Origin of the sequence: Pseudomonas sp. HLG18 (genome assembly GCF_051903985.1) — a bacterium.
Taxonomy (GTDB): domain Bacteria; phylum Pseudomonadota; class Gammaproteobacteria; order Pseudomonadales; family Pseudomonadaceae; genus Aquipseudomonas; species Aquipseudomonas fluorescens_BT.
Window position 1 is genome coordinate 3,348,874 of the sequence record NZ_CP195831.1, and the last position, 115,343, is coordinate 3,464,216.

The 115,343-nt window shown below is 60.8% G+C and carries 106 protein-coding genes and 1 pseudogene (2 of these 107 only partly in view); 24 read left to right on the forward strand and 83 right to left on the reverse strand.

The window, feature by feature from the left end; all coding sequences use genetic code 11:
* The 6 genes from ACSPX5_RS15350 to mtnA all read right to left on the reverse strand — a co-directional run.
* Positions 1-1,321, reverse strand: partial view of a bifunctional prephenate dehydrogenase/3-phosphoshikimate 1-carboxyvinyltransferase gene (locus ACSPX5_RS15350; protein ID WP_439822033.1) — the 5' portion only. 887 nt of this gene lie to the left of the window's left edge; the window shows 1,321 of its 2,208 coding nt (coding positions 1-1,321); it begins with the start codon at positions 1,319-1,321; the stop codon falls past the left edge of the window.
* Between the two features lie 28 nt (positions 1,322-1,349).
* Complete coding sequence (hisC, locus tag ACSPX5_RS15355; protein WP_439819861.1) at positions 1,350-2,462, reverse strand: histidinol-phosphate transaminase; 1,113 nt, start codon at positions 2,460-2,462, stop codon at positions 1,350-1,352.
* 13 nt (positions 2,463-2,475) lie between these two features.
* Positions 2,476-3,570, reverse strand: a complete 1,095-nt coding sequence (gene pheA / locus ACSPX5_RS15360; protein WP_169431379.1) for a prephenate dehydratase — start codon at positions 3,568-3,570, stop codon at positions 2,476-2,478.
* The gene (serC, locus tag ACSPX5_RS15365) at positions 3,570-4,655 is read right to left on the reverse strand and encodes a 3-phosphoserine/phosphohydroxythreonine transaminase (protein WP_169431380.1); all 1,086 of its coding nucleotides are present in this window, start codon (positions 4,653-4,655) and stop codon (positions 3,570-3,572) included. Before serC ends, pheA begins: the two co-directional genes overlap by 1 nt.
* A 64-nt stretch (positions 4,656-4,719) precedes the next feature.
* Positions 4,720-7,503, reverse strand: a complete 2,784-nt coding sequence (gyrA, locus tag ACSPX5_RS15370) for a DNA gyrase subunit A (protein WP_207865513.1) — start codon at positions 7,501-7,503, stop codon at positions 4,720-4,722.
* A 424-nt stretch (positions 7,504-7,927) separates the two neighbouring features.
* The gene (gene mtnA, locus ACSPX5_RS15375) at positions 7,928-9,004 is read right to left on the reverse strand and encodes an S-methyl-5-thioribose-1-phosphate isomerase (RefSeq protein WP_114884665.1); all 1,077 of its coding nucleotides are present in this window, start codon (positions 9,002-9,004) and stop codon (positions 7,928-7,930) included.
* 108 nt (positions 9,005-9,112) lie between these two features.
* On the opposite strand from mtnA, the gene ACSPX5_RS15380 reads away from it, so the two are divergent.
* From ACSPX5_RS15380 to ACSPX5_RS15400, 5 genes are all read left to right on the forward strand, one after another.
* Positions 9,113-10,447, forward strand: a complete 1,335-nt coding sequence (locus ACSPX5_RS15380; RefSeq protein ID WP_169431382.1) for a TRZ/ATZ family hydrolase — start codon at positions 9,113-9,115, stop codon at positions 10,445-10,447.
* 58 nt (positions 10,448-10,505) lie between these two features.
* Positions 10,506-11,204: a bifunctional 2-polyprenyl-6-hydroxyphenol methylase/3-demethylubiquinol 3-O-methyltransferase UbiG gene (ubiG, locus tag ACSPX5_RS15385; protein WP_007950906.1), complete on the forward strand. Its 699-nt coding sequence runs from the start codon at positions 10,506-10,508 to the stop codon at positions 11,202-11,204.
* A gap of 4 nt (positions 11,205-11,208) precedes the next feature.
* Entirely contained in the window at positions 11,209-11,880 is a 672-nt protein-coding gene (gene mupP / locus ACSPX5_RS15390; RefSeq protein ID WP_169431383.1) for an N-acetylmuramic acid 6-phosphate phosphatase MupP, read from the forward strand.
* 91 nt (positions 11,881-11,971) lie between these two features.
* Positions 11,972-12,712 (forward strand): YciK family oxidoreductase, encoded by a 741-nt coding sequence (locus ACSPX5_RS15395; RefSeq protein WP_169431384.1) that lies wholly within the window; start codon positions 11,972-11,974, stop codon positions 12,710-12,712.
* Between the two features lie 361 nt (positions 12,713-13,073).
* On the forward strand, positions 13,074-14,000 hold the full coding sequence (locus ACSPX5_RS15400; protein ID WP_207865515.1) for a GGDEF domain-containing protein: 927 nt from the start codon (positions 13,074-13,076) through the stop codon (positions 13,998-14,000).
* A gap of 202 nt (positions 14,001-14,202) precedes the next feature.
* Here the strand turns inward: ACSPX5_RS15400 and ACSPX5_RS15405 are convergent, their stop codons facing one another.
* The gene (locus ACSPX5_RS15405; RefSeq protein WP_439819862.1) at positions 14,203-14,964 is read right to left on the reverse strand and encodes a TenA family transcriptional regulator; all 762 of its coding nucleotides are present in this window, start codon (positions 14,962-14,964) and stop codon (positions 14,203-14,205) included.
* A 79-nt stretch (positions 14,965-15,043) separates the two neighbouring features.
* Entirely contained in the window at positions 15,044-17,506 is a 2,463-nt protein-coding gene (locus ACSPX5_RS15410; RefSeq protein ID WP_439819863.1) for an EAL domain-containing protein, read from the reverse strand.
* 211 nt (positions 17,507-17,717) lie between these two features.
* Between ACSPX5_RS15410 and ACSPX5_RS15415 the strand changes: the two genes are divergently transcribed.
* Positions 17,718-21,881 carry a deaminase domain-containing protein gene (locus ACSPX5_RS15415; protein WP_439819864.1) on the forward strand — a complete coding sequence of 1,388 codons (4,164 nt, stop codon included), beginning with the start codon at positions 17,718-17,720 and terminating at the stop codon, positions 21,879-21,881.
* A 1-nt stretch (position 21,882) separates the two neighbouring features.
* On the opposite strand, the gene ACSPX5_RS15420 is transcribed toward ACSPX5_RS15415, so the two are convergent.
* The 5 genes from ACSPX5_RS15420 to ACSPX5_RS15440 all read right to left on the reverse strand — a co-directional run bounded on the left by ACSPX5_RS15420 (position 21,883) and on the right by ACSPX5_RS15440 (position 26,220).
* Entirely contained in the window at positions 21,883-23,700 is a 1,818-nt protein-coding gene (locus tag ACSPX5_RS15420; RefSeq protein WP_169431389.1) for an ABC transporter ATP-binding protein, read from the reverse strand.
* Complete coding sequence (locus ACSPX5_RS15425) at positions 23,693-24,295, reverse strand: DsbA family protein (protein ID WP_169432679.1); 603 nt, start codon at positions 24,293-24,295, stop codon at positions 23,693-23,695. The genes ACSPX5_RS15420 and ACSPX5_RS15425 overlap by 8 nt, the downstream gene beginning before the upstream one ends.
* Before the next feature lie 35 nt (positions 24,296-24,330).
* Entirely contained in the window at positions 24,331-25,272 is a 942-nt protein-coding gene (gene trhO / locus ACSPX5_RS15430) for an oxygen-dependent tRNA uridine(34) hydroxylase TrhO (protein ID WP_064383409.1), read from the reverse strand.
* Positions 25,273-25,389: 117 nt separating this feature from the next.
* Positions 25,390-25,689 (reverse strand): BolA family protein, encoded by a 300-nt coding sequence (locus ACSPX5_RS15435; protein ID WP_065257175.1) that lies wholly within the window; start codon positions 25,687-25,689, stop codon positions 25,390-25,392.
* Positions 25,690-25,701: 12 nt separating this feature from the next.
* Positions 25,702-26,220: a DUF2059 domain-containing protein gene (locus ACSPX5_RS15440; RefSeq protein WP_169431392.1), complete on the reverse strand. Its 519-nt coding sequence runs from the start codon at positions 26,218-26,220 to the stop codon at positions 25,702-25,704.
* Positions 26,221-26,413: 193 nt separating this feature from the next.
* Here ACSPX5_RS15440 and ACSPX5_RS15445 point away from each other — a divergent pair, with 193 nt between their 5' ends.
* Complete coding sequence (locus tag ACSPX5_RS15445; protein ID WP_439819865.1) at positions 26,414-27,808, forward strand: class II fumarate hydratase; 1,395 nt, start codon at positions 26,414-26,416, stop codon at positions 27,806-27,808.
* A gap of 122 nt (positions 27,809-27,930) precedes the next feature.
* Here the strand turns inward: ACSPX5_RS15445 and ACSPX5_RS15450 are convergent, their stop codons facing one another.
* The gene (locus ACSPX5_RS15450; RefSeq protein WP_207865519.1) at positions 27,931-28,890 is read right to left on the reverse strand and encodes a DMT family transporter; all 960 of its coding nucleotides are present in this window, start codon (positions 28,888-28,890) and stop codon (positions 27,931-27,933) included.
* Positions 28,891-29,099: 209 nt separating this feature from the next.
* On the opposite strand from ACSPX5_RS15450, the gene ACSPX5_RS15455 reads away from it, so the two are divergent.
* The gene (locus tag ACSPX5_RS15455) at positions 29,100-29,300 is read left to right on the forward strand and encodes a DUF6316 family protein (RefSeq protein ID WP_169431395.1); all 201 of its coding nucleotides are present in this window, start codon (positions 29,100-29,102) and stop codon (positions 29,298-29,300) included.
* On the opposite strand, the gene ACSPX5_RS15460 is transcribed toward ACSPX5_RS15455, so the two are convergent.
* On the reverse strand, positions 29,297-30,481 hold the full coding sequence (locus ACSPX5_RS15460) for a thiolase family protein (protein WP_169431396.1): 1,185 nt from the start codon (positions 30,479-30,481) through the stop codon (positions 29,297-29,299). The genes ACSPX5_RS15455 and ACSPX5_RS15460 overlap by 4 nt on opposite strands.
* 100 nt (positions 30,482-30,581) lie before the next feature.
* Positions 30,582-32,096, reverse strand: coding sequence for a polyphosphate:AMP phosphotransferase (pap, locus tag ACSPX5_RS15465; protein ID WP_207865521.1), 1,515 nt, complete (start codon positions 32,094-32,096; stop codon positions 30,582-30,584).
* 173 nt (positions 32,097-32,269) lie between these two features.
* Here pap and mnmC point away from each other — a divergent pair, with 173 nt between their 5' ends.
* Complete coding sequence (gene mnmC / locus ACSPX5_RS15470; protein WP_439819866.1) at positions 32,270-34,249, forward strand: bifunctional tRNA (5-methylaminomethyl-2-thiouridine)(34)-methyltransferase MnmD/FAD-dependent 5-carboxymethylaminomethyl-2-thiouridine(34) oxidoreductase MnmC; 1,980 nt, start codon at positions 32,270-32,272, stop codon at positions 34,247-34,249.
* Positions 34,250-34,255: 6 nt separating this feature from the next.
* On the opposite strand, the gene ACSPX5_RS15475 is transcribed toward mnmC, so the two are convergent.
* Complete coding sequence (locus ACSPX5_RS15475) at positions 34,256-39,091, reverse strand: NEL-type E3 ubiquitin ligase domain-containing protein (protein WP_439819867.1); 4,836 nt, start codon at positions 39,089-39,091, stop codon at positions 34,256-34,258.
* Between the two features lie 296 nt (positions 39,092-39,387).
* Here ACSPX5_RS15475 and ACSPX5_RS15480 point away from each other — a divergent pair, with 296 nt between their 5' ends.
* From ACSPX5_RS15480 to ACSPX5_RS15495, 4 genes are all read left to right on the forward strand, one after another.
* Positions 39,388-41,160 (forward strand): N-acetylglutaminylglutamine amidotransferase, encoded by a 1,773-nt coding sequence (locus ACSPX5_RS15480; RefSeq protein ID WP_439819868.1) that lies wholly within the window; start codon positions 39,388-39,390, stop codon positions 41,158-41,160.
* 3 nt (positions 41,161-41,163) lie between these two features.
* The gene (ngg, locus tag ACSPX5_RS15485) at positions 41,164-42,909 is read left to right on the forward strand and encodes an N-acetylglutaminylglutamine synthetase (protein ID WP_439819869.1); all 1,746 of its coding nucleotides are present in this window, start codon (positions 41,164-41,166) and stop codon (positions 42,907-42,909) included.
* A gap of 61 nt (positions 42,910-42,970) precedes the next feature.
* Positions 42,971-44,161 carry an osmoprotectant NAGGN system M42 family peptidase gene (locus tag ACSPX5_RS15490; RefSeq protein ID WP_007950879.1) on the forward strand — a complete coding sequence of 397 codons (1,191 nt, stop codon included), beginning with the start codon at positions 42,971-42,973 and terminating at the stop codon, positions 44,159-44,161.
* A 59-nt stretch (positions 44,162-44,220) separates the two neighbouring features.
* Positions 44,221-44,448 carry a YheU family protein gene (locus tag ACSPX5_RS15495; RefSeq protein WP_085710893.1) on the forward strand — a complete coding sequence of 76 codons (228 nt, stop codon included), beginning with the start codon at positions 44,221-44,223 and terminating at the stop codon, positions 44,446-44,448.
* A 5-nt stretch (positions 44,449-44,453) separates the two neighbouring features.
* Here ACSPX5_RS15495 and csrA read toward each other — a convergent pair whose 3' ends face one another.
* The 3 genes from csrA to ACSPX5_RS15510 all read right to left on the reverse strand — a co-directional run bounded on the left by csrA (position 44,454) and on the right by ACSPX5_RS15510 (position 45,986).
* Positions 44,454-44,639, reverse strand: a complete 186-nt coding sequence (gene csrA / locus ACSPX5_RS15500) for a carbon storage regulator CsrA (RefSeq protein ID WP_169431402.1) — start codon at positions 44,637-44,639, stop codon at positions 44,454-44,456.
* Positions 44,640-44,774: 135 nt separating this feature from the next.
* Positions 44,775-45,107 carry a YnfA family protein gene (locus ACSPX5_RS15505; protein ID WP_085710895.1) on the reverse strand — a complete coding sequence of 111 codons (333 nt, stop codon included), beginning with the start codon at positions 45,105-45,107 and terminating at the stop codon, positions 44,775-44,777.
* A gap of 63 nt (positions 45,108-45,170) precedes the next feature.
* A complete protein-coding gene (locus tag ACSPX5_RS15510; RefSeq protein WP_169431403.1) occupies positions 45,171-45,986 on the reverse strand; it encodes an SDR family oxidoreductase in 816 nt (271 codons plus the stop codon).
* Positions 45,987-46,242: 256 nt separating this feature from the next.
* Here ACSPX5_RS15510 and ACSPX5_RS15515 point away from each other — a divergent pair, with 256 nt between their 5' ends.
* Positions 46,243-46,401, forward strand: a complete 159-nt coding sequence (locus ACSPX5_RS15515) for a DUF3309 family protein (RefSeq protein WP_169432680.1) — start codon at positions 46,243-46,245, stop codon at positions 46,399-46,401.
* A 60-nt stretch (positions 46,402-46,461) separates the two neighbouring features.
* On the opposite strand, the gene ACSPX5_RS15520 is transcribed toward ACSPX5_RS15515, so the two are convergent.
* From ACSPX5_RS15520 to ACSPX5_RS15565, 10 genes are all read right to left on the reverse strand, one after another.
* On the reverse strand, positions 46,462-48,555 hold the full coding sequence (locus tag ACSPX5_RS15520) for an LTA synthase family protein (protein WP_169431404.1): 2,094 nt from the start codon (positions 48,553-48,555) through the stop codon (positions 46,462-46,464).
* Between the two features lie 313 nt (positions 48,556-48,868).
* Complete coding sequence (locus tag ACSPX5_RS15525; protein ID WP_169431405.1) at positions 48,869-49,474, reverse strand: START domain-containing protein; 606 nt, start codon at positions 49,472-49,474, stop codon at positions 48,869-48,871.
* A gap of 41 nt (positions 49,475-49,515) precedes the next feature.
* Positions 49,516-49,770, reverse strand: a complete 255-nt coding sequence (locus tag ACSPX5_RS15530; RefSeq protein ID WP_085710899.1) for a YkgJ family cysteine cluster protein — start codon at positions 49,768-49,770, stop codon at positions 49,516-49,518.
* Positions 49,771-49,936: 166 nt separating this feature from the next.
* A complete protein-coding gene (locus ACSPX5_RS15535) occupies positions 49,937-50,416 on the reverse strand; it encodes a translation initiation factor 2 (protein ID WP_207865528.1) in 480 nt (159 codons plus the stop codon).
* A gap of 74 nt (positions 50,417-50,490) precedes the next feature.
* Entirely contained in the window at positions 50,491-51,930 is a 1,440-nt protein-coding gene (locus ACSPX5_RS15540) for a PLP-dependent aminotransferase family protein (RefSeq protein ID WP_169431407.1), read from the reverse strand.
* A 201-nt stretch (positions 51,931-52,131) separates the two neighbouring features.
* A complete protein-coding gene (locus ACSPX5_RS15545) occupies positions 52,132-52,935 on the reverse strand; it encodes an OmpA family protein (RefSeq protein WP_423815196.1) in 804 nt (267 codons plus the stop codon).
* A 5-nt stretch (positions 52,936-52,940) separates the two neighbouring features.
* Positions 52,941-53,297 (reverse strand): DUF4398 domain-containing protein, encoded by a 357-nt coding sequence (locus tag ACSPX5_RS15550; protein WP_169431409.1) that lies wholly within the window; start codon positions 53,295-53,297, stop codon positions 52,941-52,943.
* 9 nt (positions 53,298-53,306) lie between these two features.
* A complete protein-coding gene (locus tag ACSPX5_RS15555; protein WP_439819870.1) occupies positions 53,307-54,143 on the reverse strand; it encodes a substrate-binding periplasmic protein in 837 nt (278 codons plus the stop codon).
* 80 nt (positions 54,144-54,223) lie between these two features.
* Complete coding sequence (locus tag ACSPX5_RS15560; RefSeq protein WP_085710904.1) at positions 54,224-55,153, reverse strand: electron transfer flavoprotein subunit alpha/FixB family protein; 930 nt, start codon at positions 55,151-55,153, stop codon at positions 54,224-54,226.
* A 2-nt stretch (positions 55,154-55,155) separates the two neighbouring features.
* Positions 55,156-55,905, reverse strand: coding sequence for an electron transfer flavoprotein subunit beta/FixA family protein (locus ACSPX5_RS15565; RefSeq protein ID WP_007950859.1), 750 nt, complete (start codon positions 55,903-55,905; stop codon positions 55,156-55,158).
* Positions 55,906-56,430: 525 nt separating this feature from the next.
* On the opposite strand from ACSPX5_RS15565, the gene ACSPX5_RS15570 reads away from it, so the two are divergent.
* Positions 56,431-58,095: an electron transfer flavoprotein-ubiquinone oxidoreductase gene (locus ACSPX5_RS15570; RefSeq protein ID WP_169431412.1), complete on the forward strand. Its 1,665-nt coding sequence runs from the start codon at positions 56,431-56,433 to the stop codon at positions 58,093-58,095.
* A 182-nt stretch (positions 58,096-58,277) separates the two neighbouring features.
* Here the strand turns inward: ACSPX5_RS15570 and ACSPX5_RS15575 are convergent, their stop codons facing one another.
* Complete coding sequence (locus ACSPX5_RS15575; RefSeq protein ID WP_011335404.1) at positions 58,278-59,168, reverse strand: AraC family transcriptional regulator; 891 nt, start codon at positions 59,166-59,168, stop codon at positions 58,278-58,280.
* 191 nt (positions 59,169-59,359) lie between these two features.
* Between ACSPX5_RS15575 and ACSPX5_RS15580 the strand changes: the two genes are divergently transcribed.
* Positions 59,360-60,412, forward strand: a complete 1,053-nt coding sequence (locus ACSPX5_RS15580; RefSeq protein WP_011335405.1) for an NAD(P)-dependent alcohol dehydrogenase — start codon at positions 59,360-59,362, stop codon at positions 60,410-60,412.
* A gap of 4 nt (positions 60,413-60,416) precedes the next feature.
* Here the strand turns inward: ACSPX5_RS15580 and ACSPX5_RS15585 are convergent, their stop codons facing one another.
* The 6 genes from ACSPX5_RS15585 to ACSPX5_RS15610 form a co-directional block, all read right to left on the reverse strand.
* A complete protein-coding gene (locus ACSPX5_RS15585) occupies positions 60,417-61,220 on the reverse strand; it encodes an IclR family transcriptional regulator (RefSeq protein ID WP_169431414.1) in 804 nt (267 codons plus the stop codon).
* A 60-nt stretch (positions 61,221-61,280) separates the two neighbouring features.
* Complete coding sequence (locus tag ACSPX5_RS15590) at positions 61,281-62,591, reverse strand: MFS transporter (RefSeq protein WP_439819871.1); 1,311 nt, start codon at positions 62,589-62,591, stop codon at positions 61,281-61,283.
* Positions 62,592-62,687: 96 nt separating this feature from the next.
* Positions 62,688-63,836, reverse strand: coding sequence for a galactonate dehydratase (gene dgoD / locus ACSPX5_RS15595; protein WP_007950849.1), 1,149 nt, complete (start codon positions 63,834-63,836; stop codon positions 62,688-62,690).
* Between the two features lie 47 nt (positions 63,837-63,883).
* Entirely contained in the window at positions 63,884-64,504 is a 621-nt protein-coding gene (locus ACSPX5_RS15600; protein WP_169431417.1) for a 2-dehydro-3-deoxy-6-phosphogalactonate aldolase, read from the reverse strand.
* Between the two features lie 19 nt (positions 64,505-64,523).
* The gene (locus ACSPX5_RS15605; protein ID WP_439819872.1) at positions 64,524-65,513 is read right to left on the reverse strand and encodes a 2-dehydro-3-deoxygalactonokinase; all 990 of its coding nucleotides are present in this window, start codon (positions 65,511-65,513) and stop codon (positions 64,524-64,526) included.
* A 192-nt stretch (positions 65,514-65,705) separates the two neighbouring features.
* Positions 65,706-66,188: a GNAT family N-acetyltransferase gene (locus ACSPX5_RS15610; protein ID WP_039770630.1), complete on the reverse strand. Its 483-nt coding sequence runs from the start codon at positions 66,186-66,188 to the stop codon at positions 65,706-65,708.
* 71 nt (positions 66,189-66,259) lie between these two features.
* Between ACSPX5_RS15610 and ACSPX5_RS15615 the strand changes: the two are divergent.
* The 4 genes and pseudogenes from ACSPX5_RS15615 to ACSPX5_RS15630 all read left to right on the forward strand — a co-directional run.
* Positions 66,260-66,403: pseudogene (locus ACSPX5_RS15615) on the forward strand (HD domain-containing protein); the annotation flags it as partial.
* 82 nt (positions 66,404-66,485) lie between these two features.
* Complete coding sequence (locus ACSPX5_RS15620) at positions 66,486-66,830, forward strand: hypothetical protein (protein WP_169431419.1); 345 nt, start codon at positions 66,486-66,488, stop codon at positions 66,828-66,830.
* Positions 66,831-66,889: 59 nt separating this feature from the next.
* Positions 66,890-67,144, forward strand: coding sequence for a hypothetical protein (locus tag ACSPX5_RS15625; protein ID WP_011335416.1), 255 nt, complete (start codon positions 66,890-66,892; stop codon positions 67,142-67,144).
* Positions 67,145-67,232: 88 nt separating this feature from the next.
* Positions 67,233-67,613 (forward strand): Rho termination factor N-terminal domain-containing protein, encoded by a 381-nt coding sequence (locus ACSPX5_RS15630; protein WP_439819873.1) that lies wholly within the window; start codon positions 67,233-67,235, stop codon positions 67,611-67,613.
* A gap of 41 nt (positions 67,614-67,654) precedes the next feature.
* Here ACSPX5_RS15630 and ACSPX5_RS15635 read toward each other — a convergent pair whose 3' ends face one another.
* The 27 genes from ACSPX5_RS15635 to ACSPX5_RS15765 form a co-directional block, all read right to left on the reverse strand.
* Positions 67,655-68,584 carry a PfkB family carbohydrate kinase gene (locus ACSPX5_RS15635; protein ID WP_439819874.1) on the reverse strand — a complete coding sequence of 310 codons (930 nt, stop codon included), beginning with the start codon at positions 68,582-68,584 and terminating at the stop codon, positions 67,655-67,657.
* Positions 68,577-70,043 carry a purine-cytosine permease family protein gene (locus tag ACSPX5_RS15640; protein ID WP_207865534.1) on the reverse strand — a complete coding sequence of 489 codons (1,467 nt, stop codon included), beginning with the start codon at positions 70,041-70,043 and terminating at the stop codon, positions 68,577-68,579. Before ACSPX5_RS15640 ends, ACSPX5_RS15635 begins: the two co-directional genes overlap by 8 nt.
* A 148-nt stretch (positions 70,044-70,191) precedes the next feature.
* Positions 70,192-71,190 (reverse strand): ADP-ribosylglycohydrolase family protein, encoded by a 999-nt coding sequence (locus ACSPX5_RS15645; protein ID WP_169431422.1) that lies wholly within the window; start codon positions 71,188-71,190, stop codon positions 70,192-70,194.
* Positions 71,187-71,900: a GntR family transcriptional regulator gene (locus ACSPX5_RS15650; RefSeq protein WP_439819875.1), complete on the reverse strand. Its 714-nt coding sequence runs from the start codon at positions 71,898-71,900 to the stop codon at positions 71,187-71,189. Before ACSPX5_RS15650 ends, ACSPX5_RS15645 begins: the two co-directional genes overlap by 4 nt.
* A 283-nt stretch (positions 71,901-72,183) precedes the next feature.
* On the reverse strand, positions 72,184-73,152 hold the full coding sequence (araH, locus tag ACSPX5_RS15655; protein ID WP_011335422.1) for an L-arabinose ABC transporter permease AraH: 969 nt from the start codon (positions 73,150-73,152) through the stop codon (positions 72,184-72,186).
* 12 nt (positions 73,153-73,164) lie between these two features.
* Positions 73,165-74,709 (reverse strand): L-arabinose ABC transporter ATP-binding protein AraG, encoded by a 1,545-nt coding sequence (araG, locus tag ACSPX5_RS15660; RefSeq protein ID WP_169431424.1) that lies wholly within the window; start codon positions 74,707-74,709, stop codon positions 73,165-73,167.
* Between the two features lie 56 nt (positions 74,710-74,765).
* Complete coding sequence (locus ACSPX5_RS15665) at positions 74,766-75,770, reverse strand: substrate-binding domain-containing protein (protein ID WP_085647456.1); 1,005 nt, start codon at positions 75,768-75,770, stop codon at positions 74,766-74,768.
* A gap of 144 nt (positions 75,771-75,914) precedes the next feature.
* Positions 75,915-76,733 carry an SDR family oxidoreductase gene (locus ACSPX5_RS15670; RefSeq protein WP_011335425.1) on the reverse strand — a complete coding sequence of 273 codons (819 nt, stop codon included), beginning with the start codon at positions 76,731-76,733 and terminating at the stop codon, positions 75,915-75,917.
* Between the two features lie 270 nt (positions 76,734-77,003).
* Entirely contained in the window at positions 77,004-77,879 is an 876-nt protein-coding gene (locus ACSPX5_RS15675; protein WP_439819876.1) for an SMP-30/gluconolactonase/LRE family protein, read from the reverse strand.
* Positions 77,880-77,904: 25 nt separating this feature from the next.
* Entirely contained in the window at positions 77,905-78,621 is a 717-nt protein-coding gene (locus ACSPX5_RS15680) for a FadR/GntR family transcriptional regulator (RefSeq protein ID WP_439819877.1), read from the reverse strand.
* Positions 78,622-78,722: 101 nt separating this feature from the next.
* On the reverse strand, positions 78,723-79,283 hold the full coding sequence (locus ACSPX5_RS15685; protein WP_439819878.1) for a DUF1285 domain-containing protein: 561 nt from the start codon (positions 79,281-79,283) through the stop codon (positions 78,723-78,725).
* Between the two features lie 15 nt (positions 79,284-79,298).
* The gene (locus ACSPX5_RS15690) at positions 79,299-79,904 is read right to left on the reverse strand and encodes a DUF4823 domain-containing protein (RefSeq protein WP_007950810.1); all 606 of its coding nucleotides are present in this window, start codon (positions 79,902-79,904) and stop codon (positions 79,299-79,301) included.
* Positions 79,905-80,024: 120 nt separating this feature from the next.
* Complete coding sequence (locus ACSPX5_RS15695) at positions 80,025-80,993, reverse strand: GTP 3',8-cyclase MoaA (RefSeq protein WP_439819879.1); 969 nt, start codon at positions 80,991-80,993, stop codon at positions 80,025-80,027.
* 138 nt (positions 80,994-81,131) lie between these two features.
* Positions 81,132-81,770 carry a TetR/AcrR family transcriptional regulator gene (locus tag ACSPX5_RS15700; RefSeq protein ID WP_007950805.1) on the reverse strand — a complete coding sequence of 213 codons (639 nt, stop codon included), beginning with the start codon at positions 81,768-81,770 and terminating at the stop codon, positions 81,132-81,134.
* A gap of 341 nt (positions 81,771-82,111) precedes the next feature.
* Positions 82,112-82,897, reverse strand: coding sequence for a TatD family hydrolase (locus ACSPX5_RS15705; RefSeq protein WP_169431428.1), 786 nt, complete (start codon positions 82,895-82,897; stop codon positions 82,112-82,114).
* Between the two features lie 15 nt (positions 82,898-82,912).
* Positions 82,913-83,269, reverse strand: coding sequence for a PilZ domain-containing protein (locus tag ACSPX5_RS15710; RefSeq protein WP_085710925.1), 357 nt, complete (start codon positions 83,267-83,269; stop codon positions 82,913-82,915).
* 42 nt (positions 83,270-83,311) lie between these two features.
* On the reverse strand, positions 83,312-84,295 hold the full coding sequence (locus ACSPX5_RS15715; RefSeq protein ID WP_169431429.1) for a DNA polymerase III subunit delta': 984 nt from the start codon (positions 84,293-84,295) through the stop codon (positions 83,312-83,314).
* Positions 84,288-84,920 carry a dTMP kinase gene (tmk, locus tag ACSPX5_RS15720; RefSeq protein ID WP_207865541.1) on the reverse strand — a complete coding sequence of 211 codons (633 nt, stop codon included), beginning with the start codon at positions 84,918-84,920 and terminating at the stop codon, positions 84,288-84,290. Before tmk ends, ACSPX5_RS15715 begins: the two co-directional genes overlap by 8 nt.
* 19 nt (positions 84,921-84,939) lie before the next feature.
* Positions 84,940-86,121, reverse strand: coding sequence for an endolytic transglycosylase MltG (mltG, locus tag ACSPX5_RS15725; RefSeq protein WP_323161323.1), 1,182 nt, complete (start codon positions 86,119-86,121; stop codon positions 84,940-84,942).
* A 3-nt stretch (positions 86,122-86,124) separates the two neighbouring features.
* The gene (pabC, locus tag ACSPX5_RS15730; protein WP_169431432.1) at positions 86,125-86,940 is read right to left on the reverse strand and encodes an aminodeoxychorismate lyase; all 816 of its coding nucleotides are present in this window, start codon (positions 86,938-86,940) and stop codon (positions 86,125-86,127) included.
* Complete coding sequence (fabF, locus tag ACSPX5_RS15735; RefSeq protein ID WP_007908259.1) at positions 86,940-88,184, reverse strand: beta-ketoacyl-ACP synthase II; 1,245 nt, start codon at positions 88,182-88,184, stop codon at positions 86,940-86,942. Before fabF ends, pabC begins: the two co-directional genes overlap by 1 nt.
* A gap of 108 nt (positions 88,185-88,292) precedes the next feature.
* Positions 88,293-88,529 carry an acyl carrier protein gene (gene acpP, locus ACSPX5_RS15740; protein ID WP_003175607.1) on the reverse strand — a complete coding sequence of 79 codons (237 nt, stop codon included), beginning with the start codon at positions 88,527-88,529 and terminating at the stop codon, positions 88,293-88,295.
* 196 nt (positions 88,530-88,725) lie between these two features.
* A complete protein-coding gene (gene fabG / locus ACSPX5_RS15745; protein WP_007950790.1) occupies positions 88,726-89,469 on the reverse strand; it encodes a 3-oxoacyl-ACP reductase FabG in 744 nt (247 codons plus the stop codon).
* Positions 89,470-89,485: 16 nt separating this feature from the next.
* A complete protein-coding gene (gene fabD, locus ACSPX5_RS15750; protein ID WP_007950787.1) occupies positions 89,486-90,424 on the reverse strand; it encodes an ACP S-malonyltransferase in 939 nt (312 codons plus the stop codon).
* A gap of 125 nt (positions 90,425-90,549) precedes the next feature.
* Entirely contained in the window at positions 90,550-91,560 is a 1,011-nt protein-coding gene (plsX, locus tag ACSPX5_RS15755) for a phosphate acyltransferase PlsX (protein WP_169431433.1), read from the reverse strand.
* A gap of 4 nt (positions 91,561-91,564) precedes the next feature.
* A complete protein-coding gene (gene rpmF / locus ACSPX5_RS15760) occupies positions 91,565-91,747 on the reverse strand; it encodes a 50S ribosomal protein L32 (protein WP_003179396.1) in 183 nt (60 codons plus the stop codon).
* 13 nt (positions 91,748-91,760) lie between these two features.
* The gene (locus ACSPX5_RS15765; RefSeq protein ID WP_085710932.1) at positions 91,761-92,288 is read right to left on the reverse strand and encodes a YceD family protein; all 528 of its coding nucleotides are present in this window, start codon (positions 92,286-92,288) and stop codon (positions 91,761-91,763) included.
* Between the two features lie 106 nt (positions 92,289-92,394).
* On the opposite strand from ACSPX5_RS15765, the gene ACSPX5_RS15770 reads away from it, so the two are divergent.
* A complete protein-coding gene (locus tag ACSPX5_RS15770; RefSeq protein WP_439819880.1) occupies positions 92,395-92,973 on the forward strand; it encodes a Maf family protein in 579 nt (192 codons plus the stop codon).
* Between the two features lie 46 nt (positions 92,974-93,019).
* On the opposite strand, the gene sppA is transcribed toward ACSPX5_RS15770, so the two are convergent.
* Genes sppA through rluC form a run of 3 tightly spaced genes read right to left on the reverse strand, consistent with a single transcriptional unit; the run spans position 93,020 to position 95,645 of the window.
* A complete protein-coding gene (gene sppA, locus ACSPX5_RS15775; protein ID WP_169431435.1) occupies positions 93,020-94,009 on the reverse strand; it encodes a signal peptide peptidase SppA in 990 nt (329 codons plus the stop codon).
* Between the two features lie 24 nt (positions 94,010-94,033).
* Entirely contained in the window at positions 94,034-94,696 is a 663-nt protein-coding gene (locus ACSPX5_RS15780; RefSeq protein WP_207865546.1) for an HAD-IA family hydrolase, read from the reverse strand.
* Positions 94,683-95,645, reverse strand: a complete 963-nt coding sequence (rluC, locus tag ACSPX5_RS15785; protein WP_169431437.1) for a 23S rRNA pseudouridine(955/2504/2580) synthase RluC — start codon at positions 95,643-95,645, stop codon at positions 94,683-94,685. Before rluC ends, ACSPX5_RS15780 begins: the two co-directional genes overlap by 14 nt.
* 697 nt (positions 95,646-96,342) lie before the next feature.
* Between rluC and rne the strand changes: the two genes are divergently transcribed.
* Positions 96,343-99,543, forward strand: coding sequence for a ribonuclease E (rne, locus tag ACSPX5_RS15790; protein ID WP_439819881.1), 3,201 nt, complete (start codon positions 96,343-96,345; stop codon positions 99,541-99,543).
* A 66-nt stretch (positions 99,544-99,609) separates the two neighbouring features.
* Here the strand turns inward: rne and ACSPX5_RS15795 are convergent, their stop codons facing one another.
* The 12 genes from ACSPX5_RS15795 to ACSPX5_RS15850 all read right to left on the reverse strand — a co-directional run bounded on the left by ACSPX5_RS15795 (position 99,610) and on the right by ACSPX5_RS15850 (position 111,065).
* Positions 99,610-100,206: a nucleotidyltransferase family protein gene (locus ACSPX5_RS15795; RefSeq protein WP_323161325.1), complete on the reverse strand. Its 597-nt coding sequence runs from the start codon at positions 100,204-100,206 to the stop codon at positions 99,610-99,612.
* A complete protein-coding gene (locus tag ACSPX5_RS15800; RefSeq protein ID WP_439819882.1) occupies positions 100,203-101,183 on the reverse strand; it encodes an XdhC family protein in 981 nt (326 codons plus the stop codon). The genes ACSPX5_RS15795 and ACSPX5_RS15800 overlap by 4 nt, the downstream gene beginning before the upstream one ends.
* Positions 101,183-103,504 (reverse strand): molybdopterin cofactor-binding domain-containing protein, encoded by a 2,322-nt coding sequence (locus ACSPX5_RS15805; RefSeq protein ID WP_439819883.1) that lies wholly within the window; start codon positions 103,502-103,504, stop codon positions 101,183-101,185. Before ACSPX5_RS15805 ends, ACSPX5_RS15800 begins: the two co-directional genes overlap by 1 nt.
* The gene (locus ACSPX5_RS15810; protein ID WP_039770687.1) at positions 103,501-103,971 is read right to left on the reverse strand and encodes a (2Fe-2S)-binding protein; all 471 of its coding nucleotides are present in this window, start codon (positions 103,969-103,971) and stop codon (positions 103,501-103,503) included. Before ACSPX5_RS15810 ends, ACSPX5_RS15805 begins: the two co-directional genes overlap by 4 nt.
* A gap of 245 nt (positions 103,972-104,216) precedes the next feature.
* Positions 104,217-105,236: a UDP-N-acetylmuramate dehydrogenase gene (gene murB / locus ACSPX5_RS15815; RefSeq protein ID WP_439819884.1), complete on the reverse strand. Its 1,020-nt coding sequence runs from the start codon at positions 105,234-105,236 to the stop codon at positions 104,217-104,219.
* Positions 105,233-105,697 (reverse strand): low molecular weight protein-tyrosine-phosphatase, encoded by a 465-nt coding sequence (locus ACSPX5_RS15820; protein WP_169431443.1) that lies wholly within the window; start codon positions 105,695-105,697, stop codon positions 105,233-105,235. Before ACSPX5_RS15820 ends, murB begins: the two co-directional genes overlap by 4 nt.
* A complete protein-coding gene (kdsB, locus tag ACSPX5_RS15825; RefSeq protein WP_064383500.1) occupies positions 105,697-106,461 on the reverse strand; it encodes a 3-deoxy-manno-octulosonate cytidylyltransferase in 765 nt (254 codons plus the stop codon). Before kdsB ends, ACSPX5_RS15820 begins: the two co-directional genes overlap by 1 nt.
* A complete protein-coding gene (locus ACSPX5_RS15830; protein WP_003174668.1) occupies positions 106,458-106,643 on the reverse strand; it encodes a Trm112 family protein in 186 nt (61 codons plus the stop codon). The genes kdsB and ACSPX5_RS15830 overlap by 4 nt, the downstream gene beginning before the upstream one ends.
* A gap of 24 nt (positions 106,644-106,667) precedes the next feature.
* A complete protein-coding gene (gene lpxK / locus ACSPX5_RS15835) occupies positions 106,668-107,678 on the reverse strand; it encodes a tetraacyldisaccharide 4'-kinase (protein WP_439819885.1) in 1,011 nt (336 codons plus the stop codon).
* Positions 107,678-108,106, reverse strand: a complete 429-nt coding sequence (locus tag ACSPX5_RS15840) for an ExbD/TolR family protein (protein ID WP_085745066.1) — start codon at positions 108,104-108,106, stop codon at positions 107,678-107,680. Before ACSPX5_RS15840 ends, lpxK begins: the two co-directional genes overlap by 1 nt.
* Positions 108,103-108,738 (reverse strand): MotA/TolQ/ExbB proton channel family protein, encoded by a 636-nt coding sequence (locus ACSPX5_RS15845; protein ID WP_162803506.1) that lies wholly within the window; start codon positions 108,736-108,738, stop codon positions 108,103-108,105. Before ACSPX5_RS15845 ends, ACSPX5_RS15840 begins: the two co-directional genes overlap by 4 nt.
* 89 nt (positions 108,739-108,827) lie before the next feature.
* Positions 108,828-111,065: a DNA internalization-related competence protein ComEC/Rec2 gene (locus tag ACSPX5_RS15850; protein ID WP_439819886.1), complete on the reverse strand. Its 2,238-nt coding sequence runs from the start codon at positions 111,063-111,065 to the stop codon at positions 108,828-108,830.
* Between the two features lie 136 nt (positions 111,066-111,201).
* Here ACSPX5_RS15850 and ACSPX5_RS15855 point away from each other — a divergent pair, with 136 nt between their 5' ends.
* Positions 111,202-111,720 carry a DUF2062 domain-containing protein gene (locus ACSPX5_RS15855; RefSeq protein ID WP_169431446.1) on the forward strand — a complete coding sequence of 173 codons (519 nt, stop codon included), beginning with the start codon at positions 111,202-111,204 and terminating at the stop codon, positions 111,718-111,720.
* A 52-nt stretch (positions 111,721-111,772) separates the two neighbouring features.
* Here the strand turns inward: ACSPX5_RS15855 and ACSPX5_RS15860 are convergent, their stop codons facing one another.
* The 4 genes from ACSPX5_RS15860 to ACSPX5_RS15875 form a co-directional block, all read right to left on the reverse strand.
* The gene (locus ACSPX5_RS15860) at positions 111,773-112,552 is read right to left on the reverse strand and encodes an ABC transporter permease (protein WP_085710947.1); all 780 of its coding nucleotides are present in this window, start codon (positions 112,550-112,552) and stop codon (positions 111,773-111,775) included.
* Positions 112,549-113,481: an ABC transporter ATP-binding protein gene (locus ACSPX5_RS15865; RefSeq protein WP_169431447.1), complete on the reverse strand. Its 933-nt coding sequence runs from the start codon at positions 113,479-113,481 to the stop codon at positions 112,549-112,551. The genes ACSPX5_RS15860 and ACSPX5_RS15865 overlap by 4 nt, the downstream gene beginning before the upstream one ends.
* Positions 113,482-113,612: 131 nt before the next feature.
* Positions 113,613-114,236: a glutathione S-transferase family protein gene (locus ACSPX5_RS15870; protein ID WP_169431448.1), complete on the reverse strand. Its 624-nt coding sequence runs from the start codon at positions 114,234-114,236 to the stop codon at positions 113,613-113,615.
* A gap of 43 nt (positions 114,237-114,279) precedes the next feature.
* Positions 114,280-114,939: a transglutaminase-like domain-containing protein gene (locus ACSPX5_RS15875; RefSeq protein WP_169431449.1), complete on the reverse strand. Its 660-nt coding sequence runs from the start codon at positions 114,937-114,939 to the stop codon at positions 114,280-114,282.
* Positions 114,940-115,186: 247 nt separating this feature from the next.
* Between ACSPX5_RS15875 and ACSPX5_RS15880 the strand changes: the two genes are divergently transcribed.
* A protein-coding gene (locus ACSPX5_RS15880) for an acyl-CoA dehydrogenase (protein ID WP_323161332.1) crosses the window boundary here: on the forward strand, positions 115,187-115,343 show its 5' portion. 2,291 nt of this gene lie beyond the right edge of the window; the window shows 157 of its 2,448 coding nt (coding positions 1-157); it begins with the start codon at positions 115,187-115,189; its stop codon lies off the right edge, out of view.

Sequence of the window (115,343 nt, forward strand, 5' to 3'; positions counted from 1 at the left end):
CGGTTTCGATCACGGCGCCCATTTCCCGCAGCGGGTTGGCCACGCGATTCATCGGACGCTTGGACAGCGAAGCATCACCGGTCAGGGTGCTGTCGAAGTCCTGCGCGGCCAGCAGGCCGGACAGCAGGCGCATCGAAGTGCCGGAGTTGCCCAGATAGATCGGGCCCGGCGCAGGTTTCAGGCCGTGCAGGCCGACACCGTGGATGGTCACGCGACCATGATGCGGGCCTTCGATGACCACACCCATGTCGCGAAACGCCTGCAAGGTCGCCAGGGCATCTTCGCCCTCCAGGAAGCCTTCGACTTCGGTGACGCCATCAGCCAGGGAGCCGAGCATGATCGAACGGTGGGAAATCGATTTGTCACCCGGTACGCGAATCCGACCGGACAGGCGGCCACCAGGTTGAGCCAGGAAGATCAGATCGTTGGAATTCATAGCGTCCACATAGGCCCTGCGGGCCAGGATTTTACTGAAATGCTCGCGGGCAACCCGGGCGCGCGTGAAGACGCCCAACAATTGGTGCCCATCCCCTGCATCGACCGCGTCGCGCAAGGCGTCGAGGTCGCTGCGAAATGTATCGAGTGTGCGCAGGACAGCCTCGCGGTTGGCGAGAAAGATGTCATGCCACATGACCGGGTCGCTTCCGGCGATTCTTGTGAAATCGCGAAAACCACCCGCAGCGTAACGGAAGATCTCAAGGTTTTCATTGCGCTTGGCCAGTGAATCGACCAGACCGAAGGCCAGCAGGTGCGGCAGATGACTGGTCGCGGCCAGCACTTCATCGTGACGCTCGACCTGCATGTGCTCGACGTCGGCGCCCAGCTCGCGCCACAAGCGATCAACCACCGCCAGGGCAGCCGGATCGGTCTGCTCCAGCGGGGTCAGAATCACCTTGTGACGACGAAACAGCTCCGAGTTGGAGGCTTCCACCCCGCTCTGCTCGGAGCCGGCAATCGGATGGCCCGGCACGAAACGCGCCGGCATGCCGCCGAACGCTTCGGTCGCCGCGCGCACCACATTGCCCTTGGCGCTGCCGACATCCGTGATGATCGCCTGACCCAGATCCATGCCGGCCAGGCGGGCCAGCACTTTTTCCATGGCCAGGATCGGCACCGCCAACTGAATCACGTCCGCGCCCTGGCACGCCGCCACCAGGTCATCTTCGCAACGATCCACCACGCCCAACTCGACCGCCAGCTTGCGCGATTGCGGGTCGAGATCGACCCCGACTACTTCGCGGCACACGCCGCTTTCACGCAAGCCCTTGGCAAACGAACCACCGATCAACCCCAGACCGACCACCACCAGGCGCCCGATCATAGGTGCAGCAGATTGCAGCGCAGTGACATCACCCACGAGCCAGAACCTTGCGCAGCGCTTCGAGGAAGCGGCTGTTTTCCGCCGGCAGACCGATGGTCACCCGCAGATGGTTCGGCATGCCGTAGTTGGCCACAGGACGCACGATCACGCCTTCGCGCAGCAGGCCCTGGAACACCGGAGCCGCCACCTGACCGAGATCGATGCAGATGAAGTTGCCCTTGGACGGAATCCAGCTCAGGCCCAACTCGCGCAAACCCGCTTCCAGCTGTTGCATTCCGGACTCGTTGAGTTGACGGCTCTGCGCCAGGTATTCCACGTCCTTCAGTGCCGCACAGGCCGCAGCCAAGGCCAGGCTGTTGACGTTGAACGGCTGGCGTACACGATTCAGCACGTCTGCCACCACCGGGGTGGACAGACCATAGCCAACGCGCAGTGCCGCCAGGCCATAAGCCTTGGAGAAGGTGCGCGAGACCAGCAGGTTCGGATAAGCCGCGAGGAAATCCAGGCCATCCGGCAGATCGCTGCCTTCGGCGTATTCGATGTAGGCCTCGTCCAGCACCACCAGCACGTGCTCCGGCACGTCCTGCAGGAACTCGTCCAGCGCCTCGGCGCCGAACCAGGTACCAGTTGGATTGTTCGGGTTGGCAATGAACACCACGCGCGTGTTGGCATCGATGGCGGCCAGCATCGCCGGCAAGTCATGGCCCCAGTCCTTGGCCGGCACGACCTTGGCCTGAGCACCGACTGCCTGGGTCGCAATCGGATAGACCGCGAACGCGTGCTCGCTGAACACCGCGTTCAGGCCCGGCGCCAGATAGGCACGCGCGACCAGTTCGAGAATGTCGTTGGAGCCGTTGCCCAGAGTCACCTGGTTCAGCTCGACGCGGCACTGCTCGGCCAGCAGGGATTTGAGCGCGAAACCGTTGCCGTCCGGATAGCGGGTCAGTTCGTCCAGCGCTTCGCGGATGGCGGCCAGCGCTTTCGGGCTGGCGCCCAACGGGTTTTCGTTGCTCGCCAGCTTGACGATGCTCGCCGGATCCAGATCCAGCTCGCGTGCCAGTTCGTCCACGGGCTTGCCCGGCACGTATGGCGAAAGTTGTTGCACGCCCGGCTGTGCCAGAGCGAGGAAGTTGCCACTCATTTGCTACCGCCCCTTAAAGAACTGCTTTCGGGTAGGAACCCAGCACCTTGAGTGCTACTGCTTCCTGACTGATCTTTTCCAGTACACCCTTGATCAGCGGATCACGGTGATGGCCAACGAAGTCGATGAAGAACACGTAGGTCCATTTGCCACTGCGCGACGGACGGGTTTCGATCCGGGTCAGGTCAATCCCGTTGTCATGGAACGGCACCAGCAGCTCGTGGAGCGCGCCGGGCTTGTTGCTCATGGACACGATGATCGAGGTCTTGTCGTCGCCGGTCGGCGGCACTTCCTGGTTACCGATCATCAGGAAGCGCGTGGAGTTGTCCGGGCGATCCTCGATCTTCTCCGCCAGACGGGTCAGGCCATACAGCCCGGCCGCCATGTCACCGGCGATCGCCGCCGAATTCCATTCGCCCTTGACCCGCTTGGCCGCTTCGGCGTTGCTGGCAACCGCCACGCGCTCGACATTCGGGTAATGGGCGTCCAGCCACTTGCGGCACTGGGCCAGCGACTGGGCGTGGGAATAGATACGGCTGATGCTGTCAGTCTTGGTGTTTTCACCGACCAACAGGTGGTGGTGAATCCGCAGCTCCACTTCGCCGCAGATCACCATGTCGTGCTCAAGGAAGCTGTCGAGGGTATGGTTGACCGCGCCTTCGGTGGAGTTCTCCACCGGCACCACGCCAAAATTCACCGCACCGGCCGCCACTTCACGGAACACTTCGTCGATCGCGGCCATCGGCTTGCTGATCACCGCGTGACCGAAGTGCTTCATGGCCGCCGCTTGGGTAAAGGTGCCTTCCGGACCGAGATAGGCCACTTTCAGCGGATTCTCCAGGGCCAGGCACGAGGACATGATTTCACGGAACAGCCGCGCCATCTCTTCGTTGCCCAGCGGCCCCTTGTTGCGTTCCATCACGCGCTTGAGGACTTGCGCCTCGCGCTCGGGACGATAGAACACCGGCTGCTCGCCTTCGGCCAGACTGGCCATCTTGACCCGGGCAACCTCCTCGGCGCAGCGAGCGCGATCGCTGATCAGCTGGAGGATCTTCTCATCGAGGCTGTCGATGCGAACGCGCAGCGCCTTGAGTTCCTGCTCGGACATCAGGAATGCTCCTTCTCGAATTCAGCCATGTAGCCGACCAGAGCCTCGACGGCGTCCAGACCCAGGGCGTTGTAGATCGAGGCACGCATGCCGCCGACCGAGCGATGCCCCTTGAGATTGAGCAGGCCGCGGGCGTCAGCGCCGGCCAGGAACGCCTTGTCCAGACGTTCATCCGCCAGGCGGAACGGTACGTTCATCCAGGAACGGGCATTGGTGCTGATCGGGTTGGTATAGAAGTCGCTGTTGTCGATGAAGCCGTACAGGCGATCTTTCTTCGCCTTGTTGCGCTGCTCCATCGCGGCGACGCCGCCCTGCTCCTTCAGCCACTCGAAGACCAGGCCCGAGAGGTACCAGGAATAGGTGGCCGGCGTGTTGTACATCGAACCGTTGTCGGCCGAGATCTTGTAATCGAGCATGGTCGGGCACGAGCTGCGGGCACGGCCCAGCAGGTCTTCACGGACGATCACCACCACCAGACCGCTCGGGCCGATGTTCTTCTGCGCACCGGCGTAGATCAGGCCGTACTGCGACACATCGATCGGACGCGAGAGGATATCGGAGGACATGTCGACCACCAGCGGAACGTCACCGGCCTCGGGAACCCAGTCGAACTGCAGACCGCCGATGGTTTCGTTGGACGCATAGTGCAGATAGGACGCACCCGGGGTCAGTTTCCACTCGTTCTGACCGGGAATGGCCAGGTAGTCATAAGGCTTGGCGCTGGCGGCAACGTTGATATTGCCGAAGCGACGCGCTTCTTCGATGGCTTTCTTCGACCAGATGCCGGTTTCGACATAGTCGGCAGTGCCGTTCTCGGGCAGCAGGTTCAGCGGAATCTCGGCGAACTGCTGGCTCGCGCCGCCCTGCAGGAACAGCACTTTGTAGTTGGAGGGGATGGACAGCAGGTCGCGCAGGTCCTGCTCGGCTTTCTCGGCAATGGCCACATAGTCGTCGCTACGATGGCTCATTTCCATGACCGACAGACCCTTGCCGTGCCAGTCGAGCATCTCGGACTGGGCACGCAACAGGACAGCTTCAGGCAGCGCAGCGGGACCTGCGCAGAAGTTAAAGGCTCGTTTGCTCACATCCACTCTCGCTATGCAATCACGGTAGCGGACAGAGCAAACACTCTGCCCTGCTACGATTTGGTTAGTCTTGCGACTCTTCTTCGTCTGCGGCATCCGCCTGCAGGTTGTCGACTGCATCGTCCGGTTCGGCGCCGATCACGCCCTCTTCCAGTTCGACACCTTCTTCACCTTCAAGCTCTTCACCCTCGACTTCCGACGGCTCCTGAACCCGCTCCAGACCGACCAGGGTTTCATCCTTGGCCAGCTTGATCAGGGTCACGCCCTGGGTGTTACGACCCAGACTGGAGACTTCGTCGACGCGGGTACGCACCAGCGTGCCCTGGTCGGAAATCAGCATGATTTCTTCGCCATCCTGCACCTGAACCGCGCCGACCAGACGGCCGTTACGCTCGTTGCTGACCATGGCGATAACGCCCTGACCGCCACGCTTGTATTCAGGGAACTCGGTGATTGCCGTGCGCTTGCCGTAGCCACGCTCGGAAGCCGTCAGGATCTGGCTGCCCTCTTCCGGGATCAGCATCGAAATCAGTTTCTGCCCTTCCGGCAGACGCATGCCACGCACACCGCGAGCGGTACGGCCCATGGCGCGGACTTCGGATTCCTTGAAGCGCGTCACCTTGCCACCGTCGGAGAACAGCATGATTTCCTGCTCGCCATCGGTGATGGCAGCGGAGATCAGGATGTCGCCTTCGTCCAGCTCCAGCGCGATCAGACCGACGCTGCGCTGACGGCTGAAGGCCACCAGCGGGGTCTTCTTGACGGTACCATTGGCGGTCGACATGAAGATGAACGGTGCCTTCTTGCGGTCGGCAGCCTTGATGCGCGCGCGGCGCTCTTCTTCGGTCTCGTTGCTGTTTTCGATGTCTTCTACATCGGTCTCGGCGCCTTCGGCTTCTTCTTCATCAGCCTGACGCTTCATGGCTTCGAGATCGACCGGCAGCATGGTGGTGATGTATTCACCGTCATCGAGCGGCAGCAGGTTGACCAGCGGACGGCCACGGGCAGCGCGGGACGCTTCCGGAATCTCGTAGGTCTTGAGCCAGTACACCTTGCCCTTGCTGGAGAACAGCAGCAGCGTGGTGTGACTGTTGGCGACCAGCAGGTGAGCGATGTAATCCTCATCCTTCACGCCGGTAGCCGATTTGCCTTTACCGCCACGACGCTGAGCCTGGTACGCAGCCAATGGCTGGGTCTTGGCATAGCCACCGTGGGAGATGGTCACGACGCGCTCTTCTTCCGGGATCATGTCACCCAGGGTCAGGTCGAGACGGGCATCGAGGATCTCGGTGCGGCGCACGTCGCCGTATTCGGCGCGGATCACTTCCAGCTCTTCGCGGATCACTTCCATCAGGCGCGTGGCGCTGTTGAGGATGCGGATCAGCTCGCCGATCTGGTTGAGGATCTCTTGATACTCGGCCAGCAGTTTCTCGTGTTCCAGACCGGTCAGACGGTGCAGACGCAGCTCCAGAATGGCTTGCGCCTGTTCCGGCGAGAGGAAGTACTTGCCTTCACGCAGACCGTATTGCGGATCGAGGTTTTCCGGACGGCACGAATCGGCACCGGCACGCTCCACCATCGCGACCACAGCCGACGATTCCCACGGCGTGCTGACCAGCGCTTCCTTGGCTTCCGACGGCGTCGGCGAAGCCTTGATCAGGGCAATCACCGGGTCGATGTTCGACAGGGCTACCGCCTGACCTTCGAGGATGTGGCCACGCTCACGAGCCTTGCGCAGTTCGAACACGGTACGGCGGGTAACGACTTCGCGACGGTGACGGACGAAGGCTTCCAGCAGATCCTTGAGGTTGAGGATCCGCGGACGGCCGTCGATCAGCGCAACGATGTTGATGCCGAATACCGATTGCAGCTGGGTCTGGGCGTAGAGGTTGTTGAGGATCACCTCAGGCACTTCGCCGCGACGCAGTTCGATCACAACGCGCATACCGTCCTTGTCGGACTCGTCGCGCAGCTCGGTGATGCCTTCGAGTTTCTTCTCTTTTACCAGCTCGGCGATCTTCTCGATCAGACGCGCCTTGTTCAGCTGGTAAGGCAGCTCGGTGATGACGATCTGCTGACGGCCACCGACCTTGTCGATGTCTTCGATGATCGAACGGGCGCGCATGTAAATGCGGCCACGGCCGGTGCGGTAGGCTTCAATGATGCCGGCGCGACCGTTGATGATCGCGGCGGTCGGGAAGTCCGGACCGGGGATGTATTGCATCAGCTCATCGACGGTCAGTTCGGGATTGTCGATGAGGGCCAGGCAACCGTCGATGACTTCACCGAGGTTGTGCGGCGGAATGTTGGTCGCCATGCCCACGGCAATACCGCTGGAACCGTTGACCAGCAGGTTCGGAACGCGGGTCGGCATGACCGCCGGGATCAGTTCGGTGCCGTCGTAGTTCGGCACCCAGTCCACGGTTTCCTTGTGCAGGTCGGCCAGCAGCTCGTGCGCCAGCTTGGTCATGCGCACTTCGGTGTATCGCATGGCCGCGGCGTTGTCGCCGTCCACCGAACCGAAGTTGCCCTGGCCGTCGACCAGCAGGTAACGGAGGGAGAAAGGCTGCGCCATGCGGACGATGGTGTCGTACACCGCGGTATCACCGTGCGGGTGATACTTACCGATCACGTCACCGACGACACGGGCAGATTTCTTGTACGGCTTGTTGAAGTCGTTGCCCAGCTCGCTCATCGCGAACAGCACGCGACGGTGCACGGGCTTCAAGCCATCGCGCGCATCCGGCAGTGCACGGCCGACGATCACGCTCATCGCGTAGTCGAGATAGGACTGTTTCAGCTCGTCTTCGATATTGACCGGGAGGATTTCTTTGGCCAGTTCGCCCATGAGAAGCCTGATTCCTTTTTCTGGTGAAACTTCGCCATATCCATAGGGGACGCACGAAGCTCGTCGATGCAGGCCGAGTGCCATGCGCCGACTTACGACAAATCGACAAGTTGACCCTGGATTTGCGCAGTGAAGACAACCCCGTGGGACTGCCTCGGAAAACGCCGGATGTTATCACAAGAGCCGCCACGCACCTATCCCCCAGATGCGCATGGAGCATAGTTAGATGACCGATGACAGGCTTAAAGGGGACGAGAGAGGCTCAGAGCTTCCCTGAATGCAAATTTCGGGACGAAATTGCGGATGTTTATTGACTTTCAAGGCACCATCGCGAGCAGGCTCGCTCCCACAAGGTTCTGTGGCGATCACAAAACCTGTGGGAGCGAGCCTGCTCGCGAAGAGGACAACGCAAACATCAAGCCAATCAATGCAAGCGCTTGCGGCACATCAACTGCGCCATTTTCGCGGTATCGGGACGTTCGACGATGCCTTTCTCGGTAACGATCGCATCAATCAGGTCCGCCGGCGTCACGTCGAACACCGGATTGAACGCCTCGACATCCGCCCCGACACGCTTGCCGCCAACTTCCAGCAACTCGGCGCCGTCGCGCTCCTCGATCGGAATGTCATCACCGCTGGCCAGGTTCATGTCGATGGTCGAACTCGGCGCCACGACCATGAAACGCACGCCGTGGTGCATGGCGTTGACCGCCAGTTGGTAGGTGCCGATCTTGTTCGCCACGTCGCCGTTGGCGGTGATCCGGTCGGCGCCGACGATCACCCAGGTCACACCTTTGGTTTTCATGATGTGCGCGGCGGCGGAGTCGGCATTGAGGGTTACCGGAATGCCTTCATTGGCCAGTTCCCACGCGGTCAGGCGCGAGCCTTGCAGCCAGGGACGGGTTTCGTCGGCGTAGACGCGCTCCACCATGCCCTCGATGAACGCTGCGCGAATCACCCCGAGCGCGGTACCAAAACCGCCGGTGGCCAGGGCGCCGGTGTTGCAGTGGGTCAGGATCGCCTGGGCGTTGCCCTGATGCTTGCGGATCAGGTCGACGCCGAGCTGGGCCATGGTCAGGTTGGCTTCGCGATCGCTTTCATGAATGGCAATGGCCTCGGCTTCGAGCGCCTCCAGCGGATCGGCGTTGTCCTTCAGGCGATCCAGCCGGTCATGCATGCGGTTCAGTGCCCAGAACAGGTTGACCGCCGTTGGACGGGAATCGGCCAGCAGCATGAAATCCTCTTCCAGCGCGGCATACCAATCGCCACCCTCGGCAATTCGGGCACGGGCGGCCAACACGATGCCGTACGCGGCACTGATGCCGATGGCCGGCGCACCGCGCACCACCATCGAGCGAATCGCCTCTGCCACGCCGGCAGCGCTGGTGTAGGCGATCCAGTTTTCCTCGAACGGCAAAACGCGCTGATCCAGCAGGTGGAGCGCGCCATCACGCCAATCGATGGCCTTCACTTTCTCCGCAGCCAACAGTCGATCGCGCATCCCTCACCCCGCACTCATGAACAAAAGCCGCCGATTATAGCGATCCCCCCGTGAAGACGCTCGGGTATACTTCGCCATCCTTTACAAAAGCACTGGAACCGACCCTCGATGCCGAAACCTGCCATTGCGCTCGACTTATTATTGCTGCCGACCTGGCTGGTACCCGTCGAACCCGCAGGCGTTGTGCTCAAGGAGCATGGCCTGGGCATCCGCGACGGTCGCATCGTGTTCATCGGCCCGCGCGCCGAAGCCTTGAAGTGTAACGCCGCTGAAGTCCGCGAATTGCCGGACGTTCTGCTCGCCCCCGGCCTGATCAATGCTCATGGCCATGCCGCCATGACCCTGTTCCGCGGCCTCGCCGACGATCTGCCGTTGATGACCTGGCTGGAAAACCATATCTGGCCGGCCGAGGGCAAGTGGGTCGATGAAGATTTCGTGCGTGACGGCACCGACCTGGCCATCGCCGAGCAGATAAAAGGCGGCATCACCTGTTTCTCGGACATGTACTTCTTCCCGAAGGTTGCCAGTGAGCGCGTACACAACAGCGGAATTCGCGCGCAGATTGCGATTCCGATCCTCGACTTCCCGATTCCGGGCGCCGCCAGCGCCGATGAAGCCATTCGTCAGGGTGTCGAATTGTTCGGCGACCTGAAGCATCACGAGCGCATCAAGATTACCTTCGGCCCTCATGCACCCTACACCGTTGGTGACGAGAACCTGGAAAAAATCCGCGTGATCGCCGAAGAACTGGATGCTTCGGTCCACATGCACGTCCACGAAACCGCCTTCGAAGTGCAGCAAGCGGTCGAACAACGCGGTGAACGCCCATTGGCCCGCCTCGGCCGACTGGGCCTGCTCGGACCGCGCTTCCAGGCCGTGCACATGACCCAGATCAGCGATGACGACCTGGCGTTGCTGGTAGAAAGCAACACCAGCGTGATCCATTGCCCGGAGTCGAACCTGAAACTGGCCAGCGGCTTCTGCCCGGTAGAGCGTCTGTGGCAGGCCGGGGTCAACGTCGCGGTCGGCACCGATGGCGCGGCGAGCAACAATGATCTGGACCTGCTGGGTGAAACCCGCACCGCCGCCCTGCTGGCCAAAGCCGTCGCCGGCTCGGCCACCGCACTGGACGCCCACCGGGCGCTGCGCATGGCCACGCTGAACGGCGCGCGCGCCCTGGGAATCGAAGCCGAGACTGGCTCGCTGGAGCTCGGCAAGGCTGCGGACATTGTCGCTTTCGACCTGTCCGGCCTTGCGCAACAACCGGTCTATGACCCAGTTTCGCAACTCATTTACGCCACCGGCCGCGACTGCGTAAAACACCTGTGGGTCGCCGGCAAGCAGTTGCTCGACGACCGCCGCCTGACGCGCCTGGACGAACAGCAGCTCGGCGAAACCGCCCGGGCCTGGGGGCGACGCATCAGCGGCCACACCGAATCGTAAACACCCCGGAGCAGACTTCGGGGCTACAACCCTTTTTCAAGTTTTAGAGGATTGAATCATGAGCAACGTCGACCACGCCGAAATCGCCAAATTCGAAGCCCTGGCCCATCGCTGGTGGGACCGCGAAAGCGAGTTCAAACCGCTGCACGACATCAACCCGCTGCGGGTCAACTGGATTGACGAGCGCGTCAACCTGGCCGGCAAGAAGGTGCTCGACGTCGGCTGCGGCGGCGGCATCCTCAGCGAAGCCATGGCCCAGCGCGGCGCGACCGTGACCGGCATCGACATGGGTGAAGCGCCGCTGGCGGTTGCACAGCTGCATCAACTGGAATCCGGCGTGAACGTCGAATACCGCCAGATCACCGCCGAAGCCCTGGCCGAAGAAATGCCCGAGCAGTTCGATGTCGTCACCTGCCTGGAAATGCTCGAGCACGTGCCGGACCCCTCCTCGGTGATCCGCGCCTGTTTCCGCATGGTCAAGCCCGGTGGCCAGGTGTTCTTCTCCACCATCAACCGCAACCCGAAGGCGTACCTGTTCGCCATCGTCGGCGCCGAATACATCATGAAACTGCTGCCGCGCGGCACCCACGACTTCAAGAAATTCATCCGCCCCTCCGAGCTGGGCGCCTGGAGCCGCATGGCCGGCCTGACCGTCAAGGACATCATCGGCCTGACCTACAACCCGCTGACCAAGCACTACAAGCTGGCGGCGGACGTTGACGTCAACTACATGATCCAGACCCTGCGCGAGGAATAAGCCGATGGCCATCAGAGCAGTCCTTTTCGACATGGACGGCACGCTGCTCGACACCGCGCCCGACTTCATCGCCATCTGCCAGGCGATGCGCGCGGATCGCGGCTTGCCGCCGATGAACGACAAGCACATCCGCGACGAAATCTCCGGCGGCGCCAAGGCCATGGTCGCGGTGACATTCTCGATGGATCCGGAGTCGCCGGGCTTCGAGGAGCTGCGCCTGGAGTTCCTCGAGCGCTACCTCGCCGGTTGCGCCGTGCACAGCAAGCTGTTCGACGGCATGGGCGAATTGCTGGCCGACATCGAAAAAGCCAATCTGGTCTGGGGCGTGGTCACCAACAAGCCGCTGCGCTTCGCCGAGCCGATCATGCAGCAGCTGGGACTGGCCGAGCGCTCGGCGTTGCTGATCTGCCCGGATCACGTCAAGAACAGCAAACCGGATCCCGAGATGCTGATCCTTGCCTGCAAGATGCTTGACCTGGATCCGTCGAGCGTTCTGTTTATCGGCGATGATTTGCGTGACATCGAATCCGGCCGCGATGCCGGCACCAGGACCGCCGCCGTGACCTATGGCTACATTCACCCGGACGACAACCCTCGGCACTGGGGGGCGGATGTCGTGGTGGATCACCCGCTGGAGTTGCGCAAGGTGCTCGACAACGCACTCTGCAGTTGCTGAGACCTTACGCTGAGCGTCATTGGCTGCATTCCCACGCGGTCGCGTTCGACGCCTCGACGTGGGAACGATCTGACTCTTGATGAGGTTTTTTATGTTTGATTACACCGCTCGCCCCGAATTGCTCAAGGATCGGGTCATTCTGGTCACCGGTGCCGGTCGCGGCATCGGCGCCGCTGCCGCGAAAACCTACGCAGCCCACGGTGCCACCGTTCTGCTGCTGGGCAAGACGGAAGCCAACCTGACCCAGGTCTACGACGAGATCGAGGCGGCCGGGCATCCTCAGCCGGCCGTGATCCCTTTCAACCTCGAAACCGCCCTGCCCCATCAATACGATGAGCTGGCGGCGATGATCGAGACCGAATTCGGTCACCTCGACGGCTTGCTGCACAACGCCTCGATCATTGGCCCGCGCACGCCGATCGAGCAGTTGTCCGGTGAAAACTTCATGCGCGTCATGCAGGTCAACGTCAACGCGATGTTCATGCTGACCAGCACCTTGTTGCCACTGCTCAAACTGTCCCGGGACGCCTCGGTGGTGTTCACTTCCAGCAGTGTCGGGCGCAAGGGCCGCGCTTACTGGGGTGCCTATGGCGTGTCCAAGTTCGCCACCGAAGGTCTGATGCAGACCCTGGCCGACGAGGTCGACGGCGTGGCCCCGGTGCGTTCCAACAGCATCAATCCGGGCGGCACCCGCACCAGCATGCGCGCCCAGGCGTACCCGGGGGAAAACCCGCTGAACAACCCGACGCCGGAAGAGATCATGCCGGTCTATCTGTACCTGATGGGCCCGGACAGCACGGGCATCAATGGCCAGGCATTCAACGCCCAGTAATGCCATACGTCGCATTTGTGGCCGTGGCGGTTTCCCGTCATGGCATACATTTGCCGCTTTGCGCAGACCGTTTCAGTCAAATAACCACCACCCCGCTCAACGTTAAAAATTCAAATCGTTGATTCATAACGGTTTTAATAAAACCTGAACTGAATGGCACGACTTTCGCTCTACATTTCCTCAAAGCACGCCGAGTGAAGGCAGTCGGGCAAGGCCTGATTCGATAGCTGACTAATCGTCATCGGGCAGACTAAACTTACGCCAAACGTCCTACGGGACTGATGGATCAGTATGACGCGCAGCCCATAGCCGCTCTCACCCAGCCTGTAAGACAGACTTACTGCTTAGGGGCTCACGCCGTATGAAATCACCCTCCCAGACCACTGCAATTGACTTCGACAGTGCCAAATTGCAACGCCTGGGCTTTGGTCAGCTGCCTCCGCTTCTGCAGCGACCTGTCAGCGCGGCGCAATTGCGCCAGCAACTGAGCCTGCAACTGCAAACCAGCCTTGAGCCCCAGCGCATCCTCGGCCTGTTTTTCCGCGAAGTTCAACGCCTGGTGCCCCTGGACGCCATGACCTATGTGCACAGCGGCAGCGATTTACGCCTGGAGTTCGGCGCCCGCGGCCACCACTCGGTCAGCTACAGCCTCAGCCACGAAGGCGAGCACATGGGTGAACTGGTATTGCGGCGCAATCAGCGGTTCAGCGAAGTCGAGCTGGGCAACTTCGAGTCGCTCCTGTCTTCGCTGCTGTATCCGATGCGCAACGCGCTGCTCTATCGCGTCGCCACGCAAACAGCCCTGCGCGATCCGCTGACCGGCACCGGCAATCGCATCGCCATGGAGCAGACCCTGCAGCGGGAGATCGAGATGTCCCGGCGGCACTTGCAACCCTTGTCGTTGCTGATGCTGGACATCGACCACTTCAAACAGGTCAATGACAGTCATGGTCACAGTGCTGGCGATGAAGTGCTCAAAGCCGTGGCGGCGTCGATCAAGAATCAGTTGCGCAATGTCGACATGGTTTTTCGTTATGGCGGGGAAGAGTTTCTGATTCTGCTGTCCAACACCAGTCGCGAAGCCGCCGCAATGGTCGGTGAACGTCTGCGCCATGCAACGCAAGCCCAGGACTACTATGCCGATGGCCAGTTGATCGAGCTGACCGTGAGCCTTGGCTGCGCCACCCTGCTGCCCGGCGAATCGTCCGACAGCCTGCTGCGCCGCGCCGACAGCGCGCTCTATGTGGCCAAGCGCGAGGGACGCAATCGCCTGACGATGGCCGGCTAGACAGCTGCCGGCAATAAAAAACAGGAGCCTGTGGCGGGCCGTGTGAAAACACAGCCTGCCAAGGCCCGGTTTTCACCTTGGATATAGCGCATAAGAAAAATGCCCGTATCTTGCGATACGGGCATTTTCTTTAACCGGCCAGCAGATTGCCAGGTTTTCACACGGTCTGTGTGGGCTCCCGTTTTTATGGGCGCTGTCGGAACTAGCTCTCGACCAGTGCCCGTCGCTCGCGACCGACCAGCACCCGCTCCGTCAACTCCAGCTGCATGCAGCGCTCGAGGAACAGATACATATAGTCATAACTCTTGCACACGGCCTGGCGCAGCTCCGTTTGCAACGCACGACTCGGATTTGTCCCGGCCAGGGTGCAGATGATTTCCAGCGCCTCCCAGGGGTGAGCGTCATCGTACTGGGCGTGCATCTTCAGCCACTTCATTGCCCGTTTGCGATCCTCTTCAGGGAATGCGGCGGCATACACACCGGTCGAGCAAACCAGCGCCGACCACTCCCCGGTCGCGCCTTCGATCGCATAGTTGGTGGCGGCAATGGCCACGATCAGCGAATCCGTCGAACTGGTGTGCCAGCACCAGTGACTCAGGGCGTGCAACTCCGGCGGCACTTGCTGCGCCTGCAAGTCTTCCAGACTTACACCGTGGGCCCGACTCCAGTTCAACCAGTAATCGGCGTGATTGAGTTCGACGCGGATGTTGCGCATCAGCCAGCGCCGCGCCATGTCTTCCCCGGGGTGACGGGCAAATTTGGTTTTGGTGAGATTCTGCGCCATGTACAACGCGAACTGCTCAACGACGGGCCAGCCCCCGATCAGGTACTGGCGCATGGTCTTGGCGCTGAGCTTGTTATCACGCATGCGCAGATAAAGTTCATGTTCGACAACCCGGCGTTTGCTCTCGCTGCAATCCTGGATCAACTGTTGCGCCCAGGCGGGATAACTTGCAGCTTCCATGAGTGGTCCGGTTCGGTTGAATGTGTCGATCACTGTTCGGCTCCTTTTGATTTGTGATTGTAAGGATCGGCAAGAGACTTCAACGGAACGTGCCAGGCGCTTTGAATAACAGCGGCTGCGGTCTGGCGGGCCGGCTTTGCAAACTGTCGCAGGTAAACAATTGCGGGCGCTCGACTACATAACCCTGAGCGTAATCCACACCAATTTCAAGCAACGCCTGCTCGATTTGCACTGTTTCAACAAACTCGGCAATTGTCTGCTTACCCATGACATGCCCGATGTGGTTGATCACTTCGACCATAGCGCGGTTAATCGGGTCGTCCAGCATATCCTTTACGAAACTCCCGTCGATCTTCAGGAAGTCTACAGGCAAATGTTTCAGATAAGCGAATGAAGACATTCCGGCACAAAAATCATCAAGGGAGAAGTAACAACCTAAGCCTTTGAGTTCATTAATAAATCTGATTGCACTGCCGAGATTTGCAATTGCACTGGTTTCCGTAATTTCAAAACAAATCATTTCAGGCGGTACGCAATAGATATCAAACTGTTCCCGTAGAAAGTGCAAGAAAGCGTCATCTCCGATAGTAATGCCTGAAAGATTAATCGCACACATTGCCAGAGGGCCTTCGCACTCTTCGTTAATACATTGGGCGATAACCTTAAATACATTCTCCACAACCCAGCGATCCAGCGAGGTCATCAAACCGTAACGTTCCGCTGCCGGTATGAAACTGTCCGGCAGAATCATCCGGCCTGCCTCGTCATGCAGGCGCAACAGAATCTCGATGTGCCCGCGGTCGCCAGCAGCGACCGAACCCAACGGGGCGATTTCCTGGGCGTAGAGACAAAAACGGTTTTCCTCCAGGGCCATGTGCAGGCGTTGCACCCACGCCATCTCGCCAAAACGCAGGGACAATTCCGAGTCGTCGGCATGGTAGACCTGCACCCGGTTGCGGCCCTTTTCCTTGGCCATGTAGCAGGCCATGTCGGCGGCCCGCAACGAGGTTTCGAGGGTGGTCGGAGTCTGGGAAACATGCACCAGGCCGATGCTGACAGTGGTCAGGAACGGGCGTCCCTTCCAGACGAAATGCAGATTCTGCACGGTCTGACGCAAGCTTTCGGCGATCTTCTCGGCCGCCTCCGGCGCGCAGTTCTCCAGCAGGATGCCGAACTCATCGCCGCCCAGCCGAGCCAGGGTGTCGCCCTCGCGCAGACCTGACTGCAGCAACGCGCAGATATGCCGCAGCAACTCGTCGCCGGCCGCGTGACCGCAGGTGTCGTTGACCAGTTTGAATTGATCGAGATCGAGGAACATCAATGCATGCCGCCCCGGCTGCCGGGTCAGGTTGTGCAGGGCCTGTTCGAGGCGGTATTCGAACTCGCGACGGTTGGCCAGGCCGGTCAGTGCATCGTGGGTGGCCTGCCACGACAGATTGGCGATGTATTGCCGCTCCTGGGTCATGTCATGCAGCACCAGCACCGTGCCGCTGACCTTGCCGGCGTTGCGGATCGGCGCGCCGACCAGGGTCACCGACACGGTGCTGCCGTCCAGTCGCTGGATCAGCTTCGAGTGTTCACTGCCGCCGGTGAGCTGGCCGCTGAGAATGTGCTCGATCAGGGTCAGCCCTTCGGTCTGGGCGTTGTCATCCAGCAGATTGAACAACGCCGCCAGCGGCAGACCGGAAGCCTGTTCAGCCTTCCAGTGAGTCAATGCTTCGGCGGCCGGGTTCATGTAGTCGATCGCCCCGCTCACATCGGTAGTGATCACCCCGTCGCCAATGGAATGCAGGGTGACATGAGCCCGATCCTTTTCCATCTGCAGCGCTTCGGCAAAGGCGTGCCGCTGCTTGAGCAATTTGTGGGTGCGCAGCAGCGCCAGCACGATCAGGCCCAGCGCGGTGGCGAGGTTGGTGAACAGCAGCAGGCGCATGATCATCCGCGAGCCTTCACCCAAGGCATCGCTGAACGCCTTGGCGGCCGGCGTCACGCCGTCGTTGATCGCAAAGATCCGGTCCTTCCAGCGGTGGATATCGGCCTCGGTGGCGGCATTGGCAGTGATGCGCTGATGCATCTCTCGCGCCACGCTGTCGAGCTCCACCAGGTAGGCGTCCCCCAGCGTCCAGCGGTCGATGGCGGTTTCCAGATAGCTGAAGTGACGGAAATTCAGGTACAGCCAGATCAGGCTGGAGACATCGTCAGGGTGGTTGCCCCCCTTGAGAATGCCCTCGCGCGCCGATTGCAGGTCGGGCGGTTGCCTGTCCAGTGCCAGGCGCAACTGGTGGCCGCCCTGGGGCACGGCGATTGCGCTCTGGTATTTGAGGTAAATCGCCTCGTCACGGCTGTCGGCATAGAGGTTGAGGTAATAGATGGCGTCTTTCTGGCCCTTGGACCACAGGCTCTCGCCCGCGACATAGCCGCGAACGGCCGACAGGACGTAAAGACTCACGCCCCCCAGCAATGCCTGAAACAACACGACGGCGATGAATGGCCAGACGATGCCCAGCAACCGAGGCGTTCCGAGAGTCCGCTTTTGCTTCATGGTATTCCTTGCATGAGCACTGCCTGATCGTCCTGCGAACATCCCCCCAAGACTAGGAGGCCTTCACGGTTCCGGCAAGCGGCGGATCAGCCTCAGTTCAGGACAGAAGCTCGATAGACATATGTACGGCCACCATTGTGGGCGGGACCGATTAACTGTGCGCTCCAGGCATCCCCCTCTGTGGCGGGAATGCTTTCACAAGGAGTGTGATATGTCCTCGACGTCTCCAGCTTCAATCGATCCATCGGCAACCGCAGAATCGAACGCTCGCAAGACTCTGGGCCTGGATGCCAGCCCGGATATCGAATCCCTGGTTCCCCGGCCGACCGCCAGGGACCGCAAAAGGTTCAAGGCCGCGCAGCTTGCGACACCGCCCCTTGCGCCCTCCATGACCCTTGAGCAGTACAAGGCGAAACGCATCAATGAGCAAATAATCGAAACGGTCAGATCCTTTCTGATCGGCAAGCCCTCGCTGATCCGTCATTTGAGCGGCAGTATATTGCGCCTCTCGGACCCGGAAGAACTGCGCGCGACACCTTCGGTTTTCCTCCAGCGAATACTGGATACCCCCGAATCACTGGATCTGACAGAACGGCTGCTGAAAAAGCTCAAATGGTACGGCGCATCCCCCGGCGAACAGACGCCGGCATCGGTGCGTTATCAATTGATCTGCAAAGCCATCTGCCTCTATCTGCACGCCCCCTCAGCTGACGAGCCGCAAGAGCTCGCCGGCTTCCACTGGCAGGACCCGACTCACCGGGGCAAGAGCTACCAAACCTTGCGCCACGATTTCGAACAGCATTTGCTGCGCACTGGCCGGGTTGCCAATACCAAAGAGGCGATCCTGCTGGCTCAGGTATTCCAGACCCGCCTTTCGAAAGACTTCAGCGTACGTGATGTACCACCGGAGCTTCGTTACAAGACCTCGGTGGTATGGGTGAACTTCATGCACGGCGTATTGCTGGCCGAGGATCTTGGCCTGGATCCGTCGCAGCCATTGTCCTTCCAGCAACTTGTCGATCTGCCTCTGGAGCGCAGCACCGGCGCATCGGCCGAACAACTTGAGGCGATTGCACGATTGCGTACAGGCCCTGCCCTGGAATGGGCCGTCTGCACCGGCGCCATTGCGCAGCGAACGACAACCGATTACGACCCGGAAGATATCAGGCGCGCGCTGACAGCACTGGAAGAACAAACCGAGCGCCTGAACAAAGCCGTGACGACACTGGACTTGCGTCCTCCTGAACGATTGCAGATGGCCAGGCAGGTCATGACTGACTTGTTCAGAGGCGTCACGTTCGAACGGGACGGGCGCAAATTGATGTCTGCGGATCCGAGTCATAGTCATTCCAGAGCACCACTGGACCTGAATAAACAGCAAGGCCACGACTTTCTGGATGTCTATGCAGACGGTCAGCTTGATGGCGGGAAGCGATGGATCGTCTCCATGCCCGATGGCACCACGCGCTCGACGACAGCACTAAGGCTCGATGGACAGCGAATGCTCTATGCCGAGCGGGAAAACCGGCGTGGCGGTTATGACCGGGTGGACGACGATGTCTACAGTTGGGCAGGCTATTTTTTGCCTGACATCAACGCCCGGTTCGAAACCGCCTTCAACGACTACCTGACAACCATCAGACAGGCATATCAATCGCTGATTGCCAGTTTACTGACATCACTGCCAGCGGCTGATCGCCGGGCGCTGGTTCAAGGTGAAGTCCAGGTGCTGAGCCTGCGGCAGAAACCCGGGCCGAATGCCAATTCGGAGCAGGTCCGCGCAAGGAAGGGTTTTGTTCTGAAAGTGATCCACGGCACAGACATCACCTACTACGAGCTCATTCCGAGTGCGGGCGTCATTCGTCAGCGGACCGGTTTGAGGTTTTCCACCATCAATGGCGTTCGCACCGAGTTTCCACTGCATGCCTCGATTCCGGGACAAAGCTATTCCCCCGAGCGCAATCTGAGTACTTCCCTTCTGCTCGACTGGTCCGCCCACCTCCACGGCAGAGCGCCGGCAGAGCGAGCATCGTGTCCTGGATTCCTCGATATCATGGGGTTCATGCCGGCAGCGGTATCGCCCGTTCAAACCGTTACCGAGGAGGAAACCAGCCTGACGGCATCCCGACTGAATGAGGTGGCTCGCTATATTTCAACGAACTTCCTCTTCGTCGATGAGCAGCATTTGCGCCAGCAGGCCCGAGGCATCACGACCTTCGACACCGCTCGGGCGAAAACCGAGAAGCGACTGGAGACGTTCCTGTCCATCGTCAAAGGATTTGTGCCTTTCTGGGGCAGCATCGATGATCTTCTGTCGGACAGCACCACCAGCAAAGTCCTGGGCGGGGTAGGACTCCTGTTTGACCTGGCGTCATTCCTTCTCCCTATCGGCAAATTTATCTCGGGCTCGGTGCGCCTGCTCCGTGCCTCTGCCGGCACTACTCGCATGGCCGTCAAAGCGAGTCTTCCGCCCTTCTCGACGCTGACTCGCAAGCTTCTGACCGCTTCACTGGCAAACCTCAATCCGCTGGACGGTATCCCCTCACTACTCAGAGGTCTGGGGAGCGGTGCCGGCAGAGGACTGCTCTTCATCGGTCGGGCGAGTATCGGCGGCATCAGAAGACTCACGGGACATGCAGACAGCTACCGACTGGTTCAAAACCTGCCCCAGGCCATCGATCCCGGGAGCTGGAAGCCGCTGACCAATACCGACGAGCTGGCAACGGTCAACGGCATTGATGACATCATTGTGCGTCACACCAATGCGTTGGATCTGAAACAACTGCACCTGGTCGACCCGGTCACATCCCTGCCTTACGGCCCGCGCCTGCACAACAACACCAGGAATCTCATCCAGGGCAGGTCCACGTTCAAGAAATTGCCGCCAACCGAATCCCATGCCCTGTCCGAACTCCCGGAACACGCCCATGTACGAGAAATCCTGGAGGTTGATGGTCGAACCACGATGTTGATTGATGACATCCCCTATCGTCTGGACGGCGATCAATTGCGTCGCGCCGATCTGATCGATGATGCATCGCTTTTAAAAACGCTGCCCTGTCGGGTACGGCGCAAGGGTCCCATAGCCTGCAAGACACGTTTTGTCACCGGTGATCTCGCCCCGCACCCGGATATCGGCAGTTTCGACGAAAGCAAAGGCTGGGCCCCCTGGTTCGGAGACAGCATCTATACGCCAGCAGTTGAAGGGCGAGCGAAGCTGTTCAAACACCTGAAAAGGAAGAACCGGCTCGACGCGACGATGGAATTTCAGAAAGGGATATACGGCAGAATCAACGTAAAAACGCCCTATGGAACCCGAGGTGAATTCGACACCTTCCAGGCCGGTGCCATCATCGTTCCCGCCATGGACGAATCGAAGCGCTATGTATTTACCCGGCTGGATGCCGGAGCCTTCTACGTTGCCGAACTCCCCAAGGGGCAAAACATTTCCGGCCCCCTGAAACTGCGCCAGGCCAAAACCCTGCCCAACAATTTGCGAAAAGAACTGATGACTGTTTATACCGGCTCACTCAACGCCAACAACACGGCGAGGATCTATGGTGTGCCGGCGGTGGAGCGCGCTCTGAAAACCATGGAGGAGATTGCCATTCCGATTGGTGGCCACAATCATCCACCCAATACCCTCAATCTGCTCAAGGTCGACACAAGTCCCGGCGAGGCGGTGCTGTTCGACCACTCCACGCGGATGATTGTCAGCCAACTCCAGACCGGAGCAGCGTCCTGGTCTCGCAGCGGCACCGCACCAGCCGCCCTGCGCCAAAGGGCTGCGGACATATTCGACACACTGTTTGTCAAGAAAACCATCAATGTCGTGGCAGGCGCCGACTTGCGGATCAATAAAACGATGAAAAAATTCCAGAAGCTGCTCCCGAGCCACCTGCAAACCGAGAACGCGAGAAACATCGCTTACGCCGACATCGTAACCTCGACCGGCAAGCGGGAGGTTTACGTCAGTATCTCCGGCGCAAGGGGACTTACAGGGGAACTGCCACTGTTCAAACATCCATTCGCCCCGGACAAGGTCATCGTAGGCGATACGACCTACTTCAACATCGACTTCGGCCAGACATTTACCAGAACTTCTTTGAACGTCTCCCCCGAGGGGAAAATATTGGCTATTCCCCGTACGATCAAGGACGTACACAACTACACGCCGGAGATGACCAGTCGACCGACCTCGCTGGACAGTGAATCCAAGCTGATCAGTGTGCTTCGGCAAAAGTACCCGGACAACTCGATGATCACATCGGTGGATGTGGCGACCACCATGCCTCCATGCACCAGCTGTTCAGTCGTCATGAAGGCGTTCGGCCACAACGCTGGAGCGGATGCACTGAAGGTCTTGTGGGGCTGACCTACAAGCGCTGCAAATGCCCATAAAGCTTGGCGTACAACCCACCATCGGCAATCAGTTGCTGATGGTCGCCATCCTCGGCCACTTGTCCGCCGTCGAACACCAGCACCCGGTCTGCCTGCTTAACCGCCGACAGACGGTGAGCGATGATCAGCGTGGTGCGGCCATGGAGGAACCGCGCCATGGCCTGGTGCAGGTTGTACTCGGTGGCGGCGTCAAGGGCTGATGTGGCTTCGTCGAGGATCACCACTTTGGGTTCGGCGAGGATCATCCGGGCGATGGCCAAACGTTGCCGCTGACCACCGGACAGGCGCACGCCGGAGCGGCCGACGATGCTGTCCAGACCGTCCGGCAATGCGCGGATGGCGGGTTCGAGCTGGGCGATTTCCAGCGCCTGCCAGCAGGCCTCATCGCTGCGGGTACGGCCCATGGTCAGGTTGGCGCGTACGGTGTCGTTGAACAGCGCCGGATGCTGCAGCACCACCGCGACATTGTCCCGAACCGTTTCCAGGCCGATTTCCTGCTGGGACGATCCACCGAAACGGATCGTCCCGGCCAGTGGCGTGTACAGGCCCAGCAGCAATTGCACCAAGGTACTTTTGCCACCGCCGCTGGCGCCGACAATCGCCACTTTCTCGCCGGGGGCGATGGACAGGTCCAACTGATCCAGCACCAGTTCGTCACCGTAACCGAAGCTCAGACCCTGCACCTGAATCCCGACGGTATCGCGGCCCTTGAACGGATCGACGCCGCCGGGGTATTGCGGCTCGTCGGCGCGGGCCAGCAGTTCGTTGATCCGCGACAGCGCACCGCCCGCCGCGTAATAGGCGTATTGCAGGTTCAGCAATTGTTCGACCGGGCCGATCATGAACCACAGGTAACTGAACACCGCGAGCATCTGGCCGATCGAAAGATCGGAGAACAGCACCGTGAGCATCGCCGCCGCGCGGAAGATGTCGATGCCGAACTGGAACAGCAGGCCACTGGCACGATTCGAAGCGTCGGTCTTCCACTGCGAGTTGACCGCGTAGTTGCGCACTTCCTGAGCCCGTAGACCCAGCCGTCCGAGGAAGAAGCCCTGACGGTTGCCGGCGCGCACTTCCTGGATCGCATCGAGGGTTTCGCTCAGCGCCTGGGTGAAGCGCGAGGTGCTGTCGTTCTCCAGTTTCTTCAGGTGTTTGACCCGTTTGCCCAATTGCACCGTGGCGTAGATCACCAACGGGTTGAACAGCAGGATCAGCAGCGCCAGTTTCCAGTGCATCCACATCAGGATGCTGGCGGTGCCGACCAGGGTCAGCATCGCCACGAGGAAACGGCTGAGGGTTTCGCCGACAAACTTGTCGAGGGTGTCGAGGTCGGTGACCAGGTGCGTGGTGACCGTGCCGCTGCCCAGGCTTTCGTATTCGCCGAGGGAGATCCGTTTCAGACGTTCGATCAGGCGCACGCGGATGCGATACACGATGTCCTTGGCCAACCGCGCAAACAGACGGGCCTGCAACACGCCAAAACACAGGGCGCTGCAGCGCAGGGTCAGCGTCACCACCAGCATCAGGCCGATGTAGCCCGCCGCTTGCTGCCACATCGAAGGCAGCACGTGGTTCATGACTTTCAGCGCGGCATCGCCGTGGCCGAGCAGGACTTCGTCCACCAGCAACGGCAGCAGCAACGGAATCGGCACGCTGCACAGCGTCGCCAGTACGGCCACGCCGTTGGCGATCCACAGGGATTTTTTGTGATGAAGTGCCAGACGCCGGACTTCAGCCCAGCTCAGCCGGTCGACACGCTTGACGGCTGGCGTGTCATCGGCCGGGTCAGACACAGGCGGCGCGCTCCAGCCATCGGCCGAGCAACGGCGACAGTTCACTGAGCGGCTGGTAGCCGTTGGTCAGCAACGCCAATTGGCCGTTGCGTTCGGCGAGCAGGGTCGGGAAGCCGGCGATGCCCAGATCCTGCACCCAAGTGAAATCGGCCTGGGTCGCCTTGTGTTGATCGGCATGATCAAACAGGGCAGCAAATTCGATACGGGGGACGCCGGCCTTCTCTGCCAGTTCCACCAGAACGCTGGCCTGGGTGACATCGCGACCTTCGGCGTAAAACGCGTGCTGGATCAACCCCACCAGTTTCCACGCGCAATCCGGCGCCAGGCTGCGCGCGGTGACGATGGCCCGACAAGCTGGCTCGGTGTCGTAGACAAAGCCGTCCGGCAGCGCGCCTTCGAACTTGAACGGCTGGCCGGTGGCCTCGGTGACCGCCTGCCAGTGTTCGAGAATGTAGCGCCGGGTGGTCGGTTCCAGCGCCGCACCACTGCCGGTGCGCAACCCGCCGACCACCAGGTGCAGTTCCACCCCGGCCGCCTGCGCCTGCTCCACCAATGCCTTGGCCACCGGGGCAAATCCCCAGCACCACGAACACATCGGATCCATCACATAGAGCAGGCGTGCAGACATGATTAAGCCTCGGTGGATGCTTGCTTATAGTTGTAGCCGATCGGGTGCGGCATGTTGCGCGCTTTGGCCAGCTCGATCTGCTTCTGCCGATCGATGGCGCTGCGGCGGGTCTTTTCGCTCAGGCTGTTCCAGCAGTGCGGGCAACTGATGCCGGCCACGTAGTGCTCGGAGGCGCGATCCTCGACGCTGACCGGGGTGCGGCAGGCATGGCACTGATCGTAGTCGCCCTCGCTCAGGTCATGACGAACGGTCACGCGGTTGTCGAAGACGAAGCAGTCGCCCTGCCACTTGGTTTCTTCCTGCGGCACTTCTTCGAGGTACTTCAGGATGCCGCCCTTGAGGTGGTAAACCTCTTCGAAGCCTTCGCCCAGCATATAGCTCGACGCCTTCTCGCAGCGGATGCCGCCGGTGCAGAACATTGCGACCTTCTTGTGCACGGCCGGGTCGAAGTGCTCTTTGATGTAGTCAGGGAATTCACGAAAACTGGTGGTTTTCGGATCGATGGCGCCTTCGAAAGTGCCGATCGAGACTTCGTAATCGTTGCGGGTGTCGATCAGCAGCACTTCCGGATCGCTGATCAGCGCATTCCAGTCCTTGGGCTCGACGTAGGTGCCGACCTTCTTGTTCGGGTCGACGCCTTCCACGCCCAGGGTCACGATCTCTTTCTTGAGCTTGACCTTGGTGCGATAGAACGGCTGCTCGTCGCAGTACGATTCCTTGTGATCGATATCGACCATGCGCGGATCGTTGCGCAGCCAGGCCAGCAGGCCGTCGATGCCTTCGCGGCTGCCGGAAACCGTGCCGTTGATGCCTTCTTCGGCGATCAGCAGGGTGCCTTTGATGCCGTTGTCGACCATCGCTTGCAGCAGCGGCTCGCGCAGGTTGACGTAATCTTCGAGGGTGACGAACTTGTACAGTGCCGCCACGACAATCGGTTGTGTCATGGGTATTTCTCCAGGTGGCTACCCTCGTAAAGGGTGAACCGGATGCGAAAAAAAACGCGCCGGGTCAGCGGCGCGTTGCGGATTCTAGCAAAAAACCTCAGTTCATTGCTGCAAGGCTCAATGCTTGCTGCCGCCGGCACAGGTCGGCGACGCTGGAGCGGCGCCCACTTCTGCCCATTCCTGCGGGGTGTAGGTGTGCAGCGCCAACGCATGGAACTCGCCCATCAGCTCGCCGAGCGTGCCGTAGACTTTCTGGTGGCGCTTGACGCGGTTCAGGCCTTCGAACTGCGCACTGACCACCACTGCCTTGAAGTGGGTCTGCAACCCGCGACTGTGCATGTGGCTTTCGTCCAGCACTTGCAGATGCTCAGGCTGAAGCAGCGCCAGCGTCGATTCGATGCGTTGTTGCATGGTCATCACGAACTCCGCTTACTTCTTCTTGGCCGCAGCCGCGCCTTTGGGTGCCAGCTCGTTGGTCATGTCGTCCAGCAGCTTGTTGACCACAGGAACGGCGGGCTCCAGTTTGGCCTGGGTCATCTGGGCCGATTGCTGGGTCAGCTGCGGCATTTTTTCCAGGACTTTCTTGCCCAGTGGCGACTGGTAGAACGCGACCAGGTCTTTGAGCTCCTGCTCACTGAAGGTGCTGGTGTAGAGCTTGACCATGTCCGGTTTCAGCTTGTTCCAGCCAATGGCCTGATCCAGGGCGGCGTTGGCCTTGGCCTGGTAGGTATCCAGTACGGCTTTCTTGGATTCCGGAGCCTTGGTCTGTTCAAAACGCTGGGCGAACATCTGCTGCACCTGCATGTACACCGGAGTGCCCAGCTTGTCAGCGTGCGCCAGGGTCAGGAAAGCTTCGGCACTGGCGTTGTGGCTGGCGGTATCGGCAAGCACCTGGCCGCTGGCGCAAACCAGGGCAACCGCGGTGCAGATGGCACGAAGACGAGTCATCGAGTTTCCTTTTCAGCTAGGCGAGGTAAAACCCCAAAGGCGACCATTCTGCGCCTGAATAACGCTGCGGCTCAACCCCCGGCCCTTGCCGCGCTTGATTGGCGGGGATTTGCCGGTCAACAATCGGCCGGAGGGAACCACCCGGGCCGACACCGGCCTAAACTGCGCAAACAGACCAACAGGAGTGTGCACGATGAGCCGTATCGAAACCGACAGCCTGGGCCAGATCGAAGTCCAGGACGACGCTTACTGGGGCGCTCAGACGCAACGCTCGCTGATCAACTTCGCCATCGGTCAGGAACGCATGCCGTTGCCGGTCTTGCATGCACTGGCGTTGATCAAGAAAGCCGCGGCCCGGGTCAACGACCGCAACGGCGACTTGCCGGCCGACATCGCCCGCCTGATCGAACAGGCCGCCGACGAAGTGCTCGACGGCCAGCACGACGACCAGTTTCCGCTGGTGGTCTGGCAGACCGGCAGCGGCACGCAAAGCAACATGAACGTCAATGAAGTGATTGCCGGTCGCGCCAACGAACTGGCCGGCAATCCACGCGGCGGCAAAACGCCCGTACACCCGAACGATCACGTCAACCGCTCGCAGAGCTCCAACGACTGCTTCCCCACCGCCATGAGCATTGCCACCGCGCAGGCTGTACAAACCCAACTGCTGCCGGCCATCGCCGAGCTGTCGGGGGGCCTGGCCGAGCTGTCGGCGCGGCACATGCAGCTGGTGAAGACCGGTCGCACCCACATGATGGACGCCACGCCGATCACCTTCGGCCAGGAACTCTCCGGTTTCATAGCGCAGCTGGATTACGCCGAACGGGCAATTCGCTCAGCGTTGCCGGCCGTGTGCGAACTGGCCCAGGGCGGCACAGCCGTCGGCACCGGGCTCAACTCGCCCCACGGTTTCGGCGAAGCGATTGCCGCCGAGCTGGCTGCACTTTCCGGTCTGCCGTTCGTCACCGCGCCGAACAAGTTCGCCGCCCTCGCCGGCCATGAGCCACTGACCACCCTCTCCGGCGCCCTGAAAACCCTCGCCGTGGCACTGATGAAGATCGCCAATGACCTGCGTCTGCTGGGCTCCGGCCCTCGTGCAGGTTTTGCCGAAGTACGTCTGCCGGCCAACGAACCGGGCAGCTCGATCATGCCCGGCAAGGTCAACCCGACCCAGTGCGAGGCGCTGTCGATGCTCGCCTGTCAGGTGCTGGGCAACGACGTCGCGATCGGCTTTGCCGCCAGCCAGGGTCACCTGCAACTGAACGTGTTCAAACCGGTGATCATCCACAACCTGCTGCAATCGATTCGCCTGCTGGCCGATGGCTGCAGCAACTTCCAGCAGCACTGCATCGCCGGGCTTGAACCGGATGCCGAAGTCATGGCGAAACATCTGGAACGCGGCCTGATGCTGGTGACGGCGCTGAATCCGCATATCGGCTACGACAAATCGGCGGAAATCGCCAAGAAGGCCTACAGCGAAGGCAAGACTTTGCGCGAAGCGGCGCTGGAGCTGGGCTATCTGACGGATGAAGAATTCGATGCCTGGGTGCGGCCGGAGAACATGATCGAGGCCGGTGCAAAGGGCTGAAATCATCAGCGTCTGTAAGTCAGTCTTCGCGAGCAAGCCCGCTCCCACTTTTAACCGCAATCCCATCTGAGGAATGCGGTTAAAAGTGGGAGCGGGCTTGCTCGCGAAGAACGATGACTCGATTAACCTGCTGCCATGCGCATCCGCCGGGCCTTGAGCCCGGCAATTAGCGAAGGCCCCAGCGCTACCAGCGCCGACCCCAGCACCACCAGCACCGCCCCGCCATACCCCAGCAGATTGATTTGCTCGGCGTGTACATACTCAGGCCACACCCCGGCCGCCACCGCCACCGCACCGAACGTCACCAATGGCGTGATTGCGAGCGTCGCACTGACCCGCGAAGCCTCCCAATGCGCCAGCGCCTCGGCAAACGCGCCATAGGCAATCAGGGTGTTCATACAGCACGCCAGCAGCAGCCAGCCCTGCAACGGGCTCAACGACAGCGCCTCAAGCGGATGCACCCAAGGCGTCAGCAGCAAGGCGCAGAACAGGTAGATCACCATCATCACCTGCAGCGAATTCCACACCGTCAGCAATTGCTTCTGACCCAGTGCATAAAACGTCCAGACCGTCGACGCCAGCAGCACCAGCAACACGCCCGCGGTGTAGTCGGATAACGACGTGAGCAATTCAGCCAGACGCTGATTGAAGAACAACCCAAAGCCGACCAACAGCACCGCCAGCCCAATGCCCTGGCCGATACTGAAGCGTTCCTTGAACACGAACAGGCTGGCGATCAGCAACATGATCGGCCCCATCTGCACCACCAGTTGCGCGGTGCCGGGGCTGAGCAGGTTCAGGCCCATCAGGTACAGCACGTAGTTGCCCACCAGCCCGAGCACCGCCATCAGCACCAGCCAGCCGCCCTTCGGCCCTAGCACCTTGCGGCTCGGCAATCGTTTGGTCGCCGCCAGATAAATGAACAGACAACCGCCGGACACCAGCAGGCGAAACCAGGTCACCGTGACCGGGTCCATCACCACCAGCACCTGCTTGAGCTTGATCGGCAGGATTCCCCACAGAAACGCCGTCAACAACGCCAGGAACATGCCGTACACCCAACGACCCGATGAAACGTGCATGAGAACCCCAAGCGCCAGAGACAGGAGCGCTCATTCTAGGCGCAGAGCCTCGGCCGACACAGGGACAGTTGCGCTCCAGCCGCAAATGAAACTGTGCAGGTCGCAGCATTAAATTGACGTGCTGCCGTTGATCGGCTGGCGAACCAATGCAAGTGGTTCAGGCATAAGCTCTTTGGACCCCATCCGCGCAGCGCTCAAGGAGATCGATCATGTTCGGAATGCGTGCCCAGGACACCGCCCCCGCCACGCACTTTCGCAGCGACCGGGTGTGCCGGGTCAACGGCGAACTGTTTTTCAGCACCCGTGAGAACACGCTCGAAGGGCCGTTCGACAGCCCCGAGAAAGCCGAGCAGGAAATCCGCGCGTACATCGCGCGGATGCAATGGATGGATGCCGGCAGTCAGGCCTAGCGCACCGCTTCAAACAAGCCGGTCGCGCCCATCCCGCCGCCCACGCACATGGTCACGATCCCGTAGCGCAGGTTGCGCCGCTGCAACTCGCGCACCAGATGCCCGACCTGCCGCGAACCGGTCATGCCGAATGGATGACCGATGGAAATCGAGCCGCCGTTGACGTTGTACTTCTCGTTATCGATTTCCAGCCGGTCACGGGCGTACAGGCACTGCGAGGCAAACGCTTCGTTCAACTCCCACAGGTCGATGTCCGCTACCTGCAAACCTTTGGCCTTGAGCAGCTTCGGCACCGAGAACACCGGGCCGATGCCCATTTCGTCCGGCTCGCAACCGGCCACGGTGAAACCGCGGAAAAACGCCTTTGGCTTGAGCCCCAGTTGCAGGGCTTTTTCCAGGCTCATCACCAGCGTCATCGAGGCGCCGTCGGACAACTGCGACGAGTTGCCTGCGGTCACCGAACCGTCTTCGGCGAACACCGGTTTCAATCCGGCAAGGCTTTCATAGGTGGTGTCCGGGCGGTTGCAATCATCACGATCGACGACGCCGTCGAGGATCTGCACTTCACCACTGTGCTTGTCTTCGACCCGGTACTTCACCGCCATCGGCACGATCTCATCATTGAACAGGCCGGCTGCCTGCGCCTGAGCGGTGCGGATCTGACTTTGCAGCGAGTAGCGATCCTGAGCCTCGCGGCTGACGCCATAACGGCGCGCCACCACCTCGGCGGTCTGGCCCATGGTGTAGTAGATGCCCGGGGTCTGCTGCTTGAGCAACGGGTTGATCAGGTGATCGGTGTTGACGCTTTTGAGGGTCAGGCTGATCGACTCGACACCGCCGGCGACAATGATGTCGCTGCAACCCGAGGCGATCTGGTTGGCGGCAATCGCAATCGCCTGCAAACCCGAAGAGCAGAAACGGTTGAGGGTCATGCCCGCCGTGCCGGTGCCCAGTTGCGAGAGCACCGCCACGTTGCGCCCGATGTTGTAGCCCTGGGCGCCTTCGTTGGAGCCGGCACCGACGATGCAGTCCTCGACGCTGGCGGGATCGACGTCGTTGCGCGACAGTAAGGCGTTGACACAATGAGCCGCCATGTCATCGGGGCGGGTCTGGTTGAACTTGCCGCGAAAGGACTTCGCCAGGCCGGTCCGTACACTGTCGACGATCACCACTTCACGCATGGCATACCTCATTGTTGTAGTCGGTTGAGAGTGAACCGAGCATAAGTCCCCCCCTCACCGACCGCGACAATCATTCACCTCGCGTATGCGTGCCCATCGGTCAGTCCTTGTGCTTCTTTTCCTTCTTGTCGGATTTCTCGAAGGCTTCTTCCAGCGCCCGGTTGATCGTGCGCAGCACCTTGACCCGGGCCCAGCGCTTGTCGTTGGCCTCGACCAGTGTCCACGGTGAAATTTCGGTACTGGTGCGGTCGACCATGTCGCCCACCGCCGCACGATAGGCGTCCCACTTGTCGCGGTTGCGCCAGTCGTCCTCGGTGATCTTGAAACGCTTGAAGGGGATTTCCTCACGGGCCTGGAAACGCTCCATCTGCGTATCCTTGTCGATGGCCAGCCAGAACTTGACCACGATCACCCCGGCATCGGCCAGTTGCTCTTCGAAGTCGTTGATTTCGCCGTAGGCACGCATCCAGTCCGCCGTGCTGCAAAAGCCTTCGATCCGCTCCACCAGCACCCGGCCGTACCACGAACGGTCGAACACGGTGAACTTGCCCCGGGCCGGAATGTGTCGCCAGAAACGCCACAGGTACGGCTGCGCCCGTTCCTCTTCGGTCGGCGCGGCAATCGGCACGATGTTGTACTGACGTGGATCGAGCGCCGCCGCGACCCGCCGGATCGCCCCGCCCTTGCCCGCCGCATCGTTGCCTTCGAAGACCGCCACCAACGCATGACGGCGCATGCGCTTGTCACGCATCAACCCGGACAGACGCGCCTGCTCGGTAATCAATTGCTCTTCGTAATCCTTCTTGTCCAGGCTCTGGCTCAGGTTGAGGCTGTCGAGCAGGTTCAACTGATCCACCGATGTGCCCAGCGGCTGGGCACTGACAACGTTCGAATGCACGTCCGGACGTTTCAGCGCATTTTGCAGGCCTTCGAGCAGGAGCTTGCCCACCGTCAGGCTACGGTAATGCACGTCCACCCCTTCGATGACATGCCAGGGTGCGTAGTCGCGACTGGTGCGACGCAGAACCCTCTCGCCATATTTGACGAACTTGTCGTAGGTCTCCGATTGCTGCCAGTCCAGCGGACTGATCCGCCAACTGTGCAACGGATCATCGGCGAGTGCCTTGAGCCGCGCCTTCATCTGCTTCTTGGACAGATGGAACCAGAACTTGAAGATCAGCGCGCCTTCATCGCACAGCATTTTTTCCAGGCGCTCGGCGCCGGCAATGGCCTGGTCCAGTCGTGGATCCTTGAACAACCCGTGCACCCTGCCCTGCAGCATCTGGCTGTACCAGTTGCCGAAGAAGACCCCCATGCGCCCCTTGGCCGGCAGCATCCGCCAGTAACGCCAGGCCGGTGGCCGTGCCAGTTCTTCGTCGGTCTGTTGGTCGAAGGTACGCACTTCGATCAGGCGCGGGTCCATCCATTCGTTGAGCAACTTCACCGTCTCGCCCTTGCCGGCGCCTTCGATGCCGTTGATCAGAATGATCACCGGGAAACGCTTCTGCTGCTGCAACTCGAACTGGGCTTCAAGCAAGGCTTCACGCAGGGCGGGAACGGCGGCTTCGTAGGTGTCTTTGTCGATGGCGTGACCGATTTCAGCGGATTCGAACATAGGGACGGCTCCTTCCAGGATTCAGCAAGACTAGCGGATTGGGCATGGGGGCGGCACAGAAATTCCCGCTGGCGGCGGATTGTCCATGAGTCGTGCGCAACCAGGCTTGCCATGGATCAAGCGGCGCCTGCGTGATCGGCTAGAATGGCCGCCTTGTCGTTGCCGAGCCTGCCATGAAACCTGTAATGCCCCACGCCCAACTCGACTGGGATGACCAGGGACGCCCGCGTTCGCGAGTGTTCGACGATGTGTACTTTTCCGATCAGTCGGGGCTGGATGAAACCCGCTACGTGTTCCTCGAACAGAACCGTCTGGCCGAGCGCTTTGCCGCGCTGCCTTCGGGTGGGCGACTGGTGATCGGCGAAACCGGCTTCGGCACCGGGCTGAATTTTCTCTGCGCCTGGCAGTTGTTCGAACAGCACGCGGTCGCCGGTGCGCGACTGCATTTTGTCAGTGTGGAAAAGTACCCGCTGAGCCCTGCCGACCTGCAACGGGCGTTGGCGTTGTGGCCGGAACTCAAGCCGCTGGCCGATCAATTGCTCACGCATTACGTGGCAATCCATCAAGGCTTCCAGCGCATTGTTCTGGACAACGGTCGAGTCACCCTGACGCTGTTGATCGGTGATGCGCTGGAACAGTTGCCGCAACTCGACGCACAGATCGACGCCTGGTTTCTCGACGGTTTTGCTCCGGCGAAAAACCCCGAAATGTGGACCGCCGAACTGTTCGCCGAACTGGCGCGGCTGGCGGCGCCCGGTTCGACCATCAGCACGTTTACCAGCACCGGCTGGGTACGGCGCCTGCTCAACGCTGCCGGCTTCAAGATGAAGCGCACGCCGGGCATTGGACACAAATGGGAAATCCTGCGCGGCGAATTTCTCGGCTGGCCCGAGGGCGTGGCACCTCCCGCCGTTGAAAAACCGTGGTTCGCCCGCCCGGCTCCCGTCACCGGAGAGCGACGGGCGCTGGTGATCGGTGCCGGTCTGGCCGGCTGTGCCACGGCGGCCAGCCTCGCGGCGCGGGGCTGGCAGGTCAGTCTGCTGGAACGGCATGACGCGGTTGCACAGGAAGCATCGGGTAACCCACAAGGCGTGCTGTATCTGAAACTGTCCGCCCACGGCACGGCACTGTCGCAGTTGATCGTCAGCGGTTTCGGCTACACCCGACGCCTGCTCGAAAACCTGCAACGCGGCACCGACTGGGATGACTGCGGGGTGCTGCAACTGGCGTTCAATGAAAAGGAATGCGAACGTCAGGCGCAACTGGCAGCCGCGTTCCCCGAAGACCTTGTGCAATGGCTCGATCAACCCGAGGCACAGGCCCGCGCCGGGGTCGGTCTGGAACACGGTGGTTTGTATTATCCCGAGGGCGGCTGGGTGCATCCGCCGGCGTTGTGTCAGGCGCAATCGGCACAACCGGGCGTCACGCTGCTGACTCATCAGCAGGCCCTTGAACTGCGCAAGGTCGACGGTCAGTGGCACGCCTTCGACGGGGAACGGTTGATCGCAACAGCACCCGTCGTGGTGCTGGCCGGTGCCGCTGAAATCAAACGTTTTGCCCAGAGCGCCGACCTGCCCCTCAAGCGCATTCGCGGGCAGATCACCCGACTGGCGCAGACCACACAAAGCCAGGCGCTGACCACCGTCGTGTGTGCCGAAGGTTACGTCGCACCGGCACGGCTGGGCGAGCACACCCTCGGCGCCAGTTTCGATTTCAACAGCGACGACCTGACCCCGACCACCGCCGAACACCTGGGCAATCTGGCGATGCTCGAAGAGATCTCCACGGATCTGGTCGCGCGCCTGCACATCAGTGAACTCGACGCCGACAGCCTTCAGGGCCGTGCAGCCTTCCGTTGTACCAGCCCCGACTACCTGCCGATCGTCGGCCCGCTCGCCGATCGAGAAGCCTTCACCGAGGCCTATCGCGCCTTGAGCAAGGATGCCCGACAGGTGCCGGACATGTCCTGCCCCTGGCTGGACGGTCTGTACGTCAACAGTGGCCACGGTTCCCGGGGGCTGATCACGGCACCACTGTCCGGTGAGCTGCTGGCAGCCTGGCTGGACAACGAACCGCTGCCCCTGCCCAGAGGTGTCGCAGAGGCGTGTCATCCGAACCGGTTTGCCTTGCGGCGGCTGATCCGGGGCAAATGATAATGCTCAGCCACCGGACAGCAGGCAGATATTGCCCTCCACCCGCCGCAGCACCTGCTCGGTCAATTGCTCGAGCAAGGCGCTTTCCGTTTGCTCCTGCCGGGCGGCACACAGGTTCATTTCGCTCAGATAGTCGGCCGAGCTGAGTTCTTCAGCTTTCTCGAATAACGCCAGGGCTTGCTCCTGGTGAAGTGCGCGGGCATCGTCGAACTGCCGGGCAAAACTGCTTTTCACGTATTCGACCCAGAAGGGCTGGCGAACCAGAAACGCCAGCCACTCGGGAGACAGTTCTGCCGTCTGGATTCGATTGATGGCCTCCACCAGATCCGCCCCTGTCACCTTCGCGAGTGAGGCGTAACGCATGTGCGAAGGTTGTCCGGGCAATTCGAGTGCCTGCGCCAGACCCGAGCGGTAGGCAAGAGTCACTTCCAACGGGTCAGGTGCCGCTTGGGCCTGCGCGTGTTGCGCGGCGATCCGGTCAATCTGCTCAAGCCGGAACAGGCCCCTCGCCAGTTTCAGCAGCGCCTTCGTCGAAGGGCGTTGCCCCTTGCTGGCACGTGTCACATGGTGGACCTGCACTGCAACTTCCAGGTGGCTGAAGTTCAATGCCGCATTGTCCGTGCAATTGATCGGGTTGGCCGCCAGATCGAAAATCTGCTCCCGCAGTTCGGCATCGCTCTGCGTCGCGTCCAGAACCGTCCAGACCCGCCGGTACATATCCTCGCGCACATTGGCGGACTCGGCGGAATTGCCCAGCTCCGCCAGCAGAGCGAACAGACCTTCGGCCCTCGGATCATCCTTGATCGCGTTCCACATCTGCAGATGCCGGGAGCCCTCTTCTCCTCCCGTCTCGGTCAACCAGATCGAACGCGCCTGGTTTTCGTCCAGTCGCGCGATATCGTTATCCAGATAACCCATGCCGATTCCGACCGTCCTGCGGTAGTCATAAAGATAAGTTCTGCTGACATCGGAAATCGGGTTATGGCGCAAATTGATCGTTTCACTGAAGCGTCGGGGCGTTTCAAACAGCCAGGCAGGCAGATCACGGATTTCGTTGTCCCGCAGATCCACCCGATCCAGATTGGGCAGCAATTGCAGACCCTTCGGAAACTCGGTGGCGCGGGTATTACGCAAGGAGAGGTAGGTCAAATCGAACAGATTACCGACATCCACCGTAGCGCCGAGGAAGTTCCCGCTGAGATTCAGGCTTTGCAGGGTGCGTAACCTGGCTAACGTCACCAGCGAGTGCTCGGTCAGTTGAATCCTGTTGTCGGCCAGGCTCAGCCGCTTGAGATTCGGCATATGCGAAATGATCTCGGGCAATCGGGTGATTTGATTGCGATCCAGCTCGAGGGACTCGATTTTCGTGAAGGCTTTGAGGAAATAAACGGCATCGTTGTCCAGCAACATGTCCTGCATGGACAATTGCCTGACATGGTCAAACGTCAAACCCACCGGCAAGGTCGGAAATTTACCGAAGCGCATGCCATCGAGCTTCAGACCGTAGACAAGTCGCCCGGCCTCATCGGGCAGGAAGATCAAACGTCGAAAACAGTCCTCGATTTCGAACGCCACGATTTGCCGGCACTCGTGTATTTCATTCAGATCACCGCCCAGGGCCTTCATGGCAGCTTCATCCTCGACCCAGGTATCCATCACTTCCCGCAGCCGGCTCAAGTCCTCTCGCAACTGCCGGACCCTGATCGCCCTGGACAGATGATCGCTCCCCGACTGATCCAGAAACTCATTGGCTTGCACGTCGGAAAACAAGGGGTAAAGCTTTTTCACCTGACGCAATAAACGACGCGAATGCGTTTTCGAACCGACGGGGGAGTCGGCAGATATACACACAGGTTCGGCAATCGCCGCTTGCAACTGCCCCCCCGCCAACACCCGAGCGCACCCCTCGCGCTCATCCAGGGCGCCTTCCAGCAGCATACTGCGCAGGCGTGCGCCATCTTCCGGCTTCGGCAGCGCAAATCCGATGGCCTTGCGCTGCTCCTTTGACAGCCCTTTGAGAATCGCGTGATAAAGGTCTTCCGGGCCGGACACGACTTTGCCGAGCGACTTCCTGTCACGGCCAAACACTTCGTAGCCATTGTCGAGTTCGACCAACGTACATGAACTTGAAATAGCGAGCGGTTTCTCGCCCAACGTTTCCAGCACATCACCGTTCAGTGTTTTCGCCCGTAGTTCCAGATAGAACTCAGGATCCCAGCCACTTAGCCGGGGTAACAACCGTATCGCCAGTGTCCTGGTATCGGCACTGGCGATATCCGCCAGGTAAAAACCTGCCAATGCCCGATCCACACGCACATCGCTCAAGGCCTGACGGGCCCTCTGTGCCAACCCCATGGGCACTCGCCCGGTCCTGCGCAAACGTGTCCGTTCGACGCTTGGCGTACGCCTGAGCAGCTCCCGAGCATACCTCCTCGGCAAACCGGGAAAAGCGCTGCGCAGCCTGACCGACTCACCGAAGACGCCGCGGTCGAATTGCTGGTAAAGGTGATCGAAGACCGACCTGCAATCGGCCTTGACCGCAGCCCCGATCACTTTCGCCAGCTGCACGCTGGCATCAGCCGGGGCAACGTTCGCCCCCACAAGTGCCTCGACCTCCCAGGGGTACATGCCGTCCAGAACAGTTTGCAGCAGCTCTCCTTTTTCCAGTTGCTCATGGCTCACGATAATGCTCACCGTGTCATCGTCAATCGATGCAGGAGGATAGGTCGCGGTGATACGGTCGCTTTCATCCACGACCTTGATGTAGCGATCGGCCGGCCAGTTCGCGAGTTCGGGCAACACGTGCAACTGCTCCTGGACATGACGGGCGTCGGTCGCCTCGCCACGCTCCATGGCGCGAACGAAATCACGCAATCTGCGTTCGATTCCAAATCGCTCGATCATGTCGCGCAACCGTGGGGGCAACGACAGATTGTCATCGCTCAGACGATGCAATTCGTCGAATCGAGTGTCGGTCAATCGCCGGATCATCTCCAGGCGACTGTCCTCGAACCTGCCCAGATTCGGGTCTATGCGTCTGAGGGTGTAGGCGCCGTTCCACTGCTCGCTCGCCTCGCCGGGGTGACGCCAGCCACCATGCCGGTGGGGCTTGAGTGGCGGAGCGTAGGCATCCGGACGGACCGGGTGCCGGATACGCCAGGTGTCGGAAGCCGGCTCCAGCACCACTTCATAGAAATGGTGGTCAATACGGGCAAAGAACCTGCCTTCCCCCCGGTACAAACCCGTCACCTCGGGATCGGGATCGGCCCCCACTGGCAAAGGCTGTTCATAACCGTCCAACTGTGGCTTCCACAAGCGTGGCTGCCCCTTATTGTCCAGAATGGCCGTGAATGCGTGGAAAAAATCAGGATGTTTTCGAACCGTTCTGATCGCCAGGGATTTCAGGCCTTTGACGCCGGCCCCCACGACGGCCATCAGGACAATGTTCTCAGCGACGCTGAGCAGGTGTGAAAACGCTTCCTGACGATCTCCCTGGCTCCAGTCCTCGATCCCTTCATATATCTCTGCGAGCATCTGTCCGATGGCGACCCCCATCATCAACTGCCCCAACACCGGTAAGACAAATCCCGCTGCGTTAGCGACCGTCATACCGGTTTCCAGGTAATGCAGCAGACGCGTCCTGCGCGCCTCCTCATCGACATCCTCGGTCGGCACGGCGAGCACACGGGCATCGAGTTGCAGCTTGCCGACATGACTCTTGAACATGAAGTCGAACAGCGGACCGGGCATTTCCAATTGTCTGACGCGCCCCAGGCTGCCGGTATCGGCGAAGGTCTTGAAAAAGTCGATCTTGTCGCCTTCGCCGATGCAGTGAGTGAAATAGCTTTTGTAGCTGTCCACCCCCAACTTGAATTCAAGATACGTCGTGAACGCCGTGAAACTGGCGTACTCGTACAGGGGTTGATCAGGCTCTCCCGGCATGTACACCAGGCACCATTGATCCGGGTCCGACTCGACCGAACGTTCGGAGAACACCACAACCCCCCAGATACAACTCTCAAGCAATTCGATCCCTTGCATGATCAACGGCCGACCCTGAAACCGCAGGCTTTGGGTGTCGACAACGCCACCGGCATCAATCAAGCGCTGAACCGTCTGAAAACCCTCCTGAGAGACGTGCTCCCTCACCAGCGCCAGAAGCAGGTCCAGTTGCAGCAGGTGTTTTTTCATGGTGGTGATGTCGAGAACCAGGGGACCGGTGGCTGTCCGGTTTCCATCCACCGTCTTGACACCGAACACCTGCTGGAAATGTTGCTGATACTGCTGCCCCAGGTTCAGCTCACGACAAAAAGCAGCGAACGCTGTGGGCGTCAGACCGGGAACCCCCTCCGGCATGCTGGTTATCCGAACCACACTTCCCTCGGGGAAGTAATCGGGCTGTGCCTCGTCCTCCGTGAAGTTCTGCATGGCAGCCTCGAGCAACGTCGGAGTGGCGAACGGAATAACCGCCGGGCCGCCCCCCGGCGGGACCACAGGCTCACATCCACAATAGCTCCCGGGCAATTGCAGGTGGTCTTTCTCGACATCGAACACTGCGGACCATCGGGCGCTCAGCGTGCGGTTCAACAGATCAATGCAAAAACTGTTCAAAGGTTGCAGCCGGCCAAGATGTGTCTCGACTGTCGACTGAATGGCTTGCAGATCACGCGCAGCCTTGTCCAGCGCTGCCAGTGTGTCGGCAGTGGCGTTGAGCAGCGCCGCAGGCAGGTTCTTCTGCAAGGCCTGGGCCGTGTCCAGATCGCCTGTGGCTTCCAGCAAAAAGCTCAGTTTCTGTTCTTCCGAGAGGGTGACCGGTGTCACGGATACCGGTGGAGTGGACATGGGCAATATTCCTTTATTGCTGTGCAGTCCTCCCACCCTAGCGATCCCGAAAGCGAATAAAAAACACGAATAACTGCCCGTTCGGGCCCGCAAACCAGCAGTAATCCGCATGTTTCGAATACATATTTACCACCCGCGGCATCCTCCGGGATGCTAAAGGCCCATCGGTCAGCTCAGCCCACTTATAACTGATCGTTCTAAAACTCCCACATCCGAGCCGGGTCAGTTTCTGGGTACCGTCCATTTCGGCGCGGTTCAGAAATGCCCTCCCCAACGGAAAAACCGGTAAGGACTTTATGTGCGGATTAGCTGGCGAGTTACGTTTTGATCAACAACCTGCAGACCTTGCAGCCATCGAGCGAATCACCCATCACCTGGCGCCTCGCGGCCCCGACGCCTGGGGCTTTCACGCTCAGGGGCCGATTGCCCTGGGCCATCGACGCCTGAAAATCATGGACCTGTCGGACGGCTCGGCGCAGCCGATGATCGACAGTCGACTGGGCCTGTCCCTGGCCTTCAATGGCGCGATCTACAACTTCCCGGAACTGCGCGCCGAACTCGAAGCGCTCGGTTATGCGTTCTACTCCGGCGGCGACACCGAAGTGCTGCTCAAGGGTTATCACGCCTGGGGCGAAGCGCTGCTGCCGAAACTCAACGGCATGTTTGCCTTCGCCATCTGGGAGCGCGATGCCCAGCGCCTGTTCATCGCCCGCGACCGCCTCGGCGTCAAACCGCTATACCTGTCGCGCACCGGCCAGCGCCTGCGCTTCGCCTCGGCCCTGCCGGCGTTGCTCAAGGGCGGCGATATCAACCCGATCCTCGATCCGGTGGCGCTCAACCATTACCTGAATTTCCACGCCGTGGTGCCTGCGCCGCGCACCTTGCTGGCCGGCATCGAAAAGCTGCCGCCGGCGAGCTGGATGCGGATTGAGGCAGACGGCACCACCGAGCAGAAAACCTGGTGGACCCTGCCCTACGGCCCACGCGAAGACGAGAAGAACCTGACTTTGGAAGACTGGCGCGACCGCGTGCTCGACAGCACCCGTGAGGCGGTAGCGATCCGCCAACGGGCGGCGGTGGATGTCGGCGTGCTGCTTTCCGGCGGCGTCGATTCAAGCATGCTCGTTGGCCTGCTGCGCGAAGTTGGCGTGGAGAACCTGTCGACCTTTTCCATCGGTTTCCAGGATGCCGGCGGCGAACGCGGCGACGAGTTTCAGTACTCCGATCTGATCGCCAAACACTACGGCACCCATCACCACCAACTGCGCATCGACGAAAGAGAAATCATCGAGCAACTGCCCGCCGCGTTCCGCGCCATGAGCGAGCCGATGGTCAGCCACGATTGCATCGCCTTTTATCTGCTGTCCCGCGAAGTGGCCAAGCATTGCAAGGTTGTACAGAGCGGCCAGGGCGCCGACGAGTTGTTCGCCGGTTATCACTGGTATCCGCAAGTGGACGGCGCACCCGATCCGTATGCGGCCTATCGCGAGGCGTTTTTCGACCGCAGCTACGACGATTACGCCGCCACGGTGCAGCCGAAATGGCTGACCGCCAATGATGCTGCCGGCGACTTCGTGAAGGAGCATTTCGCACAACCCGGCGCCGATGCCGCAGTCGACAAGGCCCTGCGTCTGGACAGCACCGTGATGCTGGTGGACGACCCGGTCAAACGCGTCGACAACATGACCATGGCCTGGGGCCTGGAGGCGCGCACGCCGTTTCTCGACTATCGCCTGGTGGAATTGTCGGCCCGTATTCCCGGCAAATTCAAACTCCCCGACGGCGGCAAGCAGGTCTTGAAAGAAGCCGCGCGACGGGTCATCCCAAGTGAAGTGATCGACCGCAAAAAAGGTTACTTCCCGGTGCCGGGCCTCAAACATTTGCAAGGCGACACCCTGAACTGGGTGCGCGAACTGCTGCTGGATCCGAGTCAGGATCGCGGCCTGTTCAACCCCGCCATGCTCGACAAGCTGCTGACTGATCCACAAAGCCAGTTGACCCCGCTGCGCGGCTCCAAGCTGTGGCAACTGGCGGCTTTGAACCTGTGGCTCAGCGAACAAGGAATCTGATTGATGAAACCTCACGCCACGGCTTACAGCCAACGGCTGCTGCGCGGTCAGACACCCTCCTACGAACGATTGCAGGCGCGCCTGGCCGAAGATGGCAATCAACCGAGCGCCGAGCCGATTGCCGTGCATTGCGGCTGGGGCCGGTTGCTGATCGGCCACACCTTTCCCGACCCGGCGAGCCTCGCCCGGGAATTGCTCAACGAGCATCCGGGTGAGCGCGATATCGCGTTGTACGTGGCTGCGCCACAGCAGGTTCTCGGTCTGGAACCGACTCAACTGTTTCTCGATCCGTCCGATACCTTGCGCCTGTGGTTCAGCGATTACCGTCAGGCAACGCGGGTGTTTCGCGGTTTCCGCATCCGTCGTGCGCAAAGCGAAGAGGACTGGCAGTCGATCAATCAGCTGTATCAGGCACGCGGCATGTTGCCGATCGACGCCTCCCTGCTCACTCCGCATCATCAGGGCGGCCCGGTGTACTGGCTGGCGGAAGACGACGACAGTGGCGCGGTGATCGGCAGTGTCATGGGCCTCAATCACCAGAAGGCTTACAACGACCCGGAAAACGGCAGCAGCCTGTGGTGCCTGGCGGTCGATCCGCAGTGCTCGCGTCCCGGGGTCGGTGAAGTGCTGGTGCGCCATCTGATTGAGCATTTCATGAGTCGGGGTCTGAGCTACCTCGATCTGTCGGTGCTGCATGACAACCGGCAGGCGAAAAACCTCTACGCCAAACTCGGTTTTCGCAACCTGCCGACGTTTGCCATCAAGCGCAAGAACGGCATCAACCAGCCGCTGTTCCTCGGGCCGGGGCCGGAGGCGCAATTCAACCCCTATGCGCGGATCATCGTCGAGGAAGCCCATCGGCGCGGCATCGATGTGCAAGTGGATGACGCCGATGCCGGGCTGTTCACCCTCAGTCATGGCGGGCGCCGGGTGCGTTGCCGCGAATCCCTGAGCGACCTGACCAGCGCCATCAGCATGAACCTGTGCCAGGACAAGAGCCTGACCCACAAAGTGTTGAAAGCCGCCGGGTTGAACGTACCGTCGCAGCAGTTGGCAGGGAACGCGGACGACAACCTGGCCTTCCTCGATGAACACCAGCGAGTGGTGGTCAAACCGCTGGATGGCGAACAGGGCCAAGGCGTGGCGGTGGATCTGCAGACCATCGAGGACGTGCAGACGGCCATCGAAGCGGCCAGGCAGTTCGACACTCGCGTGCTGCTCGAGAGCTTCCACGAAGGCTTCGACCTGCGGATTCTGGTGATCGGTTTCGAGGTCGTGGCCGCAGCGATCCGCCGGCCGGCGGAAGTGGTCGGCGACGGCCATCATTCCATCGGCGCGCTGATCGAAGCGCAGAGTCGGCGACGGCAAGCGGCCACCAGTGGCGAAAGCAAGATCCCGCTGGATCATGAAACCCAGCGCACTCTGCACGCGGCCGGTTACGACTACAGCAGCATTCTGCCGGCGGGTGAGCATCTGTTCGTGCGACGCACGGCGAACCTGCACACCGGTGGCACGCTGGAAGACGTCACCGCGATCCTGCACCCGACCCTGGCCGACGCTGCCGTGCGTGCGGCCCGGGCACTGGAAATCCCCATGGTCGGACTCGACCTGATGGTACCGGCGGCAGATCAACCGGCGTACGTGTTCATCGAAGCCAACGAGCGGGCGGGTCTTGCCAACCATGAGCCTCAACCGACGGCCGAGCGCTTTGTCGATCTGTTGTTTCCGCACAGTCAGCCGGCCGCTTGATCCCTCTTCAGCGTCATTCCCGCGTTGAACGCGTGAATGACGCCTCGCAACAGGAGTTTCCATGACCACCCAAATTCCCGAACCGGATCTGAATTACCTGCAGAAAGTCCTGCTGGAAATGCTCGCCATTCCCAGCCCTACCGGGTTCACCGACACCATCGTGCGTTACGTCGCCGAACGTCTGGAGGAACTTGGCATTCCCTTCGAAATGACCCGTCGCGGCACGATTCGCGCCACCCTCAAGGGCAAGAAAAACAGCCCTGACCGCGCGGTCTCGGCGCACCTGGACACCATCGGCGCCGCCGTGCGCGCGGTGAAAGACAACGGCCGTCTGACCCTGGCGCCGGTGGGCTGCTGGTCGAGCCGCTTCGCCGAGGGCAGCCGCGTCAGCCTGTTCACCGACAACGGCGTGATCCGCGGCAGCGTGTTGCCGCTGATGGCGTCCGGGCATGCCTTCAACACGGCCGTGGACGAGATGCCGATCAGCTGGGATCACGTCGAACTGCGGCTGGACGCCTATTGTGCGACCCGCGCCGATTGCGATTCGCTGGGCATCAGCGTCGGCGATGTCGTCGCCTTCGACCCGCTGCCGGAATTCACCGAAAGTGGTCACATCAGCGCTCGTCACCTGGATGACAAGGCCGGCGTCGCCGCACTGCTGGCAGCATTGAAAGCCATCGTCGACAGCGGTCAGGAGTTGATGATCGATTGCCATCCGCTGTTCACCATCACCGAGGAAACCGGCAGCGGTGCAGCTGCGGCGTTGCCGTGGGACGTCAGCGAATTCGTCGGTATCGACATCGCCCCGGTCGCGCCCGGCCAGCACTCTAGCGAACATGCCGTGAGCGTGGCGATGCAGGATTCCGGTGGACCGTACGACTATCACCTGTCGCGGCACTTGTTGCGCCTGGCCGGCGAACACGAACTGCCGGTGCGCCGCGACCTGTTCCGCTATTACTTCAGCGATGCCCACTCGGCGGTCACCGCCGGTCACGACATCCGCACCGCCCTGCTCGCCTTCGGCTGCGACGCAACCCACGGCTACGAACGCACGCACATCGACAGCCTGGCCGCGCTCAGTCGCTTGCTGGGGGCGTACATTCTGAGCCCGCCAGTGTTCGCCAGCGATGCCCAACCGGCCACCGGGTCACTGGACCGATTCAGTCATCAGATCGAACACGAAACGCAGATGGAGAGCGACACCCGTGTGCCATCGGTGGACAGCCTGGTGGGGCAACGCTCGGACAGTTGAGTCTGGCCCTCGGCGATCATTCGCCGTAGCATCCCGAGATTGATTTAGCCGAGGTGCCCATGCTGATTCCCTACGACGCGCTCGAAGTCGACACCCTGACCCGCCTGATCGAGGATTTCGTCACCCGCGACGGCACCGACAACGGTGACGACACACCATTGGAAACCCGCGTTCTGCGGGTTCGCCAGGCCCTGATCAAAGGCCAGGCGCTGATCGTTTTCGATCCGGAAAGCGAGCAATGCCAGTTGATGCTCAAGCACGACGTGCCCAAGCACCTGTTCGACTGAAACGGTCAGCGGCCCTTGCCGCTGGCCTGTTTGCGCTGGATCCGCTCGTAGACTTCGGCGCGGTGCACATTGACCTGCTTTGGCGCCTCGACGCCGAACCGCACGCTGGAGCCGTTGACCGCCAGAACGCGCAAAGTGATGTTGTCGCCGATGGAAATCAGTTCACCGACAACTCGGCTGAGTACAAGCATGGGGGTGTCCTTCAAGGTTTTCGAGCCTTGAAGATGCGCGGCTTTCGAGCACCCTACAATGCGCTGCGGGCAAATCAGTCAAACCCTACAGGCCCGGGCGCCTTGGCCTTCAGATGTTTCCTTCAAGCCGATGCTTCAGGTCGCCGAAAACCGAGGCCCGAACAGAATCACGCTGGCCCCGATTACACACAAGGCGACACCGATCCAGTCCGATCCCAGCGGGCGGATACGCTCGACCACGGCCAGCCAGCCAATCGAGGCAATGATGTAGATGCCGCCGTAAGCAGCGTAGGCGCGACCGGCGTAGGTTGCTTCAACACGCGTCAACAGCAGCGCAAACAGGGTCAGGCTGAGCAGCGCCGGGATCACCCACAAGGCGCTCTTGCCCTGGCGCAGCCACATCCAGAACGCGAAACAGCCGGCGATTTCAAACAGCGCGGCGAGGAAAAACCACAGGTAATTGAGCATGCAAGACATCTCGTCAGGGTGACTGTTGCGGCCACCCTAACGATGCGGCGAACCCCGGGCAAGTCAGCCGTTGTTCTGCTTGGCCTTGGCGCGCATCTTTTCGGCCATCGCGGTCATTTCGTTGTACAGCAGCTGCGGGTTCTTCTGCTTGATCGCCCAGGCCATTCGCCCTTGCTCATGGGGCAGGATCATGAACTCGCCGGCCGCAACCTGCTTGTAGATGTAATCGGCAATATCGGCGGCGGTGATCGGCGAACTCTCCAGCAACTTGCCAACCTGGGCTTTCATGGCCGGTGTCGGACCACGGAACGAGTCCAGCAGATTGGTCTGGAAGAACGACGGGCAGACCACATGGACACCGACTTCCTGCTGGGCCAGTTCGATCAACAGGCTTTCGGACAACGCCACCACGCCGGCCTTGGCGACGTTGTAGTTGCTCATCGCCGGACCTTGCATCAGTGCCGCCATCGAGGCGATGTTGATGATCTTGCCCTTGCTTTGCTCCAGCAACGGCAGGAACGCCTTGCAGCCCTTGACCACGCCCATCAGGTTGATCGCGATCTGCCAGTCCCAGTCTTCCAGCGACAGCTCGCTGAAGAATCCACCCGAGGCCACACCGGCGTTGTTGACGATGATGTCGATGCCGCCGAACTTCTCTTCACAGGCCTGAGCGAACGCAGTGAGCTGGCTGTAATCGCGCACATCGCAGCGCTGGATGAAACCGTCGCCACCCGCCTCGCGAACCAGTTTCAGAGTCTCCTGCAAGCCGGGCTCGCTGACATCGGACAACGCCAGTTGCCAGCCTTCACGCGCCCAGCGCAGCGCGATTTCGCGACCCAGGCCGGAGCCCGCGCCAGTGATCATCATGCGATTTTGCATAGCAGACAGCCTTGTTGTTCCGGGGAAGATGCGCGCAGTGTAGCGAAGGAACCGGAGCGACCCACGCTCCATCAGATTGCTGAATGGCAGGAGCAAACTGCGGCATCAAACGAAATAAGAGTGTTAGCCAAATACACTGAAAAAACATTGAATTTTCTTTCATGCGCAGCAGTCGGAATTTGTAAGCCGTCTGGATTTAGTTCAACTTCCAGCCGCCCTTGAACACCAAGACTTTTCAGACACTATCAACAAGGAAATCGACATGGGCACAATTCTTATCATTATCCTGATCCTGTTGCTGATCGGTGGTCTGCCGGTCTTCCCGCACTCCAGAAGTTGGGGTTATGGCCCTTCGGGCATTATCGGTGTGGTGCTGGTAGTCCTGTTGGTGCTGCTGTTACTCGGTCGGATATGACTATTTGACCGACAAAAAAAGAGGCCCTTCAAAGGGCCTCTTTTTTATTGCGTCGAATGATCAGTCCGGCTTGCCGTTAATCACACCGGCGGTGTTGTCGATCAGGCTCTTGGTGGCCGTCTGCAGGAACGCTTCGAGCTTGAGTTTCAGTTCGGCGGTACGCGGTGCGTCCGGAATGATTTCGGCAGAAGGGTTCGCGCCCAGTTGGTACTGGTAGATCTTCGGCGCCATTTCCTTTTCCTTTGGCAGAACCAGGATCTGGTCAGCGGTCACGATCGCCGTGGTCTGCTCGCTGCCCGACGGCTTGATCACACCGAAACCGGTGTCGCCTGCCGGCAGGTTGAGCAGGTCACGACCCCAGCACTGATGGCGCACTTCGCCGCCCAGACGACCCATGATGGTCGGCACGATGTCGATCTGCGTCCCTACGGTGTGGTCACGGGTACCGAATTTTTCCTGGATGCCCGGTGCGATCATCAGCATCGGTACGTTGAAGCGGCCCAGGTCCATTTCGGTAATCTGACGCTCGTTGCCAAAACCGTGATCGCCGACGATGACGAACAGGGTTTCCTTGAAGTACGGCTCCTTGCGGGCCTTCTCGAAGAACTGGCCCAGCGCCCAATCCGCATAACGCATGGCGGTCAGGTGTTCGTTGAGCGTGCCACGATCGGTCACGCGCTCGACCGGCAATGGCGTCGGCAAGGCGTACGGCGTGTGGTTGGACAGGGTCTGCAGCAGTGCATAGAACGGCTTGCCGTTTTCACGCGCCTTGAGCTCTACCAGACCACGGTCGAACATGTCCTGGTCGGACACGCCCCAGGTCGGATCGGAGAACACCGGATTGACGAAGTCGTTGCGGCCAACGAAGTTGGTCATGCCCTGGTTGCTGAAGAAACCGGACTGGTTGTCCCAGGCGAAGTCACCGTTATAGACGTAGACGTCGTCATACTTGCGCGCACTGAGCAGCTGCGGCAGGCCGGACAGTTTGTGGCTGCCTTCCGGGGTCTGCATCAGGTACTCGAAACCCGGCAGGTTCGGGAAGCACGCCATGGTGGCGAACATACCCTGGTGGGTGTGGGTGCCGTTGGAGAAGAAACGGTCGAACAGCAGGCCTTCCTTCGACAGTTTGTCGAGGTACGGCGTGATGTTGCCCGGCGCGCCCAGAGCGCCCACCGAGTGACCGGCCATGCTTTCCATCAGGATCACGACGACATTCTTGATCGGCAGGGTCTTGTCGGCCGGCGGGGTGTAGTCGCGACGTACGGCGGCGATGTCGGCATCGACCAGTTTGTCGTCCGGCATCACCAGCATCTCGCGCACCACTTTCTGCGCCTGATCCTGCGGCAGCGTGGCTTTCCAGATGTTGTTGCGGTCTTCGCCCATGCGGTCCTTGGCGGCCGCGATCAGCGACAGGGTGCCATTGAGGCCGAGCTGGTTGGCGAAGTTCGATTCGGTGGTGTACACATCACCCCAACGCAGCGGCGGGCCCTGACGCAGGGTGCCGCGCACGGCGACCACACAGATCAGCAGGCACACCACGAACACCGCCAGACGCGCATACCATGGCGCCACCTGACGGGTGCCGACGTTGCCACCGCTGAACGGGCCACGCGGGCGGGTCAGACGGTCGGCGGCCTTGAACGCCAGGGTCAGGATCACCGTGCCCACGGCCCAGGCCAGCAGGTAACGCACCACCGGGAAACCGTACCAGAGCATGCTCATCACGGTTTTCGGGTCTTCCTTCACATACTGGAACACCAGGCCGTTGAGGCGCTGGTGGAACTCGCGGTAGAAGTCCATCTCCATCAGGCCGAGGAACAGCGCGATGCTGGAGGTCACGGTCAGCCACAGGCGGAAGAACCCGCGCGCAGCCATGGCCCGGGCACTGAACAGCGCCAGCACCATCGGAACGCAGAGGTAGACCACCAGGCGCAGGTCGAAACGCAGGCCGTTGGCGAAAGCTTCGAAGAAGGTCGAAGCCGGGGTGTCGAGGATCATCTCGCGGTTGTAGACCAGCAGCGCGAGGCGCAGCACGGAAAACATCACCATCATGACCAGCGCGCACAAGAGCGTGTAGGCCAGATGCGATTTGACGGTCGGTTGCAGCAGGCGACTGGAAGATCGCTGCTGATTCAGGGCGTCCGGGTTTGCCATGTCGTTTTAGGACCCATTGAAAGTTGAAGTTGCAAAAATACAGCTGCGCCCTGCCCTCTGTTGGCCATTCCAGGCCCCGGGGCTTGCGCGGTGCGCAAATGTTGCACGATCACCGGCGGCATTGCCATTGATTACTGCCCGGCTGCCGGACTCTTTCATTAAAGGCACGGCATACCCGGACAGATAAAAACTGCGCGGGCGAATTGTCTTGAAGACTTTGTGAAAATTTCGTTCAACGCATATCCGGAAACACAATATCGCTACAAAGCAAAACGCCCCGAGTTCTTCGGGGCGTTTGCGGAGCACGCGACGCTTACTTCTCGGCGCGTTCTTTCAGGGCTTTCAGGGTATTGAACGGTGCGTCGACCACGAACTTGTTGGCAATCATCGACGGCACGCTGCCACCCGGCTCGGTGTGGACCTGATAGGTCACTTCGACCTGATCGCCCTTCGGCACGAACTTCCAGAAGCCTTTGATCTGAGCGACCCGGACAAAGCCTTTTTCTTCCGGAAGATACTTCGGCACGCCTTCCAGGTTGCGGGTCAGGCTGCCATCGGCCCCCTCAACGGTGGTGACATGCAGGATCGAATCGCGCGGGGTCACCGGCCATGGCGTATTGAACTGGGTATAGGTCCAGCTCTGGTCGCCTTCATGCTTGAGCAGTTTCTGGGTCTTGCACTCGTGAATCCAGGCACAGGCACCGGGGACGTCTTCCTGCAGTGCGCGCAGTTTGGCGACGGTAGTCTTCATCAAGGTCACGCCCTGGTAAGACTTGTAGTCCGAACCCGGCACTTCGCTCAGGGAGACCTTGATGCCGTCTTCGTTCTTGACCACTTTCCAGTCTTCAGCCTGGGCAGCCGAAGTGGCCAGCACGGCAGTCAAACCACACAACACAGCGATACGATGCAGCGAACCCATAGTCTTATTCCTTATTGTTGAAGTTCCGTACGTTTGACACATCACGCCGCCGTCATCTGCTCCCACCAACCGAGCAATCTGATCGCCTCTTCCTGACTGCTTCCGCAGACTTCGACATCGGCGCTGAACCCTGAACAGACCGCTGGACGTTCCGGTCGGCCGAAAATGCTGCACAGGTTTTCGACCGACAGCTGAACGCAACGTTCGCCGGCAGGTTTGCCATCGGGCATGCCCGGGATCGGCGAGCTGATTGAAGGGGCAATGCAACAGGCGCCACAGCCTTCACGGCATTTCATGACGACGAGCTCCTCGCGACGAGCAATGTGTTAAAGGGACGCGGAACAGAGTAACCGCTAAAACGGCTGTGTTAAATTCCCTGAACCCGGGTTTTTACGCAGAAATGAAAGTGACTGACCAGTCTCCGACAAAGCGTCTGGTCTGCGGGTCACGGATCATTTGAATTTACTGCTTGAATTCGAAATCCAGCGCCGCGCCTTCGACGTCTCTGCGCTCTTCATTGCGCAGCTGCAACTGCATTTCATTGCTCAACAGGCGACCGTTGAGCTGGAACCCGCTGTTCTTTTCACCGAACATCTGCGGCAGGACCGTATCGTGCCTGGGCAACGGCACGGTACCGGCAGGTTTCAACTGCTGAACCATTTCCCTTGGCAGGCTCAGGTCGAGTCTGGCCGGTGGCAACTGCGTTTTAACCACTTCGCTGGCCGGTTTCGACTTGGAGGCGATGGGAGGCCGCTTCTTTACGGGAGCCGCTTTCTTCTGCGTAACCTTTGGCGTTGCTGCGGTCTTTTTCGCGGAGGCCGGTTGTCTGGCCGTCGTCGTGGCTGGCGCCTTCTCCTGAACGGAAGCCGCCATGACCCCGGACACGTGGCCCGACATCAACAGGCAAAGAACAACCCAGGCGGCAGGAAAATTCGCTTTCATGAACCCAACAAAACTAACGGCAGAGGGCCATATGCTCGCCTGTTGGGCGCGGCATGACAAGCTCCGCCGAAATCTCAGAAGCCCGCAGCCATCTCTTGACAGAGCTGGGTCGCCAGCAGGCCGAGTGTCATGAGGGCGCGTTCCGCCTCACGATTCCACGGGGTACCGCAGTTCAGGCGGATACAGTGATTGAACTGCTCGGTATTACTGAAGATCAGTCCGGGGGCGATGCTGATGCCCTGCTGCAGCGCGCGGACATGCAACTCCTGCGTGTTGACCCGCCCGGGCAGGCTGACCCACAGGATGAAACCGCCAGTGGGCCGGGTCATTTGCGTGCCTTCAGGAAAGTACTGCTGCACCGCCAGCTGGAACGCACTGAGGTTTTTTCGGTATTCCTGGCGGATGTACCGTAAATGCCGGTCATAACCGCCATTTTCCAGATAAGCGGCAATCGCCATTTGCGTGACGCTGCAGGCCGAATGGGTGGTGAAGGTCTGCAGACGCTGGATTTCCTGCTGATATTTACCGGCAATCATCCAGCCGACGCGCACACCCGGCGACAGCGTCTTGGAGAAACTCGAACAGTAAATGACCCGATCCAACCGATCATAGGCCTTGAGCGCCTTGGTGCGACCCTGCTCGAACATCAGTTCGCCGTAGATGTCGTCTTCGACGATCTGGATATCGAAGTCCGAGGCCAGACGCAGCAATTGTTTTTGCCGATCCTCGGGCATGGTGCCACCCAGCGGATTGCTCAGCCGAGTCGTCAGCACCAGGGCTTTGATCGACCATTGATTGGCCGCCAGTTGCAAGGCTTCAAGGCTCATGCCGGTAGCCGGGTCGCTGGGGATTTCGATGACTTTCAGGCCCAGCAGGTCGGCCAACTGCAAGAGGCCGTAATAAGTCGGTGACTCGGCGGCAATCAGATCGCCCGGACGGGTCAGCACCCGCAATGACATCTGCAGGGCATCGACACAGCCATGGGTGATCACTACTTCCGAAGGGTCAACCACCACCCCGGCATCGCGCATACGAATCGCCACTTGCCGACGCAACGGTTCGAAACCCGGGCTGAACATGTAGCTGAAGGCCCGCGGGCTATGGAACCGGGTGACTTTGGCCAATTGCTGATGCAGTGCGCGCACCGGTAAATAATCAACACTTGGCACCGCTGCCCCCAGCGGGAACACGCCTTCTCGGCGCGATTCGACCAACACTTGCTGAATGATGCTGGCACGGGTGACCAGACCGGGCCGTTCGACCCGGGCGATGTCCGGGGTCGGCGCCGTCAGCGCCGGCGTCTGGTGTACGTAATAACCGGACTGCGGCCGCGCTCGGATCAACCCCTGATCTTCAAGATTGGCGTAAGCCTGCAACACCGTCGCGTGGCTGACATTGAGCTGCGAACTCATCTTGCGCACCGAGGGCACGCGCTCGCCGGGTTGATAGACACCACGACGGATGTCTTCGGCCAGCTGTTGAGCAATACGTTGGTAGAGCAAAAGATTGGTCATGACGCAGCACTCGATTTCACGGGCGTTTTATTCTTGTGCGAAACAATACCGGAACAGTTCTGAAGTGTACTGGGACAGTTGCCATATTAGTCAACCATACAGTGCAGTGTCGGTTAAATCTGTACTGCTTTGTGAGGTAATCGACAGACGTGAAAAAGCCCGGCGCTGCATGACAGGCCGGGCTTTCCAGTAACGCCACCCTCAGCGGGCGGCGCCGAGCTGGCCTTTTTCGTCGGAAAACACGATTTCCACCCGACGGTTCTGCGCACGCCCACGTTCGGAAGCGTTGGCGTCTACCGGGTACTCGTCGCCGTAGCCTTCGACCTGAATACGTTTTTCGTCGATGCCCAGATCCGTCAGTACGTCAGCCACGGATTGTGCGCGATCACGAGACAATTTGAGATTTTCCTGCTTGCCACCGGTGCTGTCGGTATAGCCCTCGATTCGCACTACGCGCTTGGGATTGAGCTGCAGGAATTGCACGATCTTCAACACCACACGATTGGCCGAGTTCTTCAGTTCGGCTTCGCCGGTATCGAACAGCACGTCACCGAGGGTCATCACCAGTCCGCGATCGGTCTGGGTAGTGGCCAGTGCAACGATCTGCTCCTCCAGCCACTTGCCCTGCTGCTGCACGCTCAACAGTTTGGATTCGCGCAATGCCAACTGCAGGCGTTGGCGCTCGAGCTCAAGCTTGGCCGCGCGTTCCTCGTTGAGTACCAGATTGGTATGCTCTCGGGCGATCTGGCTGTAACGCTGGCTCAAGTAGGAATAATGCACCACGTCCGCACCGCTTCCCCAATAGGTGGAGAGACGGTCGGCACGGGCCAGGGACTCACCGGCCCGAATCACGTCTTTCGGCGCGATACGCAGCACATTGGAATCTTCCTTGACCTTCTGAAAGTCAGCGCTGGCCTCCTGCAAGGCGCCCTCGCTGTGTTGACCGGCGCAGCCAAAGAGGCTGGTACAACCGACGAGCACCAGCCCGCCGAACAATTTGGACATCGAATTCATCGGGCATCCCCCAGTTGCTTGCGCAGACGGACGATGCGGGTATTGAGCACGTTCAGTTGCTCCTCGCTTTTCTGGGTCAGCACCTTGGCTTCAGCCAGACGGGCGTCCAGCTCGGCCTGTTCGGCGCGCATCCGTGCATTCTTGAAGGATTCGCCAGCCATGCTGCCCTTGGCCCGATTGAATTTGTCTTCGGCCAGTTTCATCTCGGGCACTTCATCGGCAGTGGCGCCGACAGCCTTGGCTTGCTCGAGCGCCTGCTCGGTCAGCCGCATTTGTTCGTGGGGTGCCGGATCACTGGCGCAACCGGCCAGAGCCAGAACGGCCAGAGCCGCGAAAAGAAGTCGATTACTCACTAAGAATCCCTACTGTTTTGGGGCGCTGACAGGTTGCTGCGGCGATTGTTGCTGCTGCGCCTTCCAGCGCTCGATGTTGCGTTGCAGCGCGGCTTCCGTCAGGCCGGACGCGGGCAATTCTGTCATCTTTTTGGCCAGCTGTCCGCGCAACCACGGATCGTTGCAAGCCGAGTTGTGGGAAAGCGCAAGGAACAGACCGGGCCGGTCAATCGGTTGCTCGAAAGCCAGCAGATCATTGGCCATGCCCAGTGCCTGCGCGGCGGCCATCCCCGAGTAGCGGCCGGCGAGTACATATTCAACCTCCCCCAGCAGAAGTTTCTGAAACGCCTGGGTCAGGTTTGCCGTCCGGGTCAGGGTCAATTGCTGCTCGGCAAAAGTGCTGAATGCCTGGGTCATTCGAGACTTTTCCGACAAGCCTCCGGTATGTCCATGCAGGTCTTTGGCTTCGTTATAGACGAGCGTCGAGCCCTTGCGCGTCCACACCAGGTAATCGTTTTCCAGTAGCGGAGGATGGATGTAGTCGAGATTTTCCAGCTCGTTGAAGTTCAGCGGAGCGTCCGCCAGCACATCCATGCGACCACTGCGAACTTCGTCGAGGGCCTGGGCGCGCTTACCGGCATAGAGCAACTCGACCTTGATCCCCAGGTCCTTCGCAACCTGCTGCAACAGGTCAGCGCTGGCACCGATCAGTTGTTTCGGGTTTTGCGGGTCCTGCCACAGATAGGGCGGAGCGTCAGGGCTGCCAGTGACGACCAGTCGCTCGCATTTGCCCGCTGCATTGGACAACCCCGGCAACAGACTGGAGCACAGCAATAACGAGAAGCCTAACCGGCGATGCAGATCCATGGCGAAACGCTCCCACTCAAATCCGAGACAAAAAAAAGCCCGACCAACAGGCCGGGCTCTTTATAAGTGAAGCCGCCGGATTAGACCAGCTTCTCCAGCTCAGGTACGGCTTCGAACAGATCCGCCACCAGGCCGTAGTCGGCCACCTGGAAGATCGGCGCTTCTTCATCCTTGTTGATCGCAACGATCACTTTGGAGTCTTTCATGCCGGCCAGGTGCTGGATCGCGCCGGAAATACCGACGGCGATGTACAGCTGAGGTGCAACGATCTTGCCGGTCTGACCGACCTGCATGTCGTTCGGTACGAAACCTGCGTCGACCGCGGCGCGGGAAGCACCGACGGCAGCGCCCAGCTTGTCGGCCAGGGCGTACAGGTGTTTGAAGTTGTCGCCGTTTTGCATGCCACGGCCGCCGGAAACGACGATCTTGGCAGCGGTCAGCTCAGGACGATCGGACTTGGCCAACTCTTCGCTGACGAAGCTGGAAGTGCCGGCGTTATGGGCAGCAGCAACCGCTTCAACGGCAGCCGAACCACCTTCAGCGGCAACCGGGTCGAAACCGGTGGCACGCACGGTGATCACTTTGATCGCAGCGGTCGATTGCACGGTAGCGATGGCGTTACCGGCGTAGATCGGACGCTTGAAGGTGTCAGCGCTTTCTACCGAGATGATCTCGGAGATCTGGTCAACGTCCAGCTGGGCGGCTACGCGCGGCAGGATGTTTTTGCCGTTGGAAGTGGCGGCAGCCAGGATGTGGCTGTAACCCTTGCCCAGTTCAGCAACCAGCGGAGCAACGTTTTCCGGCAACTGATGCGCGTAAGCGGCATTGTCAGCGTTCAGGACTTTGCTCACGCCAGCGATTTTCGCGGCGGCTTCAGCCACGGCGCCAGCGCCTTGACCCGCAACCAGAACGTGGATGTCGCCGCCGATTTTGGCAGCGGCAGCCACGGTGTTCAGGGTGGCCGGAGCCAGCACCTTGTTGTCGTGTTCGGCGATTACCAAGATAGTCATGATCAGATTACCTTCGCTTCGTTTTTCAGTTTCTCGACCAGTTCAGCCACCGACTTGACCTTGATACCCGCGCTGCGTGCAGCTGGCGCTTCGACTTTCAGGGTCTTGTTGGTGGAGGCGGTGGAAACGCCCAAAGCGTCCGGAGTCAGCGTCTCGAGAGGCTTCTTCTTGGCTTTCATGATGTTTGGCAGGGACGCGTAGCGCGGCTCGTTCAAACGCAGGTCGGTGGTGACGATGGCCGGCAGTTTCAGGGAAACGGTCTGCGCGCCGCCGTCGATTTCGCGGGTCACGGCAACGCTGTCGCCGGAGACTTCGACTTTCGAGGCGAAAGTGCCCTGACCGTAGCCGCTCAGTGCAGCGAGCATCTGGCCGGTCTGGTTGTTGTCGCTGTCGATGGCCTGTTTGCCCAGGATCACCAACTGAGGCTGTTCCTTGTCGACCACGGCCTTGAGCAGCTTGGCCACGGCCAGGGAAGTCAGGTCTTCAGCGGATTCGACGAGGATGGCGCGGTCGGCACCCAGAGCCAGTGCGGTACGCAGCTGTTCCTGAGCGGTGGACGGGCCGATGGAGACGACGACGATTTCAGTCGCAACGCCTTTCTCTTTCAGGCGTACGGCTTCTTCCACTGCGATTTCGCAGAACGGGTTCATCGACATCTTGACGTTGGCGAGGTCTACGCCGGAATTGTCCGCCTTGACGCGAACCTTGACGTTGTAATCCACAACGCGTTTGACAGCTACAAGAACCTTCATGGATTCCTCGTTACTCTCCGGTGAAAAGAAAGTCGCCTAGGCGAACCTGGCGGTTGATGCTCATCGGGCACAAGGGCACCTCTAAAAACGCCGGCTGAGCGGGATGACCGTTCGTCAGTCGTGACCGACGAGTCATGCCGCTTCGCGGTGTGTAAACTGCGCGCCGAACCTGCGCTGCGCATCACCGGTTACCGCCTACGCCCTGTCTTTAGAGGTGCTCTTGAAACCACCATTCAGCCTACGGCGAGCGCAAAACCGCCCGTATCTTGACCGGAACGCCCATTCTGGTCAATACGCCAAAATGCCCTGTCATAAGCCGCGCTTCTTTGATTTCTCTGGGCTGGAGCCGATTCAAACAAACGTTTGTATTGGACGCTAAGAGTGGTGTAGATATAATGCGCCGCCTAGAGAGAAAGGTGGTTTGCCCATTATTACCCTTGACGTTAACGTAAAGGCAATAACGGATACGACACCGAACCTCCAAATTAGAAAAAAAACTGTTGAGCCTTGAGTAGGAGATAGCCTGTGGAACGCGAATACATGGAATTCGACGTGGTCATCGTCGGTGCCGGCCCCGCTGGCCTGTCCGCCGCCTGCCGTCTGAAGCAGAAGGCCGCCGAAGCCGGTAAGGAAATCAGCGTCTGCGTGGTCGAAAAAGGCTCCGAAGTCGGCGCGCATATCCTGTCCGGTGCCGTATTCGAACCACGGGCCCTGAACGAACTGTTCCCGGACTGGAAAGAACTCGGCGCTCCGCTGAACACGCCTGTCACCCGCGATGACATCTTCGTGCTGAAAAACGCCGAAAGCGCGCAGAAAATTCCTGACTTCTTTGTGCCCAAGACCATGCACAACGAAGGCAACTACATTATTTCCCTCGGCAACCTGTGCCGCTGGCTCGCTCAGCAGGCCGAGAACCTGGGCGTGGAAATCTACCCGGGCTTCGCCGCTCAGGAAGCGCTGATCGATGAAAACGGTGTGGTGCGCGGGATCATCACCGGCGACCTCGGTGTCGACCGCGAAGGTCATCCGAAAGACGGTCTGTACACCCCGGGCATGGAACTGCGTGGCAAATACACGCTGTTCGCCGAAGGCTGCCGTGGCCACATCGGCAAGCAGCTGATCAAGCGCTACAACCTCGACAGCGATGCCGACGCCCAGCACTACGGCATCGGCCTGAAGGAAATCTGGGAAGTCGACCCGGCCAAACACCAGCCAGGCCTGGTAGTACACACCGCCGGTTGGCCGATGGACATCATGGGCACCGAGAACACCGGTGGCTCCTTCCTTTATCACCTGGAAAACAATCAGGTGGTGGTCGGTCTGATCGTCGATCTGTCCTACAGCAACACCTACCTGTCGCCGTTCGACGAGTTCCAGCGCCTCAAGCATCACCCGGTACTCAAGCAGTACCTGGAAGGCGGCAAGCGAATCAGCTACGGCGCACGTGCAATCTGCAAGGGCGGCCTGAACTCGCTGCCGAAAATGGTGTTCAAGGGCGGCGCGCTGATCGGTTGCGACCTCGGCACCCTGAACTTCGCCAAGATCAAAGGCAGCCACACTGCGATGAAGTCCGGCATGCTCGCCGCTGAATCCGTGGCTGACGCGCTGTTCGCCGAGAAAGACGGCACTGAAGAGCTGACCACCTACGTCGACGCGTTCAAGAAGAGCTGGCTCTACGAAGAACTGTTCGCCAGCCGCAACTTCGGCCCGGCGATCCACAAGTTCGGCGCCATCGTTGGCGGTGGTTTCAACTGGCTGGACCAGAACATCTTCGGCGGCAAACTGCCGTTCACCCTGCACGACACCAAGCCGGACTACGCCTGCCTCAAGCTCGCGGCCGACTGCAAGAAGATCGACTACCCGAAACCCGACGGCAAGATCAGTTTCGACAAACTGAGCTCGGTGTTCATCTCCGGTACCAACCATGAAGAAGAACAGCCGTGTCACTTGAAACTGACCGACCCGACCATCCCGTTGAGCCGCAACCTTCCGATGTACGACGAACCGGCGCAGCGTTACTGCCCGGCCGGCGTGTATGAGGTGATCACCAAGGAAGACGGCGAGAAGCGCTTCCAGATCAACGCCCAGAACTGCGTGCACTGCAAGACCTGCGACATCAAGGACCCTTCGCAGAACATCACCTGGGTGACGCCGGAAGGCGCTGGCGGCCCTACTTACCCGAACATGTAAGTCGAATCGCTGAACATCAAGGCTCCCTGTATGGGGGCCTTTTTGTTGCCCACTATTCCTGCAACGCCACAAAACCAATGTGGGAGCGGGCTTGCTCGCGAAGGCGTCGTGTCAGGCAGCATATCTGTCAACTGACACACTGCATTCGCGAGCAAGCCCGCTCCCACAGGTACTGTGGCAACTCAGGCAGCGCGCTCATCCCCGGGGCTGCGTTCGAAATAGCGCTTGTACTCGCGACTGAACTGCGACGTGCTCTGATACCCCACCCGATGCGCAACCTGGGCGACACCCAGCCCCTCGGCGATCAACAACGTCTGCGCCTTCAACAAGCGCAAACGCTTCAGATACTGCACCGGCGACAGCAGCGTGCTGCGCTTGAAGTGTTCGTGAAAGGTCGAAACGCTCATGTTCGCGCAACTGGCCAGCGTCTCGACGTTCAACGGCTCGGTGTAATGCGCATGCAGATGACTGATCGAAGCCGCCACCCGGGCAAATTGCCCCTGCTGCTCCACCAGCGCCCGCAGCACATCGGCCTGAGGCCCGCGCAACGCGACGAACAACAATTCACGCACCCGCGCCGGTCCGAGAATCTGGCATTCCAGCGGATCGTGCAGACAGCGCAGCAAGCGTTCGACACAACCGCGCATGTCATCGTCGAGCACCACCGAGGTCATCGACTCCGGTGTCTGCGCCGGAATATGCCGCCCCGGTGCCAGCCCCATGGCCAGCACCAGCTCACCGAGCAGCACCCGGTCGATCGCCACCGACACGCCGAGCAACGGCGCGTCCGGCAACGCATAGGTCTCGCACTCGAACGGCACCGGCAGCGCCTGGATCAGATAATGCCCGGCGCCATATTCCATGGTGCGAGGGCCGAGATACGCCAGTTTGCTGCCCTGAGCAATGATCATCAGGCTCGGTTCATAAATGTGCGGGCCACGGGCGACGTCGCAACTGGCGCGCAACACTTGCACGCCCGGCAGCCCGGTCTGGCTGTAACCATCGCGCAGCGCCAGAGGTTCGATCAGCGAAACCAGGGTGGCGTTGGCATCAAGGTGACGAGTCAATTGCATCGGCTGGCTCTTCAGAAAAAATCACGGAAAAAGGGATAAAAGCATCATCGCAGATCCTTTTGCCAATGCGGCCGATCACCCCCGCATGCCGGAGGATTAGGCATGACACCCGGAGGAATCGCCATGGCCGGACGACCAGACGGCGCCCAGAATGCGCCACCTCACTTGTCACTGCTTTTGCGAGGTTTCACATGTACACCGCCATCGGCTATGCCGCTCAAACGGCCACCACGCCCCTCGCCCCGATGAAATTCGAACGCCGCAGCCCTCGTGCCGACGACGTCGCCATCGAAATCCTGTACTGCGGCGTCTGCCATTCCGACATCCACCAGGCGCGCAACGAATGGGGCATCGCCGTTTATCCGTTGATGCCCGGCCATGAGATCGTCGGAAAAGTCACCGCCGTCGGTGCGAATGTTACCAAGCACAAGGTCGGCGATCTGGTCGGCGTCGGCTGCATGGTCGATTCCTGCCGCACCTGCGAAGCCTGCCAGTCGAACCTCGAGCAATACTGCCTCGAAGGCCCGACCATGACCTACGCCACCCCGGACCGGGTCGATGGCAGCAACACCATGGGCGGTTATTCGGACAGCATCGTGGTCAGCGAACACTTCGTGGTGCGCATCCCCGAGAAGCTCGATCTGGCGGCTGCCGCGCCGATTCTCTGCGCCGGCATCACCACCTACTCGCCACTCAAGCACTACGGCGTGAAGGCTGGCGACAAGGTCGGGATTCTCGGCATGGGCGGCCTCGGCCACATGGGCATCAAGTTCGCCAAGGCCATGGGTGCCGAAGTGACGCTGTTCACCCGTTCGGCAAGCAAGGCCGAGGAAGGTCGTCGTCAGGGCGCCGATCACGTGATCGTCTCCACCGACGAAGAACAGATGAAAGCCGCAGCCGGTCGTTTCGACTTCCTGCTGGACACCATTCCGGTGCAGCACGACCTCAACCCGTACCTCGACACCCTGCGCTTCGACGGCGTGCACATTCTGGTGGGTCTGATCGAACCGATCGATCCGCCGGTCCACGCCGCCAAACTGGTACTGGGTCGTCGTGTATTGGCCGGTTCGCTGATCGGTGGCGTCGCCGAAACCCAGGAAGTGCTGGATTTCTGCGCCGAGCACAACATCAGCTGCGACATCGAAATGCTCGACATCCGCCAGATCAACGAGGCCTACGCCCGCATGATCGCCGGTGATGTGAAGTATCGCTTCGTCATCGACATGGCGACTCTGAAGCTCTGATTCCTCAGACCTTCAAGCCAAGCTCCGCCGAGAGCCGGGTTGTGACTCCTTTGATCAGGGGAATCAGCTCGGCCATTTTCTCCAGCGGCATGTACGGCACGGTGCTGGCGATGCTGATCGCCGCGACGATGCGCTTGCTCGCGTCGCGGATCGGCGCCGCCACGCAGCGGATCGCCGGCTCGTTGTCTTCCAGATCGAACGCATAGCCACCGGCCACATACTCGGTCATCCGTTGCGCCATTTGCTCCCACGACTGCTGGGGATGCTGCGGCCAGAACTGACTTTTCCCGCCCGCCGGCAGGCTGATTTCGTACAGCCGCTGCCAATCCTGCGGCGAATCATCCAGCATTAGCGCCTTACCGATTCCGGTTCGTGCCAACGGCATGCGATGGCCAACCCGCGAACGCATTTCCGGGCCGTTGCGTCCCGGATTCTTCAGCAGGTAAAGCACTTCGTCGCCTTCACGAATCCCCAGGTGAACGGTGTCGCCGGTCAGCGCCGACAACTCGTCCAGATACGGCCCGGCCAATGTCGCCAACGGCAACTCTTCACGCGCCTGAAAACCCAGTTCGATCAGCTTCGGCCCCAGCAGGTAACCGACTTGCGGCACGACGCGCAGGTAACGCTCGTCCACCAGACAACTGGCCAGACGATGAGTGGTGCTGCGGGTGGTGCCGATCAGGCGGGCAATCTCTTTGAGATCGCGGGCGCCACTGGCAACCGCCTGCACCACACCCAACCCGCGAAGCAGGGTCTGGGTGCCGGTCGGCGCGGCGTCCTTGGCATTTTTCGGGGCGTCTTCCTGCATATCCAGCCTTTAGCGTTGAGCGAGGGAACGGGCGGCATTATGGTCGCCCGACAGGGACGACTACAACTCGATGCGCTCGACCTTGCCCACCAGCAGCACGTAGGACAAAGCACCGATCAATGCCAGAACCGCGATGTAGGTGATCGCCGGCGCAAACGAATCGCCGCTGGCGAGAAAGCCGATGACAATCGGCGTGGCAATCGCCGACAGATTGCCGATGAAGTTGAACACCCCACCGGTCAAGCCCAGCAACCGCGCCGGCGCCAGCGTCGAGACCAGCGACCAGGTGATCGACGCCAGCCCATTGCCGAAAAACGCCAGGGCCAGGAAGGCAATCACCAGCGGCGTCGACTCGACGAAGTTGGCCCCGATGATCGAGGTAGAAATCAGCAACCCGCCAATGATCGGCAGTTTGCGCGCAAACCCGACGGTGCAGCCACGGCGGATCAGGAAATCGGAAAAGAACCCGGAGCACAGCACGCCGATGAACGCGGCGAGAAACGGCAGCGAAGCCAGCAGACCGGACTTGATAAAGTCCATGCCGCGGTATTTCACCAGGTAGGTCGGGAACCACGTCAGGAAAAACCACAGCGTCGAGTTGAGGCAGAACTGGCCGAGGTAGATCCCCCACAACTTGCGTTTGCTCAGGACGATGCCGAGATCGGTCCAGCTGAATTTCGCCTTCACTTTTGCAGTTTCAGCGGCGATATCCACCAGGCCGCCGCCCTCGCGGATCAGGTCGATTTCCGCTTCGTTGGCGCCTTTGAAATCACGCGGCTCGCGATACACCGCGTACCAGATCGCCGCCCAGATGATGCCCACCGCGCCGGTCACGACAAACACCATGTGCCAGCCGAACTCGTGTTGCAGCCACGCCAGCACCGGGGTCAGAAACGCCAGCCCGACAAACTGCCCGGAGGTGTAGAACCCGATGGCCGTGGCCCGCTCACGCTCGGGGAACCAGGTTGTCACCACACGGCTGTTGATCGGGTACGCCGGCGCTTCCAGCGCACCGACCGCCATGCGCAGCACGAACAGCGCGATGAAACTGGCGGCGAACCCGAGCATCACGGTGGCCAGCGACCACAACAACAGCGCAACGCTGTAAAGAATGCGCGGCGGCACGCGATCCACCAGCCAACCGCCGGGGATCTGCATGGCAGCGTAGGTCCAGCCGAATGCGGAAAAGATCAGCCCGACATGCACCGGGTCGATGCCCAGATCGGAAGTGAGCGCCGGGGCGGCAATCGACAGATTGCTACGATCGAGGTAGTTGATGACCACGGTGATGAACAGCAACACCATGATGAAAAACCGCTTGCGGCTGGGCGTGACTAACGTCGCTTGCCCGGTGAGGGTTTGCGGTTGCATGGGGAGCGCCTCTTTTTATGTTTATTGAGGTCGGGGGGATGCAGATCTCCGCTCCCTGGAGATCTGACTTACTGGATACGGCAGGAAATCAGCGACTCACCACTCGGCAAAACTGCCATCGGCATGACGCCAGATCGGGTTGCGCCAGCGGTGGCCGACCGCCGCGCGTTCGATCACGTATTCCTCGTTGATCTCGATCCCCAGGCCCGGGCCGTTCGGGATCTTCACGAAGCCCTTGTCGTAGTCGAACACCCGTGGATCCTTCACATAATCGAGCAGGTCATTGCTCTCGTTGTAATGGATGCCCAGGCTCTGCTCCTGGATAAACGCGTTGTAACAAGCGGCGTCCAGTTGCAGACACGCCGCCAGTGCAATCGGCCCCAGCGGGCAGTGCAGCGCCAGCGCCACGTCGTAGGCTTCGGCCATGTTGGCGATCTTGCGGGTCTCGGTGATACCGCCGGCGTGGGAGGCATCGGGCTGGATGATGTCGACGTAACCTTCGCTCAACACCCGTTTAAAGTCCCAGCGCGAAAACAGTCGCTCGCCGAGGGCAATCGGGGTGCTGGTCAGCGGAGCCAGTTCTTTCAACGCTTCGTAGTTTTCGCTGAGCACCGGCTCTTCGATGAACATCAGTTTGTACGGGTCGAGCTCCTTCATCAGCACCTTGGCCATGGGCTTGTGCACCCGGCCATGGAAGTCGACGCCGATGCCGACGTTCGGCCCCACCGCATCACGCACGGCGGCAACGTTGGCCAGCGCCAGGTCGACCTTTTCGAAGGTATCGAGAAATTGCAGCTCTTCGGTGCCGTTCATTTTCACCGCCGTAAAACCACGGCCCACCGCCTCTTTCGCGGCCCGCGCAGTGTCCGCCGGACGGTCGCCGCCGATCCACGAATACACACGGATCTTGTCCCGCACCTGACCGCCGAGCAGGTCACTGACCGACACGCCCAGCGCCTTGCCCTTGATGTCCCACAGCGCCTGGTCGATGCCGGCCAGTGCGCTCATGTGGATCGCGCCGCCCCGGTAGAAGCCGCCGCGATACAGTACGGTCCAGATGTCTTCGATGTTGCGTGGGTCTTTGCCGATCAGGTAGTCGGACAATTCCTCGACCGCAGCGGCGACGGTGTGGGCGCGGCCCTCGACCACGGGCTCGCCCCAACCGGTCACGCCCTCGTCGGTTTCGACTTTCAGGAAGCACCAGCGCGGCGGGACGATGAAGGTGGTCAGTTTGGTGATTTTCATCTTTTTGTCTCTCTTGTTAGATGCAGCGCACGCAGCGCCAAAAAGTCTCAGCGAAGGGCTTTCCAGGCCGCCACGTACGCTTTGGCATTAGCCGCCACTTGCTCAGTCGTCATGCCCGGTTTGAACAGCCCGGAACCGAGGCCGAAGCCTTTGACGCCAGCGTCGATGAACACCTGCATGTTGTCCGGTGTAATGCCGCCGACGGGCGCCAGGATCGTCCCCACCGGCAGCACCGCCAGCCAGGCTTTCACCACTGCCGGGCCCATCTGTTCGGCCGGGAACAGCTTGAGAATGTCGGCCCCCTCCTCCAGCGCCGCGAAGGCTTCGGTCGGCGTGGCGACGCCCGGCGACAGGTACAGCCCCGCCGCTTTCGCCGCCCGCAATACCTTGGCATCGCTGTGGGGCATGACGATCACCTGGCCGCCCGCTTCCTTCACCCGTTCGACCTGTTCCGGGGTCAGCACCGTGCCGGCACCGATCAGGCAATCGGCGGGCAGGGTCTCACGCAGGATGCGAATGCTTTCGTACGGTTCGGGGGAATTGAGCGGTACTTCGATGACGCGAAATCCGGCCGCATACAGGACTTCTCCGACAGCAGCAGCTTCCTGCGGATGCAGGCCGCGCAGGATCGCGATCAAACCGTTTTGCGCCAGTGCTTGCTTGAGCATGTCAGGCCTCCAGTCAGGGTTAACGGGATGAGGAATCGATCAGTCCGGCGGCGAGCGCCAGTTGCCACAGCCCACGCTCGGTGGCTTGCTCGGCCAGCGTCACCCGGGCAAAACCGCAGGCGTCGAGGGCCCGGCTGTAACGGGCGCACAACTGTGCGTTGCCGATGAGGACGATCGAAGGAAGCTGTGCGCTGTTGCGCCGGCGTCGTTGCACAGCGGCCAGCGCCGTCAGCTCGTGGCCGATCAGCAGGCCGGACAGATAGTCCGGTTGCGCGGTGGCGCTGAGTTCACCGGTCAGGCCCAGGCTGCGGGCGCTGAACAAGGTCGACAGCACGCCGATCTCGCCCTCCGCCGACAACGCCACCTGCACGCCGCGATCAAACGCCTCGGCATTGAACGTTGCGCTGTGCTGTTGGGTACGGCCGAGAATGCTGTGTTCGCTGAGCACGGCGAACACTTCGCCGGTCATGAAGGTGTCGAAACGAGTGATGCAGCCATCGGCCACTTCCACCCATTTCGAATGACTGCCCGGCAGGCCGATCAGCAGATCATTGCCCGCCTCGATCGGCAGGTTCTGCAGGACGCCGAGGACCTGGGTTTCCTCGCCGCGCATCACGTTCGGCAGTGCCGAACGCTGAATCACACCCGGCACGATATGCACGTCGACACCGCGAAGACTGCGAACGGTTTGCAGGGATTTTCCGAGATCGGCCACGTTGGCCGGCGTATCGCGGTAGGACGCTTCGCGCCAGCCCTGAGCGCTGCCGACCATGCCGCAGGCAATCACCGGCAAGCCGGGTTGCGCATCGAGCCAGTCGCCGCACGCCTCGTCGAACGCCAGTTCAAAACCGTCGGAGCATTCGCAACCGTTGATGACGCGCGGCGTCTTCGGCAACTGCATGATCCCGAACGACAGCGACCGCTGCGCCAGCACCTGCCCGCCCGCCGCGAGTTTGTAAGCACGTAGTGAGGTCGTCCCCCAATCGAGCGCGATCAATTGCGCCAGCATCGCTTCACCTGTTTTGTTATTGGCAGTGAGTGAGCCGGACTATAAACCTGAGTAAAGCAAAATCTCAATATATAAATATCATTCCCACATTATGGGACGAAGACAAAAAAAGATCGCAGCCGTCGGCAGTGCTTGCGGGAATAACGATTTCCCTGCAGTAGCTGCCGACAGCTGCGATCTTTTACGCCGGGCTCAGTTGCCCTCGGCAAACTCCCGCAACACCTTGCCATCCATGCGATACCTCACCCACTCTTCCTGCGGTTGGGCGCCGAGGGATTTGTAGAATTCGATGGCCGGGGTGTTCCAGTCCAGCACGCTCCATTCGAAGCGGCCGCAGTCGTTGGCGCAGGCGATTTTCGCGAGGTGGCGCAGCAGGGTTTTGCCGGCGCCGCCGCCCCGTTGTTCGGGGGTGATGTACAGATCTTCGAGGTACAGGCAGTTGCTGCCCAGCCAGGTCGAATAGCTGAAGAAAAACACCGCGAAACCGATCGGCAGACCGTCGCGCAGGCAGATCAGGCCATGAGCAGTGGCGCCTTCGCTGAACAGGCTGCGCTCGATGTCGGCGACGCTGGCGATGACTTCGTGACGGGCCTTTTCGAAGTCTGCAAGTTCAGTGATGAACGCGAGGATTTGCGGAGCATCGCTGGGGGTCGCCGGGCGGATTTCGATCGTCATGGACGGGCCTTGTCGGAAAAAAGAAAACGCCATACTAAGGCGGCGCGCGGCGCTCGTCACATGGCAATCCTTTCCAGACCAGACTGCTGCACCTTGCCGACGATTTTCAGACCGTTGCCGGTCAGCGCCTGGCGCAGCTCCGTCATCGACGCTTGAAAGGTTTCATGGAGCAATTCAAGGAAGAGATCGGCCTCGAAAGCGCTCAGCCTTTCTGAACCGTTCGTCGATCATCAGGCACCAATCTTTCACGAGGGCAGACCAACAGGAGGTAAGGATTTCAATCACTGGAGACCCCCTATGATCTCGTCAAGGTTGACTGCGCTCGTATTCGCTACCCTCCTCAGCCCGGCGGTATTTGCCGCCTCGACTACCGCTGCCGGTACCGGGCCGACCGATCCGGTTACCCAGCCAAGAGCCCCCGCCATCAACAGCGCCCCCGGTATGAATACCGACGGTTCGGGTGTACCGCTGATCAATCAGCCACCCGCCACGGGAACCGATCCTCGCACCCAGGGCAGCGATCCCGGTCGCCAGGGCGGGATGAACACACCCAACGCTCCGGCTACCCCGGATAACGCCGGTCCAGGCGTCGGCTCGAAAACCACCACGGGTGGTTCGGGCTCTGAAGGCGCAGGCCAGTGATCCGTGCGTGATCCACGCAACACGCAACATGTCTTATCCACTTCCCTGAAGAGGTAACCATGAACGTCGATAAAAACCTGGAAAAAGAAGTCCTCACCCGCCTGTTGCATGCACATCCAAGCGGCCTCGGCAAAGAGGTGCTGGACAATTATCGCGGCGAGAAAGTCGTGGCCAGCGCCCTCGCCGCCTTGCAGGAGCGTGGACTGATTCACCACGGACACATCACTTGCAATGAAGCGGGAGAACATTCGCTGAATCTGCCGATCAAGCTCAGCGCTGCGGGTGTGGAAGCGGCCCGTAAACTCGATACCTGACGCCTCCAGTCGCTGGCGCAGGCAATGGTCGAATGCACTGCCTGCGCCAGTTCATGCAGAGATTTATCCGGATACAAGGAGAATCGTCATGCCTCGTGGAAGCAAAGCCAAATACACTGAAGAGCAAAAGCGCAAAGCCAAACACATCGAAGACAGCTATCAGAACAAAGGGATGTCCAAGGACGAAGCTGAAGCCCGCGCCTGGGCGACGGTGAACAAACAGTCCGGCGGTGGTGAGAAGGCCGGAGGCTCCGGGCGCCGCAAACCTGCCAGCGCCAAGGCCGAGGATCGCAAGGAATCGGCGCGGCGCGCGGCGGTGAGTCGTGAAGGGCATTCGCGCGACAGCAAGGCTTCGCGCGAAGTGCAGACGATCGACAGCCTGCGAAAGGAGGCCCGCGAACGGAAGATTCCCGGGCGCTCGTCGATGCGCAAGGATGAGTTGATTGCGGCATTGCGCAAGGCGAGTTGAATCAGGCTTTGCGCTGAATATTCTGGCCTTTTCGCGATCGATCAGTGATCGCAAGTCTCACGGATCAGCGCATCGACTTGGGCAGTGCCCGGTGCGGTCGCCGGGCCCCAGCGGGTGACGGCCAACGCAGCCGCGGCGTTGGCGCGCCTTGCGGCTTCGTGAGCGGACAGCCCTCGCGCCAGTCCAGCGACGAATACGCCTGCATGCGCGTCACCCGCGCCGTTGCTGTCCACGGCTTGCACTTTGAAACCCGGTACATGCCGGCGTTCGCCGCGCTGGTGAGTCCAGCAACCCTGCGGGCCGTCGCGCACCACCATCAGCACATCCTGTGGCAGGTGCACGGCCAAGCGGTCCAGCGCTGTTTCGATGTCCGCCGCGTCTGTGAAACGCAGCGCCTCGACGCTGTTGCTGGTCCACACATCAATGCGCGGCAGCAACGCCTGCATCATCGGTGAGTCCGGCGATTCCACCAGCGGGCCCGGATCGAACACCACGTTGATCGTCTTCGCCAGCGCCAGCGTCCACTCCAGCAACGCCTGGGCCTTGCCGCTGTGCAGCAGGCTGTAGCCGCTGACGTAGACGTAGTCTCCTGCCTCGGTGGCAACGCTGTTCAGTTCAGTCGCAGTGACCTCGCCTTCGGCGCCGATGTAGGAAATAAAACTGCGCTCGGCCGACGCATCGGTCAGCGCCACACAGATCCCGGTGTCGCGTTCTGCAGGCTGTTCGATGCCGATGCGGATGCCTTCGGCGTTCATCGCCTGCCGCGCCAGATCGCCGAAACGACCGTTACCGTGGCGACCGAGATAGACCACCGGCAAACCGTTGCGCACAGCAGCAGCCATCACATTGAAACCGCCGCCGGCTTCGAAACTGGCGGACTGCGCCAGCACGTCACCGCCGATTTGCGGCAGCGCCTCCACGGCCATGACCAGGTCGATGATGACCTGGCCGGTGTGCAACATCTTAGGCATGAGCATTCTCGGTTTGCGCAGCGCGGCGATCTCTCGCCCCGCCGAGTACGAAGTAAATGCCGCCGGCGACCACGAACGTCACGATCCAGCCGAGGCCGTTGTGGCCCAGCCACGAGTCGGACAGGAAGCCCTTGAACCAGACATTTTCAGCCGTGGTGCCGATGGTGGTGAAACTGAAGCCCAGCACGATGGCAATCGCCCACGCGCCGAATGCGCGCCACTCGATGCCGCCGCTGTACCAGTAGGCGCTGCTCGGGCTGACATCGAGCAGGTCTTTCGGGCTGTAGTAGTGACGGTGAATCAGGTCGACCACGAAGATCCCGACCCACGCGGTGATCGGTACCGCCAGCAGCGAAATGAAAGTGATGAACGGGCCGTAGAAACTGTCGGCGATCAGCATGAAGTAGATCGAACCGGCGAAGATCGCAACGATATCGACCACCACCGCGTACACGCGTTTGACCTTCAGGCCGAGGGTCAGCGTGGTCAGGCCGGCGGAATACACCGACAGGTTGTTCGACAGCAACAGACCACCGAACGCGGTGATGAGATACGGCACAGCCATCCAGGTGGGCAACATGTCGCGGATCGCCACGATCGGGTCAGTCGCCGACGCCAGGTCGTTGTTGCCCACCGAGAGCAGGCCGCCAAGGGTGATCAGCAGTACCAGCGGAATACCCGCACCGAATGCTGCAGACGCAACCAGGCGCACGGCTTTGACGCTGCGATGCTGATAGCGCGACATGTCGGCGCCAGCGTTGGCCCAGCCGATCCCGGTGCCGGCGGCCATGGTGCCGATGCCGATGATCATCGCGCTCATCGGCGCTGGCGTGGCATTGAACACCGCGCTCCAGTCGATGGTCGCGCAGAGGAAGCCGCCGACCAGAATGTTCAGCGCGCCGAACACGTAGGTCGCCCATTTCTGGATCACCAGCAAGGTGGCGTGGCCCAGGCCGGAAACCGACAAGGTCAGCAACACGAAAATCGCGATGAAAATCAGGGTCAACACCGGCGCGCTTTTGGCTTCAACCGGCGAGCCAAACAGGATCGAGCACAACGACAACAGCACGAACGCCGCAGTGGTGGTGTTGACCGTTTCCCAGCCCAGGCGCGACATCAGCGACACCAGCGTCGGGCCGATATTGCCGCGCACACCGAAGATCGCCCGGGACAACGTCAGGCTCGGCGCACGACCGCGACGGCCGGCAATCGAGATGATCCCCACCACCGCGAACGAACCGGCAGCACCGAGAATGGCGACGATAATCGCCTGCCAGATCGCCAGACCGCGAAACGCAACCAGCGTGGCGCCCAGCGGCAGGCCGAGGATGGAAATGTTGGCCGCGAACCAGACCCAGAACAGTTGCAGCGGATGGCCGTTGCACTCGCCTTCCGGCACCGGTTCGATGCCCCGGGTTTCCAGTTGCCCGGCGCTTTGCCCGGCGTTCGATGAACTCATGAAAAATGCTCCTGTTTGCCTTTATTGTGGTTGTGGCAATGACGCAGAACGACCAGACATCCCGCCCTTCCTGGGCCTGTCTGCGCGATCCATTGCGGGTGAAAATTCGAGATTTGTGGTGCGCCTTTTCGCGATGACGCCAGTTCAATCAACGCAAGGCCAACAGCCCCTGCACCAACGGTTCCAGCTCCAGATCGTTGACGGCCTTCACCGTCTCGATCATCGGTGCCGGCCAGCTCTGCAGGCCCAGGCAGGCCCCGAGCATGGCGCCGAGAATCGCGGCGATGGTATCGGTGTCGCCACCCAGGCTCGCGGCCATGCACAGCGCATCGAACGGCGTCATTTCACCGACCGCGACTTGCTGCGCGAGGGCGAACGACACCACCACCGATTCCTGCGAGGCCACCGAGGTGCCGATCACGTCGTACAGCAGATCCGCGAGCAACACCGGGTCGCTCTCGACACTGATGCTGCGCGCCCAACTGATCCGCGAAGCGATGCGCCCACCGGCCACCCAGTGCCCGTGGGTTTCCGCTTGCTGAGCGATCTGTTGGCCGAGGTTCAGCGCCGCGCCCAGATCGAGGCCGTTGATGCCGGCCGAAACCACCGCCGCCACCGCTGCCGCGCTGGAAATCCCCAGCGTGGTGTTGTGAGTGACCTGACAGGCCTGCACCACCGCCGCGATGAAGCGCTCCGGATCGGCGACATCCGCCGCGATCCCCACCGGGGTGATGCGCATCGCTGCGCCGTTGGTGGTGCCGTAGCGCCCGGCCTCTTCCGGCGAATGGCCGGCGAGGATCATTTCGATTGCACGTTTGGTCGACGGACCGAGCAAGTCCTGCGAGCCCTTGGCCTGCATCTCGGCTTCCCATTCGATCAACCGTTGCGCGAGCACCGCCGGCTCGATCCGGCCCTTGCCTTCGATCAGCAACTCGCCGACCAGAATCGCCTGTTCGGTGTCGTCAGTGATCGAGCCTTTGGGCATGTTCGCGGCAATCGGTTGCAAGGGGCCGGCGTCTTGCAGATCGGTGATCTGGCCGAAGCGCTGTTTGATGGCTTCGCGGTTCAGCGATTGCGTCGGCATGCCCAGCGCGTCGCCCAGGGCCAGGCCATAAAACGCGCCCAGGGCACGGTCGAGGGCGGTCATTTCGATTCTCCAAATTGCAGGTGCAGACGGAAATGCACCGGGTCGAGCAGGCTTTCAACTTGCTCCATGAAGCGATTTTGCCGGTCGTAAGTGGTGCGCAGCGCTTTCAGAAATACCGTGCCTTCAGGGCGCCCGAGCAGTTCGGCATCGACAGCGTTGAGCGGCTCGGCGCCGATCCACTGGTCGCCGCGCTCGCCGATGTAACCGTAGGCGGCCAGGGTGATGGTCAGGGAGTTATCGATCAGGCCGACTCGCGGCAGGCTTTCCAGGCCTCCGCTGGCGGGCATCAGAGAGCGTTCAAGGGACACCGCCGTGCCATCGTTGGAACGGCGGCGACGTTCGAGAAGAATGAATTGATCGGAGCCGAAACGCGGCAGCAGATCCTCGCGGGTCACGGCATCCAGGCGCAACACGTCGGTATTGATCATCGCCCCGCTGTCGGCCAAGGCCTGAGCCCAGCCGCTGCGCTGATCCAGCGCCACCCCGTCAAACGTGACGATGGAACCGACCCCGCTTTGCGTGGCGATGTAATTGCGCCGCTTCAGTTCGGCCAGCGCTTCGCGCAACGTGCCACGGCTGACGTTGAATTCCTGAGCCAACTGATGCTCGCCGGGCAACAGAAAGCCGTCCTCCATGAGGCCGCTTTCGATGCGTCGGACGAGCTCGTCGACCACCCGTTGTTTCTTGTCAAATCGTACCTGTCTAATCATGTACAAAGTGATAACCGAAACGGGTTGGGACGGGCAAGGGAAATTTTGGGTGGGGTGACGGAAGGCGGGAAGATCAAGAGCGCCCTCATCGGAACGCCGCCCGCCTAGCCCTCTCCCGGAGGGAGAGGGGACTGAATGGGGGATATTCGGGAGGTACGCCGACCTGAAAAGGCTTTGCCGAATCCTTAATCGACTGGATTCTTCAGGTCAATGTAGAGTGCAAGACACCTCGGTCGGCTCCCTCTCCCTCCGGGAGAGGGCTGGGGTGAGGGAGCTTTTGATCTTAGCGTTGCTTGAGACGGTCGATAACCACAGCCAGCAGCAGAATCGACCCTCGAATCACGTACTGGTAGAACGTGTCGATATTCTTCAGGTTCATCGCATTCTCGATAATCGCCAGAATCAACACCCCGGCAATCACATGCCGGATCATCCCGATCCCGCCACTCAGCGACACCCCGCCCAGCACGCAGGCCGAAATCACCGTCAGCTCAAAACCCTGGCCGATCATCGGCTGACCCGAAGTCATCCGCGACGCCAGAATCACCCCGGCCAACGCACCAATCACCCCATGCACGGCGAAGATGATGATCTTGGTTCGATCAACATTCACCCCCGCCAGCAACGCCGCTTCCTGGTTGCCGCCGATGGCCATGGTGTTGCGCCCGTAGGTCGTGTAGTTCAGCAACCAGCCAAAAAACAGGAAGCAGACGATGGTTATCAGAATCGGCACCGGCACGCCGAACAACTGGCCGTTGCCGAACACGAAAAACGATTCCTGCGATACGCCCACCGCTTTGCCATTGGCAAAGATGTAAGCCAGGCCTCGGACGATCTGCATGGTCGCCAGCGTCGTGATCAGCGCATTGACCCGCAACTTGGCGATCACGATGCCGTTGATCAGGCCGACGATCAGGCCCATCACCAGCGCCGCGCTGACGCCGAGAAACACGCTGTTGGTGTCGCGCATCACCACCGCTGCGACCACCCCGGCGCAGGCAATCACCGACCCCACCGACAAGTCGAAATGCCCCGACGCCAGGCAATACAGCATGGTGCACGCGGCGATCCCGGTGGTGGAAATTGCCAGACCCAGGCCACGCATGTTCAGCGGCGAGAGGAAGTTGTCGATCAGCAAGGTGCAGGCGACAAAAATGCCCACCGCCGCCAGCAGCATCACCCAGTCATCGAGAAAGCGCCGCATATCCAGGGGTTTGCGCTCGGTCGGCAGGGTTTCGTTTTGGGTTGTCATCATAGTCACCTCTCAGTTCGCCACGCCGTCAGCGCGGTGGCGCGGCAAAGCCAGTTGCAGCAGGTTGGATTCGTTGGCCTGGTCGCGGCTGACTTCGCCACGCAGGGCGCCCTCGCACAGCACCAGAATGCGGTCGGAAATACCCATCACTTCCATCAGATCGCTGGACACCACGATCACCGAAATACCGTCGGCGGCCAGGTTATGGATGATCTGATAGATCTCGGCCTTGGCACCGATGTCGATGCCGCGGGTCGGCTCGTCGAGCAGCAGGACTTTCATCGGCATCGACAGCCAGCGGCCGAGAATGGCTTTCTGCTGATTGCCGCCGGACAGGAACTTGATCTGTTGCCCGGCGTGGGGCGTTTTCACTTTCAGGGCCTTGATCTGTTTCTCGGCGTTGCCCTTTTCCCAGATCCCGCGCAGCAGGCAGCCGAGCCCGGAATGCGCGCCGCGTGCGCTGATATTGATGTTCTCGGCGACGCTGGCGAGCGGGATGATGCCTTCCTTCTTGCGATCCTCCGGGCACAGCAGAATTCCGGCGGCAATCGCATCGCGGGGCGAGCGCAGCTTCAGTTCATGGCCGCGCAATTCCAGGCGTCCGGCAGTGTTGCGCTCCAGACCACTGAGCAGCCGGAACAGCTCGGTGCGCCCTGCCCCGACCAGTCCGAACAGCCCCAGAATCTCGCCTTTGTGCGCATCGAAACTGATCGGCTCGCGCAGGCCCGGGCCGAGCAATCCATCGACTCTCAATGCCACTGCGCCACGGGGGCGACCGCGATAATCGTAGATGTCCTGAATGTCGCGCCCAACCATGCAAGTCACCAGTTGATCGTGGGTCAGCTGGCTCATGTCGTCGAAGGTGCGCACGTAGCGACCGTCCTTGAACACCGTCACCGCGTCGCAGATGCGGAACACTTCTTCCATGCGATGGGAGACGTAGAGCACCACTTTGCCCTCGTCGCGCAGCCGGCCGATGATCGCCATCAAGCGGTCGATTTCCCGCGCCGAGAGGCTGCTGGTCGGTTCGTCGAAGGCAATCACATGGGCGCCACGGGACAACGCCTTGGCGATCTCCACCAGTTGCCGCTGGCCGAGGGACAGGCGTCCGACCTTGGTCTGCGGGTCGATTTCATCGGCCAGGCCCTTGAGGCAAGCCAAGGCTTGCTGACGCAGCGCGCCACGATTGATCAGGCCGAAGCTGGCCGGCAGGTGACCGAGGAACAGGTTCTCGGCCACGGTCATTTCCGGCACCAGATGCAACTCCTGGTGAATCACCGCCACGCCGCTGCCGATGCTGTCGGCGGTGGACTTGAAGGCCATTGCCCGCTCACCGATCTGCAACTCGCCGCTGCTCGGGATGTAGGCACCGCCGAGGATTTTCAGCAGGGTCGATTTGCCGGCGCCGTTCTCGCCCATCAAGGCGTGAACCTGCCCGGGGTGAGCGACGAAACTGATGCCGTCCAGCGCCTTCACGCCCGGGAAGGTCTTGCCGATCCCGTTGAAACGCAGGCTGCCGCTGGCGCTGTGTTCTTGTGTTTGTACTTGCGCGTGCATTTAAGCCACCTCATCACACCGTTCAAACGGCCCGGCTGCCCGGGCCGTCGCTGCCGTCAGTTCCACAGGCCGATCTTTTCCAGCTCCTGCTTGAAGTTGTCGCGGGTGATCAGGGTCACGTCGTCCATCGCGGTGTACTTCGGCGGTTCTTTGCCGGTGGTGACCCACTCGTACATCATCTCGGCAGTCTTGTAGCCTTCAATGTGCGGGCTCGGCAGCATCGAACCGTAGAAGCCGCTGTTGGGCTTTTTCAACTCGCCGATGGCATCGGTGCCGTTGATGCCGATGCCGATCACGTTGGCCGCGGCAAACCCGGCGGCTTCGGTGGCGCGCACGCCGCCCAGCACGGTGTTGTCGTTCATGCCGCCGATGATCAGGTTCTTCGCCGCGCCCGGCAGCTTGACCAGCGCCGAGTTGGTGGCGTCCATGCTGCCCGGTACGTCGAGGGTTTTCAGAGCGGCTGTCAAAATGTGATCTTTCGGCATGCCCGCGTCTTCGAGCGCCTTCATCGAGCCGTCGGTGCGCTTCTTGCCGGTGTCGAGTTCGTTGTAGGTGTTGACCACCGCGTAGGTGTCTTTCCAGTCCCAGTTACGCTTTTTCGCTTCGGCGGCCATCGCGGCGCCCTGCTTCTGGCCGACTTCGAACGCGGCCATGCCGAGGTACGGCACGTCTTCCATGAACTTGCCATTGGCGTCGACGAAGCGGTCGTCGACGGCAATCACTTTCAGATCATTGAGTTTGGCCTTGGCCATGATCGCTGGGCCGAGGGACACGTCCGGCGGGCAGATGACGAAGCCCTTGGCGCCATTGGCTGCGAGGCTGTCGATGGCCGAGAGGGTTTTCTCGCCGTCCGGCACGGCGATCTTGATCAGTTCGAAGCCCTTGTCCTTGGCGGCTTTCTCGGCGAAGGCCCATTCAGTCTGGAACCACGGCTCTTCAGCCTGCTTGACCAGAAAACCGATCTTCACCGGATCGGCGGCCAGCAGCGAACTGCTCAGGCTGAACGCAGTGACCGCCAACGCGGTACTGCACAGGGTACGAATCCCGAAACGACGTTTCATAAGCAGACTCCTTGTTATTTTTCTTGAGCGTTATTTGAAAAACGTTAAAGCGGTCGAAGCGTTTCCTGCGCATCATGACGACAATAGTCATATCGTATGATGATTGGATTTCAGGCGGACCTTTCCACCTGAAATCCGCTTTTCTCAGTCGTGGTACATCACCGAGCGGCCACCATCGATGGTGATGCACGAGGCATTGATGAACGGCGCTTCATCACTGGCCAGGAACACGGCGGTCATCGCCACTTCAATCGGCTGGCCGATGCGTTTCGGCGGATGCAGATCGAAAGCGCGCTGGCGTTCGGCGTGCGGGTCGGCAAAGCCGTTCCAGTAGTCGACGTTGAGCTGGGTTTCGATGTAGCCCGGGGCGATGGCGTTGACGCGAATGCCCTTCGGCGCGTACTCGATACCCAGCGCGCGGGTCAGCCCGAGCAGACCGTGCTTGGCCACCGGGTACGGGAAGCAGCCGGGAATGATGTTTGTCGAATGGGTCGAGGCAATGTTGATGATGCTGCCGATGCCCTGCTCGATCATCTGCGGCAGCACGGCTTTGCAGCCATACCAGGCGCCGTCGAGATCGATGGCGAAGCAGCGTTTCCAGTCTTCTTCGGTCATTTCCAGCGGGTCGCGGAACACGTTGACCCCGGCGCAATTGACCAGCACATCGATGCGACCGTGCAGTTCGATGGCCAGTTTGGCCATGGCGTGCAGATCCTGCTGACGCGATACATCGGCCTTGATCGCTTGCACGTCGGCGCCCTGCTCGCGCCAGTGCGCGGCGACTTTCTCGACCTTTTCAGCCTGGATATCGCTGATCACCAGTTTGGCCTGTTGCGAGGCAAAGGTCGCGACGATTGCTTCACCGATGCCTTGGGCGGCGCCGGTCAGCAGCACGACCTTGTTTTTCAGGCGCTCACCCTTCGGTGGCTCGGGCACGGGTGGCAGGGACAGAGGTTCAGCCATGGATCAGGACTCCTGTTCGAAAGCATAAAAAAACCGGGCATCTGACGATGTCCGGTCTGGAAGGCTTGTGGAACAAAACAGGCGAGCGCACGCCACGGAACCGAAACGGCCCGAAGCGCTGACTCCGCTGTGGAGTGCGATGAAAATTCGCTGCATCACTTCACCTGTTTTGTTCTTTTTAAGTGTGAGTGCGTGTTACTGCTGGAGCCGACTATAAACCCGACCGCCAAATAATCTCAATATATAATTTTGCATCCCATATTTTGGGATTTAACTAGCAAATCGCGTACAGAGCTTTCCGGCAACATCAACCCGCATCGACAGCACGGCGCCGTCCAGCGAGTGGTTCAGCGGACTTTTGGCGCTGGTGATGTACAGCGTTTTCAGGTCTGCGCCGCCAAATACACAACTGGTCGGGCGGCTGATCGGCAGGTCGATCTTGCGGTCGATCTGGCCATCCGGTGTCAGGCGCAGCAGGCAACTGCCGTCCCAACGGGCGTTCCACACGTAGCCTTCGGCGTCCATCGCCGAACCGTCCGGGCCGCCGTTCTGATCGGCGCTGTACCAAGGCTGGGCGGTGTCGAGGTTGCCGTCGGTGTGAATGAAGTAGCGGTACAGCGTGCTGTCGAGGCTGTCGCCGAACAGCAGCGTGGTGCCGTCGTCACTCCAAAGCAGCGTGTTGGGAATGCCAAGACCCCGTAGCAACGGCGTGACTCTTTTGTCCGGATCAATCCGGAACAGCCCGCCGGAACGACGGGTGATCGGCAGATCCTCGCCGTGTTCGCCGATGTTGTTTTGCATGGTGCCTAGCCACAAGCGGCCCTGACCATCGCAGCGCGCTTCGTTGGCACGATTGCCCGGTTGCGGATCGGCGACGCAGAACAGCGACAGTCGCGGTTCAAGTCCGGGAGAATCCAGATCAAGTCGGTAGACGCCGCTGCTCAGGGTCACCAGCGCATCGCCGCTGGCGCAGGGAATGAACGCCGAGACGTGTTCCGGCATCTGCCAGATCTGCACGTTCTGCCCGATCAGCCGCAGCGCCTGCCTGCCAGCGATGTCCACCCAGTACAGCGCCTGAGTCGGTGCGTCCCAGAACGGGCCTTCGCCCAGTTGCGCCCGATGCTCTGTCACCGCAGTCCACGTCATGCAACCTCCTGTCTTGTTGTTTTTGTCAGCTGGCTTTCTTGCCGGCCATCACCTGCGGGTAAAACCGCTTGATGGCCAGGTCGGCATTGTCGATCAGGGTCATGCAGGCCCACACTCCGCGCGCGGCATCCCGGGCGGCGATGGCGTCGGCCATGTCTTTGTGGATGGGCAGTGTCCGGCGCAATTCGTCGGGGTCGGCTGCGGAAACTTCGAAAGACACGGCGAGCAGCGCGCCGAGGGCCGGCACCATTTGCTCGATGAATTGATTATGGCTGGCGGCGAGTATGCATTCGTGGAAGAACTGGTCGGCACGGTTGTAATCGATGCCGCTGTCCACTGCCCGCTCAAGCGCGTTGTAGGCCTGCTGCACGGCTTGCACCTGTTCCACGGTCGCCCGCTCGCAGGCCCAGCGCACCGCCATCGGTTCGATGGTGCGGCGCAGGTCGAGCAGGTCATCGACGAAGTTTTCCGGCAGGCCGCTACGTGACAACCAGCCCACGACTTGCGGATCGAACAGGTTCCAGCGCTTGATCGGCAGCACCCGCGTGCCGACTTTCGGCCCGACTTCAAGCATGCCTTTGGCGACGAGGGTCTTGATGGCTTCGCGGATGACGGTGCGGCTGACCCCGAGCTGCTCGCCCAGATCGGCCTCGACCTTGATCGCCTGCCCCGGTTTTACCTGGCCGGCGGCGATCCAGGCGCCCAGCCAGTCAACCGTTGATGCGTGAAAACTGCTCGACATGGACACCCCGAAGCCGTTCGCTGTGAGTGTCTACGCTAATCATCATACGATTGGGAGTCAACGACAAAAAACCGCAGCCTGCTTTCACAGACTGCGGTTTCTTAGGGTTCGAGGCCGATGCGGAAGAATTCGCCGCTACTCCAGACGCCGAGCCAGCGCTGGCCATCGATTTCCCGGCTGACTGCCAGTTCGACCAATTGGTAGAACACGTTGCGATGGATCAGCGCTTCGAGGTTGGTGCGTACATGCACATAAGGGGCTGGTTCTTGAGTGACCGGGTCGATCTCGACGCGGAGCGGATGTTCCGCGCCGGCCTCGGTGGTTTCATCGACATTGGTGGTAAAGCGCAGCACTTGCGACTCGCCCTCGCCCTCCACGTCGACGGCAATCGCCACGAAGGGCGCGTCATCGACCTTGATCCCGACTTTCTCAACCGGCGTGATCAGGAAGTAATCATCGCCATCGCGGCGGATGATGGTGGAGAACAGCTTGACCATCGACTTGCGCCCGATCGGCGTACCCAGGTAATACCAGGTGCCGTCGCGGGCGATGCGCATGTCGATGTCGCCGCAGAAGTCCGGGTTCCACAAGTGCACCGGCGGCAAGCCTTTGGTTTTGGGGATTTGCCCCAGCAGGTCATTGGCTTTTTGCGGGCCACTCATGGCGTACTCCTTGAATTACTGGTCCCCGACGCCCAGCAGGCTGCGCGCATATTGCGCGAGCGGTGGGCCGATCAGGTCTTCGGGCTTGTTGTCGTGGAACGTCAGTAAACCGCCACGACTCTTGATCCGTGCAGTATCAATCAAATACTGGGTGCTGGTCTCGATCAACATGATCTGAATCACGCCGCCGTCGATACCGAGGCGATCCACGGCTTCCTGATCGAGCCACTCATCGGAGTTGCCGATGCGGTCGTCGGCCTTGGCGAAACGGGTGTAAAGCAAGTAATGAGCACCGGCGTCGCGGGCTTCGCCCATCGCCTGGTCGAGGCCTTCCGGCGCGCGGGCGCGGCGGACCATCGGGAAGTATTCGACGAAGCCTTTGAAGGCCTCTTCAGCGACTACGTTGGGGCGCGGGTAGGAACCACCCGGCGGCGCGAACGAGCCTTGCGCGATGTAGATGAACGAATCGGGCTGAATACGGAAATTGTTAACGCGGCGGCTGTCGCTGTGATCCAGCAGACCCGCGTCGCTCATCTGGTAGCGAGTCCCTTCGGCCATGTCACTGACAGTCATACAGCCGCCCAGCGCCAAAACGGCCAGCAGCAAAACCAGGCTACGCATCCTAATCCTCCAGAAGCCGGTGACGGAAAACCGGCGAATGGCCGTAGGATGCAGCTTTTGCGCCAGTCCTTGGAAATGTGCAGGTATCCGCTTTGAAATAGAGTTTCTGTGGCGAGAGACTTAGCCGCCGATGATCTTCATGACGGTGGCGCCACCGGAGAATGCGACTTCCTGCTTGTCGCCCAACGCCTTGACCAGTAGTCGTTGCAACGCCGGCAGCGCCTCGTGGCGCGGTTTGTCGAGCAGGTCACCGACATAGTGGCGGTTGCTCGACGACAGGCAGCCATGCAGCCATCCGGTGGACGACAGGCGCAGGCGCGAGCAGGTTCGGCAGAACGGCACGCTTTCGTTGGCGATCACGCCGAAATTGCCCAGACCGGGAATCGCATAGCGAACAGCCGTGGCGTCCACCGGCGCGTCGGTTTGCGCATACTCGTAATGCTCGCCGATCAGACTCAGCAGCTGTTGCAGGCTGACAAACTGTTGCAGGAAGGCATTGGAGTCGGTGGCCAGGTGACCCATTCGCATCAACTCGATGAAACGCAGTTCAAAGCCGCGTTCAAGGCAGTAATCGAGCAACGGCATCACCTGGTCGAGGTTCTGCCCGCGCAGCGGCACCATGTTGACCTTGATCTTCATTCCCGCCGCTGCCGCCTGATCCATGCCATCCAGCACAGTGGCCAGATCGCCACCACGGGCGATGCTGCGGAACGCGCCGGCGTCCAGCGTATCGAGGGAAACGTTGATGCGTCGCAGGCCGGCATCGACCAACAACGGGAGTTTTTTCGCCAGGAGCTGGCCGTTGGTGGTCAGGCTGATGTCATCCAGGCCCATCTTGCCGACGGCGCTCATGAACGACTCGAGCTTGGGGCTGACCAGCGGCTCGCCGCCAGTGATGCGCAGGCGCTCGATACCGGCAGCTTCGATCAGATAAGCCACGCCACGTGCCATGGCCTCGGCCGACAGTTCATCCTGCGCAGCCACCAGCCGCTTGCCGTTGGGCACGCAGTAGGTACAGGCGTAATTGCAGGCTGAAGTCAGACTGATCCGCAAATTGCGAAAACGCCTGCCTTGACGGTCAACGATCATGAAGCACTCCGGCGATGGAAAATCGAGCGGCTAAAACTTGACTCACAATTCAAGTTTTAGCAAGCCCTATGCCTGAGTATATTCCTGAGGTACTGCGCCATGTAGCGAAAAACACGGCGCATAAGGCAACTGAATGATTCAGCTGCTCGGCGTTTCAGGGTCGCGCTTGCGCTTGTTGCCCATGCGCACGCCGATATCCATCAGGAACTGGAAGAAACCTTCCTGATCTTCCAGCACATTGCTCCAGAACGGCGAGTGATACAGCGCCACCGCGCCGTGCACCAGCGCCCAGGATGCGCAGTAGTGGAAGTACGGCGGCACGTCTTCGAGCTTGCCTTCGCTGATGCGGCCCTTGATGAGCAGCGTCAGACGTTCGAAGTTCGAGGCACGGATCTTGTGCAGCTCCTCGACCATCTCCGGCACCTGATTGCCCTTGACCACCTTCTCTTCCAGGCGATCGAACAGGCGATAGCGCTGCGGGTCACGCATGCGGAATTCAAAGTAGGCACGGGACAGGGCTTCCTTGTCCTTGTCGACATCGGCCGAATGCAACAGCTCGTTCAAGTCGCGCTCGTAATCGAGCATCAGGCGCAGGTAGATCTCGGCCTTGGACTTGAAGTGCTTGTAGATCGTGCCTTTGCCGATACCCACGGCATCAGCAATCATCTCGACGGTGACACTGTCTTCACCTTGTTCGAGGAACAGCTTGAGCGCGGTATCGAGAATTTCTTGCTCGCGGCGACGAAACTCACGGACCTTACGAGGTTCTTTGTGCATAAGAAAAGGTCTGTAGGGGTCAAAATTCGAAGCCGCGTATTATGCCTAACTTGCGCAAAAATGCACGGATCATCCGACCATATCTGTGTTTCTTGTTCATTTCACGAACGTTTGCACGGCAATGAGAACATAACCGAAGCGAACGTATTCCAAATTTGTTTAAAAACCCCGACTGCCCCACTGGACTGAACGCCAGACTGATCAATACTTGAACTGTCGGGCGACATCTCCCCCAAGTGTCGCGCCGGTAAAGGTACCAAAGGACCGCGTGCCTTTGTTTTACTCCTAATGGTCTTAACCCGGATTCACCCCCCAGAACCCGGGTTTTTTTTGCCTGCGATTCAGGCTTTTACGTGGGCCAGCGGAAACAGCCGCTTGAAGTTCTGCGTGGTCTGCTCGGCAAAACGCTCGTAGTTTTCACCCCGCAGCATCGCCAGAAACTCTGCCACTTCCCGCACGTATTGCGGCAGGTTCGGCTTGCCGCGATAGGGGATCGGCGCCAGGTATGGCGAATCGGTTTCCACCAGCAGGCGATCAGCCGGAACCTTGCTCGCCACATCGCGCAGCGCATCGGCATTGCGGAAGGTGACGATGCCCGACAGGGAAATGTAATAACCCATGTCCAGCGCTGCCTTGGCCATGTCCCAGTCTTCAGTGAAGCAATGCAGCACGCCGGCCTGGGGCAGCGCGGCTTCGCGCAACAGCTCAAGCGTGTCGGCGCGGGCGCCACGGGTATGGATGATCACTGGCTTGCCGGTCTGCCGGGCGGCCTGCAGGTGCAGACGGAACGATTCCTGCTGCAGCTGGGCGGCTTCCGGCTCGTAGTGGTAGTCCAGACCGGTTTCACCGATCGCCACCACTTTCGGGTGATTGAGCTCGTGCAGCAGCCAGTCCAGTGCCGGTGCCGCGCCGGGCTGCACATCCAGCGGATGCACGCCGACCGAACAATCGACGTCTTCATAGCGCTCGGCCAACGCTTTGACATCGGCGGCGTTGTCGGCACTGACGCCGATGCACAGAAAGTGACCGACCCCGCGCTGACGGGCCGCATCCAGCGCGGCATCCAGGGAACCGTCGTGGACGGCAAGGTCGAGGCGATCAAGGTGACAATGGGAATCTACGAGCATAAAAAGGACTGCAACTTACATCGTATGAGTGGGACGGTCGGACTTCAGGGCTCCGGCCAGATGGGTTTCGATGCGACTGCGGGCGGTGTTGTCGCCATCGTTGAATTGCACGCCGACGCCGGCCGCGCGATTGCCCTGGGCGCCTTTGGGAGTGATCCAGGCGACTTTGCCGGCCACCGGAATCTTTTCCGCTTCATCCATCAGATGCAACAGCATGAACACCTCGTCGCCCAACTTGTAGCTCTTGTTGGTGGGGATGAACAGGCCACCGTTCCTGATGAACGGCATGTAAGCGGCATAAAGCACGGATTTGTCCTTGATGGTCAGGGACAAGATGCCGTTGCGCGGCCCCGGGCTGACGGGTTCATTCATGTTGACCTCCACTGCTGATGTTCAGAGTCTAGGTACACATTCTTATCTTTGGCCAGGCAGACTCGCCCATTGCACCAACAACGCTTCCAGCAGCAATGCCGCGTTGAGGTTGGCCTTGCTCAGGACTTTCTGGCGCTGGGCGAGAATCCAGTCCTGGATATCGAGCACTTTAGCCTGAGCGCTTTTCTGCGCCAGATACTGCACAACCTTGCGCATGTCGGTCAGGCCCAGGCCCGCTTCATCCTGGGTCAATTGATAACGCAGGATCAGGCTCGACCAGTCGCAGAACCAGTCGAACAGACGCAGCATCGGAATGTTTTTCCACTCCTCGGCCAGCTGCGTCGGCGATTGCTGCTGCTTGAGCAGCTTCTTCACGCCTTCCACAACTTGCGCGCGCTGTTCGCGCACGCCCTGTCCCTGCAACGTCACGGCCGCCAGCGGCGAGCCAGCGGCCAGGGTCAAGAGTTCGACACGTTCGTCTTCGGAACATTCCGGCAGCGCCCGAGCCAGCCATTGCAGGCTCATGGCCTCGCTCGGCAGCGGACAGGCCTGCTGCACACAACGACTCTTGATGGTCGGCAACAGACGGCTCGGCTGGTGACTGACCAGCAACAGCACGGTGTCGCCGGACGGCTCTTCAAGGCTCTTGAGCAAGGCGTTGGCGGCGTTGATGTTCATCGACTCCACCGGCTCGATCAGCACCACCTTGCGCCCGCCCAGTTGCGCGGTCTGCACCACGAAACTGACCAGATCGCGCACCTGGTCGACCTTGATCGCCTTGTCCGCCTCTTCCGGCTCCAAAATGTAATTGTCCGGATGGCTGCCCGCCTTGAGCAGCAGGCAGGACTTGCACTCGCCGCAGGCTTCAGGCGTCGGACGCTGGCACAACAGGCTGGCCATCAGCCGCTCGGCCAGCGCACGCTTGCCGATCCCGGCCGGCCCGTGCAGCAGATACGCGTGGGCGTGTTGAGTACGCCCGGCCAGTTGCTGCCAGAGGCTGTCCTGCCATGGATAGGCCTCAGCCACGGCAAAGCTCCAGCAAGTTCGGAATCAGGGTATCCAGCGATTGTTGAACCTTGACCAACGGCTGACCGGCGTCGATCCGCACGTAACGCGCAGGATCGGCCTCGGCACGCTTGAGGAACGCACTGCGCACAGCCTCGAAAAACTCACGGCCTTCCAGCTCGAAGCGATCCAGACGACCCCGAGCGCTGGCACGGGCCAGGCCGATTTCCACCGGCAGATCGAAAATCAATGTCAGATCGGGGCGCAGATCACCCTGCACGAAAGTCTCCAGCGCCGCGATGCGTTCCAGCGACAAGCCGCGGCCGCCACCCTGATAGGCGTAAGTCGAATCAGTGAAACGGTCACACAACACTACCGCGCCACGGGCGAGCGCCGGTCGGATGACTTCAGCCAGATGCTGGGCACGGGCGGCGAACACCAGCAGCAGCTCGGTGTCCGGGTTCATCACTTCGTCGACCGGTGCCAGCAACACCTCTCGAATGCGCTCGGCCAGCGGCGTACCGCCTGGCTCACGGGTCAGCACCACTTCGATACCGGCGGCGCGCAGGCGCTCGGCGAGGTATTCGCGGTTGGTGCTTTTGCCGGCGCCTTCCGGGCCTTCCAGGGTAATAAACAAGCCAGTCACAGGCAGTCCTTAATCAAAGTCATTGCGCGTTTTGCGGTGAGGCCGCTCCAGTTTCCGGCGTCGGCGCGGGTTCCTGCGCAGGAACTTGCGGCAACGACTCGGGCGCCGTGTCAGGGGATGCGGCAGGAACGGCCTCGCCAGTGGCCGGAGTGGCTTCCGGCGTCGAGGCCGGCGCCGGGCTCGAGCGGTAATCCGAGCGCCGTTTGAGCTGGAACTCACGCACCGCACTGTTGTGTGCATCGAGGTCGTCGGAGAATACGTGGCTGCCGTCGCCACGGGCGACAAAGTAGAGGCTGGTTCCTTCCACCGGGTTCAACGCCGCGTGAATCGCCTCGCGGCCGACCATCGCAATCGGCGTCGGCGGCAACCCGGGAATCACATAGGTGTTGTACGGCGTGGCTTCCTTGAGATGAGCACGGGTCAGCTTGCCGTTGTAGCGATCACCCAGACCGTAGATCACCGTCGGGTCGGTCTGCAGCTGCATGCCCAGGGCCATGCGGCGCACGAACACACCGGCAATCTGGCCACGCTCCTGGGGAACGCCGGTTTCCTTCTCCACCAGCGAGGCCATGATCAGTGCCTGATACGGTTCGGTATACGGCGCATCGGCGGAACGACTTTCCCATTCCTTGGCCAGCACTTCGTCAAGGCGGTCGAACGCCTTTTTCAGCAGCTCGGTATCGGAAACCCCGCGCACAAAGCGGTAGGTATCGGGGAAGAATCGACCTTCGGGAAACACGCCCTTGTGGCCGATCTTGCTCATCACATCACTGTCGCTCAGGCCGGTCAGGGTCTGTTCGATCTTTTCATCTTTCGCCAGTGCGGCGCGCACCTGATGGAAATTCCAGCCCTCGACGAGTGTCAGGCTGTATTGAACCACTTCGCCACGCTTCCACAGTTCGATCAGGCCCTTGACAGTCATGCCCGGCTGCATGCGGTACTCGCCCGTGTGGATCGGGGTGCCGGACAGATTGAAGCGCCAGTAAATGCGCAGCCAGAATGCGTCCTTGATCACACCATCCGCTTCAAGGCCGAGAATAGTACGGGTCGGCGTGGAACCCTTCGGCACATCCAGCAATTCTTCCTGCGTGATGTTCAGGGGCTGTTCCAGCGCCGAATGAATCTTCCAGGCGCTGGCGCCCAGCAGCAGCCCTGCCAGAACCAGTCCGGTTTCCAGCAGCAGCAAAAGTTTACGTCTCACGAATCAGGCATCCAGTAGCGTGCGGGCAATGGTTTGCAGTTTACGGGTGAGCGGCCCAACCGGCCAGCTCAGTGCAGCGTACGCGCGTACCGGCCAGACGCCATACACGCTGTTGCAGACAAAGACTTCATCGGCCCATTGCAGCTGTTCAAGGCTGATATCGGTGATTTGCACGGGGATACCCGATGACGCTGCCTGAAACAATAATTCGGCGCGCATCACGCCAGCCACGCCGCAACGTTTCAGATCCGCCGTGACCAACACGCCGTCACGTACCAGAAACAGGTTGCTGAACACACCTTCGATCACACGCCCCGCCTGGTCGAGCATCAGGCCTTCCGCGTGCTCGCTGTCCTGCCATTCGGCGCGAGCGAGGACCTGTTCCAGACGATTGAGGTGCTTGAGACCTGCCAGCAAGGGCTGAACAGATAAACGCGTCGTACACGGGAACAGGCGAACGCCTTGCTCGCCATGGACAGCAGGATACGCCGCAGGAGGATTGCCTTGCAGAATCCGTCGGCCCTGCGCCGAAGGATCCGGCGCATAACCGCGTAAACCGTCGCCGCGGGTGAGGATGAGTTTGAGCACCCCCTCGCCCATGGCCGCTGCATAGGCTTGCAGCTCGCTACGGATCAGCTCGATATCGGCCGCGATGGCCAAGCGTGAACAGCCCTCGGCCAGCCGAGTCAGGTGACGTTCCAGCAGCAAAGGCTGGCCGCCACATACGGCGATGGTCTCGAACAGACCGTCGCCGTAAGCCAGGCCGCGATCTTTCAGCGACAGAGCGTCAGCCGGTTGACCGTCGACCCAGCAGTCCATCAGCCGGCGAACCGACGGAACGCCAACGTGCCGTTGGTGCCGCCAAACCCGAACGAGTTGGACAGTACGACATCGATGTCCATGTTGCGTGCGGTGTGCGGCACAAAGTCGAGATCGCAGCCTTCATCCGGCTCATCGAGGTTGATGGTCGGTGGCGCCACCTGGCTGTTGATCGCCAGCACACTGAAGATCGCCTCGACCGCGCCCGCTGCACCCAACAGGTGACCGGTCATGGACTTGGTGGAGCTGACCGCCAGTTTGTAGGCGTGATCACCGAACACCGACTTGATCGCATTGGCTTCGGCGAGGTCGCCGGCCGGCGTCGAAGTACCGTGGGCGTTGATGTATTGCACTTGATCGACATTGATCTTCGCGTCACGCAGCGCATTGGTGATGCAGCGTGCGGCACCGGCGCCGTCGGCAGGTGGCGACGTCATGTGGAACGCATCGCCACTGGTGCCGAAACCGATCAGCTCGGCGTAGATGGTCGCGCCACGGGCCTTGGCGTGCTCGAGCTCTTCGAGCACCAGCGCACCGGCACCGTCGGACAGTACGAAGCCGTCACGGCCCTTGTCCCATGGACGGCTGGCACGGGTCGGTTCATCGTTGCGGGTCGACAGTGCGCGAGAAGCGCCAAAGCCGCCCATGCCCAGACCGCACGCGGCCATTTCGGCGCCGCCGGCAATCATCACGTCGGCTTCGTCGTACATGATGTTACGGGCTGCCATGCCGATGCAGTGCGTACCGGTGGTACACGCCGTGGCGATAGCGTAGTTAGGCCCCTGTGCACCCAGGTGGATGGACAGGAAACCGGAAATCATATTGATGATCGAGCCAGGCACAAAGAACGGAGAAATCCGGCGCGGACCGGTCTCGTGCAAGGTGCGGCTGGTTTCTTCGATGTTGGTCAGACCGCCGATACCCGAACCCATGGCCACGCCAATGCGTTCACGGTTGGCATCGGTGACTTCCAGACCGGCATTGCGTACGGCTTGAAAGCCGGCCGCCAGACCGTACTGAATGAACAGGTCGAGCTTGCGCGCTTCCTTGACCGACAGGTATTCCTCGACATTGAAGCCCTTTACCGAGCCGCCAAAGCGGGTGGAATAGGCAGAAAGGTCGGTGTGTTCGATCAGACCAATGCCACTGCGGCCAGCCAGAATGCCCTGCCAACTGCTCGGCACATCCGTGCCCAGTGGCGACAACATACCCATACCGGTGACTACGACGCGTCTACGCGACACAGCACTCTCCTTTTTCAAATGACGACTTTGCATCAGGCCTAAAGAAAAAACCGCACGCCATGATGGCAGTGCGGTTTTTCCATGACAGCAAGCAACGATTACAAACTATTACGCCTGGTGGCTAGTAACGTAGTCGATTGCAGCTTGTACAGTAGTGATCTTCTCAGCTTCTTCGTCAGGGATTTCGGTCTCGAATTCCTCTTCCAGAGCCATCACCAGCTCAACGGTGTCAAGGGAGTCGGCACCCAGGTCTTCTACGAAGGAAGCGGTGTTTACCACTTCTTCTTCTTTAACACCCAGTTGCTCGGCAACGATTTTCTTGACGCGCTCTTCGATGGTGCTCATACCTTGTTTTCACTCCTAATGGACAAATTCAGGCAGCTGGCCAGTGGGTAAGTGTATAGAAAGACTTTTCAGCTTTTCAACTGAAAGCTTCACTCCTCAAACCCTGCGGCCCTCTGCCTATAAATAGATTGCAGCTTTATAACGGATTTTAGACAGCTCGTATGACATTTTTTTGAAGCAATCCGTCACATTTGAATTACATGTACATCCCGCCGTTCACCGGGATTGTAGCCCCGGTCACGTATGCCGCACCGTCGGATGCAAGAAAAGCGACCACGGAAGCGATCTCTTGAGCTTGTCCCAGACGGCCCAGCGGAATCTGCGTCTGCAAGGCTTCACGCTGTGCTTCAGGCAGCTCGCGAGTCATATCGGTGTCGATGAACCCTGGGGTTACCGAGTTGACCGTAATCGAACGCGAACCGACTTCACGCGCCATGGCACGGCTGAAACCTTCCAGACCGGCCTTGGCGGCTGCATAGTTTACTTGGCCAGCGTTGCCCATGGCACCCACCACCGAGCCAATACTGATAATTCGACCCCAACGCGCCTTGGTCATGCCGCGCAGAACGCCCTTGGACAGGCGATACAGACTGTTCAGGTTGGTATCGATCACGTCGTACCACTCGTCGTCTTTCATGCGCATCATCAGGTTATCGCGAGTGATGCCGGCATTGTTTACCAGGATCGCCACCGGAGCACCGAACTGCTCCTGGATGCTCGCGAGCACCTTGGTGACCGACTCATCGCTGGTGACGTTCAGTTCGAAACCTGCGCCCTGAATGCCGTTTTCCTTCAGGGTCGCAGCAATACGCTCAGCGCCCGAAGCGGAAGTCGCGGTGCCAACAACGATGGCGCCCTGACGACCCAGTTCCAGTGCGATAGCCTGGCCGATACCACGGCTTGCGCCGGTGACCAGTGCAACTTTACCTTGCAGACTCATGCAAGCTTCTCCTGATTCAGACAGCCGCTGCGCGAGCAGCAGCGAAAGCGTCTGGGGTATTGAGGTTGGAAGTCGAAACGCCTTCGGCGCAACGCTTGTTCAGGCCGGCCAGCACTTTGCCAGGGCCGCACTCGACCAGATTGGTCGCGCCTTTCGCTGCCAGAGTCTGTACGGACTCGACCCAGCGAACCGGCTTGTAGAGTTGCTCCAGCAGGTCGCGCTTGAGGGTTTCCAGATCCGCCGGCACCTGAGCGCTGACGTTCTGCACCACAGGGATCTGCGGCGCCTGCCAGTCGATGGCGGCGATGGACTCGGCAAAGCGCTCGGCAGCCGGGCGCATCAGCTCACAGTGCGATGGCACGCTGACCGGCAACGGCATGGCTCGCTTGGCGCCACGAGCCTTGCAGCCTTCAATGGCGCGCTCGACAGCCGCCTTGGCGCCAGCGATCACCACCTGACCCGGGGAATTGAAATTCACCGCGCTGACCACTTCGCCTTGAGCCGCTTCGGCACAAGCTGCCAGCACGTCAGCATCTTCAAGACCGAGGATGGCAGCCATGCCGCCCTGCCCGGCTGGAACGGCTTCCTGCATCAGTTGGCCACGGCGCTCGACGAGTTTTACCGCGTCCGCCAGGCTCAGGCTGCCGGCAGCGACCAGTGCGCTGTATTCACCCAGGCTGTGACCGGCAACGAAGGCCGGACGCGCACCACCTTCAGCCAGCCACAGACGCCACAGGGCGATCGAAGCGGTCAGAATGGCCGGTTGGGTTTTGTCGGTTTGATTGAGCAGCTCTTCCGGGCCCTGCTGGGTCAGTGCCCACAGGTCGTAGCCCAGAGCATCGGATGCTTCTTTGAAAGTTTCGAGGATCAGCGGATGTTGCGCGCCCAGCTCGGCCAGCATGCCGAGGGACTGCGAACCCTGTCCTGGAAAGACGAATGCGAGGGAAGCAGACATGTAACAAGCCCCTAATGATCTTGTCGTCGGAAAAATGGCATCCCGCTAGAGGGACGCAAGAAACTGACAGTTGGATGGCCCTTTGAACCGGGCGGTCACATTTAAGCATTGTCCGACGAAAACGCCTAAGACAACAAATCCTCCAGACGACCGTGCAGGCGCTCCGGAAGATTCTCCTGAATCTCGATCAACGCCCGCTGAATGGCGCTCTGAAAGCCCTGAACCCCGGCGGAACCGTGACTTTTCACCACGATCCCCTGCAAGCCGAGAAAGCTTGCGCCGTTATGTCGCGCAGGCGCCAGATCAGCCTGCAGACGCTTCATCAATGGCAACGCCAAGGCACCCACGATGCGCGAAGGGAGGTTTTTCTTGAACAGCGCCTCGATGCGAGCGGCGATCATCGTCGCCAGGCCTTCGCTGGACTTGAGCAGGATATTGCCGACGAAACCGTCGCAAACCACCACGTCCGCCTCGCCACGATACAGGCCGTCGCCTTCGATGAAACCGATGTAATTGATGCCTCTGGCGGCCTGCAACAAAGTCGCCGCCAGCTTGACCTGCTGATTGCCCTTGATGTCTTCGGTGCCGATATTGAGCAGCGCGACGCGCGGACGGGCAATGCCCAGGGTTTGCGCGGCCACAGAACCCATCACAGCGAATTGCAGCAGATGCTCGGCACTGCAATCGACGTTGGCGCCCAGATCGAGCAACTGGCAGTAGCCCTTCTGCGTAGGAATCGCGGCCACCATGGCCGGACGATCAATCCCCGGCAGAGTCTTGAGCACAAAGCGCGACAGAGCCATCAGCGCACCGGTATTACCGGCACTGACACAGGCCTGGACCTTGCCATCACGCAGCAATTCGAGGGCGACACGCATCGACGAATCCGGCTTGCCACGCAGAGCCTGGGCAGGTTTTTCGTCCATGGTGATGACTTCGGACGCCGGAACAATCGTCAGGCGCGCGCGATCGGCAGCCGATTGGCCGGTGATCAATTCTTCAAGAAGGGAGGGTTGACCGACGAGGGTCAGGTGCAGCGAGGGCGTAGCAGAAAGGCAAGCAAGGCTGGCCTGAACAATGCTGCGGGGACCGAAGTCCCCGCCCATTGCGTCAATCGCGATGACTTGAGCGGACAAGTGATTACTCGTCAGCGCCCTTGTCGATCACTTTACGGCCACGGTATACGCCTTCTGGCGATACGTGGTGACGCAGGTGAACTTCACCAGTGGTTTTTTCTACAGACAGGGTGCTAGCCTCGAGAGCGTCGTGCGAACGGCGCATGTCACGGGCAGAGCGGGATTTTTTGTTCTGCTGAACAGCCATAATTGATTAACTCCTAAACGTTTGGGTCACGCTTTAACTGCGCCAATACACTGAACGGGTTGGACCGCGTTACCTCGTCCTCGCTCGGTTCGGGCTCATCTGCTCCCGCCGGCTGCTGGCATTCTTCCGGATGATGAGCAGGCACAATGGGCAAGGCGAGCAGAAGCTCCTCCTCGATCAGTGACTGCAGATCCAATGGATCTTCGCCCAGTTCCAGCACGTCATAACCTTTCGGTAACGACTGGGTATTCGCACCCTCCTTCACTACAGCGTAACTGCACTCGCTGTGGATCGGCAGGGTGACCAGCTCAAGACAACGCTGGCAAACCATTTTGACTTCGGTGTCGATAAAGCTGTGGATCACCACAGATTTACGTTCATCTCGTTCAAAAACGAGTTTGGCCTGCACCGTACCGACATCGTCGGAAAGCGGGTCGCAGAGTCTCTTCAAATCGGCCAGCAGCAGTTCACCTTGAAGGGTGGTGCCACGGTCAGCCAATTTGCGCGGGTCAACGTGAGGTGGAATCGGGTCATTCAACATAGGCGCAGCATTATAGGGATGCACCCACCCATGTCAAAGGAAATTGTGCCCTGTCCGTCACTTGCGAGCCTCCGCTAGAATCTGCAACCTGCCTCTGGAGACGCGAATGCTGCCTTTACTACTCGCTTCAAGCTCGACCTATCGTCGGGAATTGCTCAATCGCCTGCGCTTGCCGTTCGTCTGCAGCTCGCCGGACATCGACGAAAGTCATCGCCCGGGAGAATCGGCAATCGAACTGGTCAAACGCCTCGCCGAACAGAAAGCACGGGCACTGGCCGACAGCCACCCTGCCCACCTGATCATCGGCTCCGACCAGGTCGCCGTACTCGGCGAGCGCATTATCGGCAAGCCCCACACTTTTGAAAAAGCTCGCGAACAGCTGCTGGCCGCCAGCGGCGCCAGCGTGACCTTCCTCACCGGCCTGGCACTGCTCAATAGCCAGACCGGCCAGTGCCAGGTCGACTGCGTGCCCTTCACTGTGCACATGCGCACACTGGATCAGGCCCGCGTCGAGCGCTACCTGCGCGCCGAGCAGCCCTACGACTGCGCCGGCAGCTTCAAGGCCGAGGGGCTGGGCGTGAGCCTGTTCCAGTCCACCGAAGGCCCGGACGCCACCAGCCTGATCGGCCTGCCACTGATTCGCCTGATCGACATGCTGCTGGCCGAAGGCGTACAGATTCCCTGACCCACAAAAAACCGGCCCTCAGGCCGGTTTTTCTTGCAGCATTCGATCAGCGTAAAGACGGGCCGTTAAAACCCATCCACATTGCCAGTTTCTCGGCAACGCTGGCTCCGAGCTTCTTCGAGAAGCGATCGAACGGCGATTCCTGAACGGTGAAATCCACCAGCTCTTTTTCGCCAATCACATCACGCGCCACCGAACTGGCATTACCCAGACCGTCGATCAAACCCAGCGGCAGCGCCTGCTCACCCGACCAGACCAGACCGGAGAACAGCTCCGGATGATCCTTGTCCTTCAGGCGATCACCACGCCCCTGCTTGACGCTGTTGATGAACTGCTTGTGCGTGGTATCCAGCACGCTCTGCCAGAACGCTGTCTCTTCCGGCTTTTGCGGCTGGAACGGATCCAGGAACGCCTTGTGCTCGCCAGAGGTGTAAGTGCGACGCTCGACGCCAAGCTTCTCCATCGTACCGACAAACCCGTAGCCGGCTGCCGTCACACCAATTGAGCCCACCAGACTGGCCTTGTCGGCATAAATTTGATCCGCCGCGCTGGCAATGTAATAAGCACCGGAGGCGCCCAGATCAGAAATCACCGCGTACAGTTTGATATCAGGATGCAAGCCGCGCAGGCGCTTGATCTCGTCATAAACATAACCCGACTGCACTGGACTGCCGCCCGGACTGTTGATGCGCAGGATTACGCCCTTGACCTTCTTGTCCTCGAACGCCGCGCGCAGACTGCCGACGATATTGTCGGCACTGGCAGGTTCTTTATCGGCGATCATGCCGGTGACGTCGATCAACGCGGTGTAATTGCCACTGCGCGTGGCGCTTTTCTCCATATCCATCAACGGCGTAAACAGGATCAGCGCAACAAACAGATAAACAAAGGTCAACAGCTTGAAGAAGATACCCCAGCGGCGCGAACGACGCTGCTCCTGCACGCTGGCCAGCAGAGTCTTTTCCAGCAGCTTCCAGCTTTTCGCGTCACCGTCGTCGGCGGTTGCCTTGGCCGGTGCTTTCCATTCGTCGGTCATGCCATCCACCCCAGCAAAAACGTATTAAGCCTGCTTCCCCAGCCAGGCATGCAATTCGGAAAAATGGTCGATCGACAGTCGCGGCTCGAACTGCTGCAGCGATTCGATCGACTGCGCGCCGTAGCTGACCGCCACCGAATCCATCCCCGCATTGCGCGCCATCAACAGATCGAAGGACGAATCGCCGACCATCAGCGCCTGTTCGGCACGCACACCGCAATGCGCAAGGATCTGCTCCAGCATCAGAGGGTGCGGCTTGCTTGCAGTTTCATCGGCAGCGCGGGTGATATCGAAATAATCTTCCCAGCCATTGGCCTTGAGCACCCGATCCAGCCCGCGACGATTCTTGCCGGTCGCGACCGCCAGGTGGTAACCCTGTTCGCGAAAAGACGCCATCGACTCGACTACGCCCTCAAACAACGGCGAAGGCTCGGCTTCCGCGGCGATGTAGTGATCGGCGTAATACTCGCGAAACAAGGTCATTTCAGCATCGCTGATTTCGGGATACAGCGTACGGATCGCCTCGGGCAATCCCAGACCGATAATGCCTTTGACGGCAAAGTCATCACGCAGCTCGAAACCGGAGCGCCCGGACGCCGAGTGCATTGCCTCGACAATCCGATGAATGGAATCAGCCAGCGTGCCGTCCCAATCGAAAATCAGCAGCTTGTAATCAGATGGGCGCACTCAATCGCTCCACAGTCTTGGCCCACATTTCATCGACCGGCGCCTGCAACTTGAGTTCACCGCCATCGGGCAGCGGCACGGTCAGCATGTAGGCGTGCAGGAACAGGCGCTTGCCGCCCAGATCACGAATTTCCTTACTGAAACTGTCATCGCCGTATTTGGTGTCACCGGCAATGCAGTGCCCGGCGTGCAATGTGTGGACGCGGATCTGGTGCGTGCGACCGGTGATCGGCTTGGCTTCAATCAGAGTGGCAAAATCGCCAAAGCGACGCAGGACCTTGAACACGGTCACAGACTCCTTGCCCTCCTCCTCGTCAACCTCGACCATGCGCTCACCGGAGCGCAGATTGCTCTTGCCGAGCGATGCACGGACTTGCTTGATCGAGGTCGCCCAGTTGCCGCGAACCAATGCCATGTAGCGCTTATCGACGCCATCACCGCGCAACGCGGCATGCAAGTGACGCAACATGCTGCGTTTCTTGGCGATCATCAGCAGGCCGGAGGTATCACGGTCGAGACGGTGAACCAGCTCGAGCTCCTTGGCATCGGGACGCAACTGACGAAAGGCTTCGATAACGCCGTAATTCAAGCCGCTGCCACCGTGAACCGCAATGCCGGCGGGCTTGTTGATCACGATCAGGGCCTTGTCTTCGTAGACAATCGAGGCTTCCAAGCGCTGCAACAGACCCTGGGCCAAAGGCACTGGCTCGTCGCGCTCAGGCACGCGAACGGGCGGCACGCGCACGATGTCGCCGGCCTGCAGCTTGTATTCGGGCTTGATCCGACCTTTGTTCACGCGCACTTCGCCTTTGCGCAAAATGCGGTAAATCAAGGTCTTGGGCACGCCTTTTAGCCGGGCGAGGAGAAAATTGTCGATTCGTTGGCCGGCATATTCCGGCGAGACCTCAAGCAATTGAACGCCTGGAGTCGAAGGGGCAGTAGTCGTCATGGCGCGGATGATAACAATTTTTATGGAATTGAAGCACTTAATCATTGCTGCTATAGTCGCGAACGCCGCCAAAAGCGGCCTGGACAGCGGAACCACGGTCAAAAACCGGCCCTGACCAACGCAATTCACCAGGACGCGAGGCCGTCCTACGGGGCTTTCGCTACGTAACGGTGGAGTTTGCAGCTGTAACAAGCGCAGGTGACATGAGGCCTGAATCACGCCGCAAAGCAGAGTTCTGACTCGCCACGCGAGCCATATTCACGGCCAGTTCACAAAGTGCAGTCAGCCGCGGATGACCCCGAGCGAAGACGCCGGAAACACCGCCTGAATTAGCCATGATGCGTGACCTCCCCTTTCGGAGCTCACGGTAAATGCCAACCCGCTGCGGATTCTGCGCGCGGCAGCACCCGAATTATCAGGGATACGTGTAGGGTGGAGATGCACAACCGCTGGACTGTGTAGCAACAGGTTTTATCAAGACGCTTCATCTCGTCCACAGCCACGGTTGATTCCTCCTCCTGACTGAGTGCTTAAGTAGCCACAGCAAGCAGGACGCGTACGTCGCGATAACGGCCCAATTGGCCGGACATCGCTGGACACGGGAATGGCCAACCACTCCCGACGCACCTGACACCGACCGTGAGAAGTCGTGTGTGCCGAACGCCGTTTCCGGCAGCCCGGAAACCGACGGTACTACATGAAAAGAATGCTGATTAACGCAACTCAACCCGAAGAGTTGCGTGTTGCACTGGTAGATGGCCAGCGCCTCTACGACCTGGACATCGAATCCGGTGCACGCGAGCAGAAAAAGGCCAACATCTATAAAGGCCGTATTACTCGCATCGAACCAAGCCTTGAGGCTGCCTTTGTCGATTTCGGCTCCGAGCGCCACGGCTTCCTGCCCCTCAAAGAAATCTCCCGCGAATACTTCAAGAAAGCCCCTGAAGGCCGCGTCAACATCAAGGACGTCCTGAGCGAAGGCCAGGAAGTCATCGTTCAGGTCGAAAAAGAAGAACGTGGCAACAAGGGCGCAGCCCTGACCACCTTCATCAGCCTGGCCGGTCGTTATCTGGTCCTGATGCCGAACAACCCCCGTGCCGGCGGCATCTCCCGTCGCATCGAAGGCGAAGAACGCAACGAACTGCGTGAAGCGCTGAACGGCCTGGTCGCTCCAGCCGACATGGGCCTGATCGTGCGCACTGCCGGCCTTGGCCGCAGCAGCGAAGAAATGCAGTGGGACCTCGACTACCTGCTGCAACTCTGGACCGCGATCAAGGAAGCCTCGCTGGATCGTTCCGCGCCGTTCCTGATCTACCAGGAAAGCAACGTCATCATCCGCGCCATCCGCGATTACCTGCGCCAGGACATCGGCGAAGTGCTGATCGACAGCGTTGAAGCCCAGGACGAAGCCCTGACCTTCATCCGCCAGGTGATGCCGCAGTACGCCAGCAAGATCAAGCTGTACGAAGACAGCGTTCCGCTGTTCAACCGTTTCCAGATCGAAAGCCAGATCGAGACCGCTTTCCAGCGCGTCGTCGAACTGCCGTCCGGCGGCTCCATCGTCATCGATCCGACCGAAGCCCTGGTGTCCATCGACATCAACTCAGCGCGCGCCACCAAAGGCAGCGACATCGAAGAAACCGCCCTGCAGACCAACCTTGAAGCGGCTGAAGAAATCGCCCGTCAGTTGCGCCTGCGCGACATCGGCGGCCTGATCGTCATCGACTTCATCGACATGACCCCTGCCAAGAACCAGCGCGCCGTGGAAGAGAAAGTCCGCGAATGCCTGGAAGCCGACCGCGCCCGCGTGCAGATCGGCCGCATCTCGCGCTTCGGCCTGCTGGAAATGTCCCGTCAGCGCCTGCGTCCTTCGCTGGGCGAAAGCAGCGGCATCGTCTGCCCGCGCTGCAGCGGCACCGGGATCATCCGTGACGTCGAATCGCTGTCCCTGGCGATCCTGCGCCTGATCGAAGAAGAAGCCCTGAAAGACCGTACCGCCGAAGTTCGCGCTCAAGTGCCGATCCCGGTGGCCGCATTCCTGCTCAACGAAAAACGCAACTCGATCACCAAGATCGAACTGCGCACTCGCGCCCGCATCGTCATCCTGCCGAACGATCACCTCGAAACCCCGCATTTCGAAGTTCAGCGTCTGCGTGACGACAGCCCGGAAGCCGCGACCAACCAGTCCAGCTACGAAATCGCTGCCGCTGCCGCCGATGTCGAAGACGTCCAGCCAGCCGCCGCGACCCGCACCCTGGTTCGCCAGGAAGCCGCCGTCAAGACCGCTCCGGCCCGCGCCAACGCTCCGGTTCCGACCGAAGTCGCCGCGCCGGCCCCGGCACCTGCTCCGGTTGCCGCGCCAGAGCCAAGCCTGTTCAAAGGCCTGGTGAAGTCGCTGGTCAGCCTGTTCGCCACTAAAGAAGAGCCTGTTGCTCCGGTTGTGGTTGAAAAACCTGCGGCCGAGCGTCCGGCCCGCAACGAAGAGCGTCGCAACGGTCGTCAGCAGAGCCGCAACCGTAACGGTCGCCGCGATGAAGAACGCAAGCCTCGCGAAGAACGTGCACCGCGTGAAGAACGCGCACCACGTGAGCCGCGTGAAGAGCGTCAACCGCGAGAGCCACGTGAAGTCCGCGAGCCACGCGAATCCCGTGACGAAGCACCGGTAGCCCGTGAAGAACGCGCACCACGCGCCCCTCGTGAAGAACGTGCACCGCGTGCTCCGCGTGAAGATCGCAAGCCGCGTGGCGAGCGTGAAGAGCGCGTACGCGAACTGCGCGAACCTCTGGATGCCGCTCCGGCCGTTGCTGCCGCCGCCACCGCTGAAGAGCGTCCGGCCCGTCAGCCGCGTGAAGAACGTGCGCCACGTCCTCCGCGTGAAGAGCGTCAACCGCGTGCCGAACAGGCCGCTGCTGCCGTAGCCGAAGAAGAAATCACCACCAGTGAAGAGCAACTGCCGGAAGATGGTTCGGAGAACGCCGAAGGCGATCGTCCACGCCGCCGCTCCCGTGGTCAGCGTCGTCGCAGCAACCGTCGCGAGCGTCAGCGTGACGCCAATGGCAACGTGATCGAAGGTTCGGAAGAATCCACCGAAAACGCTGAAGCCGCCGAGCCAAGCACTGCCGATCTGGCTGCTGGTCTGGCTGTTACCGCTGCTGTTGCCAGCACCGTGATCAGCGCTCCAGCCGAAGCTCAGGCCCACGAGCAAGCTGAACGCGCCACCGCTGCAACCCTGGAAACTGCTCCAGTAGAAGCGCCGGTTGTTGAAGCAACCACTCCGGTAGAAGTAGCTGCTGCTCCGGAAGTCGAAGTGGCGCCGGTTCGCGAAGCTCAGCCTCAGGCTGAAGCGGCTGCCGAACCCGCGGTGACCTTCGAAGCACCAGCCGTAGTTGAAGAGTCGGTTGTCGAAACCGTCGCTGAAACCGTGACCGAAACCGTGCGTGAAGTTCGCGAAGAGCAGACCGCTTTCAACTGGGTGGCCGAGCCGGCTGTCGCTGAAACACCAGCGCCAGTGGTTGAAGCGCCTGTTGTTGAAGAAGCCAAGGCCGCCGAACCAGTGGTTGTTGCAGAACCAGCGCCAGTCGCAGCCGAAGCGCCAGCGCCAGTTGCTGCGCCTGCTCCGGTCAGCGCCCTGACCCCAAGCGGCCGCGCGCCGAACGACCCGCGTGAAGTGCGTCGTCGCAAGCGTGAAGAAGAGCGTCTGCAGAAGGAAGCCGAACTGGCTGCCGCTGCCGCCGCTGCTGCTCCAGCTGCCGAAGTGGTCGAGGCAGCCCCTGCCCCGGTCGCTGAAGAAGTTGCCGTTGAAGCCGTGATTGCCGAAGCGCCACGTTCCGTTCAGGACGCGGTCGAGCACCACGAACAGGCCCAGGAAAAAGAACACGAGCCTAAACCTCTCGTCTGATTCCGACCGCCACTAAAAAGCCCCGCCTGGTGATCCAGGCGGGGCTTTTTTTGCCTCAAGGTTTTATCAGGATGGCGGGAAAACCAGCGCATCCGGCACGTCGATATCCCACAACACACCCGGATCATCCACCGCGACTTCAATCACCCGCCCTTGGGCGAACAACGGCCTGGCGCCCCGGTCACCGGACAAGGCCATCAGCCCTGCGGCGAACGAGCGACCAAACCCGACCGGATGCCCATAGTCACCGTTCAACGTCGGTACGCTGACCGTATCCTCGGCAATCGCCGCCACGACCCGCTCAATACTCGACGGCAGGATGAACGGCATGTCGCCCAGCACAATCAACCAGCCATCGGCATCCGGGCAAGCTGCCACACCCGCCGCGATGCTGTCGCCCATTCCCGTGGACTCGATCGAGACAATGTCGCACCCGTAAGCCTGCGCCATGCGCATCGCCTGCGGCCGCGCCTCGGTCGTCACCAGCACTCGCTTGTCGAGGCTGGCCGGCAGGTTCACCAACACCTGCTCGATCACCGAACGCACCGCGCCGTCACGCCCGGTGCAATCGGCCAGCAGCTTGTCCTTGTCGGCACCCGCCACTTCGCGAAAGCGGCTGCCCTCGCCCGCCGCCAGCACAATCACTCCGATGGATCGGCTCATACACTCTCCACGGTCTTCTTCTGCTTGAGCTCGACACCATTCTTGATCGCGACGATTTCCGCCAACAGCGACAGGGCGATTTCCGCCGGGGAATGGCTGCCGATATGCAAACCGATCGGCCCGTGCAATCGGGCAATGGCCGCTTCTGACAAGCCTAGCTCAGCCAGATTTTCCCGACGTTTGCGGCTGTTGACCCGAGAGCCAAGCGCACCGACATAGAATGCTTTGGAGTCGAGCGCCGTGAGCAGCGCCATGTCATCCAGCCGTGGATCGTGAGTCAGCGCGACAATCGCCGTGCGCTCATCGGTCTGGATATTCAGCACCGCCTCGTCCGGCATGCCGGGCACAAACCGCCCATGCTGCTCTTCCCAGCCATAGACGAACTCGGTACGTGGATCACAGATCAGCACTTCGAAATCCAGCAGTCGCGCCATCTCGGCCACGTACCGCGACAACTGCCCGGCGCCGATCAACAGCAGGCGCCAGCGCGGACCGTAAATGGCGCGCAGGGTCTGACCGTCGAAGCTCAAGGTGTCAGTCTTGCCGGCCGGGCGCAACACCACCTCACCAGTGCCGATGTTCAGTTCGCGAGCGACGATTTCATGGGCCTCGCAGCGGGCCAGCAACTCGGCGACCCACGCCGGATCGCCGACCCGTTCCTCGGTCAGGCGCAGGGTGCCGCCGCAAGGCAGGCCGAAGCGCGCGGCTTCTTCCTGCGTCACGCCGTAGGTGATCAACTGCACCGGCGGTCCGTCGGTGCTGATTCGCCCATCGTGCAGCCGGGCAATCAGATCGTCTTCGACGCAACCGCCGGACACCGAACCGATCACCACGCCATCTTCACGCAACGCCAGCATCGCGCCGGGCGCCCGGGGCGCGGTGCCCCAGGTCTGCACCACGGTGAACAACACCACCCGCTGCCCGGCACGACGCCATTCGAGCACGCTACGCAGGACATTCAGATCGGCGCTGTCCATCACGCTTGCGCCTTCTGCCAGCCCTGCAACTGGTAACGCACCGGCAAGCTACGGATGCGTTGGCCGGTCGCGGCGAAGATCGCGTTGCACAGTGCCGGCGCAATCGGCGGTACGCCCGGCTCACCGACACCACCCAGCGGCACCTCGCCCGGCGGCGACACCAGATGCACCGCCACTTCCTTCGGCGCCAGCGACATGCGCGCCACTTCATACATATGGAAGTTGTCCTGTTGCACCTTGCCGTCCTTGAAGCTGATTTCGCCCCACACGGCATTGCCCAGGCCCATCACACAAGCGCCTTCGAACTGCGAACGGATCCGCTCAGGGTTGATTTGCGGCCCGCAATCCACGGCGATATCGGCCTTGTGCACGATCAGCGTGCCATCGTCCTTGACCTCGACCTCAATCACCGCCGCCACATAAGTCACGAAGCTGTAATGCACTGCCAGCCCGAGGCCGCGCCCTTTGGGCAATTTGCGCCCCCAACCGGCGGCCTTGGCCGCGGTTTCCAGCACGGTGCGCATGCGCCCGGTGTCGATCGGATAACGCTCGGGGGATTCGCCGTAGTTCCATTCTTCACTGAGCGTGCGCGGATCGATCTGACGATCCGGGCCGAGCAATTTGATCTGGTACTTGAGCGGGTCTTCCTTGGCCTTGTGCGCCAGTTCGTCGACGAAGCTCTGGATCGCAAAACCATGGGGAATGTTCGACACCGAGCGATACCAGCCCACCCGCGTATGCACCGTGGCCTCAGGGTTTTCCAGGCGCACGTTGGGAATCGCGTAGGCCATGTTGGTGAAGCCCATGCCCAGCTCAAACGCGGCTTCGTGATTCATGCCCGGCGCAAACAGCGCGGTGATGCTCGGCGCCACCGTGCGGTGCAGCCAGGCGGACGGCAAACCGTCCTTGCCCACACCGGCCTTGAGGTATTCGGCCGACACGGTGTGGAAATAGGAATTGTGGATGTCGTCTTCGCGCGTCCACTGGACCCGTACAGCCTTGCCGGGAAATTCCTTCGCCAGAATGGCAGCTTCAACAACGAAATCCGGCTTGGACTTGCGGCCGAAACCACCGCCGAGCAGCGTCACGTTGAAGGTCACGTTATCGAACGGCAAACCGAGGCGTTCAGCGATCCGCTCACGGGTGACCTGCGGTGCCTGACTCGGCGCCCACGCCTCGCACACGCCTTCTTTATAGCGAGCGATGGCGACCATCGGCTCCATCGGTGTCTGGGCCAGATGCGGCAAGTAATAAGAGGCTTCGAGCGTGCTGGCGGCACTGCCGATGGCTTTGTCGATGTCGCCGGTATTGCGCACCACTTTGCCCGGTTTCAGCGAAGCGGCTTCGATCTCCTTGCGATAGGCAACGGAGTCGTAACTGGCATTCGGGCCATCGTCCCACTCGATTTTCAGCGCTTCACGGCCCTTCAATGCCGCCCAGGTATTGCTGGCCACCACGGCCACGCCACCCAACGGCTGAAATTCCGAAGGCAGTGGCCGCGGTTCGATCTGGATGACTTTGAGTACGCCCGGCACTTTCAGCGCGGCGCTGTCGTCCACCGACTTGACCTTGCCGCCGTAAACCGCAGGGCGAGCAATCACCGCGTAGAGCATGCCGTCGAAATGCACGTCAGCGCCGTACACCGCACGGCCATTGACGATGTCGGCACCGTCGATGGCTTTGGTGCCTTCCTTGCCGATGTAACGGAACTCCGACGGCTGCTTGAGCCGCAGGCTGTCTCGGCCCGGAACCGGCAGCGCACTGGCCGCAGCGGCCAGCTCACCGTAACCCAGCTCGCGCCCGGACGGTGTGTGAATGACTTTGTGCAGTTGCGCGTGGCACTCACTGACCGGAACCTTCCACTGCGCGGCGGCTGCCTGCTCCAGCATCGTCCGGGCAGCGGCGCCGCAACGACGCATCGGTTCGTACCAGTGACGCATGCTGCGCGAGCCATCGGTGTCCTGATTGCCGAAGCGCACCTCATCACCCGGCGCCTGCTGAACCTTGACGTGGGCCCAGTCGGCTTCCAGCTCATCAGCGACCACCATGGTCAGGCTGGTGCGCACGCCCTGGCCCATTTCCGAGCGGTTGCAGACCACAGTCACCGTACCGTCGGCGGCAATGCTGACGTAGACCTTCGGATCATCGATCCAGCCGTTGGGCATGCCATCGGCACCGAATTTCTTCGGTTTGTCTTCGGCCAGCGCATCCTGCCAGCCCCAGCTCGCCGCCAGCACCAGCGCACCGGTAGCGCCGACACCTTTGAGGAAGCCCCGGCGACTCAGGTTACTCAGGGCAAAATCGTTCGGTAGACGGCTCATGCCTTGGCCTCCTTCAAGTGAGTGGATGCCTGACGGATCGCAGTCTTGATCCGGTTGTAGGTGCCGCAGCGGCAGATGTTGCCGACCATCGCCTCTTCAATCTGCTCGTCGCTCGGGTTCGGGTTGGTCTTGAGCAACGCGGTGGCGGACATGATTTGCCCGCCCTGGCAGTAACCGCATTGGGCCACCGCGGTGTCGAGCCAGGCTTGCTGGACGATCTGGCCAACCGGGTCGGCATGCAGATTGTCGATGGTGGTCACGTTCTGCCCGACCACCGAACCGATCGGCGTGATGCAACTGCGCGCCGGCGCGCCGTCGATATGAATGGTGCACGCACCGCACAGGCCCATGCCGCAGCCGAACTTGGTGCCGTTGTAACCGGCGACGTCACGGATCGCCCACAACAGCGGCATGTCCTCGGTGACATCAAGTGGATGGTCTTGACCATTGAGTTTCAGGGTAATCATGGGCACGCCCGCATATTCATGGAGGTTATGGGGTCGAGCAATCTGCCGCCGGAAATCAGCGGTGGGTTCACGCAGATCGACTCAGGCTAATGAGGCTCTCTTGTGCAGACGCAAACGTCTGCACCGGGCCTTTGGTGGAGCAAATGGTTGTATCGTTAGCTGGCTAAGTTAACCCGGGATTAACAAAAAAGCCCTGCACTTTTCAAATAATGCAGGGCTTTGGATTGAGCCTTGAAAGCGTAGCCTCAATAACGGTTGGGCTCCATTTCCAGCTCGACATTGAAACGTTCTGCAATGTCTTTCTGGATGCGCTGGGCCAGATCGAGCAATTGCAGCCCGGTCGCCGCGCCGTAGTTGACCAGCACCAACGCCTGCAATTTATGCACGCCGGCATCGGCCTCACGGAAGCCTTTCCACCCGGCGCGCTCGATCAACCAGCCGGCCGCGAGTTTCATCTGCCCGTCCGGTTGCGCGTAGGCCACCAGATCCGGGTGCTGTTGCTTGATCTGTGCGACCACGGCCGCCGACACAAGCGGGTTCTTGAAGAAGCTGCCGGCATTGCCAAGCACCGCCGGGTCCGGCAGTTTTTCGCTGCGGATGCTGCAAATGGCGCGGCTGACGTCTGTCGGCGTTGGTTGTTCGATACCCTGCTCGGTCAGGCGCTGACGCACCGGGCCGTATTCCAGATGCAGATGGGCGACTCGATCCAGTGCGAAGCGCACCCGCAGGATCAGCCAACGACCCGGCTGCTGCTTGAACACGCTATCGCGGTAGGCGAAATTGCACTCTTCCAGACTGAAGTCGCGCAGCTCGCCGGTCTGGCGATCCAGCGCCGTCAGGCCGGCGAACACGTCCTTGATCTCGACGCCGTAGGCGCCGATGTTCTGCATCGGCGCAGCGCCGACGGTGCCGGGGATCAGGCTGAGATTTTCCAGCCCCGAAAAACCCAGCGCCAGCGTGTGCTGGACAAATGGATGCCACGGCTCACCCGCCTCGGCTTCGATGACCACGCGATTGCCATCGTCGCTGAGGACGCGGATGCCACGGCTGGCCATGCGCAGCACCAGTGCCGGGATGTCCGCCGTGAGCAACAGATTGCTGCCGCCGCCGATCACCAGCAATGGCACATCATGGGCTTTCGCATATGACAGGGCTTCGCGCACATCGGCGTCACTGTGGGCTTCGGCAAACAGCTGCGCGCGAACGTCGACGCCGAAGGTGTTGAAGGGCTTCAGGGAAACCTGAGGGTGTACCTGCAAACTCATAACCGGCCCTTCACTTCAACCAACAACCGGTCGCAGGCGCGCTCGATCAGATCCAATACCTGCTCGAAACCCTGATCGCCGTCGTAATACGGATCCGGCACCTCGTCGACTTCACCTTCGTAACGGCGCAGGAACAAGTCCAGCTCGGCCTTGCCGGTGGACGGTCGCAAGGCCTTGAGGTTGCGCAGGTTGCTGTTGTCCATGGCGAGGATCAGGTCGTAGCTGGCGAAATCGGCGCGGCTGACCTGCTGAGCGCGTTGCGCCGAAAGGTCATAGCCACGCAGTCTGGCCGCAGCCTGGCTGCGCTTGTCCGGCGGATTGCCGACGTGCCAGTCGCCGGTGCCGGCGGAGGCCACTTCGACCTGATCCGCCAGCCCCGCTTCGCGCAATTTATGGCGCAACACGCCTTCGGCGGTGGGCGAACGGCAGATATTGCCCAGGCACACGAACAGAACGCGCATTAGGCCTCCAGCAGGCGACGGACGCGCTCGAGGTCTTCGGCGGTGTCGACCCCGGTCGGCGGTGCGATCAAGGCATCAGCCACATGAATCCGCACGCCGTGCCACAAGGCACGCAGTTGTTCGAGGGATTCGGTATTTTCCAGCCAGCACGGCCCCCAGCTCACGAAGTCCTGAAGGAAGCCGGCGCGGTAGGCATAGATGCCGATGTGACGGCGATACGGCACGCCTTCCGGCAGCACGTCTCGGCTTTTGGCGAACGCGTCGCGGGCCCATGGCAGAGTCGCGCGACTGAAGGTCAGCGCCAGACCGTTGAGGTCGCTGACGACCTTGACCACATTCGGGTTGAACAGGGTTTCGACGTCTTCGATCGGCTCGGCCAGGGTGGCCATGCGCGCTTCGGTATGGGCCGCGAGGTTGGCAGCGACCTGATCGATCACGCTCGGCGGGATCAGCGGTTCGTCACCCTGGACGTTGACCACGATGGCATCCGGCTCCAGGCCCAGCTTCGCGGCCACTTCGGCCAGACGATCGGTGCCGGAGTTGTGATCTTCACGGGTCAGCACCACTTCGGCGCCGAAAGCCTTGCAGGCCTCGACGATGCGCGCATCGTCAGTCGCCACGACCACGCGGCTGGCGCTGCTTTTGCTCGCCTGCTCCCAGACGTGCTGGATCATCGGCTTGCCGGCGATGTCCAGCAGCGGTTTGCCCGGCAGGCGGGTCGAGGCGTAGCGCGACGGGATGACAACGGTGAAGGCTGTGGTCATTTATCCAGACGCTCGTCGGTGGTCAGGGTGCGGGCTTCGCTTTCCAGCATGACCGGGATGCCATCACGGATCGGGTAGGCCAGGCCGGCGCCCTTGCTGATCAGTTCGGTCTTGTCGGCGCTGAGCTTGAGTGGGCCTTTGCAGATCGGGCAGGCGAGGATGTCGAGCAATTTGGTGTCCATGAACATTCCCTGGATAAAAACGGTTTAAGGCAAAAGACGATCCGGCAACAGGCGCATCAGTTGCGTGTCGAACCAGGCCACGAAGGCCGGCGACGGCACGGCATCGACCGCCAGGTACCACCAGTCGGCGGCAGCGAAGGTGCGGCACTTCACCGCGTCCTTTTCGGTCATCACCAGCGGCAATGACGGCGTGAAACTCAAGGCCTGCACGCTGTATTCGGCGTGATCGGCAAATGCGTGGGGCACAGGTCGCCAGTCTAGCGCTTCGAGGGTATTGAAGAAACGTTGCGGATTACCGATCCCGGCCACCGCATGCAGCGACTGTCCGGCTGGAAAATGATCGAGGGGCTGGCGTTCGCCGCTGAGCAGATTGACCAGTGCCGTGGGTTGCAGACGGAAGGCGAAACCGCCGTCGCGATCCTCGGGGGCGCCGTTGAACAGTACGCCATCGACGCTTTGCAGACGCTCAATGGGTTCGCGCAGGGGGCCGGCGGGCAGACAGCGCTTGTTACCGAGCCCACGAGCGGCATCGATCAGCACCAGCTCAAGGTCACGCGCCAGACGATAATGCTGCATGCCGTCGTCGGACAGGATCAAGTCCAGCGGCTCGCTGGCCAGCAAGGCTTTGACGGCAGCGCCGCGATTCGGGTCGATCATCAGCGGCACGCCGGTACGCTGCACGATCAGCAACGGTTCGTCGCCGGCGATGTCGGCGTCTTGATCGGCTTCGACCCGCCACGGCAATTGCGGCGGCTTGGCGCCGTAACCGCGACTGACCACACCGACCCGCAGCCCGCTGCGTCGACAGTGTTCGATCAGCCACAGGATCATCGGCGTCTTGCCGGTGCCGCCAACGGTGATGTTGCCGACCACGATCACCGGCACCGGCGATTGATAGATCTCGCCTTCGCCGTCGAGAAAACGCTGACGCTTGCCGGCCACGACGCGGCGGTACAGCCACTCCAGCGGCCGCAACAGCGTCAGGGCCGGGTGCCCCTGATACCACGCGGCGAGCAGACGATCGGACATGGCCATCAGGATTTGGGCGCCGCCTCGACCGTGGTCATGCGCAAATGGCTGAAACCGAGCTTGCCGGCCGCATCCATGGCGGTAATCACGGATTGGTGCTGAGTCTTGCCGTCAGCACTGATCGACAACGGCATGTTGGTGTCGCCGTTTGATTCTTTCTGCATGGCTTCCATCAGGGTGGCCAAATCGTTTTTCGGCAGAATCCTGTTGTTCACCGAGAACACGCCTTCGGCACTGATGGCCACGTCCAGTTGCTTGACCTGCTGATCCTCGGCCGGCGAGCCGCTCACGGCTTCCGGCAGATCGACGCGCAACTGGGTTTCGCGGGTGAAGGTCGTAGTCACGACGAAAAACAGCAACAGGATGAACACCACGTCGATCAGCGACGCGAGGTTGATATCGATCGTTTCCCGGGGCTTGCGACGGAATTTCACGCTTTGCCCCCGGCCAGATCGACGTCACGGTCGCCCTGCACCACTTCCACCAGTTTGATCGCTTCCTGTTCCATGCCCACCACCAGTTCATCGATGCGGCGTTGCAGGAAACGGTGGAAGAATACCGACGGGATACCGACCATCAGGCCCGCTGCCGTGGTGATCAGCGCCTTGGAGATACCACCGGCCAGCACCGAAGCATTGGTGGTCATGCCGGAACCGGTGAAGGCACTGAAAATATCGATCATGCCCAACACCGTACCCAGCAGCCCCAGCAACGGCGACATGGCGGCGATGGTGCCCAGCGCATTGACGTAACGCTCCAGCTCGTGGATGACCCGGGCGGCGGCTTCTTCAATGCACTCTTTCATGATCTCGCGACCATGCTTGGAGTTGGCCAGGCCCGCGGCGAGGATTTCACCCAGCGGCGAGTTGGCGCGCAATTCCTTGAGTTTTTCCTTGTTGAGCTGCTTGTCCTTGATCCAGACCCAGACCTGACCCAGCAGATGCTCGGGGGTGACGCGACTGGCGCGCAGCGTCCACAGGCGCTCGGCGACGATCGCCATGGCGGCGATGGAACTCAGAATGATCGGCAACATCATCCAGCCGCCGGATTTGACCAATTCCCACACAGTGACAGCCCCCTCGAAAAAGTGCGCCACTTTACCATACCGGTTCGCGATAAAGACCCGTCGCCCCGACGACCGTGCGCGGCCCGTGCTCAACGGTACTCGGCCCCCGGCAGCGGCGGCTCTCGCCAGAACCGGCGCTGCTGACGCATCGACCGGGCCGGCTGGAATCTGCCCAGTTGCAGATGAATGGCACCCTGCTCCGCGCTGTCATGGATGCGCAGGCCCAGCTTGCGGTAACGGGCGATGACCGTCGGATGCGGATGCCCGAACGAGTTGCCGTGCCCACGGGAGATCAGCACGTCCCGCGGCTGCAAAACCTTGAGCAACGCCATTGATGAGGAACTGCGGCTGCCATGGTGCGGGGCCTGCAGCCATTGAGTCGGAACCGCCAGCACGCTATTGAGCAAGTCCCGTTCGGCAGCGGTGTCGATATCGCCGGTCAGCAGCAACCGCTCGCCGTTGGCTTCGATCTGCAGGACGCAGGAGCGCTGGTTGCTGTCTTGTGCGCCGGCCCACTGCCATAGATGGAAGGCAACGCCGTCCCACTGCCATTGCCGACCGCTTTCACAGGTTTCAGCGCTCAGCGCTTCGGGCAGCCCCGGCGGATCGCCGCTGATCACCCGGCTGACCGGCAAGCCGTTTGCCACGGCCAGTGCCCCGCCGGCATGGTCGGCGTCGGCATGACTGAGCAGCATCAGGTCGAGTCGCGCCACACCCAGTTTGTGCAAGGCCGGCAACACTACGCGCTCACCGACGTCGAAATCGCCGAAACGCGGGCCAGTGTCGTACAGCAATGTGTGGTGACGGGTGCGGATCAGAATCGCCAGTCCCTGGCCGACGTCGAGTTGCCAGACATCCGCCACACCTTCGGCCAGTCGCTCCCGGGGCGGCAATGCCAGCACCAGCAGCAAGGGCCAGCCCAAGGGACGCAATGGAACACCTCGGGGCAGCAACAACAGCACGGCACCGATGCAGCCCAGAGCCAGGATCCATCCCGGCATCGAGGCTGCAACCCATGCCGGCCAGCGCCCGGCAATCAAGGCCAGAGCCCGGAACAATCCATCGACCAACCCGCCGGCCAGCCATAACAGACCTTCGCCGATATAGGGAATCGGCAACAACAAAGTGCCAAGCAACGCTGGCGGGAGCACCGCAAAACTGATCCACGGCACCGCCAGCAGATTGGCCAATGGTCCGCTGAGGCTGATCGGCAGGCCCTGGATCAGCAACACCGGGCACAAACCGATTGCGATCAACCATTGGGCTCGCGTCCAGGTCTGCCACCAGCGCCACGGCCCCAGACGACCGCCGAAGGTAAAAATCAGCACCGCCACCGCCGTGAAGGACAGCCATAATCCTGGACGCAGACTGGCCAGCGGGTCCATCAACAACACCCCGTTGAAGGCCAGCAACAACGGCCACCAGGCACCCAGATGGCGAAATCGCAATCGCCACAGCAACACCAGCGCAACCATCACACAGGCCCGCCGCACCGGCACATCGAATCCGGCCAGCAAGCCGTAACCCAGCGCCGCCGAGAATGCGAGACCACACGCCCACGGCAGCCATGGCCAACGCAATGGCCACAGACCGAATCGCGCCAGCCCGGCGATCAGCCCATACATCACCGCCGCCAGCAGACCGATGTGCTGTCCGGAAATCACCAACAGGTGCACGGTGCCGGTGTCCTGCAGGATCTGCCAGTCCTCGCGACCGAGTCCCGAGCCGTCACCCAGCACCAACGCCGTCAGTGCTGCGCCCCGCCCCTGAGTGTCCACTTCCAGCAGGCGCTGTCGGATGCCGTCCCGCCAGGCCCACTGCGCCGCCGCCAGCCGGTTGCCGTCCTTCACCGTGCCGGTGGCGCCGATGCGTTGCGCCAACAGCCAGGCTTCGTAATCGAAGGCATCGGGATTGAGCAGCCCGCCGGGACGCTTGAGTTTCACGGCCAGCCTCCAGCGCTCGCCACTGTTGACCGGTGGCCCGGCGTACCAGGCCAGGCGCATCAGCGATGGCAGTTTCCCGTGACGCGAACGGGCATCGGCCAGTTCAAACCGCACGACCCCGTCGCCGCTCTGCGGCAGGCCGACCACCCGCCCCTCCACCCAGCGCGTTTCACCATCCAGCTCCAGCGGCAGCCGATCATCCAGCGCCCACTGCGCACCGATGCACGACCAGACGAAGCCGAACAGCAAAAATGCCAGCGGATAGCTGCGAAACGGCAACAGCATCAGTGCCACCACCGGCAGCACCCATCCGACCGGCGGCAACGCCGGCAAAAAAACCGGGGCCAGCAGACCGACTGCCAGCGCCATCATCCCTGTGCGCATATGCCCGTCCTTGAGAGTCCCCTCTTCAGGCATAGCCCCTGTGGAGCGCAGGCGTCGTCAACAATTGTCACAAAGTCTGAATGGGCGGTTCGTAGAATCCAGACATACTTGCCGCCTTAACCGACCGAGAAGCCTTATGCCCCGGCGCTTATTCAAACGTTACATGCCCGACCCGACGAGCATCAGGGAACACAAATCCTTACGCTTTCTCGGCACGTTGCTGCATGACCCGAACCTCTGGCACCTCAACCGACATTCCGTGGCCCGTGCCATGGCCGTTGGCCTGTTCGCCGCGTTCCTGCCGATTCCGGCGCAAATGCTGGTGGCCGCCGTCCTCGCGATCATGGTGCGCGGCAACATGCCGATTGCCGTCAGCCTGGTTTGGCTGACCAATCCGATCACCATGCCGGCGGTGTTCTTCTGTACGTATCAGGCCGGGGCCTGGCTGATGGATGTCCCCGCCCGCACGCTCCCCGACGAGTTGACCTGGGAATGGATCAGCGGCGAACTCTCGACACTGTGGCAACCGTTCCTGCTCGGCTCGGTGGTGGTCGGGCTGGTGCTGGGCGCCCTCGCCTATTGCCTGGTGATGATGTACTGGCGCTGGTGGGTGGCCCGGCAATGGGCGCGACGAAAGAAAAGTCGCCGGTCCTGAATGCAAAACGGCCTCCGTGCAGGAGGCCGTTTTTGTTGCAGCACTGATCGAATCAGGTACGCATGCCGCGCCCGCTCACCAGCAATCGCGCGCAACCGAAATACAGCACCACGGTCGCCACCAGCATGAAGGTGATCGCGATACCTATGCGGATGTCCGACACGCCCAGGATGCCGTAACGGAAGGCGTTGACCATATGCAGCACCGGGTTGGCCAGCGACACGGTCTGCCAGAACGGCGGCAACAAGGTGATCGAGTAGAACACGCCACCGAGGTAGGTCAGCGGGGTCAGCACAAACGTCGGGATAATCGAAATGTCATCGAAGTTGCGCGCAAACACGGCGTTGATGAAACCCAGCAGCGAGAAGATCGTGGCCGTCAGCACCACCACCAGCACGGTGACACCCAGGTGATGCACCTGCAGGCTGGTGAAAAACAGCGACAGGATCGTCACGATGACGCCCACCATCAGGCCGCGCAGCACGCCGCCGAGGGTGTAGCCGATCAGGATCGTGTGCGGCGATACCGGCGACACCATCAGTTCTTCGATGGAACGCTGGAACTTGCTGCCGAAGAAACTCGACACCACGTTGCCGTAGGAGTTGGTGATCACCGACATCATGATCAGCCCCGGCACGATGTACTCCATGTAGGAGAAACCACCCATGCCGCCGATCTGTTTGCCGATCAGGTTGCCGAAGATCACGAAGTACAGAACCATGGTGATCGCCGGCGGCAGCAGGGTCTGCGGCCAGATCCGCGTGAAGCGCCGGACCTCGCGGTAAACGATGGTGTTGAGGGCGACGAGGTTGGGGCGCAGTTCGGAACTCATACCGCCACCTTCGACAGATTTTTCTCCACCAGGGACACGAACAACTCCTCGAGGCGATTGGTTTTATTGCGCAGGCTCAGCACTTCGATGTTCTGCAGGGCCAGTTGGCCGAACAGCGCAGTGATGCCCATGGACTTGTCGACCTGGACTTCCAGGGTATGCGCATCCACCAGACGGGACGGATAACCGACCAGTTGCGGCGCAACCGCCAGATCGTTCTTGAGGTCGAGCAGGAAGGTCTCCACATGCAGTTGCCCGAGCAACTGACGCATGCTGGTGTTCTCGACGATGGTGCCGTGGTCGATGATGCCGATGTTGCGGCACAGTTGTTCAGCCTCTTCCAGATAGTGCGTGGTGAGGATGATGGTGATGCCTTTCTGATTCAGTTCGGTGAGGAACGTCCACATCGAACGGCGCAGCTCGATATCCACCCCGGCCGTCGGTTCGTCAAGGATCAGCAGGCGCGGTTCATGCACCAGTGCCCGGGCAATCATCAAGCGGCGTTTCATTCCGCCGGACAACGAACGCGAAGGCACATCGCGCTTGTCCCACAGGCCGAGCTGGGTCAGGTACTGCTCGGCGCGTTCCTTGGCGATTTTCGCCGGAATGCCGTAGTACCCGGCCTGGGTCACGACGATGTCGAAGGTCTTTTCGAACTGGTTGAAGTTGAATTCCTGGGGCACTACGCCGATCGAGCGCTTGAGCGCCGCGGGGTTCTTGTCCAGATCGTGGCCGAAGATATTCACCGTGCCACTGGTCTTGTTCACCAGGGTCGAAAGAATGCCGATGGTCGTGGATTTGCCGGCGCCGTTGGGGCCGAGCAACGCGAAGAAGTCACCTTCGGCGACGTCCAGATCGATACCACTCAAGGCCTGGAACCCGTTGCCGTAGGTTTTGGTTAGCTGCCGGATGGACAGAGCGGAACTCATATCGGATTACGCACCAAGAAGAGAAAAAGGACTGAATGACGGCGGGCGGCGAGGGAGACAACCGCGGCGCACAAGCGCAATGGTGCTTGCCGCCGCCGCACAAGTACAGTCAAGTGTGTCGATAGTAGGTATTAAGTCAACGCGGTCATGACGGCTTTGCGATACGCCGGACGCTGCTTCAGTCGCGCGTACCAGGCCTCCAGATGCGGCATCGGCGCACGCTCGATCGGCATCTCGAACCAGGCATAAATGAAACTGCCGAGGGGAATGTCGCCCATGCCGATTTCACTGCCGGACAGGTACGGCTGGTTTTTCAGGGCCTGATCGGCCATCGCCAGCAAGCCTTCACATTCCTTGATCGCGGCATGAATCGCCGGCCAGTCCTGCTTGTCCGCCGGCGTGCGCAAAACGCCCCAGAACACCGTGCGAAATGGCCCGGCGAAACTGGACGTGGTCCAGTCCATCCATTTGTCAGCGGTGGCGCGGGTCTGTGGATCCGTCGGATACCACGCAGTGTCGGCCGCATGTTTTGCCAGCAGGTAACGCACGATGGCATTCGATTCCCACAACACGAAACCATCGTCCTGAATCACCGGCACCCGCCCGTTCGGGTTCATCGCCCGGTACTCCGGCGTGTCGACCACACCAAACGCGCCACCGGCATCGATGGCCTCGTAGGCCAGCCCGAGCTCTTCGGCAGCCCACAACGGCTTTCTGACATTCGACGAATTCTTGCGACCCCAGATCTTCAGCATGACCGCCTCTTTTCCATTGAGTGGGCGAGCAGCATACGCCGGATCAGCGGCTGCCGACATTACCGCGCATGTCACTGGACAGTGGCGTCTGCTGATCGTTGAACAGGTGCGGATAGCATTTGTGCAGATGTTCGAAAAAAAAGGATTCCGGTACATCGGCGAACTGGCCGTGGTCGACCAGGTACTCCATCAGCAGCGCGCCATCGCTGTTGTACGGATGGAAAACGCTGTCGTTCATACCGTCGAATTCCAGCGGCGCAACGTTGAACATTTCGCAGAGCTTCTGGTTGAACGCGGGTGTGGCTTTCACCCAGCGCTCATTGAGAAACAGTTCGGTATAACCATGCATGGCGAACACTTCGCTTCTCAGCAGTTCAAGCAGACGCGGCGTCGACAGATGATTTTTCACATCCGCCAGACCAATGCGTGCGGGGATCCCGCAATGGCGCGCACAACCGGCGAGCAACGTGGCCTTGGGCACGCAATAACTTTCACCCGCCGCCAGCGCGTAGCTGCCGCGCAAGGTTTGCGGGTCGCGGCTGAAGGTGTACATGTTGTAACGCACCGCCTCGCGCACGGCGTAATAAAGACTGATCGCCTGCGCCAGCGGATCGCGACTGGTACCACGGTGCTGTTCGGCGAACTCCACCACCGAGGGGTGGTCACTATCGATGAAGCGGCCGGGACTCAGATATTCGCGCATGACGACATTCTCCTGGGTGAACCCGGAGTCTAGCGAGAGGATCAGCACAGAGATAACGACGTTTCGGCCAAACATGGACGCAAAGCCGCGGAGTCAGCGAACGATTTCCCACGGGTGTTGCCCACCGAAACTACAAAAGCCGTCCAAGGTTTCCCACGAACTCAATCACCTTGCTCTGACCACCCTGATTTGCAGATGCCGTCTAAGCTCTGGAGGGTCGTTCGCCCTGGTTCACGGAGGATTAAATATGCTGTTGTTGTGGATACTGGTTCTGATCGTCGGCGTGGCGTATCTGGCCCACCGACGCATCGCCCCGCTGCCTGCACTGGGCATCGTTGCCGCTTACCTGTTGGCGATGGGGATTTTCAGCCACGCACCGGGCTGGTTGCTGCTGATCTTCTGGA

Coding starts and splice junctions, on each gene's coding strand:
- hisC (WP_439819861.1), bottom strand. CDS start 2,462: ATGAGTGGCAACTTCCTCGCTCTGGCACAGCCGGGCGTGCAACAACTT.
- pheA (WP_169431379.1), bottom strand. CDS start 3,570: ATGTCCGAGCAGGAACTCAAGGCGCTGCGCGTTCGCATCGACAGCCTC.
- gyrA (WP_207865513.1), bottom strand. CDS start 7,503: ATGGGCGAACTGGCCAAAGAAATCCTCCCGGTCAATATCGAAGACGAG.
- mtnA (WP_114884665.1), bottom strand. CDS start 9,004: ATGCGCGATCGACTGTTGGCTGCGGAGAAAGTGAAGGCCATCGATTGG.
- ACSPX5_RS15380 (WP_169431382.1), top strand. CDS start 9,113: ATGCCGAAACCTGCCATTGCGCTCGACTTATTATTGCTGCCGACCTGG.
- ubiG (WP_007950906.1), top strand. CDS start 10,506: ATGAGCAACGTCGACCACGCCGAAATCGCCAAATTCGAAGCCCTGGCC.
- mupP (WP_169431383.1), top strand. CDS start 11,209: ATGGCCATCAGAGCAGTCCTTTTCGACATGGACGGCACGCTGCTCGAC.
- ACSPX5_RS15395 (WP_169431384.1), top strand. CDS start 11,972: ATGTTTGATTACACCGCTCGCCCCGAATTGCTCAAGGATCGGGTCATT.
- ACSPX5_RS15400 (WP_207865515.1), top strand. CDS start 13,074: ATGAAATCACCCTCCCAGACCACTGCAATTGACTTCGACAGTGCCAAA.
- ACSPX5_RS15405 (WP_439819862.1), bottom strand. CDS start 14,964: ATGGAAGCTGCAAGTTATCCCGCCTGGGCGCAACAGTTGATCCAGGAT.
- ACSPX5_RS15410 (WP_439819863.1), bottom strand. CDS start 17,506: ATGAAGCAAAAGCGGACTCTCGGAACGCCTCGGTTGCTGGGCATCGTC.
- ACSPX5_RS15415 (WP_439819864.1), top strand. CDS start 17,718: ATGTCCTCGACGTCTCCAGCTTCAATCGATCCATCGGCAACCGCAGAA.
- ACSPX5_RS15425 (WP_169432679.1), bottom strand. CDS start 24,295: ATGTGTTCGTGGTGCTGGGGATTTGCCCCGGTGGCCAAGGCATTGGTG.
- trhO (WP_064383409.1), bottom strand. CDS start 25,272: ATGACACAACCGATTGTCGTGGCGGCACTGTACAAGTTCGTCACCCTC.
- ACSPX5_RS15435 (WP_065257175.1), bottom strand. CDS start 25,689: ATGACCATGCAACAACGCATCGAATCGACGCTGGCGCTGCTTCAGCCT.
- ACSPX5_RS15440 (WP_169431392.1), bottom strand. CDS start 26,220: ATGACTCGTCTTCGTGCCATCTGCACCGCGGTTGCCCTGGTTTGCGCC.
- ACSPX5_RS15445 (WP_439819865.1), top strand. CDS start 26,414: ATGAGCCGTATCGAAACCGACAGCCTGGGCCAGATCGAAGTCCAGGAC.
- ACSPX5_RS15450 (WP_207865519.1), bottom strand. CDS start 28,890: ATGCACGTTTCATCGGGTCGTTGGGTGTACGGCATGTTCCTGGCGTTG.
- ACSPX5_RS15455 (WP_169431395.1), top strand. CDS start 29,100: ATGTTCGGAATGCGTGCCCAGGACACCGCCCCCGCCACGCACTTTCGC.
- ACSPX5_RS15460 (WP_169431396.1), bottom strand. CDS start 30,481: ATGCGTGAAGTGGTGATCGTCGACAGTGTACGGACCGGCCTGGCGAAG.
- pap (WP_207865521.1), bottom strand. CDS start 32,096: ATGTTCGAATCCGCTGAAATCGGTCACGCCATCGACAAAGACACCTAC.
- mnmC (WP_439819866.1), top strand. CDS start 32,270: ATGAAACCTGTAATGCCCCACGCCCAACTCGACTGGGATGACCAGGGA.
- ACSPX5_RS15475 (WP_439819867.1), bottom strand. CDS start 39,091: ATGTCCACTCCACCGGTATCCGTGACACCGGTCACCCTCTCGGAAGAA.
- ACSPX5_RS15480 (WP_439819868.1), top strand. CDS start 39,388: ATGTGCGGATTAGCTGGCGAGTTACGTTTTGATCAACAACCTGCAGAC.
- ngg (WP_439819869.1), top strand. CDS start 41,164: ATGAAACCTCACGCCACGGCTTACAGCCAACGGCTGCTGCGCGGTCAG.
- ACSPX5_RS15490 (WP_007950879.1), top strand. CDS start 42,971: ATGACCACCCAAATTCCCGAACCGGATCTGAATTACCTGCAGAAAGTC.
- ACSPX5_RS15495 (WP_085710893.1), top strand. CDS start 44,221: ATGCTGATTCCCTACGACGCGCTCGAAGTCGACACCCTGACCCGCCTG.
- csrA (WP_169431402.1), bottom strand. CDS start 44,639: ATGCTTGTACTCAGCCGAGTTGTCGGTGAACTGATTTCCATCGGCGAC.
- ACSPX5_RS15505 (WP_085710895.1), bottom strand. CDS start 45,107: ATGCTCAATTACCTGTGGTTTTTCCTCGCCGCGCTGTTTGAAATCGCC.
- ACSPX5_RS15510 (WP_169431403.1), bottom strand. CDS start 45,986: ATGCAAAATCGCATGATGATCACTGGCGCGGGCTCCGGCCTGGGTCGC.
- ACSPX5_RS15520 (WP_169431404.1), bottom strand. CDS start 48,555: ATGGCAAACCCGGACGCCCTGAATCAGCAGCGATCTTCCAGTCGCCTG.
- ACSPX5_RS15525 (WP_169431405.1), bottom strand. CDS start 49,474: ATGGGTTCGCTGCATCGTATCGCTGTGTTGTGTGGTTTGACTGCCGTG.
- ACSPX5_RS15530 (WP_085710899.1), bottom strand. CDS start 49,770: ATGAAATGCCGTGAAGGCTGTGGCGCCTGTTGCATTGCCCCTTCAATC.
- ACSPX5_RS15535 (WP_207865528.1), bottom strand. CDS start 50,416: ATGAAAGCGAATTTTCCTGCCGCCTGGGTTGTTCTTTGCCTGTTGATG.
- ACSPX5_RS15540 (WP_169431407.1), bottom strand. CDS start 51,930: ATGACCAATCTTTTGCTCTACCAACGTATTGCTCAACAGCTGGCCGAA.
- ACSPX5_RS15545 (WP_423815196.1), bottom strand. CDS start 52,935: ATGTCCAAATTGTTCGGCGGGCTGGTGCTCGTCGGTTGTACCAGCCTC.
- ACSPX5_RS15555 (WP_439819870.1), bottom strand. CDS start 54,143: ATGGATCTGCATCGCCGGTTAGGCTTCTCGTTATTGCTGTGCTCCAGT.
- ACSPX5_RS15560 (WP_085710904.1), bottom strand. CDS start 55,153: ATGACTATCTTGGTAATCGCCGAACACGACAACAAGGTGCTGGCTCCG.
- ACSPX5_RS15565 (WP_007950859.1), bottom strand. CDS start 55,905: ATGAAGGTTCTTGTAGCTGTCAAACGCGTTGTGGATTACAACGTCAAG.
- ACSPX5_RS15575 (WP_011335404.1), bottom strand. CDS start 59,168: ATGCAATTGACTCGTCACCTTGATGCCAACGCCACCCTGGTTTCGCTG.
- ACSPX5_RS15580 (WP_011335405.1), top strand. CDS start 59,360: ATGTACACCGCCATCGGCTATGCCGCTCAAACGGCCACCACGCCCCTC.
- ACSPX5_RS15585 (WP_169431414.1), bottom strand. CDS start 61,220: ATGCAGGAAGACGCCCCGAAAAATGCCAAGGACGCCGCGCCGACCGGC.
- ACSPX5_RS15590 (WP_439819871.1), bottom strand. CDS start 62,591: ATGCAACCGCAAACCCTCACCGGGCAAGCGACGTTAGTCACGCCCAGC.
- dgoD (WP_007950849.1), bottom strand. CDS start 63,836: ATGAAAATCACCAAACTGACCACCTTCATCGTCCCGCCGCGCTGGTGC.
- ACSPX5_RS15600 (WP_169431417.1), bottom strand. CDS start 64,504: ATGCTCAAGCAAGCACTGGCGCAAAACGGTTTGATCGCGATCCTGCGC.
- ACSPX5_RS15605 (WP_439819872.1), bottom strand. CDS start 65,513: ATGCTGGCGCAATTGATCGCGCTCGATTGGGGGACGACCTCACTACGT.
- ACSPX5_RS15610 (WP_039770630.1), bottom strand. CDS start 66,188: ATGACGATCGAAATCCGCCCGGCGACCCCCAGCGATGCTCCGCAAATC.
- ACSPX5_RS15620 (WP_169431419.1), top strand. CDS start 66,486: ATGATCTCGTCAAGGTTGACTGCGCTCGTATTCGCTACCCTCCTCAGC.
- ACSPX5_RS15625 (WP_011335416.1), top strand. CDS start 66,890: ATGAACGTCGATAAAAACCTGGAAAAAGAAGTCCTCACCCGCCTGTTG.
- ACSPX5_RS15630 (WP_439819873.1), top strand. CDS start 67,233: ATGCCTCGTGGAAGCAAAGCCAAATACACTGAAGAGCAAAAGCGCAAA.
- ACSPX5_RS15635 (WP_439819874.1), bottom strand. CDS start 68,584: ATGCCTAAGATGTTGCACACCGGCCAGGTCATCATCGACCTGGTCATG.
- ACSPX5_RS15640 (WP_207865534.1), bottom strand. CDS start 70,043: ATGAGTTCATCGAACGCCGGGCAAAGCGCCGGGCAACTGGAAACCCGG.
- ACSPX5_RS15645 (WP_169431422.1), bottom strand. CDS start 71,190: ATGACCGCCCTCGACCGTGCCCTGGGCGCGTTTTATGGCCTGGCCCTG.
- ACSPX5_RS15650 (WP_439819875.1), bottom strand. CDS start 71,900: ATGATTAGACAGGTACGATTTGACAAGAAACAACGGGTGGTCGACGAG.
- araH (WP_011335422.1), bottom strand. CDS start 73,152: ATGACAACCCAAAACGAAACCCTGCCGACCGAGCGCAAACCCCTGGAT.
- araG (WP_169431424.1), bottom strand. CDS start 74,709: ATGCACGCGCAAGTACAAACACAAGAACACAGCGCCAGCGGCAGCCTG.
- ACSPX5_RS15665 (WP_085647456.1), bottom strand. CDS start 75,770: ATGAAACGTCGTTTCGGGATTCGTACCCTGTGCAGTACCGCGTTGGCG.
- ACSPX5_RS15670 (WP_011335425.1), bottom strand. CDS start 76,733: ATGGCTGAACCTCTGTCCCTGCCACCCGTGCCCGAGCCACCGAAGGGT.
- ACSPX5_RS15675 (WP_439819876.1), bottom strand. CDS start 77,879: ATGACGTGGACTGCGGTGACAGAGCATCGGGCGCAACTGGGCGAAGGC.
- ACSPX5_RS15680 (WP_439819877.1), bottom strand. CDS start 78,621: ATGTCGAGCAGTTTTCACGCATCAACGGTTGACTGGCTGGGCGCCTGG.
- ACSPX5_RS15685 (WP_439819878.1), bottom strand. CDS start 79,283: ATGAGTGGCCCGCAAAAAGCCAATGACCTGCTGGGGCAAATCCCCAAA.
- ACSPX5_RS15690 (WP_007950810.1), bottom strand. CDS start 79,904: ATGCGTAGCCTGGTTTTGCTGCTGGCCGTTTTGGCGCTGGGCGGCTGT.
- ACSPX5_RS15695 (WP_439819879.1), bottom strand. CDS start 80,993: ATGATCGTTGACCGTCAAGGCAGGCGTTTTCGCAATTTGCGGATCAGT.
- ACSPX5_RS15700 (WP_007950805.1), bottom strand. CDS start 81,770: ATGCACAAAGAACCTCGTAAGGTCCGTGAGTTTCGTCGCCGCGAGCAA.
- ACSPX5_RS15705 (WP_169431428.1), bottom strand. CDS start 82,897: ATGCTCGTAGATTCCCATTGTCACCTTGATCGCCTCGACCTTGCCGTC.
- ACSPX5_RS15710 (WP_085710925.1), bottom strand. CDS start 83,269: ATGAATGAACCCGTCAGCCCGGGGCCGCGCAACGGCATCTTGTCCCTG.
- pabC (WP_169431432.1), bottom strand. CDS start 86,940: ATGGACTGCTGGGTCGACGGTCAACCGGCTGACGCTCTGTCGCTGAAA.
- acpP (WP_003175607.1), bottom strand. CDS start 88,529: ATGAGCACCATCGAAGAGCGCGTCAAGAAAATCGTTGCCGAGCAACTG.
- fabG (WP_007950790.1), bottom strand. CDS start 89,469: ATGAGTCTGCAAGGTAAAGTTGCACTGGTCACCGGCGCAAGCCGTGGT.
- fabD (WP_007950787.1), bottom strand. CDS start 90,424: ATGTCTGCTTCCCTCGCATTCGTCTTTCCAGGACAGGGTTCGCAGTCC.
- rpmF (WP_003179396.1), bottom strand. CDS start 91,747: ATGGCTGTTCAGCAGAACAAAAAATCCCGCTCTGCCCGTGACATGCGC.
- ACSPX5_RS15765 (WP_085710932.1), bottom strand. CDS start 92,288: ATGTTGAATGACCCGATTCCACCTCACGTTGACCCGCGCAAATTGGCT.
- ACSPX5_RS15770 (WP_439819880.1), top strand. CDS start 92,395: ATGCTGCCTTTACTACTCGCTTCAAGCTCGACCTATCGTCGGGAATTG.
- sppA (WP_169431435.1), bottom strand. CDS start 94,009: ATGACCGACGAATGGAAAGCACCGGCCAAGGCAACCGCCGACGACGGT.
- rluC (WP_169431437.1), bottom strand. CDS start 95,645: ATGACGACTACTGCCCCTTCGACTCCAGGCGTTCAATTGCTTGAGGTC.
- rne (WP_439819881.1), top strand. CDS start 96,343: ATGAAAAGAATGCTGATTAACGCAACTCAACCCGAAGAGTTGCGTGTT.
- ACSPX5_RS15795 (WP_323161325.1), bottom strand. CDS start 100,206: ATGAGCCGATCCATCGGAGTGATTGTGCTGGCGGCGGGCGAGGGCAGC.
- ACSPX5_RS15800 (WP_439819882.1), bottom strand. CDS start 101,183: ATGGACAGCGCCGATCTGAATGTCCTGCGTAGCGTGCTCGAATGGCGT.
- ACSPX5_RS15805 (WP_439819883.1), bottom strand. CDS start 103,504: ATGAGCCGTCTACCGAACGATTTTGCCCTGAGTAACCTGAGTCGCCGG.
- ACSPX5_RS15810 (WP_039770687.1), bottom strand. CDS start 103,971: ATGATTACCCTGAAACTCAATGGTCAAGACCATCCACTTGATGTCACC.
- murB (WP_439819884.1), bottom strand. CDS start 105,236: ATGAGTTTGCAGGTACACCCTCAGGTTTCCCTGAAGCCCTTCAACACC.
- ACSPX5_RS15820 (WP_169431443.1), bottom strand. CDS start 105,697: ATGCGCGTTCTGTTCGTGTGCCTGGGCAATATCTGCCGTTCGCCCACC.
- kdsB (WP_064383500.1), bottom strand. CDS start 106,461: ATGACCACAGCCTTCACCGTTGTCATCCCGTCGCGCTACGCCTCGACC.
- ACSPX5_RS15830 (WP_003174668.1), bottom strand. CDS start 106,643: ATGGACACCAAATTGCTCGACATCCTCGCCTGCCCGATCTGCAAAGGC.
- lpxK (WP_439819885.1), bottom strand. CDS start 107,678: ATGGCCATGTCCGATCGTCTGCTCGCCGCGTGGTATCAGGGGCACCCG.
- ACSPX5_RS15850 (WP_439819886.1), bottom strand. CDS start 111,065: ATGCGCACAGGGATGATGGCGCTGGCAGTCGGTCTGCTGGCCCCGGTT.
- ACSPX5_RS15855 (WP_169431446.1), top strand. CDS start 111,202: ATGCCCCGGCGCTTATTCAAACGTTACATGCCCGACCCGACGAGCATC.
- ACSPX5_RS15860 (WP_085710947.1), bottom strand. CDS start 112,552: ATGAGTTCCGAACTGCGCCCCAACCTCGTCGCCCTCAACACCATCGTT.
- ACSPX5_RS15865 (WP_169431447.1), bottom strand. CDS start 113,481: ATGAGTTCCGCTCTGTCCATCCGGCAGCTAACCAAAACCTACGGCAAC.
- ACSPX5_RS15870 (WP_169431448.1), bottom strand. CDS start 114,236: ATGCTGAAGATCTGGGGTCGCAAGAATTCGTCGAATGTCAGAAAGCCG.
- ACSPX5_RS15875 (WP_169431449.1), bottom strand. CDS start 114,939: ATGCGCGAATATCTGAGTCCCGGCCGCTTCATCGATAGTGACCACCCC.